This is a genomic window from Candidatus Eisenbacteria bacterium (assembly GCA_016930695.1).
Taxonomy (GTDB): Bacteria; Orphanbacterota; Orphanbacteria; order Orphanbacterales; family Orphanbacteraceae; genus JAFGGD01.
Map to the genome: position 1 here is coordinate 57,672 of JAFGGD010000045.1, position 82,269 is coordinate 139,940.

An 82,269-nucleotide genomic window follows, 5' to 3' on the forward strand; every position below is an offset into this window, starting at 1 on the left:
GAGATCGCCCTTCGCATCCTGGCCGGCGGGAAGCCTTCGTCGATCGGCATCCGTTACTCGAAGGTGTTCCGCCTCGCCGTGAACACCCGCACAGCGAGGGAGGTCGCCATCGATCTCTCCGGTTCCTGGGCGCAACACGCCCTCTTTGTGGGAGACTGACGTGAACGAACGCGCCGCCGGGCCGAGGCCGGGATCGGGCTCGATCCTCATCGTGGATGACGAGCCGTTTATCGCGCAGTCGCTTCTCCGAATCTTCCGGCGGGAGGGGTACACCGTCCGGACCGCCGAAAGGGGAGACGAGGCGCTGGCGATGATCCGCTCCGATCCCCCCGCCCTCGTTTTCCTCGACATCATGCTCCCCGGCGGGGACGGTCTCCAGGTCTGCCGGGCGATCCGAGAGGATCCCGCCCTTCGCGAGGTACGCGTCGTTCTTCTCACCGCCCTCGGCAGGGAGTCGGACCGGGAAGCGGGCTTCGCCGCCGGCGCCGACGACTACATCACCAAACCTTTCTCTCCGATCCGTGTTCTCGCCCGCGCGCGCACCCTTCTGGAATCGACCCCCGTCGGGGGCGCCTGAACCGCGGCCGGCGTCCGCATTGACATCCCCGCGCGGAATCCCTAATCTCCGCTTCGGATCCGGCTCGATCGAACCGGGCCGACCCCCATTCCGTTTCTCTCCCGTTCCATCCGGATGTCCGGCGGTCGGGCGCTTCCGTCCGGGCGGAACGGCGTGATCGGGTCCCCGCGTCGGCGGGGGAAGGAGGCGTGGGATGCGTGTGGTGCTGCAGAGAGTATCCGAGGCTTCGGTGACCGTCGACGGCGCCGCCGTGGGCGCAATCGGGCGGGGAATACTCCTTCTCGGCGCCATCGGCGGTGACGACACGCCGGAACGCGTCGACAAAATGGCGGAGAAATGTCTTCGCCTCCGCGTCTTTCCCGACGAAGGGGGGCATTTCGAAAACGGCGTCCTGGAGACGGGCGGTTCGGTGCTCGCCGTCCCGCAGTTCACCCTCTACGGGGACTGCCGTAAAGGGCGGCGACCGTCCCTCTCCCACGCCGCGCGTCCCGAGGAGGCGGAGCCGCTCTTCGAACGCTTCGTCGACACGATGCGGCGCCTGGGCGCCCGCGTCGAGACCGGCCGTTTCGGCGCGCGAATGGATGTGCGCCTGGTCAACGACGGGCCGGTCACCTTTATCCTGGAGACCTGAACGATGGAAGAACGAAAGGAAGCGACGCCGGATCCTCTCTGGCCGCGCGCCGGGGAGCCGCTCGGTCTGGTGTCCTCGTCGCCCCGCCGGGCGGCGCTTCTCCGGCAGGCGGGGGTCTCCTTTGTCGTGATCCCTCCCTCGCACGGCGACGAAACCCCATCGGGAGCGCCTCCGGAGCGTGAGGCGGTCCGGCTCGCTCGGGAGAAAGCGCTCGCCGCTCGTCCCGAAGGGGGGCCCCGGTTTCTTCTGGCGGCGGACACGCTCGTCGCCGGGGAGGGCGGGTGCTTCGGCAAGCCGGCGGATCCGAAGGAGGCGGCGAGGATGCTTCTCGCCTTAAGCGGCCGCTGGCACCGGGTGGTGACCGGTGTCTGTATCGTCGACCGCGCGCGGGGGGTCGACGAGACCGGTGTGGAAGAGACAAGGGTCCTCTTCCGGGAACTGGGGCCGGAGGAGGTCGCCGCTTACGTTTCCACGGGCGAACCTTTCGACAAGGCGGGCGCCTACGGAATCCAAGGGCGGGGGGCGCTTCTCGTGGAGAGGATCGATGGGTGTTACGCCAACGTGGTCGGTCTTCCTCTCGTCCGGACCCGCGCCGTGTTCCGGACGCTACTGGGGATGGGGCGGACCGGTGGAGGAGAGAGGGAATGACTGTGCGAACCTCGCGGATCGACCGCCGGACGACGGGGGGGGACGACATCCTCGATCTGACCGGCGACGTTCGGGAAGCGTTGGAGGCGAGCGGTCTCCGGGAGGGCGCGATCACGGTCTTCGCCCCCGGATCGACGGCCGGCGTGACCACCATCGAGTTCGAGCCCGGGGTCGTGAACGATCTTCGGGAAGCGATGGAACGGGCCGTCCCGCGCGGGATTCCCTACGACCACGACGAGGCCTGGGGAGACGGAAACGGCTACTCACACGTACGCGCCGCCTGGATCGGCCCCTCGCTCACCATACCTTTCGCGGGGGGGGAGCTTCTTCTCGGAACGTGGCAGCAGATCGTGCTTTGCGATTTCGACAACCGGCCGAGGACGAGGGAAGTGATCGTCCAGGTGCGGGGGGAGTGAAGGTGCGCACGCCGGAGACCGTCGCCTGGACCGCGGAGGGGATACGAATTCTCGATCAGACCCTTCTGCCCGAAAGGGTCGAGTATCGTGTCTGCCGTACACTCGAGGAAGCCGAGGAGGCGATCCTCTCCCTACGCGTGCGCGGGGCGCCCGCGATAGGCGTGATGGGCGCCTATGCCCTCGCCCTCGCTCTCCGGAGGGAGGCGCCTCCGGATCGCGTCGCCTTTCTGGAGGCGGCGGCGAATCTCCGCGGGCGAATCGCTCGCGTGCGCCCGACGGCGGTGAACCTCGATTGGGCACTCCATCGCTGCGGGGAGGCCGTTTCCCGATCGCCGGAGACGGATATCGAGAAGCTCCACGCCGTCCTCCTGCGGGAGGCACAGGCTATCGAAAACGAAGACAAGGAGTTATGCCGAGGCATCGGAGAGGCGGGGGAGCCGTTGGTGCCGGAGGGAGGGAGGATCCTCACCCACTGCAATGCCGGCGCCCTCGCCACGGCGGGGATAGGAACCGCTCTCGCGCCCCTCTACCTCGCCTGGGAGAGGGGGAAGAGGTTCCGCGTCTTCGCCGACGAGACCCGCCCTCTTCTGCAGGGGGCGCGCCTCACCGCCTGGGAGCTACGTGAGTCGGGGATCCCGGTCACTCTTCTCTGCGACGGGGCGGCCCCTTTCCTGATCGCCACGGGGGGGGTGGACCTGGTGATCACCGGCGCGGACCGGATCGCTCGGAATGGCGATTTCGCCAATAAAATAGGAACTTACGGCGTCGCGGCGGCGGCGGAGCGCCACGGCGTCCCCTTCTATGTCGCTGCTCCCTCCTCCACTTTCGACCTCGCCGCTCCCGATGGGGATTCGATCCCGATCGAGGAACGTCCGGGCGAGGAAGTGACCGGTTTCCGAACGGTCCGAACCGCCCCGGAGGGGGTGGAGGTCTGGAACCCCGCTTTCGACCGCACTCCGGCCGATTTGGTGTCGGGTTTTATCACCGAGAAGGGGATCCTCCTGCCACCTTATGGGCGGTCGATCGAGGAGGCGCTCGGCGGCGGTTGAAACCCCCGGAAAAGACGGCTTTTCCGTTGACAACGGAGCGACTTACCGTAAACTATAAGATTCGTGCCTGATGCGGTCCCTTGGGGGCCGTGATGATGAACAGGAGGGAGAAGACCTTGAGAACGAAGATGTTCCGCCGAGGGGACGTGCCCCGGCGTTGGGTCGTGGTCGACGCGGGAGACCAAGCGCTTGGTCGCGTAGCGTCGGTGGTCGCAACCCGCCTTCGAGGGAAACACTCGCCCCTCTTCACGCCCTACGAAGACGTGGGGGAACACGTGATCGTGGTGAACGCCGACAAGGTGCGTCTCACCGGGAGCAAGGCGGAGCAGAAGTACTACCATAGCCACTCCGGCTACCACGGCGGCGCCCGACAGGTGCCGATCGCCCGGAGGCGGGCAGAGAGGCCCGAGTATATCATCACCCACGCGGTGCGCGGCATGCTGCCGAAGAACCGTCTGGGGCGGCGGCTACTGCGCAAGCTGCGAGTCTACACCGGATCGGAGCATCCGCACGCCGCGCAGACGCCCGAAGAAATCCGGATCGAGACGAGGAGGTAATCGAAAGCGTGGTTCAGAGAACGGCATTCTCCGCCACGGGACGGCGGAAAACCGCTGTGGCGCGGGTCCAACTGGTTCCCGGCAGCGGAAAGCGGATCGTGAACGGCCGCGAGTTGAAGGACTACTTCCCGCGTCCGGTGTTGCATCGCGTTCTGGAGGAGCCTTTCGAGACGGCGGGAGAAGCGCGTTTCGACATGGTCGCCTACGTGCGCGGGGGCGGGTTGACCGGTCAGGCCGGGGCGATCCGTCTCGGCGTCGCGCGCGCCCTTCTCCATTACGACGAGTCGCTCCGGAAGCCGCTCCGCGCGAACGGGCTGTTGACCAGAGACCCGCGCGCGACGGAACGGAAGAAATACGGCCTTTCCGGCGCTCGCAAACGTTTCCAGTTCTCGAAGCGTTGATCCGAATCGCTTCGACTGAAAATCGCACCCCGCCCGATTCCGTGGACGGTTCCCCCATCGGGGGTGGCCCGGGAGAGGACGGCGGGGGAGGCACCAAACCGAATCACAGGAAGGCGAAACCTTGGCCAAGATCGAACTGAAAGACCTGCTGGACGCTGGGGTGCATTTCGGCCATCAGACGAGCCGATGGAACCCCAAGATGAAGCCCTACATTTTCATCGAACGAAACGGCATTTACATCCTCGACATGCAGAAGACTCTCGGCTGCATCGAAGCGGCTCGCCGTGTCGTCGAGAAGGTCGTGCGGGGCGGCCGTTCCGTCCTCTTCGTCGGCACCAAGCGGCAGGCGAAGGACGTGATCGCCGACGAGGCGAACCGTTGCTCCATGTACTATGTGAACGAGCGCTGGTTCGGCGGCATGCTCACCAACTTCCAGACCATCCGGAAACGCGCCGACTACTACGAGGATCTGATCCGGATGCGTGAAGAGGGAAAGTTCAGCCTCTTTTCGAAGAAAGAGGCGCTTCACATGGAGAAGCGCGCCCAAAAACTCGAGAAGGTGCTGAAGGGCGTCGTGGAGATGCGCGGCCTACCCGGCCTCGTCTTCGTGGTGGACACCAAGAAGGAACACCTGGCGGTCAAGGAGGCGAATCGCCTCGGCATCCCGGTGGTGGGCGTGGTGGACACCAACTCCGACCCCGACCTCATCAATTATCCCATCCCAGGCAACGACGACGCCATCCGTTCGATCCGCCTGATTACGCGGCTCGTGTCGGACACGGTCTTGGAAGCCCGCCAGCAGGTCGACAAGGATCGGCCGGGCGAAGCGGTGGGCGGGGACGATTCCGCCGAAAAGGCGGAGGCGGTCGCCGAGGCCGAGACGGAGTCCTAGTTTTCCCCGCGGCATCGCAAGAACACCCGGGCCGGAGAATGCCCGGGCGGGAAGAGAGAGGTACGAACATGGAAATCAACGCGCAACAGGTAAAGGCCCTTCGCGAGAGGACCGGCGCGGGGATGATGGACTGCAAGAAGGCCCTTCAGGAGTGCAACGGAGACTCGGACAAGGCGGTCGATTGGCTTCGCAAGCACGGAGTCGCCGCCGCGGCCAAGCGGGAGGGACGTGAGGCCAAGGAAGGTCTCGTTTACGCCTACATCCACCCGGGCAATCGGGTGGGCGTTCTGATCGAAGTGAACTGCGAGACCGATTTCGTCGCCCGGAACGCCGAATTTCAGGAGATGGTGAAGAACGTGGCGATGCACATCGCCGCCGCCTCGCCGATCGCGGTGCGCCGCGAGGAGATCTCGGAAGAGACGACGGCGAAAGAGAAAGAGATCTTCCAGGCCCAGGCCGAGGCGACGGGCAAGCCCGCCGCGGTGATCCAGAAGATCATCGAAGGGAGGCTGGAGAAGTTTTTCGCCGAGCAGGTTCTTCTCGAACAACCCTACGTGAAGGAACCGAAACTGACCGTGGGGGACGTGGTCGACGAAGTGCGCGCCAAGATCGGCGAGAACATCCGTGTTCGGCGCTTCGTTCGTTTCGAGCTGGGCGAAGCGTAGAGGAGGTCCCATGAGCGGCCAATACCGGCGGGTGCTGCTCAAGTTATCCGGCGAGTTTCTCTCGGGACCGAAAGAGGCCGGCATCGACCCGGAAACGTTGAGCCGCGTGGCGGGCGAGATCGCTCGCGTGCACGACATGAGCGTACAACTCGGCGTGGTGATCGGCGGCGGCAACCTCTATCGCGGCCTCAGGGGCGTCGCCGAGGGGATGGACCGGGTGACGGCGGACCAGATGGGGATGCTCGCCACGATCATCAACGCCCTCGCGCTCCAAGACATGCTCGAAAGGCGGGACGTTCCCACCCGGGTCATGACCGCCGTCCCGCTCGAGGGAGCCGCGGAGCGTTTCGTGCGCCGCCGCGCGATCCGCCATCTCGAGAAAGACCGCGTTCTCCTTCTCGCCGGAGGAACCGGCAACCCCTTCTTCACCACCGACACCGCCGCCGCCCTCCGGGGCGCCGAACTCGGCGCGGACGTTCTGCTCAAGGCGACCCGGGTGGACGGCGTGTTCAGCGCCGACCCGGAAAAAGACCCCGGGGCGGAGTTCATTCGAACGATCGGCTACAAGGACGTGATCGGACGGGGCCTGGGCGTGATGGATTCCACCGCCGTGGCGCTCTGCATGGAGAACCGGATTCCGATCGTCGTCTTCAACATGAAGGAAGATAACCTCGTCCGCGTGATACGGGGAGAAGAGGTGGGCACCACCGTGAAGGAGGCGATCTGAATGCCCGAGAAGCTCATTGCGGAAACGGAAGACCGGATGCGCAAGGCGGGGGACAGTCTCGCCCGGGAGCTGGCGGGGATTCGCACCGGGAAGGCGAATCCGGGACTGCTCGATCCGGTGAAAGTGGACTATTACGGGACGCAGACACCGCTTCGCCAACTCGCCAACGTGGCCGCCCCGGAGCCCCGTCTGCTCGTAGTGCAGCCCTTTGACAAATCCGCCCTCGGCGAGATGGAAAAGGCGATCCTCAAGTCTTCCCTCGGCCTCAATCCGTCCAACGACGGAAACGTGATCCGTATTCCCATCCCCTCCCTCACCGAAGAGCGCCGCAAGGAACTGGCGAAGATGGTCCGCAAGCTGGGGGAGAGCGGAAAGGTGGCGGTCCGGAACATCCGTCGCGACGCGAACGAGAAGATCAAGCGCTCCGAAAAGGAAGGCCAGGTCACCGAGGACGACTCGAAACGCATGTTGGAACGGATCCAGGAAATAACCGACAAGTACATAGAGGAAATCGACGGCATGGTGGCCGCCAAGGAGAAGGAGGTCATGGAGGTCTAAGGCCTCCGTGGACGCCGGGCGGGGGAAATATCTTTGACGGATCGGGACGCCAAGGAAGAATCCTTGCAGGAGGAAATAATCGCCCGGGGAAGCGTTCCCCGCCACGTCGCCGTGATCATGGACGGCAACGGACGATGGGCGGAGCGGCGGGGCCTTCCACGGATCGCGGGCCATCACGCCGCCGTGGAATCGGTTCGTTCCGTGGTGCGCGGGGCGGGCGCGGTCGGCGTGAAGGTTCTCTCCCTCTTCACCTTCTCCGTGGAGAACTGGTCCCGTCCCCGTGAAGAGGTGGAGGCGCTCATGGTTCTCCTCGAGGAGACCCTTCCCGCCGAGGTTCCCGAGTTGAACCGAAACGGGGTCCGCCTCCACACCGTCGGCCGGACCGGCGATCTGCCCGAATCGGTTCGAGGAGCTTTGCGCGGCGCGATCGATGCCCTCGCGGGGAACGACGGCCTGGACCTGATCCTCGCCCTCTCCTACGGCGGGCAGGCGGAGATCGTCGACGCCGCCCGGGCGCTTGCCCGTGAAGCGCGGGAGGGACGGATCGACCCGGAACGGATCGACGCCGAGGCGTTCCGGCGGCGACTCTACACCGCCGAGTTCCCCGACCCGGACCTCCTGATTCGGACGAGCGGCGAGCGTAGAATCTCGAATTTTTATCTCTGGCAGATCGCCTATGCCGAACTCGTGTTCGCCCCGGTTCTTTGGCCCGATTTCCGAGCGGAGCATCTTTACCGTGCCATCCGGGAATACCAAGAACGGGAACGCCGTTTCGGCGGGGTCGGCTCCGTCGGAGAGAAAGCGTAGGGGGCGCGGAAGGCTCGCGGTCCGCTTCCTCTCGGGCGTGCTCTTTCTTCCGCCCTTCGTGTTCATCACGCGCGTCGGATCCCTCCCCTTTCTTCTCCTGGTGAGCGCCCTCGCTCTTATCGCCACCTGGGAAACCTATCGTCTTCTCGGCCGCGCGTCCCTCCGTCCGTTGCTCCCGCTCGGGTGCCTCGCGGCGGAGGGGCTGATCCTTCTCCTCTACCGGGGAAGACTCGGCGCGGTGCTCCTCTTTCTGGCCCTCTTCTTTCTGCTCCTCCTCGTCTCCCTCGTCCTCTCCAGGCGCGGAGATCCCTTCGCCCGCGCGGGGGGCGCCCTTTTCGCGCTCTTCTACGCCGCGGGGTTGCCCGGATTCCTCCTGCTGATCCGGGAGCTTCCCCGTACCGTGGGCGCGGGCGGTTATGAGAGGGGGGCCGCATTCGTGTTCCTTCTCTTTCTCACCGCCTGGGGCTCCGATACAGGCGCCTATTTGACCGGGATGACGTTCGGCCGGACGCCGCTGGCGCCGTCGATCAGCCCGAAAAAAACGGTGGAGGGATCGATCGGCGGGATCCTTTTCGCCGTCGGCGGCGCATTCGTCTCCCGGGCGGCATGGATCCCCGAGATGGGGGTGGTCGAGGCGGCGGCGGTGGGAATTCTCGTCGGCATCCTCTCTCAGGCGGGGGACCTGATCGAGTCGTCCCTTAAGAGAGCGGCGGAGGTAAAGGATTCGGCCGGATTCATCCCCGGACACGGCGGCGTGCTCGATCGATTCGACGGCCTCTTCTTCGCCGCGCCGGTTGTGTGGGCTTACCTTCGTTTCGTCCTCTTCCGGGGGGTGTGAGATGGAACGTCGGCGCGTCATCCTTCTCGGCTCGACCGGATCGATCGGAAGGAACACCATTCGCGTCGTCGGAGAGATGCCGGACCGTTTCCGGATCGTCGCACTCGCCGCGCGAGGGAACGGCGGCGCGCTGGAGGAGCAGATCGCGGCCTGCCGTCCGGAGATCGTCGCCCTGGCCGATCGGGAGGCGGCCGGGAGACTCGCCGCGCGGATCGGACCGGGAGGTCCCCGGGTGATCGGCGGAGAGGGCGCGCCCGCGGAGATTCTCGCCGCCGTGGACGCGGAGATCTTGGTGAACGCGGTGGTCGGCGCCGCCGGCCTGCGGCCCACTCTGGAGGCGCTCGGGCGAGTCGAGAGGATCTGTCTCGCCAACAAGGAGAGTCTCGTCGCCGGAGGAGCGGTGGTGATGGAGAAGGCGCGGCGGACCGGAACGGAAATACTCCCCATCGACAGCGAGCACGGGGCGCTCCATCAGTGCCTGGAGGGACGCCGGCCCGGGGAGGTGAGGCGCCTGGTGCTCACCGCGTCCGGCGGCCCTTTTCGCGATCTCACCGCCGAAGCGCTGGACAAGGTCACCGTGGAGGACGCCCTCGCACATCCCACCTGGAAGATGGGGAGGAAGATCACCATCGACTCGGCGACGCTCATGAACAAGGGGCTCGAGGTGATCGAGGCGATGCATCTCTTCGGTTACGGCCCCGACCGGATCGAGGTGGTGATCCACCCCCAAAGCGTGATCCATTCGTTGGTGGAGTTCGTGGACGGATCCTACGTCGCCCAGCTGGGTGAAACGGATATGAGACATCCGATCCGTTATGCATTATCTTATCCGTGGAGACCCCCGGTGGAGAACCGTTTCGATTTGTCCGCCGTCGGGGCGCTCACTTTCGAGCGGCCCGACACGGACCGTTTCCCCTGTCTCGCCATCGCCTACGGCGCCGCGCGGCGGGGAGGGACGGCTCCGGCGGTTATGAACGCCGCCAACGAGACTGCGGTGGAGTCCTTTCTCGCCGGCGAGATCCGCTTCCAGGAGATTCCGCGGGTGATCGCCCGCGCGATGGAGCGGGTCGGCGTAGAGGACGACCCGTGCGAGGAAGATCTCTTTACCGCCGACCGGGCCGCACGCGTCGCGGCCGGGGAGTTGCTCGCCGCCCGGCGGCTTTCCGGATAGCCGGGCGGAGTTCCCCGCTTTCGCATTAAGGAGTGCAATCGTGTTTCTCCCCTTTCTCGCGCCGGTTCTGGTGATCGGTGTGCTCGTCCTGGTCCACGAAATGGGCCACTTCGTGGTGGCCAAGTGGCGGGGCATCCGGGTGGAAACCTTTTCGATCGGTTTCGGTCCCGCCATCGCCGGTTTCCGGCGGGGGGACACGTTCTATAAAATCTCCTGGATCCCTTTCGGCGGCTACGTGAAGATGTCCGGCGAGGATCCGGAAGAAGACGAAGCCGGGCGGGACGAGCCGTGGCGATTCCATCGGAAGAGCGTGGCGGATCGGGCCGCCGTGATCCTGGCCGGCCCGGCCGCCAATTTCGTTTTGGCCGCTCTGGTCTACTCCCTGATTTTTTATGCCTATGGCGCCGATTGGATCGAAACGACGGTTGTCGGGTTCGTCCTCCCCGGGACGGCGGCGGAGGAAGCGGGTGTCCTCCCCGGGGATCGCGTGGTGCGCGTCGGCGGGGACCCGGTCGGGGATTGGGTCGAGATGGCCGGGAGGATCGGGAAGAGGGAGGACGGTCCGCTTCTTCTGACCGTGGAGAGGGAGGGAACGGAGAGAACGATCTCCTTGAAACCCCGCGAGGGAGAGCCGGTCGGAATCGCCCCGGAATACGATACCCGCGTCGGCGCCGTTTCTCCCGAGGGGCCGGCGGGCGCGGCGGGGCTCGCCCGAGGGGACAGGATTCTCGCCGTGGACGGCGAGCGGGTCAGGACCTGGAGGGAGATGCGGGGACGGATCGAGGCGGCGCCGGGCCGGGAACTGGAGATCCTTTACGAGAGGGCGGGGACGGAAAACCGTGTCCGGATCACGCCGGACCCGGTGGAGGAAACCGGCCCGGACGGGACGATTCGCACGGTCGGCAAGCTGCAGATCGGAGAGTATGTCGACAAGAAAAGACTCGGCCCGATCGGGGCGTTCGCCGAGGGCGCCCGGCAAACCTGGTGGGTGACCGAGAACGTCTTCGTCTTCCTGCAGAGGCTTTTCACCGGCGGCGTTTCCCGGGACATGGTGGGCGGACCGGTTTCCATCTTCAACCTCTCCCGGGAGAGCGCCAAGCGGGGTCTCGACACGCTGCTCACCCTTCTCGCCTTTCTCTCGGTGGAACTCGGCATTCTGAACCTGTTCCCCATACCGGTGCTCGACGGGGGGCACATGGTCTTCCTCGGCATCGAGGCGGTCCGCCGAAAGCCGCTCGCCCTGAAGCACCGGCTGATCGCCCAGCAGGTCGGCCTCTTGGTGATCCTCACGATGATGGTTACGGTCACCTTCTTCGATGTGGGGCGCCTGTTCGATTGACCGGGGGCTCGAACGGGGGATGGATCAGGGGTTCGAGGAAGCGAGGGAATCGAGGAGATCTTTCCACCTTCCCGGTTCATTCTCCATGCTCGCCGTGAGAAGGGATTCGACGCGCGCCCTGCCTCCGAGCGAATCCAAAGTCGCCCGAAGCGCCTCCAAATCGTCGACGGCCGGTTCCCGGCCGGGCGATCCCGCCTCCACCAGCCGGATGTAGATACGCTCCAGCGATTCCCGGTCCGTGTCTTTCGGACCGGAGCAGGCGAGCAGCGGCAGGATGAGGAAAAGCGCGGCGGCGACGCGCATAACGGACCTCCGGTTGGATCGCACCTGTTTCTCGGGTATTATGGGGCGGTACGGGTTCGGAGGCAAGACCCGACCATCGGCGGCGAGGATAGGATGATTCCTGTGCGGGACCGGAAAGGTGCGTGGAACGGCTTCCCGGCGCGATGGTCGCTTCCCTTGTTGCTCTTGTCGCTGCTTCTCCTCGCCGGCCCGGCCCGAGCCTACGATCCGATGACGCTCCCCTCCACGGCGATCCGCTCTCTCACGATCGAGGGGAACCTCGTGTTCTCCGACGAGGAGATCCGCGACCGGATGAGCCGGACGAAAGGGGGGTGGTTCCATTCCGGTCGATACCGCGCGACCTGGCTTGCCCGGGACCTGGAGGATGTGATCCGACAGTACAACCGCGCCGGCTACCTCGGCGCGGAGATCTCGGAGAAGCGGGTCGTGCCGGACCGAGAACGGGGGAGCGTGGCGATCACGATCCGCATCGAAGAGGGGGAGCGCACTCTGGTCGGCGCCGTCTCCTTCGAGGGTCTCCCCGGGGAGGCGTCTCGGGAGAGGCTGCTCCGCATGCTCGGCCTTCAAGCGGGCGCGCCGTACAACCGGGAACTTCTGCCGAGGGATCAGGTGCGGATCTACGGCCGTCTCGCCGAGATCGGATACCCCGAAGCGGAGGTGGAACACGTCGAGAACATCGGCGCGGGCGCGGCGGACGTGCTTTTCCGGATCCGGTCCGGACCGCGGGTCCGTATCGGCCCCGTCACCGTCGAGGGAACCGAGAACACGCGTCCCCGTTTCGTCCTGAGGGAACTCACCTTTCACGAGGGAGACTGGTACGACCGAACCCGCCTTCTGGACAGCCGCGACCGGGTGTATCAGACCGGTTATTACTACAACGTGGCGATGATCCGGGACCCTCTCGACGGGAAAGGCGCCGTGCCGATCCGCATATCGATCAAGGAGAAGAAACTGCGCTGGTTCGGCTTCGGCGGAGGCTTCGGCACCGAGGACCAGTTCCGTTTCAGTTTCGATTGGACCAACCGGAACGTGCTCCGCACGGGCAGGACCGTCTATCTGGAAACGGTCTTTTCCGAACTCTTTGCAGACCGGGATTTCGAGCAGAAATACACGTTCTCCATCATCGAGCCGTGGATGTTTCGAACCCGCACGGTGGGGATGTGGAAGGTCACCCATGAGAGGATGAACCTGGAGAATTTCGTGTTGAACGAGGGGAGCGAGAATGAGCGGACCCTGGAGAGCTATCGCCTCATTCAGACCGCCACGGCGTTCTCCCTCTCCCGGGATCTGAACAAGAGGACCAAGGGATCGATCATCTTCTCCCTGGAGTGGGCCAAGGCGGAGGAGCCGAGCGAGCCGGTCGACGAGGAACTGCTCCGGCCCGACATCACCCGTTCCCTCGCCTTCACCTTCGAGCGCGACGTGCGGGACCACCTTCTCGATCCCACCGCCGGATCGCGGCTGCACACGAGCGTGGAGTTCGCCGGGACCTTTCTCGGCGGCGACAACGAGTTCTTCAAGGAGACCCTCGGCGGCGCCCTCTACCGCCGCGTGCCGGGTCGAGCGGTTCTCGCGCTGCGCGCCCAGGCGGGCGGGCTCCGATCCCTCGCGCCGGACGACGCCCTGCCGGACTACAAACGTTTCCGATTGGGCGGCGCGAACTCCGTGCGCGGATATCGCGAGGAAGCGATCGGGCCGGCCAATTATATGTTCCTCGCGAACGCGGAAGCCCGATTCCCCCTTTTCTGGCGTCTCGGCGGCGTGCTCTTCATCGACGCCGGCGCCGGATGGCAACGATTCGGCGACGCGGTTCTTTCCGACTGGGAGTTGGGCAAGGAGCCGGAAGAGGTGACGCGGGACGACGTCCGCTACGGCGTGGGCGGCGGCCTCCGGGTCTATACGCCTTTCGGGCCGCTCCGGGTCGACTATGGGCGGAAACTCAAACCCCGCGTTACCGAGACGGGGGAGAGGGAGTCCAGGGACCTGTTCCATTTCAGCATCGGACAGGCTTTTTAGGGAAGCTATGAGAAGAAGACTCATCCATCTCGGGATCGTTCTGGCGCTTCTCATCGCCTCCCTTTTCGTGTTCGCCTTATTGGGGAGGTCGTACCTGGCGGAAATCACGCGTGTCCAGTTGGCGGAGGAGATCGGGAGGCGGACCGGCCTCACCGTTCGGATCGGCGGGCTCGGCGGCGATCCTTTCTCCCGCCTTCGCGCGGAGCGCGTGGAGGCTTTCACCGAGGGCGGTGATCACTTCCGCGCCGAGAGGATCGATCTCTCCTACCGGATCGTCGACCTCTTCCAGGCGCCGCCGCGGATCCGTTCGGTCCGAGTCATGCGTCCCGAACTTCTCCTCCGGGAGGGCGCGGGCGAAGGGAGGGGCGACCGGCGGACGAGGGAAGCGGGCTCGATCCGGCCTCCTTTTCTCGTGGAGCACCTGGCCATAGAGGGGGGCGCGTTACTCGCCGGCCCCGCGCCCGCTCGGGAAATCGGCATGGAGGGAGCCATCCGAGGCGCGGACGGTGCGATTCTCTTCGAACTCGCCCGCCTCGAAGCGGATTGGGAAATCCCCGGCGGCGGCGGTGATGTCCGCGTCACCCTGGCGGGATCTTTCCTGGTCGGAGCCGACGACTGCTCGTGCGACGTGGAAGGGTCCTTCGGCGCGACCCGCTTCCGCGAGCGGGGCTTCTTCCGTCTCGATCCGTCCCTCCGGGGGCGCGGAGAGATCTTCTTCGATCCGCTCTCTCTCGAGGAGATTCTCCCCCTCCTCGGACGTTCGCGCGTCGTCGAGAGGGGGGAGGCGAGGGCGGAGATCCGTTTCGCCGGAACGCCCGATTCACTCGATCTGACGGTTCGTTCCGACGGCGCGCTGAATACTCTGGAGTGGCGGGACCTGGCGGCTTCCGGATCCATTCATGGTCATTACGTCGACTTGGGAAGTATTACGGCCCGCCTGAACGGCGCCTTCCTCGAAGGATCGGGCCGGGTGGACCTTTCCGGGGGAGGGGAGAGCCGCCTCTCGGCGGCCTTTCGGGAGATCGACACCTCTCGTTTCGGCGAGGGAGTGGCCGGTGGCCGCACATCGAATCTGAACGGAACGATCCGTTGGACCGGAGAGGGGAGGGACTTGACCAACCTCGAGGGAAGATTCGCCATGCGACTCGGCCGGAGCCGGTACGGAGACGTGACCATCCGGGACGCGCGAATCGAGGGACGGGCGGAGGGGGACGCGGTGCGCATCGAGGAGAGCGCGATTCGCACCGCCGCGTCCGACCTGCGCTTCTCGGGGCGGGTCGGTTTCGACGGTTCCTTTCTCGGCGACCTCGAGGCGAGCCTTCCATCCCTCGCCGAGTTTCGAAGGACCGCGGGCGTGGATTCCCTGGACGGTTCGGCGCGCCTCGTGCTGCACGTGGACGGAGGGCCGGAGAGGATGCGCGCCGAGGGGGAGGCGACCGTCGAGAGAGGGCGGGTGGAGCGTTTCCGCGCCGATCGACTCTTCCTCGAAGGGTGGTTCGAGAAGCGGGGGGATCGCTTGACCGGGCTTTCCCGAATGCGCGTCGGAGAGGCGACCTTCGATGGGGGTGGGATCGACTCGGCCCGCGTCGACATCGGACTCGAGGACCGTGGAATCCGGATCGACACCCTCGCCGCGTGGAGGGGCGACTGGACCTTCCGGAGCGCGGGGTCGGTCGACTGGGTCGGACGCCGCAACCACGTACGGCTCGAGAGGACGCGGCTGTTCGAAGGGGATCTCCTCGCCGTCGACCCGGGCCGAATCGATCTCTGGTGGGATCCGGAGGGATACGGGGTGGAGCCGGTCAGTTTCCCTTACGGAGGAGGAGCGATCTCCTTCGAGGGGGAGAGCCCGGACGGCGACTCGATGCGGGCGCATCTGCGCGTAGGCGGCGCGGATCTCGCGCGCGCCGCGGAATGGGTCGGTTTGCCGCCGGACATTCTGGCGCGGGTCGATCTGGAGGCTTCCGTGCTGGGAAGGCGGGGAAACCGCGTGGGCGATCTCCGTTGGATACTCTCCAGGGCGGAGGATTCCGATTTTCCCTTCCGCCGCGTGGAGGGCGCGCTGTTCGTTTTGGGTTCGACGATTCACGTCGACTCGCTTCTTCTGACCGGCAGGGACGAGGAGGCGCGGATCCGCACCGAGGGTTTCCTCCCCTTCGAACCGGAAGAGGCGCCGAATGAGGAGATCCGCGCGGTGATTTCGGTGAGGGACTATCCACTGGAGGATCTCCGCTTCCTCACGGACCGTCTCGAGGCGGTGGACGGAGAATTGAGCGCGGACATCGCCGTCGGCGGAAGCTGGAGCGAGCCCGTTCTGACCGCGGCGGCGGTCGGTTCCTCCATGGTGTTCCGGGGCTATTCGATCGGGACGATTCGCGCCGACTCGATTTGCGCCGGCGCGGACTCCCTCGCATTCGTCGTCCGGCTCGATCCCTTCTGGGGAAGGGGGAACCGGATTTCCGGCCGCCTGCCGCTTCGCATCTCCTTCGCGGATCGCTCCTTGACGCCTCTCGACCACGGCCCCTTCCGGCTCGACCTGCGCGTACCCGACGGAGATCTGGCGCTTCTCGCCCTCCTCGCCGGACCGGTGGAGGAGAGCATGGGAAACTTCACTCTCGAAGCGAAACTGTCCGGCGATCGTGCCGATCCGGTGATGGACGGAGTGTTCGAGGTGCGCGACGGGCTCGTCTTCCTTTCCGGGTCCTCCGTGTTCTTCGATCGGGTGGATGCGCGCTTCCTCCTCGACGAAAAGAGAGTCAATGTGGTCCGCTTCCGCTCCCGCTCCGGTGAGCGGGGGAGGCTGAACGCCTGGGGCACCGTCAACCTGCAGGATTTCCGTCCCGCCACCTACGACATCGGTTTCCGGGCGCAGCAGTATGACATGCTCCTCGCAGACGGCGTTCAGCTCACCTTCGACGGAGACCTCGCCCTTCGGCCGGACACGACCCTCTTCCGCAAGGTGGTCCCGCACATCTCCGGAGAAGCGGACGTGCGCGGGGCGCTGATCGAGAGAGAACTCGCCGTCGGCGACGGAGACGGGAGTGGGTCCGTCTTCGATCCCACGACCGAACCGAGCTGGACCTGCGACATCTTCTTGCGGGCGCCGCAGAATTTCTGGATACGGAATCGGACGGCCGACCTGGAGCTGGGCGGCGAAGCCCAACTGCGCCGTTCCTCGGAAGGTTTCGGCGCGCTCGGCACCTTCGATGTGCTCCGCGGGCGTTATTGGTTGTACAACAACGAGTTTCGCGTTACGGAGGGGCAGGTTACCTTCACCGATCCGGCGGACATACGGCGTGCGGACGTGGATCTTACGGCCGAGACCGACGTGATGGACGAGAGGATCGAGATTCGCCTCGTCCGCGATGAAGGGGAAATGCAGGTACTCCCCACTTCCGAGTCCGGGTACAGCGAGGGGGAGATTCTGAGCATGCTCACCCTCCGGGCGCACCCGCAGGACGAGGTGAACTCCGGCGAGATTCTCTCCTCCTGGTTCACCTCCTTCGCCAACCGTTTGAGCCGCGAGATGAGTCGTGGTCTGGGCGATATCGGCGTGATCGAGATCGGCACGAGCGAAGAGCTCCCCGAGATCCGTTACGGGAACTACCTCTCCAGCGATCTTTACGTCGGCTTCTCCCAGAAACTGCGCACGGACGACGAGAGGGAACAGGAGAGGAGTCCCACACGGGAGAACCTCCCCATCCCCGAACGACAGGTCCGGGTGGAGTACCGGCTCCGGCGGTCCCTGGTGATTCAGGGAGAGGTGGGCACCCTGAGCGACGGCAATCGATTCCTCAATCTGGACCTCCGGGTCCGGCTTCCCTACTAGGCGGACGCATCGATGGAAAGCGGGCTGGATCTGGAAAGAGAGTTGAACGACGAGCAGAGGGAGGCGGTCCTCCACGAGGAGGGGCCGCTCCTGGTCCTCGCCGGCGCCGGTAGCGGCAAGACACGGGTGCTCACCTACCGGTTCGCCCACCTTGTCCGGCGAAGGGGCGTCTCCCCCTCCCGGATCCTCGCCGTCACCTTCACCAACAAAGCGGCGGGGGAGATGCGGGAACGAATCGAGGGACTGATCGGCCGTCTCCCCTACCGACTCTGGGTCGGCACCTTTCACTCCATCGGCGCGCGCCTCCTCCGCGAAACGGCGCACCGAACCGGCCTCGACCGGGACTTCACCATCTTCGACGACGACGATCAGCGCCGCCTGATCCGTTCTCTCTGCAAGGACCAGGGGCTGGACCCGACGGCGGAGAGGGTGGGGCGCATCCTTTCCGCGATCCGCCGGCGCAAGTCGTCGTCCGCAGGGATCGGTGGCGGTGAGGGGAACGGGCCGCGCACGCCCGAAAGGATGGAGTTCGACCGGATCGCCCCTCTTTACGAAGAAGGGCTCCGGCGGATGAACGCCCTCGACTTCGACGATCTCCTCCTCCGCCCCGTCCGTCTCTTTCACGATCACCCGGAGATCCTGCAGGAGTACGCCTACCGTTTCGAGCATGTGTTGGTCGACGAATATCAGGACGTGAACGTAATTCAAAACGAGACGGTGCGGCTTCTGCACGGCGCTCACCACAATGTCTGCGCCGTCGGCGACGACGACCAATCGATCTATCGCTGGCGAGGCGCCGACGTGCGGCACATCCTCCGTTTCGAGGAGAGCTTTCCCGACGCGCGGGTGGTGCGTCTCGAGAGGAACTACCGCTCACGGAAACCGATTCTGGACGCGGCGTCCGCGGTGATCGGCCACAACCGGGGCCGGCGCGGGAAGCGTCTCTGGACCGACCGGGAGGGAGGGGAGATGCTGGAACGCCTCGAGTTCCGCACCGAGCGGGACGAGGGGCTCTCCTTGGCGCGGGAGATCTCGCGGAGGATCGGCGACGGGCGGAACCGCCCGGCGGATTTCGCCCTCTTCTACCGGACCAACGCCCAATCCCGTTCCCTCGAAGAGGGGATGCGCCTGCATGCCGTCCCGTACACCATCGTGGGAGGAACGCGTTTCTACGAAAGAAAAGAGGTGAAGGATCTTCTCGCCTATCTGCGCGTTCTCGTCAACGAGCGGGACGACGTTTCCCTCGGCCGCGTGTTGAACGTGCCGGCCCGGGGGATCGGCGACGTCACCAGGGAACGGCTCGTCGCCTTCGCCGCCGGACGGGGAATCCCGCTACGGCGCGCGCTCGCCTCGGCCGGAGAGGCGACGGACCTGAGCGCACGGGCGCGGAAGATCCTCGCCGGCCTGGATCTCCTGCTCGCCCGCTACGCCGAGAGAAGCGTCGCGGGCGGTTCCCCTCACGGGATCCTCCGCGACCTCGTTCAGGAGCTTCGTTTCGTCGAAGCCCTGGAGGAGAAGGAAGGGGAGAGGGGAAGCATGCGCGCGGAGAACGTGGAAGAACTCGTTTCCGCGGTGGCGGAGTACGAGAACCGCAATCCCGAGAGCACCCTCGTCGATTTTCTCGCCGAAGTATCCCTGCTCACCGACATCGACACCTGGGAAGAGGGGCTGGACGCGGTCACGCTGATGACACTTCACAATTCAAAGGGTTTGGAGTTTCTTCGGGTCCACATCGCCGGCGTCGAGGAGGGGCTTCTCCCGCACGCCTTCTCCATGATGAGCGACGACGAGATCGAGGAGGAGAGGCGCCTTTTCTACGTCGGACTGACCCGGGCGAAGGAGAAGGTGACCCTCTCCTCGGTGCGGAGCCGCATGCGTTTCGGGGAAATCGCCCCCTGCGTTCCTTCCCGGTTTTTCGAGGAGATTCCGCCGGAGCTGATCGAGGAGAGGCTCCTCGGACCGGACCCGGCGCGCTCCTTCCGGCCTTCCCTCTTTCCCGCCGCAACGGCGGCGCCACGGGAAAAGCAGGACCCCTTCCCGGATTACGAGAACGAATCCCAGGAAGCGTCCGTTCTCGTTCCGGGAGAGAGGATCCGCCACGGCGTATGGGGAATCGGGCGTGTGGAGGGGGTGGAGGGGAGCGGCGAGAAGACCAAGATCACCGTGCGCTTCGACGCGGGATTCACGAAGAAGATCATGGTGCGCTACGCATCGATCCGGAGGCTGTAAAAGGGGGAACGACCTCTAAAGCCCCGGAGGCTCGGTGGTGGTCGCCCCGGTACCGCACCCACGGGAGAACGGACGCCCCGGCGCCGTGGAGGGGAAGCGAGAAAGGGGTTGACGAAGAGGGGGTAGATAGCTATATTTATATCTCGGAAATAGTTAGACAATCCGAGAGGATCTTCGGGGCGGGGTGAGAGTCCCCACCGGCGGTGAGAGCCCGCGAGCGGAGAGGCGTCTCCGTTGACCCGTTGGAATTACGGGGCCGACCGTGAAAGTCGGGATGGGAGAAGGTCGTAGCGCGCGCCCGTGCGTGATGTGCCCCGCGGATCCCGGTGATTCACGGGGGTTTTTTTTAGCCATGACGATCCAGGGGAACCCACCCGGACCTTTCATGCGGGAAGCGCTCCGCCTCGCCGAGAGGGGGCGGGGAACCACATCGCCCAATCCGATGGTCGGCGCGGTGGTGGTCCTCGGGGGGAGGGTGATCGGTCGCGGATGGCACCGCCGCGCGGGCGAACCGCATGCCGAGGCGATCGCTCTGGAGGAGGCGGGGGAAAAGGCGAGGGGCGCCGCACTCTACGTCACGCTGGAGCCATGCTGCCACCGGGGCCGTACCGGTCCCTGCACCGACAGGATCCTCGAAGCGGGGATCGTCCGGGTGAACGCGGCGACGATCGATCCCTATCCCGAGGTGTGCGGTCTCGGGATCGACCGTCTCCGTGAGGCGGGGGTTCGGGTCGAAGTCGGAGAGGGGGAGAAGGAGGCGCTCCGTCTGAACGAGGCGTTCTTTCTCGCCCTTCGGGAGGGGCGTCCCTGGGTGGATCTCAAGATGGCGGCCACCTTGGACGGGAAGATCGCCGACGGTCTGGGCGTCTCGCAGTGGATTTCCGGCGAGGAGTCGAGGAAAGTGGTGCACCACCTGCGCTGGGGTACGGACGCCGTGATCGCGGGGATCGGCACCGTACTCGTGGACGACCCCCTCCTGACCGCGCGTCGACGCGGCTCGACGCGCGAGCCCCTTCGCGTTCTCCTCGACGGCGACTTGCGGACCCCTCTCTCGGCGCGCACCCTTCGTGAAGCGGACGCCGCGCGCGTGCGGATCGCCGCCATGGAGAGCGCCCCCCGTTCGCGAAAGAGCGCCCTCGAAGAGAGAGGGGCGACGGTGTGGACCTTCCCGGCCGCGCCGGACGGAGAGGTGCCTCTCCGGGCCGTGCTCGAGCGCCTGCACGGCGAGGGGGCGCGGCGCGTCCTCGTCGAGGGGGGAGGCGTCGTGGCCGGATCCTTCCTCCGCGAACGCCTGGTGGATCGAATTCACCTTTTCTACGCGCCGAAACTGCTCGGACGGGGGAAGGATCTCTTCCCCGGCTTGGGGGACCTGGCGCTCGGACAGGCGATGCCGATGCGGATCGAGAAAGTCCGGCGGCGGGGCGCCGATCTGGAAGTGGTGCTGGAACCGGAGAGGGAATCGTGTTCACCGGTCTCGTAGAAGAAGTGGGGCGGATCGCCTCGTTACGCCGGAGCGGCGACGCGCTCCGCCTCGGTGTCGACGCGCCGCGGATCGCCGAGGGGCTGGAGCGGGGGGATTCGGTGGCGGTGAACGGCGTCTGTCTGACCGCGGCTCTCGTCCGTGACGGTTCTTTCGAGGCGGACGTGGTCGGCGAGACGCGCCGGCGGACTTATCTGGAGCGGCTGAGGCCCGGCTCGCCGGTCAACCTGGAGAGGGCGCTCCGCGCGGGGGATCGGATGGGCGGACACATGGTGCAGGGGCACGTGGACGGCGTCGGCCGCGTGGTCTCTCTCCGCCCGGCAGGGACGGGGAAGATCCTCACCGTGCTTTTGCCGGAAGGGACGGAACGGTACGTGGTCGAGAAGGGATCGATCGCCGTCGACGGCACGAGCCTGACCGTGGCGGAGCGGGAGGGAAGGATCGCGCGGATCGCGCTCGTTCCGGAGACGCTCGCGGAAACCGTTTTAGGTAAAAAAGTTTCAGACGATCCCGTACACATCGAGGTGGACGTGATCGCCAAATACGTGGAGAGTCTGCTCCCCGGCGGGGGGCGCTCCCCGGATTGGTATCGGGAGAACGGTTATGGATGACATGGAGAAAAGAACCGGCGCTTTCTCGCCCGTCGAGGAGGCGATCGACGCGATCCGCCGGGGTGAGATGGTGGTGGTCGTCGACGACGAGGACCGGGAGAACGAGGGGGACCTGATCCTCGCGGCGGAGAAAGCGACGCCGGAGGCGGTGAACTTTCTCAGCCGGGAGGCGCGCGGACTGATCTGCGTCCCCCTCACCGAGGAACGTTGCCGCGAGCTGCGGCTGGACCCGATGGTGTCGGAGAACACGGCGCGTCTGGGGACCCGCTTCTCCGTTTCGGTGGACGCGCTCCGCGGCACCACCACCGGCATCAGCGCGCCGGACCGGTCGGCGACCATACGGGCGCTGGTCGATCCGGCGACGCGACCCGAGGACCTCGGCCGTCCCGGCCACATCTTCCCCCTCACGGCGGCCGACGGCGGCGTGCTTCGCCGGGCGGGACACACCGAGGCGGCGTTGGACCTGGCGCGCATGGCCGGCCTCTATTCGGCGGGTGTGCTCTGCGAGATCCTCTCCGAGGACGGGACCATGGCGCGCCTGCCGGAGCTGCGCGTCTTCGCGGCCCGACACGGCTTTCCGCTCGTCTCCATCGCCGACCTGATCCAGTACCGTCTCAACCGGGACACGCTGGTGGAGCGCGTGGCGACGGCGACGCTCCCCACCGAGCACGGTTCCTTCCGGCTCCACATGTTCGAGGACCAGCTGCAGCGCTCTCCCCACCTGGCGCTCACCCTCGGAGACGTGGGAGGAGGCGGGCCGGCGCTGGTGCGCGTCCATTCCGAGTGTCTCACCGGCGACGTCTTCGGCTCGCTCCGCTGCGATTGCGGGGACCAACTGCGGGGCGCTCTCGCGCGGATCGGCGCCGAGGGACGGGGCGTTCTCCTTTACATGCGGCAGGAGGGGCGCGGCATCGGCCTCAAGAACAAGCTGCGCGCGTATCATCTGCAGGATTGCGGGCTGGACACGGTGGAGGCGAACCTCCGCCTCGGTTTCGAAGCGGACCTCAGGGACTACGGCATCGGCGCGCAGATCCTGCGCGCACTCGGCGTGCATGAGATTCGCCTGCTCACCAACAACCCGAAGAAGATCGTCGGTCTCGAGGCTTACGGGCTGCGGGTGGTGGAACGCCTCCCCATCGAGGTGGAGGCGAACGACATGAACCGGCGTTACCTGTTGACGAAAAAGAACAAGCTGGGCCATCTGCTCCACACGACGGATCGTGTGGACGGAGAGGAGAAGGAAGGAGAGAGCCATGGCGCGTGTTGTGGAGGGTAGGCTGGACGGAACGGGAAAGAAGTTCGGCGTCGTGCTGAGTCGTTTCAACGACATGATCGGCCGGCGTCTCCTGGACGGCGCCCTCGACTGCCTCGTCCGCCACGGAGTCGCCGAGGAGGACGTGCGTGTGGTGCGCGTTCCCGGCTCTTTCGAGATCCCCCTCGTGGCGGCGCGCATGGCGGCCACCAAGTCGTACGACGCGGTGATCTGCCTCGGCGCGGTGATCCGCGGCGAGACCCCTCACTTCGATTACGTGGCCGGCGAGGTGGCCAAGGGGATCAACCGGATCGCCCTCGACACCGGCGTGCCGGTCCTCTTCGGCATCGTGACCGCCGATACGCTCGATCAGGCGTTGGAGCGCGCGGGCGCCAAACAGGGGAACCGCGGCTGGGACGCGGGCCTTTCCGCGCTGGAGATGGCCGCGCTGATGAAGGAGGATCTCGGCTAGTGGGGAAACGCCGGCGGGGGCGCGAACTCGCCCTCAAGCTCCTCTACCGTCTCGACCTGACCGGTGAGAAGTGGGAGGACGTGCGCGTCCGCGTGGACGAATACGAAAAGAACGAGGCGGTCCTCGATTTCGCCGTCGTGTTGGTGGAGGCGGTGCTCTCCCGCCGGGAGAGGATCGACGCCGCTCTGGAATCCGCTTCCGACCGCTGGCGGGTCAATCGGATGCCCTTCATCGACCGGAACGTGATCCGCATCGCCCTCGCGGAGCATCTGGTGCGCGGACGACCGGAGCCGGCGATCATCATCGACGAGGCGGTCGAGTTGGTCCGCACGTACTCCACCGATGAGTCGGGTTCCTTCGTGAACGGCGTGCTCGACCGGATCCTTCGGGAGAGGGAACCGGGGAGCCTCGCAGCCGATTCCGGCGCCGAGGAGAGCGCAGCCGATTCCGGCGCCGAGGAGACCGGCGCGGAATCCACCCCGGAAGGTTCCTGAGAAGCCCGGAGAATCTCTCCCTCGTTGACGGGGCTGTTCCCGTTATGCTATGTTGCATCAGTTTTTACGACGGCCGGGCCGATTCGGGAGGGCGGTAGGATCGACGGGCTCCGCATTCTCGTGGTCAACTGGAGGGACGGCAAGAATCCGGAGGCGGGCGGCGCCGAGGTGCATCTGCACGAGATCTTCGGCCGGATCGCCGCGATGGGAAATTCCGTCACGCTCCTGGCGCATCGTTTTCCCGGCGCGCTCGAAGAGGAGTACGTGGGGGGCGTGCGCGTCCTCCGCGTAGGCGGTAAATTCGATTTCCATTTCCACGTGCTTCCCGCCTGGTTCCGGCGCCTCCGGCGGGAGGGTTACGACGTGGTGGTGGAGGACCTGAACAAACTCCCCTTCTTTCTCCCCCTGGCCGTCCGTGTCCCCTGCGGAGCGATCCTCCACCATTTCTTCGGCTCCTCGATCTGGAAGGAGACGAACCCGCTCTTCGCCGCCTACGTGGGCGCCGGCGAGTGGGTGGTGCGCCACACCTACAGGAAGATCCCCTTCTGCGTCGTATCCGAATCGACGGCGGACGAATTGCGGCGCAACGGTTTCGCCGACGAGAGGATCCGAATCATCCACAACGCGGTGGATCACGATCTCTACAAACCGGACCGATCGGTGGAACCGGCGCCGGGGCGCATCCTCTATCTGGGACGGGTGAAGAAGTACAAGGGGATCGACCTGATTCTTCACGCCCTGGTCCGCATCCGGCGGGAGATTCCGGAGGCGCACCTCGTGGTGGTGGGGCAAGGGGACGATCTCCCGCGCCTCCACCGCTTGAAGGACCGTCTCGGGCTCGCCGACGCCGTTTCCTTCCATGGGTTCGTCGACACGGCGACCAAGGTGGATCTTCTCAGGCGGGCGATGGTGATGGTGACTCCCTCTCCGAAGGAGGGTTGGGGGGTGACCACCATCGAGGGGAACGCCTGCGGAACGCCGGTGGTGGCGAGCGACGCGCCGGGCCTCCGCGACGCCGTGAGGGACGGGCGGACCGGTTTTCTCTTCCCCTACGGCGACGTGGAAGCCATGGCGGACCGTGTGCGACGGCTCCTCACCGACCGGGAACTGCGCCGCCGTTTCTCCGAGGAGGCGGTCCTCTGGGCGGGGCGGTTTCGCTGGGACCGTTCCGCGGAGGAAACCCTGGAATGGCTCCGCGCGCTGGCGGGTCGGGGAGAGGAGAGGTGAAGGGGGAGGAACGCACCGCCGCGCGGGACGCCCTCGGTGTCCTCCTCTTCCTCGGAGCGGTGCTGATTCTTTACTACTGGAGGAACCTGATCGGGTTCCCCTTCGAGCGGGCCTGGTTCTGGGAGGATTTTCTCTACCAGAACTTCCCCTATCGCGCCTTCCAGGCGGTGGAGCTGCGCGGCGGAACCTTCCCGCTCTGGAATCCCTACCAGTTCGGCGGCATGCCCTACGCGGCGGACGTACAGGCCGCCGCCTTCTACCCGCCGAACCTCCTCCTCGCCGCGGGAGTCGCGGGCGGCTGGCTCGCGCCGGTCTGGGTGGAGCTTCTCTCGGTGGCGCACGCCCTCCTCGGCGGTTTTTTTCTCTACATTTTCGTCCGGCGGTTCACCGCCTGCGCCTACGCCTCCGCCCTCGCCGGAACCGCCTGGGCGCTCTCCGGATTCTTCACGGTTCGAATGATTCACGGGAACGTCCTCGCCGTTGTCGCCTGGCTCCCCCTGGCGCTTCTCTTCTACCTGCGAGCCGCTGAGCGGAGGAGCGCGGCCGCCGCGGTGCTGGGCGGTCTCTTCTTCGGCCTCTCCCTCCTCGGCGGGTCGCCGCAGTATTCCCTCTTCGGTATCTTCACCCTCGGGCTTCTCGCCCTCTACCTGGCGGCCCGCCCCTTCGGAGAGGGCGGGGGATGGCGGCGGCGCGCGATCCCGCCCGCCCTCGCGGCGCTTCTCCTCCTGGTCGCCGCCGGGGTCGCGGCGATCCAGCTTCTCCCGACGGAGGAGATGTCCCGGCTCTCGGTCCGCTCCGAGATGACCTACGAGAAATCGATCGAGTGCAGCTTCGAGCCGGCGTCCCTGCCGACGCTCCTCTTGCCGAAGCTGTATGGGTCGACGGCGGGTTGGAAGACCGGGAACTACTGGGGACCGGGATCCTATTTTTATCACTGGGAGCTTTGCGCCTACACCGGCGTGTTGGTGCTCCTTCTGGCGGCGGCGGCGATCGCCCACGGACCCTTGAGGCGGATGACGCTTTTCTTCTGGCTCTTGGCGCTTCTCGCCTTGCTGCTCGGGCTGGGCGGGTACGGCCCGCTCCATCCTCTCCTCTATCGATTGATGCCGGTCTATGACCGCTTTCGCTGTCCCGGGAGGGCGCTTTTCCTTACCGCCTTCGCCCTCACCGTTCTCGCCGGGCGGGGGGCGGCGCTTCTCGGAGCGCCCCACTCCTGGGGGAGGGGGAGAAAGATCGCTCTCACATCCGCCTGCGGAGCGCTTTTCGCGGCGGGGACGTTGTCCTGGCTCCTCTTCCGTCCCGATGCGACCGCCACGGGAGAGGGCCTGCCTCCCGGTGCGGCCGCCGTCGCCTTTCGCTCGCTTCTGGTCTTTCTCGCCGTTGTCGCCGCCGGGTCGGCCGCTCTCCTCCGTTGGGCATGGACCGGGCGCCCCCTCGGGCGAGGGATCCGCGCGGGGCTGCTCGGGCTGATGATCGCCGAACTATTTATTTATGGATGGACCTTTAATTCCTCGGACCGCGATCCCGACGCTTTCTACCGGGGGCGGAAAGAGATGATCGACCTGCTCCGGCGGGAGTCGGACGGGGGCCTCTACCGCGTCAAAACCCGTGCGCCGGAAGGGCTGATCCTGCCGCGCAACATGGGGAGCGTGAACCGGATCCCCAGCGTGGACGGATACAACCAGCTCAAGCTCCAGCGATACGAGGACGTGCAGATCTCCGCCGATTTTCCCTTCCGCCGGATGATGGACCTTCTCGGCGTCCGTGTTTTCACCTACTACGAGCCCGAGGGCGCCACGCTCCGTCTCGGCCGGAACACGACCGCGCTTCCCAAGGCGGTCTTTTACGGTCAGTGGGAAACATCGCCCCCCGGCCCGCCCCTTCTGGAGCGTCTCGCCTCCCCCGGCTTCGACCCGTCGGAGACGGTCCTCCTGGAGGAGGGAACGTTTCTCCCGGAGGGGCGCGGCGCCTCGGGACGCGCGACGGTGATCGAGTGGGGGACCAACCGGATCGTCATGAACGTGGAGAGCGACGGACCGGGAGTTCTGCTCGTGAACGAGATGTTTTATCCCGCTTGGAGTGCCCGGGTGGACGGCGACCACCGCGAAGTCCGACCCGTGAACCACACCCTCTGCGGAATCGTGTTGGAAGAGGGGGGGGAGCGCCGCGTGGAGATGCGCTTTACATCGGGCTCCCTTCGGGCGGGGACGGCGATCAGCATCGTCACCCTTTTCCTCTCGGCGGCCTATTTGATCGTATTCGGGCCGCGACGCGGGGACGGGGCGGCCTCGGCGTTCCGCGCGGATGCCGGAGGGGAAGAAGAATGAATCCCCGCGCCAAGAGATCCCTATTCTTTTTGGCCAAGACGGTGCTCAGCGTCGGTCTTCTTTATTGGCTGCTGAGCGGAGGGATGCTCGGACGGGTGATCGCCGAGACGCGGGACCGATTCCATCCGATCCCCTTCGCGATCGGCCTTCTCTCCTTCGCCGTCAGCAACATCCTCGGCGGCTGCCAATGGAACCTGCTTCTGCGCGCGCAGGGAATCCGAATCGGTTGGCGGAAGGCGATCTCCCTTTACTACGTGGGCCTCTTCTTTTCCAATTTTCTCCCCGCCAACATCGGGGGCGACGTGATCAAGGTGGTGGATGTCTATCGCTCCACCGGGCGGGGCGGGGGGGCGGTGGCCGCCACGATGGTGGACCGCGCCGCCGGTCTCGCCGTTCTCACGATTCTCGCCGCGGTCGCCGTGGTGCCGACCCTCTCCGTACTCGGCAGGGAACCCTTCCTGATCCTGGTCCCCGTTCTTCTCGTCCTCTTTCTGGGCGCCGGTCTGATGATGCTGAGCCGCCGGGTCTCGCGTCTGACCCTCCGCGCCGCCGGGCACATCCCCTTCCTGTGGGTGAGAAAAAAGACGGAATCGGTCCTCACCGCGCTTTTCCTATATCGGGATCAGAGGGGCGCCCTCTTCCGCGCCCTCGCCATCGCCCTACCGGTGCAGACACTCCGGATCGGCGTGCATTATCTCGCCGCCCGCAGCATCGGGATCGAAGCCCCGGCGGTCTACTTCTTCCTCTTCATTCCCCTGATCGCCGTTTTCATCGCGCTGCCGATCAGCATCAACGGTCTGGGCGTCCGCGAAAGCTTGGGGGTCTACCTGTACGCACGGATCGGGATCCCGCAGGAGCTGGCCTTCTCCATCTCCTTCCTCGCCTATCTGATCGGGGTGGTGGTGAGCCTTCTCGGCGGAGGGATCTTCCTGCTGCGATCGGGTGTGCCGAAGAAGGCGGGATCCGTGCCGGTCTTGCAACGGGACGACCGATCGCGTTAAACTCGCAGAACTTACACGGAATGGAAACCGGCGCCGCGGGCGACGGGGAATGGGCGAAGTGAACGAAACGGCGTTCGACAGAATGGGAGGGAGGACGGGGAGCGCCCGATCCCTTGGGGGGGACGGGTGGACGGCGCTCGTCGTGCTCGTGATCGTCGCGGCGGTTTATGGAATCACCATGGCGCCGAACGTCTCCTTCTGGGACTCGGGAGAATTCATCGCCGCCGGATACATCCTCGGGATCCCCCACCCGCCCGGTACGCCGCTCTACGTGCTCGTCGGGCGGATCTTCGCCCTTCTCCCCTTCGGGATTCCCGCGGTTCGGATCAATCTCCTCTCGGCGGTCACCGGCGCGGCGGCGGCCTATTTTCTCTTTCTCTCCCTCGCCGTGGTCGGCCGGAGGATCGTGCCGGCGGACGGGGACCGAACCGATCGCCGGACGTACCGTCTCGGCGCGGCGGTGGGGGCGCTCTTCGCCGCTTTCGGCTCCACCTGTTGGACCAACGCCACCGAAGCGGAGGTGTACGCGCCGAGCCTTCTGGTGATCTGCCTCTCCCTCTGGCTCCTTCTGCGCTGGCACGAGCGGTGCGGAGAGGAGAGGGACCGCAAGCCCCTTCTCCTGATCGGATACGTGCTCAGCCTCTCCATCGGCGTGCACCTGGGCACCTACCTGGCGCTCCCCGCCTTCCTCCTCTTCGTGCTTGCCGTGGACAGGCGGGCGATCCTGGACGGGCGGTTCCTGGCGCTTCTCCTCTTTCTCACGCTCCTCGGCGTGACGGTGCACTTCTATCTCCCCATACGGTCCGCCATGAACCCGTCCATCGACGAGGCGAACCCGGAGACGCGACAGGCGCTGCTCGACTTCCTGCTTCGGAAGCAGTACAAGCCGAACAATCCCTTCGTCCGGCAGGCGAGCTGGTCTTTCCAGTTCGACATGTTCTGGGGGTATTTTCGCGACCAATACGGTCGATTCCTCCCCCTGCTCGGCGTTCTCGGCCTCGCCGTCCATCTCCGCAGGGATCGCCGGACTTTTCCGCTCTTCGCGACCCTTTTTCTGATCACCAGTCTCTTCCTCATTTTCTACATGAACTTTACGGATCATGAGGTTCGGGAGAGGGACTACTTTTTCGCTCCTTCCTTCTTCTTCTGGGGCGGATGGATGGGGCTCGGAGCGGCGTTTCTTTTCGAGCGGCTCCGGCGCGTCCTTCGGAGGACGAGCCTCCCCGGGGGTATCGTGACGCGGCCCGCGGCCGCCCTGCTCCTGCTGCTCCCCTTCGGCGTGTGCGTGATGCACTTCCAGAGCCACGATCGGAGGGGGAACCTGATCGCCAACGACTACGCCTGGAACATCCTGAGTTCCCTCGATCCGAACGCGGTGATTTTCACCAACGGCGACAACGACACCTTCCCGCTCTGGTATCTGCAGGAAGTGGAGGGAGTGCGCCGGGACGTTCGCGTGGTGAACCTGGCGCTTCTGAACACCGATTGGTACATCTGGCAGCTGAAAAACCTGGAGCCCCGCGTCCCCTTCAGTTGGACCGACGAAGAGGTGAAACGTCTTCGCCCCTACAGGACCAAGGAAGGGGAAGTGGTGCTCGTCAAGGACCTGGCGATCATGGACATCGCCCGCGCCAACCGGTGGAAACGGCCTCTCTATTTCGCCGTCACCGTGGCGGACCTGATGGGGCTGGACGAGCAGAAACGCCTCAGCCTCGAGGGGCTCGTGTACCGCCTCGTCCCGGAGGAGCTGACTCAGCTGCTCGACACGGAGCGTTGCGAGAGGAACCTCTGGAAGATCTACCGCTACCGGGGGATTCTGGACGAGACGGGCGCTCTCGACCGGAAGGTGGCGCGAAATCGCAACCAGGTGAAGTTGATCACCAACTACTCGACCGCCTTCGGGCGATTGGCGATTCAATACCGGAACGAGGGGCGCTACGAAGAGTCGATCCGGAACATGGAGATGGCCGGCAGGATCACCCCCGGATATCGTGTGTACGAGGCGCTGATGGGGCCTCTACTCGTGGAAGCGGAGCGATACGAAGAAGCGGAAACTCTCTTTCTCCGGCAGCTCGCCCAGGCGCCCGAATCGATCGGTCCCCATCTGGGACTCGCCTTCATCCGCGAGAAGGAGGGGGCGAAGGACGAGGCGGAGAGCCACTACCGCGAGGCGATCCATTACCGCCCCACCAACCGGGAATCGTATGTGAGGCTGACGCGTCTCCTCGTCGAGCGGGGAGATTGGGAGGGAGCCCGCGAAACGCTGCGGGAGTGGCTCGCCATCCATCCCGACGACACCGTGATCCAGGGGCAGCTGGGCGAAGTGGAGCGTGTCTTGGAGCGCGCGAAACGGGAGAAGGAGGGACGATGAAAGAACGGGACGGCCGCGTGCCCGCGAGAGCGCTGGTCACGGGAGCGGCGGGGTTCATCGGGTCCCACCTGGCGGAGGCGCTCGTCCGCGGAGGGTGGACGGTGACGGGCATCGACTCCTTCACCGATTACTACGACCCGCTCCGCAAAGAGAAGAACGTCGCCTCCCTTCTGCGGTCCGATCGTTTCCGCCTCTTCCGAGAGGATCTCCTCGACGCCGACACGGACCGCCTTTTGGAGGGGATCGATGTGGTCTTCCACCAGGCGGCGCAGGCGGGCGTGCGCGCCAGCTGGGGGACCGAGTTCGACCGTTATGTCACGGCGAATATCCTCGCTACGCAGAAACTACTCGAGGCGGCCCGCCGTTTCCCCTTGCGCCGTTTCGTGTTCGCCTCCTCTTCGTCCGTCTACGGAAACGCGGAGGAACTGCCGGTTCGAGAGGATTCGGTGAAACGTCCCCACTCCCCCTACGGCGTCACCAAACTCGCGGCGGAACACCTGGGGCATCTTTATCGGATGAACCACGGGGTTCCCTTTACCGCGCTTCGCTATTTCACGGTGATCGGTCCCCGCCAAAGGCCGGACATGGCCCTCTTCCGCCTGCTCCGGGCCGCCTATGGCGGTGATCCTCTCCCCCTCTACGGGGGCGGCGGGCAGACACGGGACTTCACCTATGTGTCGGACATCGTGGATGCGAACCTGGCGGCGGCGGAGAGGGAGGCGCCCCGGGGCGCGTACAATTTGGGCGGCGGCGAGAGGGTCTCCATGAACCGCTTGATCGAAATCGTCGCCCAGACGACGGGTCGCGAGGTCCCGGTCCTCCGTTCGGACTGGCAGAAGGGGGACGTGCGCGACACGTGGGCGGACTGTTCCGCGGCGCGGGAGGACCTCGGCTTCGTCCCGCGCGTTTCCTTGCAGGAAGGGGTGGAGAAGACGGCGGCCTGGTACCGGGAGGGGCCGGGGGCCGGGGGCTGATCGATGGAGGAACGTGGGCGCGCGAAGGAGCCGGTTTTTTCGGTTGTCGTTCCGGCATACAACGCCGCGGAGAGGATCGGCGCGGTGGTGCGCGCCGCCGGAGGGCAGCGCGGGTTGCGCGGCGAGACGGAGGTGATCGTCGTGGACGACGGCTCCTCCGACGGCACCGCCGTCGAGGCGGCCGATGCGGGCGCGCGCGTGATCCGACAAGAAAACAGCGGACCCGCGGCGGCGCGAAACCGCGGCTGGAGGGAGGCGGCGGGCGATCCGATCTTCTTCACCGATTCGGACTGCTACCCGGCGCCGGATTGGGCGGCCCGTCTATCGGCGCTCCTCCGGGAGGAGGGGGCCGGAGCGGCGGGAGGCTCCTATGACGCGGCCAACGGCGACTCTCTCCTCGCGGCGTGCGTGCAGGAGGAGATCGCCCTCCGCCACCGGCGGATGGGGCGCGAGGTTCGTTTCCTCGGCTCCTACAACCTCGCCGTTCCGCGGCGGGTGCTGGAGGAGACGGGTGGCTTCGACGAGAGCTACCGCCGGGCGAGCGGCGAGGACAACGACCTCTCCTACCGGATCCGCGAGACGGGGCGCCGGCTTCTCTTCGATCCCGAGGCGCGGGTCGCGCACGAGCACCCCGAACGTCTCGGCCGTTATTTGAAGGAACAGGCGCGGCACGGGTACTGGAGAATGAAGCTGTACCGCGAACACCCGGAAAAGATGAGCGGCGACGATTACAGCGGCTTCGCCGATTTCATCGAGCCCCCCTCCGCCCTCCTCGCCCTCGCGTCGATTCCCTTCCTCGCCTGGGGACCGGCGCGGCTCCTCTTCGCCCTCTCGGCCGGTACGCTTCTCCTCACCGCCGCCCTCCCGACCGCGGCGATCCTCCGGCGAAAAGGCGATCCGCGGCTCGCCGCCTTCCTGCCGGTCCGTTTCCTCCGCTCCTTCGCCCGCGGGATCGGCATGTCCGCCGGCGTCGCCCGCTTCTGGATCGGCGCCGGCCGGCGCGGAGGGGAGGGATGATGAGCGGCGGCGTGGTGGCGCTTGTTCCGGCGTGGAACGAGGAGGGGACCGTGGGCCGCGTGGTCCGGGAGATCCGTGAGGCGTTGCCGGGGGCGATGGTGGTGGTGATCGACGACGGTTCCGAGGACGACACGGCGGGCGCGGCGCGGCGCGCGGGCGCGGTGGTGCTCCGCCTCCCCCACAACCTCGGCATCGGCGCGGCGATGCAGACCGGTTACCGTTACGCCCGGGAAAAGGGATTCGACGCGGCGGTGCAGGTGGACGGCGACGGACAACATATCCCCGCCGAGATCCCCCGCCTTCTCGAGGCGCTCGAAGAGGGGGCGGATCTGGCGGTGGGCTCCCGCTTTCACGAGCGGGGGGATTACCGTTCCCCGTGGGCGCGCCGCGCCGGCATCCTTTTCTTCTCCCTTACGGTTTCCCTTCTAGCGGGCCGCCGTTTCCGGGACACCACCAGCGGTTTCCGGGCGGCGAACCGCCGGGTGATCGAATTCTTCGCCCGCGAGTATCCCAGCGACTACCCGGAGCCGGAGGCGATCCTGATCCTCTCGCGGGCCGGCTACGCGGTGCGGGAGGTGCCCGCCCGTCTCAGGGAACGCGGCGGCGGCAGCTCGTCGATCACGGCGGTTCGCGGTGTTTACTACATGATCAAAGTTTTTCTCGCCCTCGTGATGGGCACGCTTCGGCGGGCGCCGCGCAAGGGAGGAGGCGAGTGACGATGAGCCAAATCCAGATCGTCTCGATCGGCGGGTCGCTGGCGCTTCTGCTGATCATTCTCGAGTTGATCCGGAAGGGAAAACTGGCCGAAGAGTACAGCCTTCTCTGGATCGCCACCGGGGCGGTGCTGCTCCTGCTGTCGATCTGGCGGGGGATCCTCGATGCCTTTGCGCGCGTGGTGGGCGTCTATTACCCGCCCTCGGCGCTCTTTCTCGTCGGTTTCGGTTTCATGCTGCTCCTGATTCTTCACTTCTCGATCGTTCTGAGTCGTCTCACCCGGAACAACCGGAATCTGGCCCAAACGGTGGCCCTGCTCGAGAGAAAGCTGGAGGAACGGGAGGAGGAAAAACGGGGAGGGGGTTCCCATGGCGAAGATGAAACGACCCGGGCCCGTTAAGGAGAAGCCTCGCCTGCCGGCTTTTCCCCGTTGGGCTTTCCCTGCGGTGATGGCTGCGTCGCTGCTCATCGGGTGGGGAATCCGCAACTTCGATCTCGGGGCGGATCCGCCCGCGTCGATCAGTTGGAGCCAGGGACCCTTTACCGACGGCGCGGTGGTGGTGCACAACGCCCGCAACGCCGTTCTTTTCGGCGAGTGGATCCTGAAGGACGATTACTGCCGGGACGTCGCCCTCTTTCCGCTCTCCAACATGGCGGTCTACCCGGTCTTCCGCGCCTTCGGCGTCGGGCGCCGCCAGGCGGCGTGGCCGAACACGGTCTTCGGCTCCCTGTCGATCCTTCTCGTCGCCCTCGCGCTCTGGGCCGCATACGGGAAAGGAAAGGCGCTTCTCTGGGCGGTCGCCGCCTCCTTCAATTATTTCCTGATCATGTTTCAGAGGATCCCCATCGCGGAGCCGGCGATGATCTTTCTGATGGCGCTCTCTTTCCTCTTCTTTTGTCTCTCCGAGAGGGGGAAACGGTACGTCATTCTCTCCGGCGCCTTCGCGGCGGCGGCGCCTCTCTTCGGCAAGGCGCACGCCTACTACTTTCCGGCGGTTCTTCTCGCGACGTATCTCCTGACGGGAGGAAAGCGGGATCCGCGCCGGCGGAGCGCCCGGTTCGCCGCGGCGGGCATGGCGATCGTGGCGGCGCTCTGGTTCCTGTTGCTCTTTCTCCCCTACGGCGAATACATCACCGCCCACGTGCTCCACGAATCGGTGAACAAGCACGGGGGCGGAGCGGTGGCGACGATCCGTGCCGTGTTGCAGAACGCCGTCATCATGGGGAGCTACACCAAGATGAACGAGCGGATGCCGGCGGCGGCCCTGCTCGGCTTTTTCGGCCTCGTGGGGCTTCTCTCGCGCGGTCGTCGCTTTCTCACGGAGGAGCCGCCGGCCACGGTGTTCCTCTTTCTCTGGCTCGTCACCGGATGGTTCGCGATCGCCTTGGTGAAACTCCCGGCCCCCCGCTATCTTTCGGCGCTCGCCTTCCCGATCCTGTTTTTCGCCGTGAGCGCCCTGGAACGCTTGTGGGAGGGGAGGCCGATCGTCTGGAAGCACCCGCGTTCCCTTCTCGGCGGGCTGCTCACCGCGGGTTTGGTTCTCTTTCTCTTCTACCAACCCCTCGCCGCCTTCGGCACACTGACATTGGAGAAGCTGCGGAACTCGTCGTGGGGAATCGGGGTCTACGAGTTCTTCATTCAGAGAGAGCGCTACGACGAATTGGCCCTTTTCTGCCTGGCGGAGGCGTTGGTTCTTCTCGTCCTCGCTTACGGCCTCTTCTCCCTGCGCGGCATGAACCGACCCGTGCGCTTTCCCCTCAACCGGAAACGGGGGCGGATTGTCGCGGGCGTTCTGGGGGCGATTCTCCTCTTCTTGAACATCGGGAACTGGGTCTACTGGGCGGAGACGCGCACGCACCTCGTGAGGGACGCCTCCCGGGACCTCGGCGACTGGCTCGGGCCGAACGCCCGCCTCATGGGGTCCTACGCCCCCACACTCGGTCTGGACAACACGATCCGCGTCTTCCCCTATTTCGGTGGCCTGGGGGACAAGGACGTCTTCCGTAAATACGGGGTCACGCACGTGGTGGTGGTGAGCCAGGGGGACCACGGGATCGTCAAGAACGACTACCCGTCGATCTTCGATGCGTGGAGCATGGTGCTTTCCTATCCGCTCATGAGCAAGTACTCCGACACCATGGGGATCTTCCGGCTCCCTTCGGAGGTCGATGGGGCGAGGGTCAACGACTACGAACCCTCCCTCTTCGAGCGGGCGGTGGACGTCGCCAAGGAAAGCCGTTGGGAGGACGCCCTCGCGCTTCTTCAACGTTTCCGCGAGGAGAAGCCGGATAACGCGGACGGGTACTATCTCATCGGATTCATGTACAATGAGTTGGGCGGCACGGAGCAGGCGGAGGCCGCCATCGCGCATGCGATCGATCTCCGGCCCGAGCGTCCCGGATACGCTCTGAAGCTGGGCGAGATCTACGCCCGGATGGGGCGTGTCGCCGAGGCGCGGGCTTGGATGGAGCGAGCCTATTTCATGAACCCGCGGGATCAGGCGGTGCTGGCGGCGCTCCAAAGCCTCGATCGAGCGGCGCGGAGCACTCCGCGCTAGCCCCGGACCGAAGCGCCGGGAAGGAGGGACCATGGAGGAGCTCCGGAAGGTCGAGAAGGAGGAGTTGGATCTGACGGTCCTGATTCCGCTCTACAACGAGGAGGCCTCTCTGCGCGAGCTGAAGGAGCGGGTGGCCTCCGAATTGGACCGCGGCGGCTACCGGGGGGAGATCCTCTTCGTGGACGACGGATCCCACGACGGCTCCTTCGAGGTGATCGAGGAGATGGCCGCCGGCGACGACCGCGTCCGGGCGATCAAGTTTCGGAGCAACTTCGGCAAGGCCGCCGCCCTGGACGCCGGCTTTCGCGAGGCCCGCGGCCGGATGGTGATCACCATGGACGCGGACCTCCAGGACGATCCCGCCGAGATCCCGAAGCTGATCGCGCGCCTCGAAGAGGGATACGACGTCGTGTCGGGGTGGAAGAAGAAGAGGCACGACCCGATCACCAAGACTGTGCCGTCCAAGTTCTTCAACCTGGTGACCGCCGCCGTCACCGGGATCCGGATCCACGACTTCAACTGCGGACTGAAGGCTTACCGCGCGCCGGTGGTGCGCGAGGTCCGTCTTTACGGCGAGCTGCACCGTTATATCCCCGCCCTGGCGGGTTGGAAGGGATTCCGCGTCGGCGAGATGGTCGTCACCCACCACCCGCGCCGCCACGGCCGTTCCAAGTACGGTCCCAAACGGTTCCTCGCCGGATTCCTGGATCTTCTGACGGTGATGCTCCTCACCAAGTTCACCGTCAAGCCGCTCCACCTCTTCGGGCTCGTCGGCTCCCTGATGGGCTTCGGCGGCGTGATGATCAGCCTCTACATGGTGTCTCTGAAGATCCGTTACGGGGACGTGCAGGGGCGCGTACCGCTCCTCTCCTTCGCGGTCCTCCTCATTATCATGGGGATGCAGTTCCTCTCCACGGGATTGCTCGCGGAGATGATCGCCAGTCGCCGCGCGGGCCAAGAGACGCATTACTCCATCGAAAGGCGGCTGGGCCGTTGACTCGTCGCGCCTCTTCCGAGAGACGAAAGGGGGCCCCGGCCGCCGCCCGGGAGCCCTTTCCCGTCGCGGTCCTCCCCTGGCTGCTGGCCGTGCTCTTTCTCGCCGGGGCGCTCTTCCGCTTCGACCCGGACCTTTCCCTGAACGGGGACAACGCCCAGTTTCTGATCTTGGGGGAATCGATCGCCACGGGACAGGGGTACCGCCAGATCAACGAGCCCGTTCCGCCGGCGCACACCAAGTATCCCTTTCTCTTTCCGCTTCTCCTCGCGGGAACCCATTTAATCGCCCCCGGGAACGTCGTCGTCCCCAAGGTGTTGGTGCTCCTCCTCGGCGCGGGCGCCGTCTATCTACTCGTCCGTCTTCTGTCGTCCACGCTCTCCGTCCCGGCGGTCGCCGCCTGGGGGGCGCTCACCGCGCTCAACCCGCAGCTTCTCGACTTCTCCCATCAGGTTCTCTCGGAAATCCCCTATCTCTTCTTCAGCGCTCTCGCGCTCCTGCTCTTTGCCGTGTGGGAGAAGCGGGGGGGGAGGCGCGCTTTCGCGATCGCCGTGATCGCCGTCGTCGCCGCCTACTACACGCGGACCGTGGGTGTCGCTCTCGCCGCCGCTTTTGTCCTGCGGCTCCTTTTTATCCGGCGTTTTCGCTACGCCGCGATTCTCGCGGTGGTTTTCGTCGCGGCCGTCACCCCTTGGGCGGTGCGGAACCGGACGGCGGAGGGAGGGGAATCCTACGTTCGCCAGTTCCTCCTCCAAAATCCCTACGACCCGGAGGGAAAAAAGCTGACCGCGGGCTACTTCTTCGGCAAGCGTGTCCGGGCGAACGCGGAAACATACGGCGCCTACGAGATCGGACGGTCGGTGGCGCCCTCTCTTTTCCCCCCGCTGAAACCGAAAAGCTTCGGCGGCACGGGATTTCTCTCCGCGATCGTGACGGTCATCGCCCTCCTCGGCCTCGTCCTCCGGCTGCGGGCGGGGCCGGGTGCGCTCGAGCTGTACACCGGGGCTTACCTGGCGATCTGTCTCGCCTGGCCGGAGGTGTGGGCGAGCATCCGCTTTCTGCTCCCGGTGATCCCGATGATCCTTTACTACTTCGGCGTCGGCGTCGTCCGGACGTTGGGAAGGATCCCCCGCGTTCCGATGAAGCCGGTGCTGGCGGTGCTCCTCTTCCTCCTCCTCGTCGGCGAGGCGGAGTCCAACGTGCGGGCCGGCTTCGCCCCGCGCGGCTATCCGGCGCCCTGGCGGAACTACTTCGCCGTCGCCGATTGGGTGAGGACCGAAACGCCCGAGCCCAGCGTCATCTGTTGCCGCAAGCCGTACCTCTTCTACGTGCGCGCGCGGCGTCGCACCGTTTCCTATCTGTGGTCCAGGGACCCGGACAGCGTGTTCGAGGAGATGATCGCCGACCAGGTGAATTACGTGGTGGTCGCCCACCTCTCGGCGACCACCGGACGCTATCTCGTACCGGCGGTTCAAAAGCATGAGGACCGTTTCGACGTGGTGCTCCACCTTCCCAATCCAGACACCTACTTGCTTCGCCTGCGCGAGGAGGAGCAACCTTGAAAATTTTTGTGCAAACGATTTATTTCCCTCCGCGCCTCGGCGGGATCGAGAACCACGCCTATTACCTTTGCCGCGGCCTCGCCCGGCGGGGGCACGAGGTCCGGGTGGTCACCTCCCGCACCGAGCCGGAATCGGCGGTACGGGAGCGGGAGGGGAACATGACGATCCGGCGGGTCTTCCTGCCGAACCGGAGCCCGCTCGGCTGGACGGTAAACGCCGCCGCCTCCTTTCCGGCCGCGCTCCGTGAGGGGTGGGGTGCGGAGATGCTGCACGCCCACACATTCCAGTCCGTGCCGCCGGTCCTCCCGGTCCGATGGCTCCGCCGAACCCCTCTGGTGGTCACCATCCATTCCTCCCATTTTCTTCGCATGGTGAAGAAGGCGCATTGGAGGGTGGTGTTCCGCGCGATGCTCCGGTCCGCGGACCTGATTCTCGCCACGAGCGACGAGTTGGCCGACGCCTGCCGCCTCGTGGCGCCTGGGAAGAGGATCGAGCCGGTGGTGAACGGGATCGACACCGAGCTTTTCCGTCCCGTGGAGCCGAGCCTGGAACGCGGGGAAGGAAGGCGGATCCTGGTCACCACGCGGAGGCTGGTGAAGAAAAACGGCGTCCGCTACCTGATCGACGCCATGCCCGCGATCCTGGAAAAGAACGACTGTGACCTGTATCTTGCGGGCATCGGACCGGAACGGGAGGATCTGGACCGCCGGGTGGCCGGCCACGGCATCGGAGAACGGGTGCATTTCCTCGGCGGCGTTCCGAACCGGGAACTGCCGGCGCTCCTCTCCTCCGCCGACGCTGTGGTGATCCCCTCGCTTGTGGAGGCCACGTCGCTCTCGGCGTTGGAGGCGATGTCCTGTGAGCGACCGATGGCGGTCTCCCGCGTCGGCGGGCTGCCGGAAATCATCGACGAAAGCTGCGGGGTCCTCTTCCGGAGCGGCGATCCCGCGGACCTGGCGGAGAAGGTGAACGGCCTCCTGGCGCGTCCCGAAGAGGAGCGGCGCGCCCTCGGAAGAGAGGGACGGCGGCGGGTCGCGGGGAAATGGAGCATCGACGCCTTGGTGGAGCGCCACGAGGCGTTTTTCCGCGAGGTCCTGGAAGGGAAGAACATTCATGGGTAAGCGATGGACCGTGGCGGTGGTGATCGGCACCCGGCCGGAGGCGATCAAGATGGCGCCGGTGGTGCTCTCCTTCCGCGAGAGCGACGCGCCGGTCCGCGTGGTGACTGTTCTCACCGCCCAGCATCGGGAGATGTCCGACGAGGTCCTCCGCCTCTTCCGCATCGAACCGGACCAAGACCTGAACGTCATGCGCCCCGGTCAGAGTCTCTTCGAAACCATCGCCCGCCTTCTCCCCGGCCTGGAGAGGGTCTATCGGGAGGAGAAGCCGGACCTGGTGCTGGTCCAGGGGGACACGACCACCACCTTCGTGGGAGGGCTGGCCGCCTACTATCTCCGCGTGCCGGTGGGGCACGTGGAGGCGGGTCTCCGGACGCGGGACAAACACAATCCCTTCCCGGAGGAGATCAACCGCCGTCTCACGACCGTGGTCGCGGATCTCCACTTCGCCCCCACCGAAACGGCGCGCCGCGCGCTCCTCGCCGAAGGGGTGCCGGAAAAGAGCATCCACGTTACGGGCAACACGGTGATCGACGCCCTCTTCCGAACCCTCCGAGAGACCGGGGAGGGGGGGAAGGAGGAACTCCTTCCGGCCGGCTTGGATCGCTCCCGGCGCTGGGTGCTGGTCACCTCGCACCGCCGCGAGAACTGGGGGGCGCCCCTCGAATCGATCTGCGGCGCCCTGAGCGACCTCACGGAACGCTACGGCGACCTGGAGGTGATTTATCCGGTTCATCCGAACCCGAACGTCCGGCGTACCACCGACCGTCTCCTCCGGGGGCGGGAGAGGATCCACTTGATCGAGCCCCTCGACTATGTCCGCTTCGTGCACCTCATGAACGAGGCGCATCTCCTGATCACCGACTCGGGCGGCGTGCAGGAGGAGGCGCCCTCACTCGGCAAACCGGTGCTGGTCATTCGGGAGAAGACGGAGCGCCCCGAGGCGGTCGAGGCGGGCACGGTGCGCCTGGTCGGCACGGATCGGGAGAGGATCGTCGCGGAGGCGTCCCGCCTGCTCGACTCGCCCGAGGCGTACGAGGCGATGGCGCGGCGGCACAACCCGTACGGAGACGGCAAAGCCTGCCCACGCATCGTTCGCGCCGTGACGGACTGGTTGAGCCATGAAAGGGGGTAGGGGAAAACGGATCGCGCGCGTGATCTTTTCTGCGGCCCTCACGGCGGCTCTGCTCGTCTTTCTGCTCAGGAGCCTGATCCGGGGCTGGCGGGAAGCGGGCATTTACAGCTGGTCTTTGGAGCCGGCGCCCCTCGTCGCCGCCTTCGTGGTCGCGGCGGCCTATTTCGCCCTCGCCGCCTGGGCGTGGAAGAGAGTGCTCGCCGCGCTGGGAGAGGAGATCCCTTTCCGGGAGTCCTGCCGGATCTGGTTTCTCTCCCAGCTGGGGAAATACATCCCCGGCAAGGTCTGGTTCGCCATGGGGAGGATCGTCCTCGCCGGGCGTGCCGGCGTGGGGGCGGGCGCCGCGTCGGTCAGCACGGTGGTGGAGTTGATGATGGTGCTGCTCGCCTCGGCGCTCGTCTTTCTGGCGTCGCTCCCGGCGCGGCCCGGACCGGCGGGGCGGGAGATGGTCTTCGCTCTCGGCGGGGCGGTGATCCTCGTCCTTCTCCTGCATCCGCGGGTGTTCGGTTTCCTGCTCCGCCTCGCCGCGCGCGTGCTCGGACGGCAGGCGCTTCCTTACCGCATCGGCTGGCGGGGGCTGGCGTCTCTGACGCTCCTCTACGGAGCGAGTTGGATTCTCTACGGCGCCGGTCTGGTCCTCCTCTCGCGGGCGATCCGGCTGGAGGGCGCGCCGCCGCCGCCGCCGGTCGGGGAACCCGCGCGGCTGCTCGTCTTCTCCGGCGCCGCCGCCATCTCCTGGGCGCTCGGATTTCTCAGTGTCCTCACGCCGAGCGGTCTCGGCGTCCGCGAAGCGGCGCTCGGTTATCTGCTCGGTTCCACGCTACCTCCGCCGGGGCCCGTGGTTCTCGCCCTGGCGGCGCGGCTTTGGATCACGTTGGCCGAGATGGGGGCCGCGGCGATCGGTTGGTTCCTGGGGAGAACGCTCGATGAAAGAAAAGAGAAAGCGTAAAAAAGAACGGGACGGGTCGGGTGCCGCAGCCGCACGGTTCACCGCTCGTTGGAACGATTCCACGTGGGATCGAATCGCGCCGGCGGTCTATCTTCTCTTCACGTTGATTCTCTTCGGGGCGTTTCTCTTTTCCGACAAGATGCTCTTCGGCACCGATACGCTGCCGATGGGGTACGCCGCGCGCAAAGTGTTCACCGATCTCGCCCGGCAGATCGGCGGCCTGCCGCTCTGGAACCCCTACCTGATGGGCGGAATCCCGATGGTGGACGGTCTCATGGGCGGCGACATGTTCTATCCGACCACGATCCTGCAGTTCCTCATGCCGGTGCACCGCGCGATCGGCGTCAAGCTGGTCGTTCACGTCTTCCTGGCCGGATGGTTCTTCTATCTCTTCGCGCGGGAGCGGAAGATCGGCCGGCCGGCGGCGCTGGTGGGTGGAGCGGGATACATGTTCGCTCCCTATCTGGTGTCGCTGATTTACGCCGGCCACGACGGCAAGCTCTTCGTCGCTTCGCTCACTCCTTTCGGCTTTCTCGCCCTCGAGCGCCTCCTCCGGCGCGCGCGCTTCGCCGACATGCTCCTCTTCGGCGCCGCGGTGGGGCTGATGATCCTCACCGCCCACCTGCAGCTCGCCTTCTTCGCCTGCGGCGCCTTCGGCTTCCGCTTCTTTTGGCGGATGATCGGCGATTGGCGGGCGGGGCGGAGGGAACGGATCGCGCGAACGGCGGCGCTCTTCGTCGTCGCCGCGCTCCTCGGGGCGGCGATCGGCGCGGTGCAGACCTACCCCGCCTACCGGTACACGAGCGCCTTCTCTCCCCGCGCCGGCGGGGTCACCTACGAATTCGCCACCAGCTGGTCGATCCATTGGGAAGAGGCGGTCTCCCTACTCGTCCCGCACTTCGGCGGCTATCTCGACGGCTACTGGGGGAAAAACCCCTTCAAGCTGAACTGCGAGTCCCCCGGTTTCCTGGTCATGCTTCTCGCCTTCGCCGGTCTCTTCCGCATTCGGAGGGACCGGAATCTGCTTTTCTGGTATCTGCTCCTTCTGGTCACGCTGATCTACGGGCTCGGGGCGGAAACCCCCTTCTTCCGGATCATCTATCATTTGGTTCCGAAGTTCTTCCGAGCGCCGAGCACCATCCTCTTCCTCTTTTCCTTCGGCGCCGCCGTGATCGCCGCCCGGGTCTTGGACGCCTGGCTTCGCGGGGAAGACAGGCGGCGGATACTGGCCGGCGTGGCGACGGGAGGCGGGATTCTTCTGCTCCTCCTGCTCTTCCAATCCGCGGGCGAGCCTTTCTTCCGCGGCTGGGGAGCGCTCTTCCACAAGAACATGCCGGCCGAACGCGTCGCCGCCGCGATGCGAAACGCGCCGACGGCGCAGCTCCAGATCCTGCTCCTCCTCGTCGCGACGGCGCTCTTCGCCGGCGTGGTGGAGTTCGGGCGCCGCTCGCGGTGGCCGGTGGAGGCGGCAGCCCTCCTTCTGGCGGCTCTGGTCTTCCTCGTTTCCGGGGAAACGGACCGCGATTTCGTGAAAACCGTTCCCCTGGAGGACTTTGTCCGGGAGGACGCGACGATCCGGACCATGCGGGAGGACCCCGGCATTTTCCGGGCCCTCTCGAACATCCAGGGGCTCCACGGCAACCTCTTCGGCGTGTTCGGCGTCGAGGCGGCGCGGGGATTCTTCGACAACCGAATCCGCTGGTACGACGAGTTTTCCGATCCGCGGAATCTGAACAGCGGTAACGTTTTGGCCCTTTTGAACATCAAGTATCTCCTCTCCGCCCCCGGGCTCCGGCACCCGGACTTCGTGGAGAGGGCGAGCGAGGGGGGGCGCGTGCTCTACGAGAATCGGGAGGTTTTTCCGCGGGCCTTCCTGGTGGAGGGACACGAGGTGATGAGGGACCCGAGCGGGATGATCGGACGGATCCGCGGAGAGAACTTCGACCCGCGCCGCATCGTTCTTCTCGAGGAGGACCCCGGATTCCCCTCCTTCGATGGGGGAGACGCGGCGGGGATCCTTCCGGTCCGTTGGTCCGAATACGGCCCGAACCGCCTGCGGATCGGAGTGAACGCCCGCCGGCCCTCGATCCTCTTCCTGTCCAATGCATGGCTCCCCTATTGGCACGCCCTCGTGGACGGGGAAGAAGCGCCTCTTCTGCGGGCGGACTACGCCTTCCAAGCCGTGCCCGTCCCGTCGGGAGAGCACGAGGTCCTTCTCTATTATCGGTCTGGGCCCTTCGTCGCCGCCCGGGCGGTCACGCTCCTCGCGGTCGCCCTGCTGGTGCTGGGCGCGGCGGCCGTGGTGGTGGCGGACCGCCGGAGGAGATCCACCGATGTGCCCTGACGTGAAAACGGTGATCGTCATCCCCACGTACAACGAGAAGGAGAACCTGGAGCGTCTTCTCCCGGAGGTTCTCGCCGTCTCCGAGGGGGTCGAGGTGCTCGTGGTGGACGACAGCTCCCCCGACGGCACCGCCGATGTGGTTCGCGCCATGGCGGAGAGGATTCCCCGCGTGCACCTGCTGGAGCGTCCCGGCAAGATGGGACTCGGCTCCGCCTACCGCGACGGGTTCCGCCGCGCACTCGACCTGGGCGCCGACCTCGTGATGGAGATGGACGCCGATTTTTCCCACGATCCCAAGTACATCCCCGACTTCCTCCGCGCCGCGCAGGTGGCGGACGTGGTGCTCGGCTCCCGCTACATGAACGGCGTGAACGTGATCAATTGGCCCATCTCACGGCTGATCCTCTCCTACGGCGCGAACCTGTACACGCGAATCGTTACGGGCATGCCGATTCTGGACGCCACGGGCGGGTTCAAATGTTTCCGTCGTGAAGTGTTGGAGAAGATCCGCTTCGAAACATCGCGCTCCGACGGGTACAGCTTTCAGATCGAGCTGAACTATCGATGCTGGCGCGCGAATTATCGGATCCGCGAGATCCCCATCGTGTTCGTGGATCGCCATTCCGGCTCGTCGAAGATGTCGAAGCGGATCATCTGGGAGGCGGTCTGGATGGTCTGGAGACTCCGCATGGGCGGGCTCCGCCGTGGGGAGGGACGGCCGTGAACGGGACCGCTCCCACCGGCGGGGAAGAGGTGCGCCTCTCCGTCATTCTCGTCAATTACAACACCCGCGACGACATTCTCGAGGCGCTCCGATCTCTACGCGAATACCCTCCCTCCCACGCGCATGAGACCATCGTCGTGGACAACGCCTCCACCGACGGGAGTCCGGAGGAGATCGAGCGACTCTTTCCGGAGGTGCGGCGGATCGAGAACGCCGAGAACGTGGGGTACTCCCGGGGGGTCAATCAGGGGATCCGCGCCTCTCGGGGCGAGTTCTTCCTGGTGCTGAACCCGGACGTGCGCGTGACCGAGGGGAGCCTGGACCGTCTTCTCGAATACGCCATGGAGCACCCCGAGGTGGGGATCGCCGGACCGAAACTGCTGAACCCGGACGGAACGCTCCAACACTCCTGTAGAACTTTTTATACATGGAAGACCTTCCTCTACCGGCGCACGCCCCTCGGCCGTCTCCGGCCGGACAGTCCGGTGATCCGCAGACACCTGATGCTCGACTGGGACCACCGCTCGGTGCGCGACGTGGACTGGATGCTCGGCGCCGGCCTCTTGGTCCGCCGGAGCGCGGTGGAGGACGTGGGCGCCATGGACGAGCGCTTCTTCCTCTACTTCGAGGACGTCGACTGGTGCTACCGGATGAAGGCGCAGGGGTGGCGCGTGGTTTACGTGGCCGACGCGGAGATGATCCACGCCCACAGGCGGGATTCGGCGCGCCGCCTCTGGAGCCGCCAAACCCGCTCTCATCTGGGGAGCATGTTCCGTTTCTACGACAAATGGAGCCACGCCGTGTACCGATGGAAGGCGCGCCGCCACTGGGCGCGTTTCATCCTCTCCCTCGGCATGGACGCGGCGATGATCAACCTCGCCTTCCTGACCGCCTACGGCCTGCGCCGCCTCGTGGAGGCGTTCTTCCCGAGCAAACCGGTGTGGGCGCTCGGCGCCTACGGCGTTTTCCTGGTCTTCGTAAACCTCATCACGCTGCTCAGCCTCGGCACGAGCGGTTTTTATCGGGAGAGGGTGGCCCCCGCCGGTCCCGGTCCGGTGGTGGATCGGATCGTCTGCGCGCTCCGCGCCGTCGGGATCGCCTATCTGGTGGTGACCGCCGCCACCTTTCTCACGCAGGCTCACATTTACTCACGGATCCTGGTCACCATCTTTTTCGTGCTCCTCGTCTTCTTTCTCGTTCTGGGAAGGAGCCTCCTCGACCGGCTCCACGCCGATCTCCGCCGGGGCGCGTACGATCTCGGCCGTGCGGTGGTGGTCGGCACCAACGACCTGGCGGCGGGCTTGGCGGATCAGCTCCGCACCTTCCGTGAACTCGGCTACGACCTGGTCGGTTTCGTGCGGGAGGATGGGGAGGAGACGGGGGGGCGGAGGGTCCTGGGGGGAGTGGACGAGCTTCCCCGCATCGTGCGGGACCACCGGATCACGGATGTTTTTTACGCCGGCGTCGGAGATCCTCTCCCCCTGGTGACGCGCCTCCTTCTCCGCCTCCCCGACGCGCCGGTGACGGTGCGGGTTCTCTCCGATCTGGAATCGATGACCATCGCCCGGGGGCGCGCCGAGGCGTTTCTCAATCTGCCGGTTCTCCGTTTCGAGAGACGGCTTCTCATCCGGCTGCGCCCGGGCAGAAAGCGGCTCTTCGACTTTCTTCTCGGCGTCGTGCTTCTCATCGCCGGAGCGATTCCGGCGGCGTTGATCACGCTCGCCGCGCTGATCGGCGGGGCGCGTCCCGTCTTCCGCCGCGAGGAGCGCGTCCATTTCCGCGGCGTCCGAGAGCGTCTCCTCCTCTTCCGTGTTCCCTCGCCCGGCGAAACGGCGGGTGCGGCGCGCGCCCTCGGAAGCCTCTACGGCCGTTTCCCCTTCCTCGCGGCCTACCCGGCGCTCGGGGCGGTGCTGGCGGGGCGTTTCTCCTTCGTCGGTCCCTTCCCGGAAGAGCCGGAAGCGGGAAGGTTCCTTGACGAATGGCAGCGCCTTCTGGTTACCATGAAGCCGGGCATCGTTCCGGTGACGGCGCGGGCCGACCATTCGTGGGTCCCCTTCCGGGACCCGGTGGGTTTGAACCTGTACTACCTCCAGTACTGGTCGATCGGATTCGATCTGCAGATCCTTCTGCATCGCCTCTTCCGTTCGGCGCCGGCGAGTGAGGAGACCGCTCCATGAGAATCAAAAAAAAGCCGTTCCTGACGGTCCTGCTTTTCCTTCTCCTGCTCCCCGCGGCGGTCGCCGGGGAGGACAGCTGGGAGGTGTACCTGAGCCAGAGGAGCGTCGTGCAAGCGGCGCGCGACGGGCGTTATCTCTATTTCGCCACCGGTGGAGGCGGACTTCGCTGGGACACGGTTCAGCAACAGTACGAGGCGATCCTGCCGAACGACGGCCTGCCGAGCGTGAACGTGGTTTCCGTGGCGGTGGACCGCCTGGGGAACAAGTGGTTCGGCCACGGCGACATTGACCTGGGAGTTTCCGTTCTGGACGCGGAGGGACGGTGGCGCGTCATCAGCTCCTTCGAGGGACTGCTCCTCACTTCCGGGAAGAAGGTGAACACCATTTACGCCGTGGGCGATTCGGTCTGGGTGGGGACCGAGAGCGGCGCCACCCTCTTCGAGGCCGGAGAGAGGAAATCGGTGGTGACCCAGGACAAGGAAGGGATCATTTCCGACAACATCCTCAGCATTACCTCGGGGGGGGGGAAGGTGTGGTTCGGCACCGACAAGGGGCTCTCACGGTACAGCCGGGGGGAGGTAAGAAACTACCGGCCCGAGACGGACGATCTCCCTTCGATGGAGGTGATCTCCCTCGCCGTCGATCGCACGGGCAAGGTTTGGGTCGGCACGCCCAACGGGATCGCCTGGGTGGTGGACGGCGAAGCCTCGCAGCCCCTGGATTTCGTCGCGCTCCGGCCATACGCCGTTCGGGCGATCGCCTTCGAGGACTCGTCGGGGGCGGATGTCCCATGGTTCGCCACGAACAACGGGCCGTACCGGAACATGTTCCAGCAGGTGCAGCAGGTGAGCGGAACGCCGATGGGGAACGTGGACGCCACGGAATCGATCCTGATCGACGAGGGGGGGGACATCTGGGCGTGCAACTCCCGGCGCTTCATGTTCGAGTGGCAGGCCGCCACGCGGCGTTGGGCGCCCCACGTCGTTTCCGGAGACATCTCCAGCAACTACGTCGGCGAACTGGCGATCGATCGAAACCACGACATCTGGTGCGCCATGGAGGGGAACGTGGAGGGACCGGATTCGCCCGGGCGGGGGATTTCGGTTCTGAAGGGGAACACCTGGTACGCCATGGGCGGAACGATTCTGGGAACCACGATGGTGGACGTGGACGCGGTGGCGATCGACAGCGCCGGCAACCGCTGGTTCGGCGTCCGCCGCGTCGGCGAAACGCCGGGGAACCTGATCAAGATCGCCGCCTCCGTCACCGGCGTTCCCGGCACGGAAGACCTGCAGTTTTTCGACCTCTCCGGCGCCGACGGAATCGAGCCGCGGAACCAAGCGGTGTTCAGCGTCGAGGTGGACCCGGACAACAACAAGTGGGCGGCGATCACGCGCGTCGGCGTGGGCGTGGTGGACAGCCTGGACGACGAACAGAACCCGGGGAGCCTCGTTCCTCCCTGTATTCCCAACGACAACGAAAACCTCGGACCGTCCTCCGTGGACATCACCTTCAGCAGCGACGGCCGTGTGTGGCTCGCTACGGAAGCCAACGGCATTCACGCCGTGAACACCCTTGGAACGCTGACGTTTGCCGGCGATGATCGCTGCCGCTCCTTCTTCAAGGAGACCTCTCCGCTTCCCGACAACAGCAACTACGCCATCCGCGCCGACGACAAGGGCAATGTCTGGGTGGGATCCTTCGGCGGCCTGGTCCGCTTCTCCATCCCGGATTCGATCTGGACCGTTTATACGGAATTCAATACCGGCGGCTCCCTGCCGGACAACCGGGTGCGTGCGATCGCCTTCGACGGCAGGGGAAACACCTGGGTCGGCACCTTCGGTGGGGGGCTGGCCTGCCTTCTCGCCGACGGAGAGACCTGGCTGGAACCTTGGAGGGTGATCGCGAACTCGCAGCGCGGATCGAGCCTCACCAGCGATTGGATCACCTCCCTTCAGATCGTAAAGAACGATCTGGACGAGGAGGAGATCTGGATTTCCACCTGGGGCGGAGGGATCTGCAAATTGGTGGTCGACTGGACCACCGCGGATCAGAGCGACGACGGCAATGAGGAACGGCGGATCACGGCGTACCCGAACCCCTACCGTTGGGGGGAGGAGACCGAGCCGGGTTGCGCCTCGCTCTCCGAGGAGACGGTCGCCTTCCATGACGTCGCCTCCATCGACACGACGGACGGCGAAGTGAGGATCGAGATCTACACCGTCACCGGTGAGCCCGTGCGAACCATCGAGGAACCGCAGGGGACCGGCGCCGAGGCGGTCTGGTGCTGGGATCTCCGCAACGAGGAAAACGTCCCCGTCGCCTCCGGCGTCTATCTTTTCGTCGTCAAGAGGGGGGACGAAGTGTATCACGTGGGCCGAACGGCGGTCCTCCGCTGACCCTTCTCCGGCGGGCGGTGGGGCGCCGGAGAGACCCTCTTTTTCACGCCCACCGCAAGGGTCCTTCCCCTTCATCGAAGGATTCCGGCGCCGGAGCGGGGCCTTTCCCCCCCGGCGCTTCTTTCATGGCACATCGCAACGGTGCGGGGGTGCAAGACGCGCCCCTCTCACTCGGGCTTCCCGCTTCCTCCCCCTCAGGATTAACCGAAAACGGTTCGAAACCACCGAAAAACGCCACATGGGCCTTGCCCCTTTCTTGAACAGAACGAATCGAAATCGGTACAACCCTTGCTTTCCTCTATTCCCGCCAAGGTGGTCGCGGGAGGTGAAACGCCCTGAAAAACATCACGATCATCGACCGCAGGAAAGAATCGGTCCGCAAGCTGGAGTCGTCGCTCAAGAACCGGGGATACCAGGTTCTGAGTTACACCGACGAGCGACGGGCGCTGGGAAGGATCCACGAGGAACGGCCCGACCTGGTCATATCGGAGCTGGCGCTCCGCACCATGTCGGGACCGGAGATCCTCCGGCAGATCAAGCGGATCGATTCGGCGATCCCGGTCATCATCATCACGGAGCATTCCAACACGCAGGACGCCATCGACTCGATGCGCGAAGGGGCCTACGACTATTTCGCCAAGCCGTTGGACACGGAGAAAACTCTTGCGGCGATCGAAAAGGCCCTTCACGTCTCGCTTCCGGACGAAAATTGGGAGGAGGAGGAGAAGGGGACGGAAATCCGCGCCGGCGAGGGGAATCCGCTCATCGGGCGCAGCGCGGAGATGGTGGAGATCTACAAACGGATCGGGCAGGTCGCCTCGTCGGACGCGGCGGTGCTGATCCAGGGAGAGAGCGGCACCGGCAAGGAACTGGTGGCGCGGGCGATCCACGAAAACAGCCGGCGCAGGAACGGACCCTTCCTGGCGGTCAACTGCGCGGCGATCCCGGAGACGCTCCTCGAAAGCGAACTCTTCGGATACGAGAGAGGCGCCTTCACCGGCGCCCTCGGCCGGAAGACGGGGAAATTCGAACAGGCGAGCGGCGGGACGATCTTCCTGGACGAGATCGGCGACATGAGCATGCCGATCCAGAGCAAAGCGCTCCGGGTCCTGCAGGAACAGGCCTTTACGCGCGTCGGAGGAAGGGAGACCGTGCGGACCGACACGCGTGTCGTGGCGGCCACCAATAAAAGTCTGGTGAGCTGCATGAAGGAGGGGACCTTCCGTGTGGACCTCTTCTACCGGCTCAAGGTCGTCTCCATCTTCCTGCCTCCTCTTCGTGAGCGGGGGGACGACGTTCTCCTGCTGGCGGAGCATTTCCTCAGAAAATACGCGCTCCGCTCGAAGCGGAGGATACGGGGATTTTCGCCCTCGGCGCTGGAACTCCTCAGGGAACACGACTGGCCGGGAAACGTCCGTGAGCTGGAGAACGGTATCCAGACCGCGGTGCTTCTGAGCAAAACCGGCATGATCGCTCCGGAGGATTTGCCCGTCGGTTCGGATCGGCGCGGGGGATCTCATCAGGCCGCCGGGTCGGAAGGGGAGGATCTCGCCGATTCCTTCCGGCACGTGCTCGAACCGGTCTTCGGCTCGCTCACCGCCGAGAACCGCGGCGCCCTCTACGACCGGACGGTGGGGGAGTTCGAGAAAGCGCTGATCGGTCTCGCCCTCGAGCGTGTCGGCGGGAACCAGGTCAAGGCCTCGCAGCTGCTCGGCATCAGCCGGAATACTCTGCGGAATCGGATCGACCGCTTCCGGGTGCGGCAGAGCGGGAAGACGCCACCGGTCTTTTAAGGGCCGGCGGCGGAGGTGACGACGAGACAAGGAGATACGGCTCGTTCCCGGCTTGACACCTTGATCCCGGCGTTGTACGTTCCCCCTGGCGGTTCGGCGGGCGGGAGCCCCGCATGTTCCGGCCGGAAGAGGGCGACCTATGACACGAGACGGGATCCTGAAGGGATTCGCGGCGGCGCTGTTCCTCGCCGCGGCGGTTCAGACCTCGGCGCAGGAGAGAGGCCTGAACGTGTACACCATCGGCGTCGGGGATATCCTCCGCGTCTCGGTTTGGCAGGAGCCGAGCCTGGATCGAGAAGTGGAGGTCGGCATCGACAGCACGATCGTCCTGCCTTTGGTCGGACCGATCCGGGCGGCCGGGTATACACCGGCGCAGCTCTCCCGCATCCTGACGGAACGGTACTCGCTCTACAAACGGGACATCTCCCAGGTGGAGGTGGTCGTCGTCGAGTACAACAGCCGGGAGATTTTCGTCTTCGGCGAAGTGGCTCATCCGGGGCCCTTCGCCTTTCAAGAGATACCGGATCTCTGGTCCGTGATCATGAAGGCTGGGGGGCCGACGGGGATGGCCTATCTGCGCGAGGTGAGAATCCTGCGCGGCGACGGCGAAGGGAGGCGCTCGATTCCGGTGGATCTCAACGCTTTCCTTCTCGGCGCCGTGGAGACGGCCCTTCCCCGGCTTCAGCCGGGCGATACGGTGTACATCCCGCGCACCAACGTGGAGGGACCGGATGCGTTCTCCACGAACAAGGTCTACGTGTACGGTGAGGTGAGGACCCCGGGGATGTTCCTCGTCGGGCCGGGGGAGGATCTGATCGGCGCCATCCTGCTCGCGGGAGGGGTGACCGAGTTCGCCGACGTGGAGCACGTTCGTCTCGTGCGGGCGGACGGGGAGAGGCGGGTCGTTCAGGAGGTGAACCTGGATGATTATCTCCGGCGGGGGGACCTCCGGGCGAACCCGGCCCTGCGGCCGGGGGACACCGTGGAAGTGGGTCTCCGGAGCAGCAACCGCTTCCGCCGTTTCTTCGAGGACGTCAGGCCGACCCTGTCCACGTTGACGAGCCTCGTCACCGTCTACCTCTTGGTGGACCGGATCTCGAACAACTGACCACCGGGCTGGGCGATCCGCCATGGACGATTCCCGTCAATCCATCCACCCCCGGGTCCTGGGGGAGATCCTGGCCAAAAGGAAGTGGCACCTGCTGCTCCCCTTGCTCGTCGTGATCGGCGGTTCCATCTTCCTGATCGAGAGCCTCCCCAAGATCTACAGCGTGCAATCGACGATCCTCTTCGAGTCCCAGACCTCGCTCACGCGGGACGTGCAGAGTCACCTCCTTCCCGGATCGCGCTCCAGCGGAAGCCAGCGCCGGGACGACCGAATGGAGCAGGCGAACCTTCTCCGGATGAAGGTCCTCGCCCCGGAGTTTCTCGGCAACGTGGCCGAGGAGATGGGAGTACTGGAGAACCCGGACCGTTTGGAGCAAGCCGCGGAGAAGAAGAGGCTGACCGGGGACCCGAAGAGCGTGGAGGCGATCGTCCGCGAAGACGCCACGGGCTGGCTCGGCAGCCTGATCGAGATCAACCTGGCCGGGCCGAGCGTATACCAGGTCACCATCGAGGGAAGGCACCCCCGCTTTCTCTACGAGTTGGCGGAGAGGATCAACGCCGATCTCTTCGAGATGGTGCAGGGAGAGGAACTCTCCCGCATACGGGCCGCCTCGGATTTCACCGACGAGCAGATGCGCCTTTACAAGGACAAGGTGGACGAGGCGCAGCGCGAGCTGGACCGTTTTCTGGAAACCCACCGCGTGAGCGACCAGGGGGAGCCGGTCACCCGCGTCGATCCGAACGTGGTGGACCGCCTCGCCGAGGAGACCGGCTTCGAGATCCTGCGGATCACCGAGGACCTACAGGAGACCCGCGCGATCCTGGAGCAGTCCTACGGATACCGGGTGGAGGACTTTCAGGAGACGGTGAGCCCGGAGATCGCCCTCCGCGTGGAGAGGCTCGTCTCTCTGGAGAAACAACTCGGTTTCCTTCTACTGGAACGATCCTGGAATGATCCCTCGGTGATCGCGCACAACTCGCGCATCGGAGGCGCCCGTCAGGAGATCCGCGACGCCCTCGAACGTTCCGCGCGCACGCTTCTCGCGGGGCGTCCCGGCCGGCAACAGGAACTGGCCGCCACCGCCGCCTTCGACCGGGTGTTGATCGGGTCGTTGGAGTCGCGGAAGGGCGCGCTGATGCGCCAGACATCGCCCGGAGGGGGTGGTCTCTCGCCGAGCGCCATCAGCCGCCGGGACCAGCAGCTCCAATTCCTCGAGGAGCAGGTCCGCATCAACGAAGAGATCTACCGGTCCTTTGTTCGCCAGGCCACCTCGACGCGCATCTCCGAGGCGGTGGAGAGTGAACAGCTGAACCGCAGCCTGCAGGTGATCAAGCCGCCGCGCTGGCCCAGCAGCCCCGTTCGCCCGAACAAGCCGCAGCTGTACGCCCTCGCGGTGGTCCTCGGCATCGCCCTCGGTTCGGCGCTGGTGATCGCCGGGGAATACATGGACACGTCGGTCAAGGACGTGCGGGACGCGGAGGAACTGGTCGGCGCGCCGATTCTGGGAACGATCCCCAAAATCGAGTTCCGTTTCGAGCCCGACCCCAAGAACCGTCTTCGCCGCGGCCTGATCGTCACCATCGTCGGCGGCATCCTGATCGGCGCGCTGATCGGATGGTTCATCTTCGGCGGCGGCGGGGATGAGGGGAACGACGGGGGAGAGTCCGCCCGGGAGAGCGGGCACGCCGGCTCGGCGACGGCCGCTTCGGGGGGAGGGGAGGCCGGGCGATGAAAGAGACCCGAATCCTGGAAGGCTACGACCCGGAGGCGCCGAGCGCCATCGAGTTCCGCCGTCTTTACTCGCGCCTCCGCTACAAACAGGCGGGGAAGGCGATCTCTCCTCTCATGGTGACGAGCGCCAAACACGAGGAGGGGAAAACCACCACCGCCGCTTTTCTGTCGGTCACGATCGCCCGGCAGGAGAAGGGGCGCGTGCTTCTGATGGACATGGACCTCCACAGGCCCCGCATGCATCGCCTCTTCGGCCTCCCTCTGCGGGGAGGGGCGACGGAGTTGCTTCGCGGGACCGCCGAACCGGAGGAAGTGGTCCGCCCGACGTCACAGGAGAACCTCTTCATCCTGACCAGCGGATCGATGGTGAAAAGCCCGTCCGCGCTGGTCGATTCCGAGCATGTCGGACCGCTCTTCCGGCGGCTCGCCGCCCTCTACGACACGGTGGTGATCGATTCTCCCCCGTTGCTTCCGGTGAGCGACGGAATGGTGCTCGCCGGTTCGGTGTCGGCCGTTCTTTTCGTGATTATGGCGGGAAAAACGCCGCGGGAGGTCGTTCTTCGAGGGAAGGAGATCCTTCGCGACGTGGATGCCCCCTTGGCGGGTGTGGTCATCAACAACACGAAGGGCGCCCTGCCCTACTATTACGACTATAAATACTACGGGTATCGGTACAAATAGGGCGCCCGGACCCCGGCGGAGTGAGGAATGACGGATTCCCGTCCGGAACGACTCGATGTGAGCGTGGTGATCCCCGTCTATGACGAAGAGGGGAACGTGCGTCTTCTTCACGAGAGAACACGGCCGGTTTTGGACGGGCTCGGACTCTCATGGGAGATCCTGTTCGTCGACGACGGATCCCGGGACGGCACCTTCGATCGTCTCCGGGAAATCCGCGAGAGGGACCGGCGCGTGCGTGTCGTTCGGCTCCGGCGGAACTTCGGGCAGACGGCGGCGCTGGCCGCCGGTTTTCAGCACGCCCGCGGCGATCGGGTGGTCACCATGGACGGAGACCTGCAGAACGACCCGAGGGACATCCCCGCGATTCTCGCCAAGATGGACGAGGGATTTCAGGTGGTGAGCGGCTGGCGAAAGAGCCGGAAGGAACCGTTTCTTACGCGACGGCTCCCTTCCATCACCGCCAACGCGCTCATCTCACGGCTCTCCGGCGTTCCTCTTCACGATTACGGTTGCACCCTGAAGGGATACGAGAGGGAGGTGGCGCAACGGTTGCACATCTACGCGGAGATGCACCGCTTCCTTCCGGCTCTCGCGTCCCTCACCGGCGCCCGAGCCGCCGAGGTGCCGGTCCGGGATCATCCCCGCCATTCCGGCGTCTCCAAGTACGGCCTCGGCCGCGTGGGACGGGTCATGGCGGACCTGGTGGCGCTGCAGATGATTCTCCATTTCGCCTCGCGGCCGCGCTATTGGTTCAGCTATCTCGCCTTTCCCTTCGCGCTGGCCGGAACGGTGATCGGTCTCTGGGCCGCCTATTGGTACATCAATCAACCAGCCGGCCAACCGCCGATCGTGCTTCCCGGAACCACTTTTCTTCTCTTTTTCGCTTGGTTCTACCTTCTCTCGCTCGGATGGTTCGCCGAGATCGTTACGGCCACCGGTAACTACAGGCAAGGCTCGATGCTGAGCGGCCTGATCGGAAGGGGTGAGGCGTGAGCGACCCGCGGAACGCGCCGGTGGAGGTCACCGTCTTTCTCTACCTCCCCTACGCCGTCGATGGAGTGGACAAGCAGATCCGTGAGATCCGGGAGGGGCTCGCCGGAATCTCCCACGAGATCCTGATCTTGGACGACGGCACGGGGAAGGGCCGGGGCTGGCTCGACGGACTTCCGACGGGCGCGGGACCGGTGCGCGTGGTTCGTCTTTCGAAGCGTTTCGGCGAAACCGCCGCCATCGACGCGGCGCTTCCACACGCCTCCGGCGGCGTTTTCCTCACCGTTCCCGGAACGCTTCCCGTTTCGGCCGACGAGATCCGGAGCCTGCGCGAAAGGATCACGGAGGGGGCGGACCTCGTTCTCGGCGCGCGATCCGGCGAGCCGGGGGGCGGGCGGGAGCGCCTGCCGCTTCGCGTGTATCGCCGCCTGATCCGCGGCGCCACCGGAGCGAGCTTCCGGGATTTCACGAGCGGCGTCCGCGCGTACCGTCGCGAGGTGGCGGAGGAGATCGCCCTCTACGGGGAGATGATCCGGTTCCTTCCCTTCCTGGCGGTGGGCCGGGGATACCGGGTCGAAGAGATTCTACTCCAGGTGAGCTGGCCGCGCGGCAACGGCGCCCGCGCCTCCCGCCCTACCGTCTATTTCAACCGGATATTGGACGTGCTCACCCTTTACTTCCTTCTGCGCTTCACCCAGAAGCCGCTCCGCTTCTTCGGGCTCGTCGGCTCGATCCTCCTCTTGCCCGGCGTTTTGATCAACCTCTACCTGTTCATCGATCGCGTGATCCTCTCGCACGGAATCGCCGGCCGCCCGCTCCTCCTCCTCGGGATTCTACTCACCGTGCTCGGCGTGCAAACCATCTCCATCGGCCTGATCGGGGAGATGATCATCTTCACACACTCGCGGGAAACGCGCGATTACAGCGTCCGCGAGGTCCTCGAATGACCGTCCGCCCGTTCCGCGACGGGGATGAGGAGCATTGGCGCGCCTTCGTCGGCGCTCGTCCGGAGAGCCGCGTCGGGCACCGCATCGAATGGCGCTCGGTTCTCGCCGAGAGTTTCGGCCACCGCCCGCGCTATCTGATCGCCGAGAGGGAGGGGCGTATCGCAGGCGTGCTCCCTCTGGTGCGCGTCGAGGGGTTGGTGGGAGGAAGGGCGCTCGTCTCCCTTCCCTGGCTGGACGACGCCGGCCCCCTCGCCGAGGACGCGGACACGGAAAGAGCTCTTCTCCGGCGTGCCGTCGAGATCGGCCGCGAGGAGCGCTGCCGCTACGTGGAGATCCGCTCCCTGCGCGATCTGGGAGAGCCGCGACCGGTCCGGGAGGGCAAGACCACCCTGCTCCTGGAATTGGACGACCCGGAGCGAATGTGGAACGGCTTCCCCGCCAAGGTGCGAAACCAGATCCGCAAGGCGGAGAAGGAGGGGCTCGTCGCCGAGAGCGGAGGCGCGGAGCTTCTCGATCCTTTCTATCGGGTTTTTTCGCGGAACATGCGGGACATCGGCGTTCCCGTTTGGGGCCGTGACTTTTTTAAGAGGATGGCCGCGGCCTTCGGTCCGAGCATGGAGGTGATCGTGGTCCGGGAAGAAGGGGAAACCCCGGTGGGTGGATGCGTCCTTTTGCGCCACGGAGAGACGGCGGTCGTGCCGAGCGCTTCGTCGCTTCGAGACCGCTTCCGCCTCTGCCCGAACCACCTTCTCTATTGGACCGCCATCCGTCGCGCCCGGGAGGGGGGGGCGAGCGTTTTCGATTTCGGACGCTCCACGGCGGGGAGCGGCACCTATCGTTTCAAGAAACAGTGGGGCGCCGCGCCCGTCCCCTGCCGGTGGCACTATGCGCTCCTCCGTGCCGACGCCGTGCCGGAGCGCAGCACCGCGAGCCGCAAGCTTCGCCTCTTCGTCGAGGCATGGAAGCGCCTTCCCCTCCCGTTAGCGCGGTGGTTGGGGCCGGTCATCGTCCGGAGGATCCCGTGAATCGCTCCGGTCCGCTCTCACTCGTCCTGATCGCCCTCGTGGTGGGCGCCGTCGGCGCTTTGGCGGTTGTCAATCTCCCCACGCAGGTGGGTTGGGCGCTGGCGATCGCCCTCCTGCCGATCGCGGCGGTTCTCCTCGCCGTGTTGAAGCGCCCCTTCCTGGGCGTCCTTTTGATCTACTTCCTCGAGTATTTTCGCCCCCAGGACATGATCGCTCCCCTGCAACCGCTCCGCCTCCCCTTCCTCACGACCATCGCGATGTTCGGCGTCTTCATCATCCTGGTGATTCGCGACCCGAACCGTCGCTTGATCTGGTCCAGGCAGAGCACGACACTCGTCGGACTGCTCGCCTTCATGGGGCTCTCGGTCATCACCTCGATCAACAACTATTGGGCGTTCCAGTATTTCCGCGGCATGGCGCTCACGGTTATTCTTTATATGCTGACCGTCAATTTGGTGGACCGTCGTACGCGCGTGCGCGCCCTGATCGGCCTTCTCGTGGCGGCCCATATTTTTCTCTGCGGGAAAGGGATCGTCCAGTTCCTCGTCGGCAACCGCTGGGGGACCACCGGGTCGGTGGGAGGCAACTTCCTCGGCGACGAGAACGACTTCGCCATGGCGCTCATCGTGATCTTCCCCTTCGTTTTCTTTCACATCGAAGAGAGCCGGAGAGCGGGGAAGAAGCTGTTCTGGGCGCTCCTGGCGGGCGTTCTGCTCGTCACGGTCATGCTCACGATGTCGCGGGGCGGCTTCGTCGGTATGAGCGCCACCCTCTTTTTCTGCTGGCTCCGCAGCCGGCGAAAACTGCTCGGTGCGTTCGTCATGATTCTTCTGATCAGCGCCGTGGCGGCGATCGCCCCGTCCCGCTACTTCGAGGAGATCGCGTCGATCCGGAACACCGACGAGGGAACCGCCCACAAGAGGAGGGAGTACTGGCTCGCCGGCATGCGGATGTTCGCCGAAAAGCCGCTCATCGGCGTCGGACCGGGGAACTCGCCGCTCTACATGCCCCGTTATCTGGACCTGCCGAACCCGGACACCCAATGGGGAAGAGCGATGCACGGCACCGTTCCCCTTCTCGTGGCGGAGATGGGAGCCGCGGGGATCGCCATCTACACGATCCTCGCGCTGCAGTGCCTCGGAGACCTCCGCAAGACTCTGCGCTACGGACGACGGGGAAAGGGGGAAGGCGCGCGTTTCGCCCGCTATTTCGGCACCGCGACCCTCGGGAGCGCGATCGGGTTCTTGGTCACATCCTCGTTTCTTTCGGCTCTGTACTACCCGCACATCTACCTCATCACTTCTTTTTGCGTAATCGGACTCCGCCTGTCGAGTCGGGCTGAGGAAGAAGAGGAGGAACGATGATCGGTAGGCTTCCGCCGGCTGGTTTCCCTCTTCGCTCGGGGGATCGGCGCGCCGCTCTGGCGGGGTGGCGCGATCCCGAGGGGGCGAGGGAGAGGCTGGTTCGCTCTCTGGAGGAGATCTTTCCGGGAAGGAGAGCCTTCCCCGTTTCCTCCGGCCGGGCGGCCCTCACCCTTCTCCTCGACGCCTGCCGCCGGGTCCGGCCCGGAAGAGACCGCGTGGCCGTCGGCGCCTACACCTGCTGGTCCGTTCCCGCCGCGGTGTCGCGAGCGGGGCTGAAGGTTCAACCGGTCGACCTGGATCCGGCGGACCTCGATTTTCGGGAAGAGGCGCTCCGCGGGATCGACGGCGACAGGATCCTGGCGATCGTCACGCACCACCTCTTCGGCCACCCGAACCGCCTGGTTCGCCTGGAGGCGCTCGCCCGGGAGTGGGGCGCCTTTCTGATCGACGACGCCGCCCAGGGATTCGGCGCCGCGCCGCCCGGAAAGACGGCCGGAGCGGCCGGCGAGGGCGGGCTCCTCTCCTTCGGCCGAGGGAAGGCGATCCCCGCCCTCGGCGGCGGCGCGCTCCTCGTGGAGAAGGGGGGTACGCTCGACGGAGCGCTTCGCGTGCCCGCGGGCGGCGGCCGCGGCGCTCTGCGGACATGCGAGGCTTGGGCGCAATCCCTCTTCTTCCGACCCTCCCTGTACGGAATACCCGCATCGCTTCCCTGGCTCGGGATCGGCGAAACGATTTACGATGAAAGTTTTGCCGTCGGCCCGGCGGAGGGAGCAGTCGCGGGCCTCGCGGAACGCCTGCTTCACGGCCGGGAGGAGAAGACGGAAGCGCGCCGGCGCCGGTCGGAGCGTTACCGGGAGGAGGCCGCGGCGCGAGGGCTTCCGATCCGCTTCCCCGAACCGGCGGGACCCTCCTCCGCGATTCGATGCCCCGTTTATGTTGAAGCGGCCGAGAGGGACGCGGTTTGGCGCGCCGTTCGCTCCCTCGGCGTCGCCGCCTCCTATCCCTCCCCGATCCGAGAAATCCCCGGGCTCGATCCGGAGCGCCTCGTTTCCGGCGGCGGGACGGAAGGGGCGGAGACGATCGCCCGGGAGATCCTGACCCTCCCCACGCATCCCCTCATCGACGACGGAATCGCGGATTCGATCCTGGAGAAGATGGGGAGGGCCCTTCGATGAACGTTTGGGCGATTCTCTTTTGGGCGGCGGCTGCGACGGTTCTTTACGCATACGCCGGCTACCCTCTTCTTCTCGGCCTCGCGGCGGCGGCGCGCGGGCGCCCGGTCCGGCGGGGGGCGATCGAGCCCGAGGTGACGGTGATCGTGCCGGTGCACAACAGCCCCGAGGAGATCCGCGGGAAGATCGAGAACCTTCTCCGGCTCGATTATCCGCCCGATAGGCTTCACATCATAATCAGTTCCGACGGCTCCACCGACGCGACGGAGGAGGCGGTTCTCGCCTTCGAGGACAGAGGCGTCCGCCTCGTCCGTTCCGAGAGGAGAGAGGGGAAGGTGGCGGCGCAGAACCGGGCGCTCCCCGAGGCGACGGGGGATGTGATCGTCTTCACCGACGCCGGCATCCGCCTGAACCGGGAGGCGATCCGGGAGATCGTGAAGCCCTTCCACGACCCGACGGTGGGCTGCGTTTCCAGCGAGGACGAGGTGCCGGGCGGAGGCGAAGGGCTCTACGTCCGCTATGAGATGATGATCCGCAGGCTCGAGGCGCGGGTTCGCACGCTGGTCGGCGTGAGCGGCTCCTTCTACGCGGTCCGGCGCTCTTTGGTCGCCCCCACGGACCGGCGTTTCACGCGGGATTTCCTCGTCCCCCTGGAGATCGTCGCCGCCGGACACCGCGTGGTGAGCGAGCCGCGCGCGCGAGGACGCTTCCTCCCCGTCGCCTCGCCGGGGCGGGAGTTCCGGCGGAAGACCCGGACCGTGATGCGGGGAATGGACGTGCTCCGGCGGATGCGCCGCCTCCTCGATCCGCGCCGCGGCCCTTTCGTCGCCTGGGCGCTCCTCTCCCACAAGGTGATCCGCTGGCTCGTTCCCTGGGCGATGATCGCCGCGCTCGCCGCCTCCTTCCCCCTCGCCGGGAGACCGTTTTTCGCGGTTCTTCTGGCGGCGCAGCTTCTCTTCTACGGGCTCGCCGCCGCCGCGGCGTTCTCCGCGAAAGTGGGGCGGACCTTGCCGGGGAAGGCGGCCCTCTTCCTGCTGACCACCAACGCCGCGGTATTCGTCGCCTGGCTTCTTTATCTGTCGGGACGGCGGGCCGTGACCTGGGAGCCGACGAAGCGATGAGCCTTTTCAGAAGCGCGGCCCGCGAGGCGCTCGGAAGGATCGGGGTACCGGAGGCGCTCCTCCGGCGTCGTCTGCGGCGGGACGGCAACCGGCTGATCCTCCTTTTCCACCGCGTCCTCCCCGACGAGAAGGGGACCGACTTTTCCCCCCCGGGCATGGTCGTTTCTCTCCGCGTTTTCCGGGAGATTCTGGACTGGCTCTCCGGCCGTTTCGATCTCCCGGCGCCGGAGGAATTCCTCGCCGGACACCCGGCGCCCCTTCCGAGACCCGCCGCGCTGATCACCTTCGACGACGGCTGGAGCGACACGGTCCGGAGGGCGATGCCGGAGATGCGCCACCGCGGGATTCCGGGTATCTGTTTCGTCTCCGTGCGCCACGTCGAGGAAGGGAGGCTTTTCTGGCCCGAGCGTTTGATCGCGGCGATGAAGAGCGTCGGACCCGGCGAGTTTCTCCGGCGGACGGGCGAACGCGCGAGCGCGCCCGGCGACCCCGACTCCTTGGAACGCCTCCTCGGCCGCTGGAAGAGGAAGAGCGAAGAAGAACGAGAGAAGCTGCTCGCGCGAATCGTGGAGGGGGGGGGAGAGGCGCATGAGAAGCGGCGCGTCGCCGATTGGTCCGACCTGCGGCAGCTGGCGGAAGGGGGGATCGTCATCGGCAGCCACGGCGTCAACCACCGTATCCTCACGCGCGTTTCGCCGGAAACGGCCGCGCGGGAACTGGCCGAATCGCGGGAGAGGATCACCGCCGCGCTCGGCCGACCGCCGGACTACGTGGCCTATCCGAACGGCGACCGAAACGAGGCGGTCCGGCGCCTCGCCGCGGGAGCCGGCTATCGCTTCGGATTCTCCTTGGATGGAAGGATGGAAGATCCTTACGATCTTCCACGGGTGAACCTACACGACGGGAAGGCGACCGACCGGCGAGGCCGGTGGTCCGCCCGCCGCCTTCGCTGGGCGATCGGCATCGCCTGAGCGGGAGGGCCGGCAAGGAGAGAGACCATGTTCGACCTGGCTCGAAGGCCCGGCGATCTAGCCGCCGTTCTCAATCGATTGTCCGATGCGCCCGCGGAACCGCCGGCGGCGATCATTCTGGGCGCTTCGCCCAACGGCCTCTCCTTCGTGCGCAGCATCGGACGCCGGGGAGTGCCCGTGGTCGTGATGGAGGGACCGGGAGATCTGCCCGGCCTCCATTCCCGGTACGGAATCGGCGTCCGCATGCCCGATCCGGTGGAACGGCACGACTTTTGGATGGAGACGCTTCTCTCCATCGGCCGCTCTCTTCCGGTCCGACCGGTTCTCATTCCCACCGGCGACGTGCATGTGCTCATGGTTTCCCGCGAGAGGGCTTCGCTCTGCCGTTATTTTCGTTTCGTTCTCCCCGACGAAGAGGTGGTGGAAAAGCTGCCCAACAAGAGGGAGCAGTATGGTCTTGCGGAGCGGAACGGGCTGGAGGCGCCCAAAACATTTTATCCCGAAAGCGAAGAGGAGGCGATCGCCGCGGGCGACGCCGTCGGCTTCCCCTGCATCGTCAAGCCGTACTACTCGCACCTCTGGAAACGCCACAAGGAAGGGAAGCTTCTCGAGGTGGCCGACCGGGAGGAACTGAGGCGCGCCTTCGCCGAAGGGGCGCGGATCGGGCAGGCGGTGATGGTGCAGGAAAAGATCCCCGGCGGCGACGACCAACTCTTCGGCCTTCTGGTCTATTACGACCGGGAAACGAGGCCGATCTGCCTCTTCACCAAGAGGAAGCTGAGACAGAACCCGGTGGAGTACGGCGACGGCAGCTTCCAGGTGAGCGTCCGGATCCCGGAGCTGATGGAAATGGGCGACCGCTTCTGCCGGGCGATCGGTTATCAAGGGTTGGGCGGATTCGAGTGGAAGAGGGATCCGCGGGACGGGCGCTACAAGCTGATCGAACTCAACCCGCGATCCGTCTCGGCGGAGTCGCTCACCACCGCCTCCGGGATGGACATTCCCTGGATCGCCTACCGGGACATCGGGGAGCTGGAGCGACTCGAGCCGACCGACTCCTTCCGGGAAGGCGTGTACTGGGTGAATCTCCGCTGGGACTTTCACTCTTTTCAGCAGAACCGCCGGCGGGGGAACCTTACCTTCTTCGGTTGGGCGGGGAGCCTCCTCGGAAAACCGCTCCGCCACGCCTTTCTCGACTGGCGCGACCCGGCGCCCGCATGGCGGGTGGCGTGGGCCGCCGCGAGAAACCTCCTGGGGCGTTCGGGATGATCGTTGAGGGAGGGGACGGATTGGGCGGCGCGGCATTCGGGGAACCGGCGAAACCACTGGCCGCGCACCTCCTATCCGGCGATCTGTGGGGAGGGGCGGAGGCGCAGGTCTTTCATCTGATCGGCGCGCTTCTGCGCGGGGGGCGTTGGGAGGCGCGCGTGATCCTCCTCAACGACGGCCTCGCCGCCGAGCGATTGCGCCGCGCCGGAACGCGCGTGCGCGTCCTCCCCGAACGGGGACGATCCTTCCTCTCCCTGCTCCGCGACTGCGGGCGCATTCTACGGGAGTGGAACCCGAGGATCGTTCATTCTCACGGATATAAAGAGAATTTGCTGGCCGGTTTCGCCGCCCGCCCCCTTCGGGGCTGCGCGCGGATCCGCACCCAGCACGGTTCCCCTTATCCGGGAGGGCGTTTCCCCTACACCGCCTACTACCGCGTGGACCGCTTTCTCGCGCCGCGCCTCTGCGAGAGGGCGATCGCCGTCTCCGGCGCGGTGGCGGAGGAGATGCGGCGCTTTCTCCCCATGGAGAAGATCGCGACGGTGCGGAACGGGATCCCTCTCCCGGAGGAAGCGGGAGGCGCGCCGCCTCCGGAGAATCCGGGACCCGGCCGCTGGATCGTCTCTTGCGGGAGGCTCTCCCCGGAGAAACGTTTCGACCGTCTGATCGACGCGGTCGCGCGCCTCGCCGAGGAGGGGATCGACGCGCGGCTTCTCCTCGTCGGAGACGGACCGGAGCGGGGGGCGTTGGAGAGGATCGCCGGTGAAATCGCGCCCGGCCGCGTCCGCTTCGCCGGTTTTCGCGAAGAGCCGGCTCCCCTTCTCGGGGGAGCGGAGATCTTCGCACTCTCCTCGGAGAGGGAGGGACTGCCGATGACCCTTTTAGAGGCTCTCGCCCTCGGGCTCCCGGCGGTGGTTCCCCGCGTGGGGGGAATGGCGGAGGTGATTCGCGACGGCGAGACCGGCTTGCTCGTTCCGCCGGGGGACGGACCGGCGCTCGCCGCCGCGATCGCTAGGCTCCTTCGCGACGATTCCCTGCGCGGGCGAATCGGCGCCGCGGGGAAGGAGGCGGTCCGGCGGGAATACGGCGTGGACCGTACCGCTCGAGAGACGGAGAGGGTATACGAGGAGGCGACGCGCCGGTGAACGTTCTCTGGGTTTCCCATTTCGTCCCCTGGCCCCCGCGCGGCGGGAATCTCCAGCGTTCCTGGCACCTGCTGCGCGAGCTGAGCCGGGAGGCGCGGGTCGACCTGATCGCCTTTCACCGTCGCCGTTCGGAGGCGGACCGCGATCTCGATGGAGCGAAGCGGGAAATGGAAAAGCTCTGCGGCCGCGTATCCATCTTCCCCATTCCGAACGAGAGATCCCGCGCCGCTTTCGCCGCCGGGCTTCTGAGAAATCTGTTGGAAAAGAGTCCATATACGGTTCAAGAATTATATTCGGACGATTTCCGCGACCGGCTGGAGCGATACTTGGGGGACGGGGGATACGACGCCGTCCATTTCGACACCGTCGACCTGGCCGGGCACCGGCCCCTCGCGGCCGGACTACCGGCGATCCTGAACCACCACAACGTGGAGTCTCTCCTCTTCCGCCGCCGGGCGCCGCGGGAAAGGAACCCTCTGGCCGGCGCCTACCTCCGCCTGCAGGCGTCCAAGCTGGGGCTCTACGAGAAGAGATGGTACGGCGCCTTCGACCGGAATCTGTTCGTGTCCGCCGCGGACCGCTCGCGCGCGGAGTCCGACGCGCCGGGTCTCCGAGCCGACGTGGTGCCGAACGGAACCGACACCGCCTACTACACGCCCGGCGGGGAAGGGGAGGCGAAGAGAGTCGTCTGGGTCGGCGGGCTGAGTTGGTTCCCCAACCGGGACGCCGTCGCCTGGCTCCTCGGCCGTCTCTGGCCGCGGATCCGGCAGCGCCATCCCGACGCGACGCTCGATCTGATCGGCTCCGCCCCGGAGCGGTTCCTTCCGCGGGGGGGGGCGGACCGGAGCGTGCGCGTGCACGGCTTCGTGGAGGACCTCCGCCCGCTGGTGACGGGCGCGTGGCTTTCGGTGGCGCCCCTCCGCGTGGGAGGGGGCACGCGCCTCAAGATCCTCGACGCGCTGGCGATGGGGAAGACGGTCCTCGCCACGTCCGTAGGGCGCGAGGGAATCGAGGCGCGCGAAGGGGAGGAGATCGTGACCGCGGACGGAGAGGACGCCTTCGTGGAAGAGGCGGATCGCCTTCTCCGGGACAGGGATTTGAGGGAGCGGATCGGAAAAAACGGAAGGGCGCTCGCGGAAAGGGTCTACGACTGGTCCGTCGTCGGCGCCGGCTACCGGCGGATCGTCCGGGATCTTACACGAGGGAAGGAGGAGTGATCGGTGAGTGAAAGGGCGGTGAACGTCGTTCTCGTCTCCGGGGCGAGACCCAACTTCATGAAGATCGCGCCGATTCACCGCGCCCTCGCCGGGCGGCCCCGCTTCCGGAGCTTCCTGTTGCACACGGGCCAGCATTACGACGACGTCATGTCGCTCCGTTTCTTCCGCGACCTGGGGTTGGAGAAACCGGACGCGGACCTGGAGGTGGGCTCTCTCTCCCACGCGGCGCAGACCGGCGCCGTGCTGACCCGTTTCGATCGCTTCCTGGACACTCATCCCACCGATCTGGTCCTGGTCGTGGGGGACGTGAACTCCACACTCGCCTGCGCGCTCACGGCGGTGAAGCGCGGGATCCTCGTCGCCCATGTGGAGGCGGGCCTGCGCAGCTTCGACCGAAGAATGCCCGAGGAGATCAACCGGGTCCTCACCGACGCCGTCGCCCACATCCTCTTCATCACGGAAGAGAGCGCCGCGGAGAACCTCCGCCGCGAAGGGATCCCCGATGAGCGCGTCCATTTCGTCGGAAACGTCATGGTGGACACCCTCCTCGCCAACAGGGAGCGCGCCCTCAAAATCGACCCCGTCGTCCCCCTCCCGAAGGGACCTTACGCGCTGGTGACCCTCCACCGTCCCTCCAACGTGGATCGCGAGGAAGATCTGATGAGGGCGGTCGCGATCCTGGAGGAAACGTCGTCGCGATTGCCCGTTCTCTTCCCCGTCCACCCGCGCACCGCCGCGGCCCTCGAGAGGACCGGCCTCCGCGGCCGGCTCGAAAGGGCCGACGGAGTCGCCCTTCTCCCGCCGCTCGGCTACCTCGACTTCCTTCGTCTCTTTTTGGGCGCTGCCGTACTCTTGACCGATTCCGGAGGCATACAGGAGGAGAGCACCGCGCTCGGCATCCCCTGCGTCACCCTTCGCGAGAACACGGAGCGGCCGATCACCGTAGAGGAGGGGACAAACGAGGTGTGCGGTCTCGATCGGGAGAAGATCCTCGGCGTGGTGGACGGCGTTCTCGCCGGGCGCGGCAAAGGAGGGCGCGTACCGGCGCTCTGGGACGGCCGCGCCGCCGAGAGGATCGCTTCGGTTTTGGAAGGATTGTTTTAGGCGATCGTTCCGGCGTCGGCGCCGCGCGACGCCAAGGTCTCCCGCACGAGATCCTCGATGCGGATCACCACGCGGTCCCATCCGTAACGGCGGGCCGTTTCGATCCGCCGCTCCCTCTCCCCGTCGCCGTTTTCGGCGAAGGATCCCCTGAGCGCTTCCACCCACCCCTCCGCGCTCTCCGCCGTCCTCACGAGACCATGCAGCTCTTCCAGGCAGGGCAAGGGAACGGAGACGACCGGTTTGCCGGCGGCGAGATATTCGTGCAGCTTGAGCGGATAGCGCTGTCTCCCCTCGCGGGTCATGGCGTACGGCATCAGACACGCGTCGAAGGCGCGCACATAGCGGGGGATTTCGAACAGGGGTTTCGCGCCGAGCAGGTGAACATTGCGGAGGGCCGCCCATTCCTCGAAAAGCGCCCGGTTTTCGCGGGTCACCACGAGAACCGGACCGGCGAAACAGAAGGAGATCTCGGGCGCCGCGCGGGCGATATCGAGAAGAAGACGGTAGTCGAGCTTGTCGCAGACGCGGCCCACGTACCCCGCCCGCGGGGAGGGAATCGCCGCCAGATCCTCTGGAGTCTCTTCCTCTTCACCGGCGTCGGGCACGAACTGGTCGAAATCGACGCCGTTCGGCACGTAGACCACTCGCCGTCCGGGACCGGCTTTGGCGTCCCGCAAGGTTTCGGACACGCAGAGGGTCAGGTCCGCCGTATCCAGCAGGCTCCTCTCCTCGGCCCGGAGCCGCGCTTTGTTGGCGCCCAGATACCCGCTGTACTCGTCGAGCACGTGATACATCACCATCTTCTCGTTCAATCCGCCCACGTAACCCCGAAACTTGGGGTGGAGCAGATACAGGATCGGTCGCTTGCCGCCGATGCGCGAGAGGGCGCGCCGGAGACAGGAGAGACGGGCCGACTCGATGGCGCGGATCAGGAGGCGCGACTTGTAGAAATTGGGGAGAAAACGGGGATAGCGGTATACATAGAGATGGTCTTCCCGATGGCGAAGCCCGCCGCCGCTGCCGTTCGGCGCGAAGCGGCTCCCGAGGACCTCCGTCCTCTCCAGGGGAGGAGGGACGAAGAGAACGCGGTTCCGGTAGGCGAGACGCCGGAGCACCTGGTTCCAGGTCTGCGCCCCCGGTTCCCAGCCGCTCCACCCGAAACAGAGGAAGGTCTCCCCGCGAAGCCGCTCCCGGCCCGGATCAGCGGCGGCGGGAACGCCGCCGTCCCAGGTATCGCCCGTGCCGCTCACGATCGTGTCTCCTCGAGCAGCTCCGCCAATTCTCCGGTGAGACGGCGGAAATCGAAACGGGACGGCTTGCCGTGGAAAACGCCTCGGGGAGCGCGCATCGCTTCGAGAACGCGATCCGCCAGCGCCTCCGGGTCTTCCGGACCGACGGCGACGCCGAGCCCCTCGCGGAGGACGATGTTCCGCGTGGCGCCGGGGGTGACCATCGCAAGGATCGGTCTTCCCACCGACAGGTAGTCGAACAGCTTGCGCGGCACCTGCAGCTCCGTCCCCGCCTGAATCAGAAGGAGGAGGTCCGACGCCGCCAACACGCGGAACGCCTCATCGCGACGGACCTTCGGCTCGAAGCGGATCATGCGCGCCAGGTCCGGATCGGCGAGCCAATGTTCCCAGCGGGGCTCCGGCCCCGCCGTCCCCAGGAGCCGGACCCTGAGATCATCCGGCGCGAGCGCCCCGCGATCCAGGAGAAGACGAATCGCTCGGAAGAGAGGAGCCGGATCGCGCCTCCCATAAAGGGTTCCCGCGTGGGTGATCGTGAAGGGACCGCCCGGTTCGGGGGCGTCATCCGGGGCGGGAGTCTCCTCCGGATCGTAGCCGTTCGAGATGATCGCGAAATGATCGGCGGGGAGTGCGTAGCGGTTCCGGAAATCATCCGCCAGCTCCACCGTGTTCGCGACGACCCGATCGGCGGCGCGCACCACCTTTCCCTCGAGGGATCGATCGATCGGATCGAGGAAAGAGGTGCTTCGCACGGGAAGGAAACGATTGGACACCCAGGGGTCGCGGAAGTCGGCGATCCAGGGGACGCCGGAGCCCCGCGAGGCGAGAAGGGCGGCGAGATGAACGCTGGCGGGCGGCGCCGAGGAATAGACGCCGTCGAATCCCCCTTCCTGGAGGAGGCGACCGGCGCGCCACGCGGCGACGGGGATCCAGCCCATCTGTCTGTCCGGCAGGGAGAAGCAGTCGCTCAGCCAGTCCCGCCACGTCACCCCGCGCCTCTCGGCAACGGCGGGATCGGCGCCGGGGGTCGAGCCGTTTCCGCCCGCCTTTCCCAGGAGACGGTCGCGCCACCCCAGGATGCGCCTCAGAGGTTCCGGATCGATGCTCCGGAGAACGCGTACCTCTTCGGGGAGGGAGCGGAGGGGCTCGTCATCGAGAAGCCCCGGTTCGGCGAGACACTCCGGGCGGATCGTCAGCACCGTCGGCTTCCATCCGTACCGCGGGAGATAGCGTGCGAATTGGAGGGACCGGTAGGTTCCGCTCGTCGTGAGCGGTGGAAAGTGATAGACGATCATCAAAAGACGCCGCAATGGTCCTCGCTCCCTCTCCCGTCCCCGGTTCGCGGGGACTCTCCGCTCCACGTATCGTCCTTTGGAGAAAAGGGCAAGAGAAAAAAGAGTACGCCCCTTCCAGCAGGTCATCCGCTCCGTTACAATTCACGGACGGAAGCGCCGCACGGTGTCCCGCACGGCGCGTTCCATCCGGGGGCATCGATGCGAAGGATCCTTCTTCTGATCTCCATAATAGGCGTCCTCGCCTACGCCGGTTCCTTCCGTTGCGGGTGGCATCTGGACGACCGGCACTCCATCACCGAGAACGAACAGATCGACGACTGGGGACGCTCCTTTCGGAACCTGATCCTCTCGAATCGGGGGCTGACGGACCTCACATTCACCGCGAACCACCGCGCCGGCGGCGACGGCGTCTTCGGTTATCATCTGATCAACTTCGCCATCCATTGGATGAACGCCCTTCTCGTCTTTCTCCTCGCGACCCATCTTTTCGGCGGCGGGGAGAAGGGGCGATCGGCCGGCGCCTTCGCCTTCGCTCTTTTCCTGCTTCATCCCCTCGCGACGCAATCGGTCACCTACATCGTGCAACGATACACGGAGATGGCGACCCTCTTCTACCTGGGGGCGGTGCTCCTCTATCTCGAGGGGCGACGCGGAAAGCGCCGCGCCGCAGCGCTCGCCTGGCTTTCGGCTCTCGCGGCGGTCCGCTGCAAGGAGATCGCCCTCACGATCCCCCTGACGCTTCTCTGGATCGAGGTGGTTCTCCCCGTCGGCGGCCGGCGGGAGAGAGGGCTCCGGATCCTCCCCTTTTTCGCCATCGCCGCCGTCGTCCCCGCCACCCTGGTGGCGAGCGGGGTGGCGGGGGGGGAAGGTCTGGCGGGAGCCCTCCTGCATAGCAGCCGGGAGACGGTGCGGATCGACAGAGGGGAATACATGATCACGCAGATCCACGTGATCGTCTCCTACCTGCGCCTCCTCGTTCTCCCGATCGGGCAGAGCCTCGATCATGACGTACCGATCCAAGGGAGCCTCTTCGAGGCGTACACTTTTCTGAAGGGGGTCTTTCTCCTTCTGCTCGCCGGAGCGGCGTTCTTCCTCAGGAAGAAGAGACCGATCGCCGCGATCGGCCTCGGTTGGTTTTTCATCACCCTTCTCGTCGAGTCCTCGCTCATCCCGATCCGAGACGTCCTTTTCGAACACAGGACCTATCTCCCCTCGGTCGGTTTTTTCCTCGCCGCCGTTTCCCTCTTCGCGCCCCCTCTCCGCAGGCGCGCCTCCGTCGCCGCCCTTTTCGCGCTGGCGGTTCTTCTGGCCGGTCTCACGGCCGCCCGCAATCGGGTTTGGCGGGACGACGTCACCCTCTGGACCGATTGCGTGCGAAAGGCGCCCGACAAATCGCGCGCCTGGGCGAACCTCGGCTACGGTCTGATCGACGCGGGGGATCGTGAGGGGGCGATCCGTGCCCTCAGGCGCTCGATCGATCGGGAGCCGGAGTTTCCCGAGGACATGGTCCTTCTCGCCGAACTGCTGATGGGGGAAGGGGACAGGGAGGGCGCGGAGAAGATGCTCCGCCTCGCCCTACGCGCGAGACCCGGGTACGGGAGGGCGAGGCGCAACCTGGCGGTGATCCTACTCCGCCGCGGGGAGAGGGAGGAGGCTTTCCAACAAGCGGATCAAGCGGTACGGGACGAGCCGGACTATGGCGCGGGCCTCCGCCTCCGTTCCAGGATTCTCCTGGAGCGAGGAGACGCCGCCGGCGCCGCCCGGGACGCGGAACGGTCCACCCGTATGGAGCCGGATGCCGGGGAGGGGTATCTCCTTCTGGCCCGTTCCCTCGGCGCGCTCGGGCGCGTCGAAGAGGCGCTCGGCGCCCTCCGACGATGGGAGGACGCGGACGATCCGGGGGAGAGGGACGATCTCACCCTTCTGGCGCGCGATCTCGTCCAGGAGGGCCGGAGAGAGGCCGGAGAGGCCGTTCTGGCGCTGGGGGAGGCTCGTTTTCCCGGAGACCCCTTCTTTCCGGCCACCCTCGGCGTTCTTCTCTACCAGGACGGAAAGTGGGAAGCCGCCTCGGGACCACTGGAAAGGTCCCTGCGCGTCGAGCCGGAGGATACGGAGATCCGCCTACTCCTCGCCCGGGCCCTCGCGTCGTCCGGAAGGGGAGAGGAAGCGAAACGGCAGCTCCAAATGCTACTGGAGCGCCGGCCGGAGAATTCCGAAGCGCGCGACCTCATGGAAAAACTGCGAGGAGGAGGATAGAAGCGCCCTCCCCTCCGTCCGCATTTCTCGACACACCCCCATTTCCATCGCGTTTTGCATCGGTTTTTCCCCTTTTCCGCCTCGGTTCCCCGATGAGAACGGTCGGATCGTTCCAGAGCGAAAGGGGGCTCCCTCTCCCCTCCGGAGAGGGAATACACCCTCCTCTTCCATCCATCCCGCGGCGCAAGCGGATGATCATCGTTTAAGCAGGTGATTGCATTCTGCCCAACCGGTCGATCCACGACCGGGATGAAAACCAACCACTCGACGGATGCTTTGTAACCACAACAAATACAATTGGTTATGAATGCCGTTTCTCTCCGCTCCCGAGGATTTCCGGCACACCCCTTGCGTACCGTATGAAGCGGTCGCCAGTGGGGTTTGCTCCCCCGTCCTAGGTGGACCTGCTCTTCCCAAGAGAGCCTCCCTCCATACGGTTGGGAAAAGAACGGACAGTTGATGCGAAAGAACCCTTGCGGGTCCTGGCGCATATTCCCCTCCATATATGCCCGGTACGCCCTCGTCTTTGTCGGAATGCTCGCCGGCGCGTCCAGCGCGCGGGCGGCCGAGATCACGCTTCGTTGGACGGCGCCCGCGGAGAATGGCGCGACCGGCGGGCCGGCGGCCTTCTATGAAATGCGTTACCACTCCGCGTCCGTCGGCGGCGATACGGCGGCTTGGTGGAACGGCGCGGACGAAGTGGCGGGACTCCCCGCCCCCTCTCTTCCCGGAAGCGAAGATTCGGTGGTCCTGGGCGGGTTGGAGCCGGGCGAGACGTACTGGTTCGTCGTGCGGAGCGGAGACGAGGCGGAGAACCTCTCCGGATTCTCGGCTCCGCTCGCCGTGGGTGTTCCGGACAGCACCCCTCCCGCCGAACCCCCCACCATTCTCGCCGTCGCCGTCGACTACTGGATGACCGATTCGGTGAGCGTCCATTGGGAGACGGATCGTCCCGCGACGGGGATGCTTCGGTACGGTCCGGACGCCTCGTACGGTTCGACGGTGACGGCGCCTCAACCGGCATGGGAACAGACTGTCCGGCTCGACGGATTTGCCGAGGGAGAAACGGTTCATTTCCAAATCGTCGCGATGGACGGCGCCGCGAGAGACTCCACCGCCGACTCCTCCTTCGTCGCGCCCGACCCGGCTCCGGTCCGGCCGAGCGGCGTGATTTCCTACTCAGCGGAGTACGCCACTTCCCTTCTCTGGATGCCGAACCTGGAGAGCGACCTCGACGGCTACCGCGTTTTCAGGACTTCGCTCGCGCGATCGGCGGCCCCGGTTCTCCTGGAATGCGATTTCGACGGAGGAACGGCGGGCGAGGACCCGGCGGGATTCACCGAGACCGACTCCTCAGGCGTCCCGACCGACCTCTTCCGACTTGCCGAGGCGCCGGGGAGAGGACTCGCTCTCCGGGGGAACGCCTCGGGCGGCGAGGCGCGCCTTCTTCTCGATGGTGGATATGAATGGACCGATTGGGAGGCGACCGGCTCGGTCCGCTTCGCCGAAGGGGCCGGCGCGAACCTCTTTTTGCGCGCCTCCGGCGGGGCGGCGTACAGGATCGGCCTCTCTCCCGGCGGCGCGCTCCGCGCCGTGGGGGAGGGGAGCGCCTCTCCCGAGGAAAGCGGCGGCGCCCTCCTTCCCCCCGATCCGGACGTCTGGTACCGGTTCCGCGCTCTCGCCTGGGAGAGAAACGGCGCGGTCCGTCTCGAAGCCGCCCTCTGGCCGGAGGGTTCGGACGAACCGGCGCGTTTCCCTCTCCGGGCGTTCGACGACGGGCCGGGCCGCCCGGCGGCGGGGACCTTCGGTTTCGGCGTGTCGGGGACGGGGGAAGTCTGGTTCGACGACGTCACCGTACATATGCTCCCGGATGAAACCACGGTGGAGACCACCACCTTCAACTTCCTGACGCAAGACGGCCTGGACGCCGATTCCTCATATCACTACTGGGTCTTGGCGATGGATGACGCCGGAAGCGCGAGCGCGCCGGCGGGCCCTGTCACGGCCTATCCGACGGCGCCCGAACCGGAGGACACCGTGGCCCCCGATCCGGTGGTCGATCTCGTGGCCTCCCCCGGGCCGGAGGAGGACCAAGCGATCCTTCGATGGACGGCGCCCGGCGATGACGGAGAAGTGGGCACCGCTTCCTCCTACGACGTGCGTTGGGCGGCGGATACCCTGCACGAAGGGAACTGGGAGAGCGCGACGGCTCTGGCCGCCGGCGCCCCCGCGGCGCCCGGATCGGCGGAGAGCCTTCTCGTCGGCGGCCTCCCCGCGGGAACGGTCTGTCGTTTCGCGATGGAGGCCCTGGACGAGGTCGGAAACCGTTCCGGTCTCTCCAATACCGCCGGTTGCGTCACGCCCGGCGACACGACCGCCCCGGTTCTCGCGGATATCCGCGTCGAGGAAGCCTCTTTCGCATCCGCCCGAATCGGTTGGGACCTGAACGAACCGGGAGACGGCCGCGTCGAATACGGGCGGACCACGTCGTACGAGATCGGTTCCGAGGGAGAGGAAGCCCGGGTTCTCCATCATCACATCACGATCGGCGGCCTGGACCCGACCACGCTCTACCATTACCGGGTCCGTTCCACCGACGTTTCGGGGAACGAGGCGGTCTCCGGCGACCGCACCTTCACCACCGAGGCGGCGCCCCCGCCGGCCGCCCCGGTGATCTCCGGCGTCACCGTCGATGTGGTCTCGGACACCGACGCGGTGATCGCATTCGAAACCGACATTCCCGCCTTCGGCGCGGTCGATTTCGGCCTCACCGCCGCCTACGGGGAAGCCGTCCAAGAGGAATCCAGCGGCGCCGCCCACAGAATCCGACTCCATCCGCTGAGTCACGGCATGGTCTATCACTTCCGTGTGCGCGCGGTCTCCGCCGGAGGAGAGACGATCGACGCGGACCGCACTTTCCAAACCGCCTCGGAGGACGATCCGCCTATCGTGTCCGGCGTGGTGGTGACCGTCACCGACTCGAGCGCCCGAATCGTCTGGAACACCAACGAAGAGACCGCCTGCTTCGTGGAGCACGGCCCCACCGCCGCCTACGGCGACAGCACGCCTCTCTCCGAGACGTATCTTCTCTCTCATGAGGCGTCGCTCACCGGACTCCCCCCGGCGACGACCCGCCATTTCCGGATCCGCGCCGAGGACCACCACGGAAACGCCGCCCTCACGGAGGACGCGATGTTCGTCACCGCCGAGGGGCCGGACGAAACACCACCGGTCGTCGCCGATCTGCGTGTGGAGGAAATCACCTTCCGTGGGGCGGCGGTCTTGTGGAGCACCGACGAGCCGGCCTTCGGCGAAGTCCGGTACGGGACCGACAGCTCCTGCGCCGGCGGCTTCGCCGAGACGGCCGGCGCGGCGCTCGACCATCGGATCGAACTCTCGGATCTCGCCGCCGGAACGACGCACTTTCTCCGCGTCCGCGCGTGGGACGAGAGCGGCAACGAAGCGGTCTCTGAGGTTCTCTCCTTCCCGACCGACGAAGCGCCCGACACGACCGCTCCGGCGATCTCCGGCATCGGCATCGCCGACGTGGAGGAGTCCGGCGTGACCGTCTTCTGGAGGACCGACGAACCGACGCGCGGCGCCCTCTTCTTCGGCGTGCTCTCCGCGGGAGAAGATTCTCTGGAGGAAGAGGAGCCGGCCGTCGATCATGAGATCCGTCTCGACGGTCTCGTTCCAGGCGGCGTCTACCGTTACCGGATCGTCGCCTCGGACGGCGCGGGCAACCGGTCCGAGTCGGAGGAGCGTTCCTTCGCCCTCGACGCGCCGGACACGATTCCCCCCGCCGTGATCGATCTCACGGCTCTGGAGGATGGAGAGGGCGCCGTGCTCTTCGTTTGGACGAGCGACGAGCCGGCCCGCGGCCGGGTCGAATACGGACCGGACCAGGAATACGGATCGGCGACGACGATGGAGGAAAGCCTCGCCCTCGACCACCAGGCGCGCATTCACGGTCTCGATCCGGGAACGGCGATCCATTACCGCGTCGTCCAGGAGGACGGCGCGGGGAACCGGGTAAGATCGGAAGACGGCGTCTTCCTTCTCCCCGAGGAGGACGGAACCGCGCCCTCCTTCCTCGAGGTGGAGGTCCTCGCGGTGGGCCGCACCGACGCGATCGTTGCATGGAAGACGGACGAACCGACCTGCGGCCGCGTTCTCTTCGGGCGGACCGAGGCGTGCGGCGACTCCACGCCCGTCGACTCGACCGTATCGGATAAGCACGAGATTTTTCTCGACGGCCTCTCGCCGCTCACCCTCTACCACTACCGGGTCTGTTGCACCGACACCGCCGGCAACGCTTCGCTTTCGACGGTGGGAACCTTCACGACGGAAGGACATGTCGACACCATACCGCCCCGCTTCGGGAACATCGAACTGACCGATCTGGGCGAAGGCAAGGCGAGCGTACGGTGGCAAACGGACGAACCGAGCGCGTGCTCAGTCGAATACGGCCCGGACACGACCCTCGGCGCCTCCATAGCGAAGATGGATGTGTTCGGTTTCTTTCACCGCTTCGACGTGGAGGGGCTCGAGACGGGGCGCTTTTACTATTTCCGCGCGGCGGCGCGGGACACGGCCGGGAACGAAGCCCTGTCGGAGCTGCTCTCGGTCTATATGGAGGAGAGCGCCGATACGTCGGAAACGAATCCCGCCGTGGACGTGCGCGTCGAGACGGGGATCCGCGACGCCGTCGTGATTTGGGAAACCGGCGGGCCCACCGACGGGCGCGTGGACTACGGAACCGACCCGGGCTGCTCCGAGTGGGTTCACGATCCCTCGTTCACGATCGCGCACCGGATCGCCCTCGAGGGGCTTCAGCCGTCCACATTTTATTACTACCGAATCTCCGGCGAGGATGCGGAGGGGCACGCCCTCGAACTGGGCGGCCTCAGCTTCCGTACCCGGCCGGACACGCTCCCCGAGGTGAGCGGCATGGCGACGGTTCCGGAGGAGGGCCTCGTCCGCTTCTTCTGGTCCCTCGACCGCCTCGCCGTGGGGCGCGTCGAAATCGGATCGGATACACTCTCCCTCGCGGCCGCGACGGAGGAGGATTTCCTCTTCACCTACGATCACGCCGACACGGTGTCCGGTCTCGCTCCGGACCGCGTCTTCTACTGGCGTGTCCGAGGGACGACCCTCGCCGGCGTCGACTTCCTCACCCGCATCGACAGCTTCCGCACCGCGTCGGACGTCACGCCTCCGCCCCCGCCGGCGCGCCTCTCCGGCGAGAGGACCGACGGAGGCGTGCGCCTCGCCTGGGAGAACGGGGAGGGGGAGAGGCCCGACTCTCTGATCCTGCACCGCCGTCTCCTGCCCGGAGGGGAGTGGATGGTGGTTTGGATCACCACGTCGGGCGTCACCGAGCACGTCGATCCTCTGAGCCGAGCGGAGCGCGTCTCTTACGACAAGGCGGAGTACAGACTCGAAGCGGTGGACGCCTACGGGAACCGATGCACAGGCGAGACCTTCGCGGTGGAGATCGCCGTGCCCGCGGAGATCGTCCTCCTGCCGAACCGTCCCAACCCGTTCAACCCGACGACCACCATCGGTTTCGAACTTCCTCCTGCCGGAGGCGCGGCGCTTCCGGTCCGCCTGGCGGTGTACAACGTCCGCGGCGAGGAGGTCCGCCTCCTCCTGGACGAGACGCTCCCCACCGACCGCCGTCACGAGGTGGTTTGGGACGGCTCGGACTACCGCGGCAATCCCGTGGCGAGCGGGTCCTATTTCTACCGTCTCACGGCGCCCTCCTACGCGGAAACAAGGAGAATGGTGCTGATCCGCTGACTCGGGCGTTCCTGCGGCGCCCTCTCGAAAGCCCCGGACCGCCGGTCCGGGGCTTTTTTCATCACACCCTTGCCCCATCCACGACGACCCCGCGAAGCAAGATGTTTCACTGGCCACTCATCGGAACCGGTGATAAATTTTATACGTACTTTTAGACTAAAAAGCACCCGGCGCATCATGTCCGTCGCGGGGATCGCACCTCGCCTCGTTCTCACCACGTTTCCTAGTGGCGTCTTCCCGCTCGATCCGGGAACGGTCCTTCCCTTTTCCACCCACGAGGAGTCCGCGATGAGAACCGCCGTTCTGATCCTATTCGTCTTTTTCCTCATCCCCGCCGCGGCCCATACGGACATGGATGTGATCGGTATTTATGGAGAACCGGATGGAGAGTATTTCTGCGCCGATCTGCCGTACTCCATCCCCACCTATCTCTATGTCGTGGTCACCAATCCTTCCAGTTTTGGCATTTCCGGCTTCAATCTGCGCGTGGATCTCCCGGCGAATATCATCGTCACGGAATGGTATACACATAATGGGATCAATTGTCTTACCCCTCCGGATTTCGATGTTGTTTTTTCCACGCCCCTCTATGGCTTGGACGCAATCGCCGTTCTTCGACTCACCGTGTTGAAAATCGACTATGCAATAGCGGAGCTGGACATCGTGCCCAGCATCGTCCCGTCCATACCCGGATACCCCAGCTACACGGCCGACGACTCGGCGGGGACGGAGATCCCCCTTCTTCCGCGCTTCGGCGTAAACCCGGAGTTCCTCTCCACTACGGGCCCGTGCCAGAGCGAAAGCGTCTTCGTCGCAGCCGACGGGAGCGGGGACTACCCGGACATACAAACCTCCCTGAACTCCTGCTACGCCACCAACGTCATCGCCCTCGAGAAAGGGATCTACACCGGCTCGGGGAATCGCGATCTGGACTACGGGGGAAAGGGGATCACCGTCTGCTCACGGGGGGGCTCGCCGGATTCGTGCGTGATCGATTGCCAGGGGAGCCCGGCGGACATGCACAGGGGCGCCCGTTTCGACTCCGGAGAGAATTCCTACGCGGAGTTGATCGAGGTGACCGTGCGGAACGGGTGGGCGCGGAACGGAGGCGCCGTCCACTGTCGGTTCGGATCGAGTCCTACCCTGAAGGGGTGCGTCTTCGAGAACAACATCGCTTCCATCAGCGGCGGCGCGGTCTGTTGTGAGGACAGCTCCGGCGTGTGGATCCGGGATTGCACCTTATACGGAAACGACGCCCCCGACGCGGGCGGAATCGCGCTCAAGAGCGTCGCCGAGGCGGACGTGGACAACACCATCATCGCCTTCTCCTCGGGGGGCGCCGCGGTCGATTGCGCCTCCGGTGAAGCGTCCCTCTCCTGCTCGGATCTCTTCGGAAACGCCGGAGGGGATTGGGTCGGGTGCGTGGAGGGACAAAACGGCGCGGCCGGGAACATCTCCCAAGATCCCTTCTTCTGCGATCCGGAAAACGGCGATTACTCCCTGGACGACAGCTCCCCCTGTCTCGCCGAGAACAACCCCGCCTGCGGGCGGATCGGCGCGCTGGGACAGGGCTGCCGGATCCGCACCTGGCACGTCCCGTCCGAGGCGCCGACGATCCAGGCGGGGATCGACTCCGCCTCCGCGGGGGACACGGTTCTCGTCGCCTGCGGGGTCTATCACGAGCACGACATCGTGATGAAGTCGGGGGTGGTCCTCCGGAGCGAGACCGGCGATTACGAATGCGTCTCCATCGAGGCGGACAGCCTCGGCCGTGTCCTCTCCTGCGTAGGCGCGGACAGCACCACGCGGATCGAGGGAATCACGTTCATGGACGGATACCTCGAGGACCCTCCATATAATTACGGCGCGGGGATCTTCCTGGAAGAGAGCGACGTCCAAATCTCCGATTGTCGGATCATGAACAACGTATGTGAGAGCCCAGCATTTTTAAATTGTGGAGGGGGACTGTATTTAATGCTGGGCTCCCCACGCATCCTCCGATGCCTCTTCCTGGGCAACACCGCCAAGGGTCCTTCTATTAAGGGGGGAGGAGTGTATTGTGATGGATCGAGCGCCCATCCCCGATTCGAGGAATGCACGTTCCTCGAGAATCATGGGGGCGAGGGGCTTTTTCTAGACTGTTGTTCCGGAACGGTGGAGGACTGCCTATTTCAAGACCATGAGAGGGGCGCGTTATTCGGGGAACAATCGATCACGGTTCGGCGATCCCTGTTCGTCGACAATGAGACGACGTTCGGCTATGGAGGGGCGATCAGCTGCAAAAAAGCGATCATCGATTCCTGCGTCTTCATCGGCAATCGAGCGCCTTTATACGACGGGGGAGCGATCATCGCCAACGATACGACCCTGATCACACGCTGCACATTCACGGACAATGAGGGGACGCAGGGGAGCGCCATCTGTTCCTACGGCGGTTCCGTCACGGCGGACCGATGCATCGTCGCCTTCGGCGAAGGGGGATCCGCCGTGTCTTGCCTGTACGGAGGCACGATCGCATTCTCCTGCTCCGACCTCTACGGCAATGAGGGAGGGGATTGGACCGGCTGTGTCTCCGGGCAGGGGACGGGGAACGGCAACTTCTCGGCCGATCCGATGTTCTGCCGGCGGCCGGAGGGGGATCTCCGCCTCCGGACCTGCTCCGCCTGCCTGGACGCCCCGGGTTGCGGCCTGGTGGGAGCGCTCGGCCCGGGGGACGTCACCCTCGTTTGGCGCGTGCCGGGCGACGCGCCTTCGATCCAGGCCGCCCTCGACTCCTCCCTCTGCGGAGACACGATCCTCGTCTCCTCCGGCCACTATGACGAATGGAGCCTTCAGATGAAATCGGGGGTCCGCCTCCTGGGAGAGACGGGCGACCCGAACGACGTGATCATCGACGGGAACCTATTGGGAAGGGTTCTTGTCTGCATCGGGGTCGATACGACCACGGTGATCGAGGGGATCACCCTGACCGAGGGATACGCCCGGGACCTGGAGGGGGCGAGCGGAGGAGGGATGCTCATCCTCCAGTGCTCGCCGCGGGTGAGCCGATGCCGATTCATCTCCAACCGGGCGATCAGCGAGGCCATCGGGACCGGATACGGTGGGGGAGTGTACGGATATCGCTCCAATTCGGTTCTAACCGATTGTGAGTTCGTCGGAAATATCGCCCTCGACACCTTGATCCATCAAGGGACCGGCGGAGGGGCGTTCTTCGAGGGCAACGACTATTCCCCCCGTTTGGAGGGATGCTCTTTCCTGACGAACCAGGCGGACCTCGGTGGCGGCCTTTATCTCTCCTGCGAAGGGGCTGTGGTGGAAGAGTGCGTTTTCGAGGGGAACGTATGCTCCGGCGGGGGAGGCGGCCTCAAGTGCAACGCCTCAATTGAAGTCCAAGACTGCTCCTTCATCGGAAACACGGTTACGGAGGGATGGGGAGGGGGGATGCTCTCCTCGCTCCACCCGAAGATGCAATACTGCGTGTTCGCGGAAAACTCGGCGGGACTCTACGGGGGCGGCGGGCTCGCCCTCATGGATTCGGCTTTCATCGAGACGTGCACCTTCTATGGCAACACCGCCGCCTACGGCTCCGGGATCGCCTGCACCGACAACGCGACTCCCTGGGTGGACCGCGCCATCCTCTCCTTCGGACGCACGGGCGCCGCGGTCTACTGCGACGCCGAGAGCGATATTCTACTTTACTGTTCCGACGTCTACGGGAACGCGGGGGGGGACTACGTCGACTGCCTCGCCGGTAAGGAGGGGATCAATGATAACTTCTCAGCCGACCCCCTCTTCTGCGAGCCGGAGAGCCTGGACCTGACGCTGAAGAACATCTCCCCCTGCGCGTACGGGATCTCTCCCCCCGCCTGCGGACAGATCGGGGCGTACGGTGTGGGATGCACAGTGACCGGCGTCGTCGAGGACGGTACCGCCCCCCCACGGACCGGTTTTCTCGATTCCCCGGCACCCAATCCCTTCAATCCCGCGACCACATTCCGTTTCGGACTCCCCGAAGCGGGCCGGATCCGGATCGCGATCCACGACGTGACCGGCCGGCGCGTCGCGGTTCTCGCCGAGGGGAGATATGGCGCGGGACGACACGAAGCGGTTTGGGACGGTAGGGACGCCTCCGGACATGCGGTTCCTTCCGGCGTCTATTTCGCGCGGATGGAGGCGGAGGACTTCACCGCGACGGTGAAGACCGTGCTGCTCCGCTGACGATCGTTTCCTTCGTGGATGGGGAAGGGCCCCGGACCGCCGGTCCGGGGCTTTTCCTTTTTCGCCTCGCTCCTTTCGGTGGGCTTGGGAGGGCCGGGGCCCTCCCCATCTCTCGGCGAGCGAGAAGAGGGAGGATGCGGAGCATCCGGACCGTGCCCCGAAGGGAGAGCCGGGGGGGAAGGAAAGGCACCCTCACCCCCACCCTCTCCCGCAAGCGGGAGAGGGAGAAAATGATTTGGACTTCGATCGCGCTTCGAGCA

The 82,269-nt window shown here is 65.9% G+C and carries 63 protein-coding genes and 1 riboswitch (1 of these 64 cut by a window edge); of the genes, 60 read left to right on the plus strand and 3 right to left on the minus strand.

Going from position 1 to position 82,269, the window contains the following annotated elements; genetic code table 11:
• From JW958_10880 to rseP, 16 genes are all read left to right on the plus strand, one after another.
• A protein-coding gene (locus JW958_10880) for an ABC transporter substrate-binding protein (GenBank protein ID MBN1826757.1) crosses the window boundary here: on the plus strand, nt 1-159 show its 3' portion. Its footprint begins 765 nt before the window's first position; 159 of the gene's 924 nt are visible here — the last part of the coding sequence; its start codon lies off the left edge, out of view; its stop codon occupies nt 157-159.
• Between the two features lie 43 nt (nt 160-202).
• Entirely contained in the window at nt 203-577 is a 375-nt protein-coding gene (locus JW958_10885) for a response regulator (GenBank protein MBN1826758.1), read from the plus strand.
• A 193-nt stretch (nt 578-770) separates the two neighbouring features.
• Nucleotides 771-1,208, plus strand: a complete 438-nt coding sequence (locus JW958_10890; protein ID MBN1826759.1) for a D-tyrosyl-tRNA(Tyr) deacylase — start codon at nt 771-773, stop codon at nt 1,206-1,208.
• A gap of 3 nt (nt 1,209-1,211) precedes the next feature.
• Complete coding sequence (gene maf / locus JW958_10895) at nt 1,212-1,856, plus strand: septum formation protein Maf (protein MBN1826760.1); 645 nt, start codon at nt 1,212-1,214, stop codon at nt 1,854-1,856.
• Nucleotides 1,853-2,272 (plus strand): YjbQ family protein, encoded by a 420-nt coding sequence (locus tag JW958_10900; protein ID MBN1826761.1) that lies wholly within the window; start codon nt 1,853-1,855, stop codon nt 2,270-2,272. Before maf ends, JW958_10900 begins: the two co-directional genes overlap by 4 nt.
• A 2-nt stretch (nt 2,273-2,274) precedes the next feature.
• Nucleotides 2,275-3,321, plus strand: a complete 1,047-nt coding sequence (mtnA, locus tag JW958_10905) for an S-methyl-5-thioribose-1-phosphate isomerase (protein MBN1826762.1) — start codon at nt 2,275-2,277, stop codon at nt 3,319-3,321.
• Nucleotides 3,322-3,437: 116 nt separating this feature from the next.
• A complete protein-coding gene (rplM, locus tag JW958_10910; protein MBN1826763.1) occupies nt 3,438-3,878 on the plus strand; it encodes a 50S ribosomal protein L13 in 441 nt (146 codons plus the stop codon).
• An 8-nt stretch (nt 3,879-3,886) separates the two neighbouring features.
• Nucleotides 3,887-4,279 carry a 30S ribosomal protein S9 gene (rpsI, locus tag JW958_10915; protein ID MBN1826764.1) on the plus strand — a complete coding sequence of 131 codons (393 nt, stop codon included), beginning with the start codon at nt 3,887-3,889 and terminating at the stop codon, nt 4,277-4,279.
• Between the two features lie 121 nt (nt 4,280-4,400).
• Nucleotides 4,401-5,171: a 30S ribosomal protein S2 gene (gene rpsB / locus JW958_10920; protein ID MBN1826765.1), complete on the plus strand. Its 771-nt coding sequence runs from the start codon at nt 4,401-4,403 to the stop codon at nt 5,169-5,171.
• Between the two features lie 68 nt (nt 5,172-5,239).
• On the plus strand, nt 5,240-5,836 hold the full coding sequence (gene tsf, locus JW958_10925; GenBank protein MBN1826766.1) for a translation elongation factor Ts: 597 nt from the start codon (nt 5,240-5,242) through the stop codon (nt 5,834-5,836).
• A gap of 10 nt (nt 5,837-5,846) precedes the next feature.
• Entirely contained in the window at nt 5,847-6,563 is a 717-nt protein-coding gene (locus JW958_10930) for a UMP kinase (GenBank protein ID MBN1826767.1), read from the plus strand.
• Entirely contained in the window at nt 6,564-7,121 is a 558-nt protein-coding gene (gene frr, locus JW958_10935; GenBank protein MBN1826768.1) for a ribosome recycling factor, read from the plus strand.
• 63 nt (nt 7,122-7,184) lie between these two features.
• Nucleotides 7,185-7,928 carry an isoprenyl transferase gene (locus tag JW958_10940; GenBank protein ID MBN1826769.1) on the plus strand — a complete coding sequence of 248 codons (744 nt, stop codon included), beginning with the start codon at nt 7,185-7,187 and terminating at the stop codon, nt 7,926-7,928.
• Nucleotides 7,858-8,766, plus strand: a complete 909-nt coding sequence (locus tag JW958_10945) for a phosphatidate cytidylyltransferase (GenBank protein ID MBN1826770.1) — start codon at nt 7,858-7,860, stop codon at nt 8,764-8,766. The genes JW958_10940 and JW958_10945 overlap by 71 nt, the downstream gene beginning before the upstream one ends.
• 1 nt (nt 8,767) lies before the next feature.
• A complete protein-coding gene (locus JW958_10950) occupies nt 8,768-9,937 on the plus strand; it encodes a 1-deoxy-D-xylulose-5-phosphate reductoisomerase (protein ID MBN1826771.1) in 1,170 nt (389 codons plus the stop codon).
• A 40-nt stretch (nt 9,938-9,977) separates the two neighbouring features.
• Complete coding sequence (rseP, locus tag JW958_10955) at nt 9,978-11,276, plus strand: RIP metalloprotease RseP (protein ID MBN1826772.1); 1,299 nt, start codon at nt 9,978-9,980, stop codon at nt 11,274-11,276.
• Nucleotides 11,277-11,300: 24 nt separating this feature from the next.
• Here the strand turns inward: rseP and JW958_10960 are convergent, their stop codons facing one another.
• Nucleotides 11,301-11,579 (minus strand): hypothetical protein, encoded by a 279-nt coding sequence (locus tag JW958_10960; GenBank protein ID MBN1826773.1) that lies wholly within the window; start codon nt 11,577-11,579, stop codon nt 11,301-11,303.
• Nucleotides 11,580-11,672: 93 nt separating this feature from the next.
• On the opposite strand from JW958_10960, the gene JW958_10965 reads away from it, so the two are divergent.
• The 41 genes from JW958_10965 (at nt 11,673) to wecB (JW958_11165) (ending at nt 67,191) form a co-directional block, all read left to right on the plus strand.
• Nucleotides 11,673-13,595: a BamA/TamA family outer membrane protein gene (locus JW958_10965; GenBank protein MBN1826774.1), complete on the plus strand. Its 1,923-nt coding sequence runs from the start codon at nt 11,673-11,675 to the stop codon at nt 13,593-13,595.
• A 7-nt stretch (nt 13,596-13,602) separates the two neighbouring features.
• Nucleotides 13,603-17,424, plus strand: a complete 3,822-nt coding sequence (locus tag JW958_10970; GenBank protein MBN1826775.1) for a translocation/assembly module TamB domain-containing protein — start codon at nt 13,603-13,605, stop codon at nt 17,422-17,424.
• A gap of 12 nt (nt 17,425-17,436) precedes the next feature.
• Nucleotides 17,437-19,653 carry a UvrD-helicase domain-containing protein gene (locus JW958_10975; protein ID MBN1826776.1) on the plus strand — a complete coding sequence of 739 codons (2,217 nt, stop codon included), beginning with the start codon at nt 17,437-17,439 and terminating at the stop codon, nt 19,651-19,653.
• A 166-nt stretch (nt 19,654-19,819) separates the two neighbouring features.
• A riboswitch (FMN riboswitch) is annotated at nt 19,820-19,943 on the plus strand.
• Between the two features lie 62 nt (nt 19,944-20,005).
• Nucleotides 20,006-21,133: a bifunctional diaminohydroxyphosphoribosylaminopyrimidine deaminase/5-amino-6-(5-phosphoribosylamino)uracil reductase RibD gene (gene ribD / locus JW958_10980; GenBank protein ID MBN1826777.1), complete on the plus strand. Its 1,128-nt coding sequence runs from the start codon at nt 20,006-20,008 to the stop codon at nt 21,131-21,133.
• Nucleotides 21,115-21,744, plus strand: a complete 630-nt coding sequence (locus JW958_10985; GenBank protein MBN1826778.1) for a riboflavin synthase — start codon at nt 21,115-21,117, stop codon at nt 21,742-21,744. Before ribD ends, JW958_10985 begins: the two co-directional genes overlap by 19 nt.
• Nucleotide 21,745: 1 nt before the next feature.
• On the plus strand, nt 21,746-23,020 hold the full coding sequence (locus JW958_10990; protein MBN1826779.1) for a bifunctional 3,4-dihydroxy-2-butanone-4-phosphate synthase/GTP cyclohydrolase II: 1,275 nt from the start codon (nt 21,746-21,748) through the stop codon (nt 23,018-23,020).
• Nucleotides 22,998-23,468 carry a 6,7-dimethyl-8-ribityllumazine synthase gene (locus JW958_10995; GenBank protein ID MBN1826780.1) on the plus strand — a complete coding sequence of 157 codons (471 nt, stop codon included), beginning with the start codon at nt 22,998-23,000 and terminating at the stop codon, nt 23,466-23,468. Before JW958_10990 ends, JW958_10995 begins: the two co-directional genes overlap by 23 nt.
• Nucleotides 23,468-23,962, plus strand: a complete 495-nt coding sequence (gene nusB, locus JW958_11000) for a transcription antitermination factor NusB (GenBank protein ID MBN1826781.1) — start codon at nt 23,468-23,470, stop codon at nt 23,960-23,962. Before JW958_10995 ends, nusB begins: the two co-directional genes overlap by 1 nt.
• Before the next feature lie 24 nt (nt 23,963-23,986).
• Nucleotides 23,987-25,189 (plus strand): glycosyltransferase family 4 protein, encoded by a 1,203-nt coding sequence (locus tag JW958_11005; GenBank protein ID MBN1826782.1) that lies wholly within the window; start codon nt 23,987-23,989, stop codon nt 25,187-25,189.
• Nucleotides 25,150-27,516 (plus strand): hypothetical protein, encoded by a 2,367-nt coding sequence (locus tag JW958_11010; GenBank protein ID MBN1826783.1) that lies wholly within the window; start codon nt 25,150-25,152, stop codon nt 27,514-27,516. The genes JW958_11005 and JW958_11010 overlap by 40 nt, the downstream gene beginning before the upstream one ends.
• The gene (locus JW958_11015; GenBank protein MBN1826784.1) at nt 27,513-28,517 is read left to right on the plus strand and encodes a flippase-like domain-containing protein; all 1,005 of its coding nucleotides are present in this window, start codon (nt 27,513-27,515) and stop codon (nt 28,515-28,517) included. The genes JW958_11010 and JW958_11015 overlap by 4 nt, the downstream gene beginning before the upstream one ends.
• A gap of 49 nt (nt 28,518-28,566) precedes the next feature.
• Nucleotides 28,567-30,888, plus strand: coding sequence for a DUF2723 domain-containing protein (locus JW958_11020; GenBank protein ID MBN1826785.1), 2,322 nt, complete (start codon nt 28,567-28,569; stop codon nt 30,886-30,888).
• A complete protein-coding gene (locus JW958_11025; GenBank protein MBN1826786.1) occupies nt 30,885-31,862 on the plus strand; it encodes a GDP-mannose 4,6-dehydratase in 978 nt (325 codons plus the stop codon). The genes JW958_11020 and JW958_11025 overlap by 4 nt, the downstream gene beginning before the upstream one ends.
• Nucleotides 31,863-31,865: 3 nt before the next feature.
• A complete protein-coding gene (locus JW958_11030) occupies nt 31,866-32,879 on the plus strand; it encodes a glycosyltransferase (GenBank protein MBN1826787.1) in 1,014 nt (337 codons plus the stop codon).
• On the plus strand, nt 32,879-33,595 hold the full coding sequence (locus JW958_11035) for a glycosyltransferase family 2 protein (GenBank protein ID MBN1826788.1): 717 nt from the start codon (nt 32,879-32,881) through the stop codon (nt 33,593-33,595). The genes JW958_11030 and JW958_11035 overlap by 1 nt, the downstream gene beginning before the upstream one ends.
• 2 nt (nt 33,596-33,597) lie before the next feature.
• On the plus strand, nt 33,598-33,993 hold the full coding sequence (locus JW958_11040) for a DUF2304 domain-containing protein (GenBank protein ID MBN1826789.1): 396 nt from the start codon (nt 33,598-33,600) through the stop codon (nt 33,991-33,993).
• On the plus strand, nt 33,962-36,151 hold the full coding sequence (locus tag JW958_11045) for a tetratricopeptide repeat protein (protein ID MBN1826790.1): 2,190 nt from the start codon (nt 33,962-33,964) through the stop codon (nt 36,149-36,151). Before JW958_11040 ends, JW958_11045 begins: the two co-directional genes overlap by 32 nt.
• A 64-nt stretch (nt 36,152-36,215) precedes the next feature.
• Complete coding sequence (locus JW958_11050) at nt 36,216-37,148, plus strand: glycosyltransferase family 2 protein (protein MBN1826791.1); 933 nt, start codon at nt 36,216-36,218, stop codon at nt 37,146-37,148.
• Nucleotides 37,145-38,707 carry a hypothetical protein gene (locus JW958_11055; GenBank protein MBN1826792.1) on the plus strand — a complete coding sequence of 521 codons (1,563 nt, stop codon included), beginning with the start codon at nt 37,145-37,147 and terminating at the stop codon, nt 38,705-38,707. The genes JW958_11050 and JW958_11055 overlap by 4 nt, the downstream gene beginning before the upstream one ends.
• Nucleotides 38,704-39,828, plus strand: coding sequence for a glycosyltransferase family 4 protein (locus tag JW958_11060; protein MBN1826793.1), 1,125 nt, complete (start codon nt 38,704-38,706; stop codon nt 39,826-39,828). The genes JW958_11055 and JW958_11060 overlap by 4 nt, the downstream gene beginning before the upstream one ends.
• Nucleotides 39,821-40,960 (plus strand): UDP-N-acetylglucosamine 2-epimerase (non-hydrolyzing), encoded by a 1,140-nt coding sequence (gene wecB, locus JW958_11065; GenBank protein MBN1826794.1) that lies wholly within the window; start codon nt 39,821-39,823, stop codon nt 40,958-40,960. The genes JW958_11060 and wecB (JW958_11065) overlap by 8 nt, the downstream gene beginning before the upstream one ends.
• Nucleotides 40,961-40,979: 19 nt before the next feature.
• Nucleotides 40,980-41,909 carry a flippase-like domain-containing protein gene (locus JW958_11070; GenBank protein MBN1826795.1) on the plus strand — a complete coding sequence of 310 codons (930 nt, stop codon included), beginning with the start codon at nt 40,980-40,982 and terminating at the stop codon, nt 41,907-41,909.
• Nucleotides 41,887-44,253 (plus strand): hypothetical protein, encoded by a 2,367-nt coding sequence (locus JW958_11075; GenBank protein MBN1826796.1) that lies wholly within the window; start codon nt 41,887-41,889, stop codon nt 44,251-44,253. Before JW958_11070 ends, JW958_11075 begins: the two co-directional genes overlap by 23 nt.
• A 1-nt stretch (nt 44,254) precedes the next feature.
• The gene (locus JW958_11080; GenBank protein ID MBN1826797.1) at nt 44,255-44,977 is read left to right on the plus strand and encodes a polyprenol monophosphomannose synthase; all 723 of its coding nucleotides are present in this window, start codon (nt 44,255-44,257) and stop codon (nt 44,975-44,977) included.
• Nucleotides 44,974-47,154 (plus strand): glycosyltransferase, encoded by a 2,181-nt coding sequence (locus JW958_11085; GenBank protein MBN1826798.1) that lies wholly within the window; start codon nt 44,974-44,976, stop codon nt 47,152-47,154. The genes JW958_11080 and JW958_11085 overlap by 4 nt, the downstream gene beginning before the upstream one ends.
• On the plus strand, nt 47,151-49,553 hold the full coding sequence (locus tag JW958_11090; protein ID MBN1826799.1) for a hypothetical protein: 2,403 nt from the start codon (nt 47,151-47,153) through the stop codon (nt 49,551-49,553). Before JW958_11085 ends, JW958_11090 begins: the two co-directional genes overlap by 4 nt.
• A gap of 506 nt (nt 49,554-50,059) precedes the next feature.
• Nucleotides 50,060-51,346, plus strand: coding sequence for a sigma-54-dependent Fis family transcriptional regulator (locus JW958_11095; GenBank protein MBN1826800.1), 1,287 nt, complete (start codon nt 50,060-50,062; stop codon nt 51,344-51,346).
• Nucleotides 51,347-51,485: 139 nt separating this feature from the next.
• On the plus strand, nt 51,486-52,454 hold the full coding sequence (locus tag JW958_11100; GenBank protein MBN1826801.1) for a polysaccharide biosynthesis/export family protein: 969 nt from the start codon (nt 51,486-51,488) through the stop codon (nt 52,452-52,454).
• Between the two features lie 22 nt (nt 52,455-52,476).
• Nucleotides 52,477-54,186, plus strand: a complete 1,710-nt coding sequence (locus JW958_11105) for a hypothetical protein (protein MBN1826802.1) — start codon at nt 52,477-52,479, stop codon at nt 54,184-54,186.
• On the plus strand, nt 54,183-54,866 hold the full coding sequence (locus JW958_11110; GenBank protein MBN1826803.1) for a CpsD/CapB family tyrosine-protein kinase: 684 nt from the start codon (nt 54,183-54,185) through the stop codon (nt 54,864-54,866). Before JW958_11105 ends, JW958_11110 begins: the two co-directional genes overlap by 4 nt.
• Nucleotides 54,867-54,893: 27 nt before the next feature.
• Entirely contained in the window at nt 54,894-55,859 is a 966-nt protein-coding gene (locus tag JW958_11115; protein MBN1826804.1) for a glycosyltransferase family 2 protein, read from the plus strand.
• Nucleotides 55,856-56,803 (plus strand): glycosyltransferase, encoded by a 948-nt coding sequence (locus tag JW958_11120; protein ID MBN1826805.1) that lies wholly within the window; start codon nt 55,856-55,858, stop codon nt 56,801-56,803. Before JW958_11115 ends, JW958_11120 begins: the two co-directional genes overlap by 4 nt.
• On the plus strand, nt 56,800-57,828 hold the full coding sequence (locus JW958_11125) for a FemAB family PEP-CTERM system-associated protein (protein MBN1826806.1): 1,029 nt from the start codon (nt 56,800-56,802) through the stop codon (nt 57,826-57,828). Before JW958_11120 ends, JW958_11125 begins: the two co-directional genes overlap by 4 nt.
• Complete coding sequence (locus JW958_11130; GenBank protein MBN1826807.1) at nt 57,825-59,192, plus strand: O-antigen ligase family protein; 1,368 nt, start codon at nt 57,825-57,827, stop codon at nt 59,190-59,192. Before JW958_11125 ends, JW958_11130 begins: the two co-directional genes overlap by 4 nt.
• Complete coding sequence (locus tag JW958_11135) at nt 59,189-60,367, plus strand: DegT/DnrJ/EryC1/StrS family aminotransferase (GenBank protein ID MBN1826808.1); 1,179 nt, start codon at nt 59,189-59,191, stop codon at nt 60,365-60,367. The genes JW958_11130 and JW958_11135 overlap by 4 nt, the downstream gene beginning before the upstream one ends.
• Entirely contained in the window at nt 60,364-61,485 is a 1,122-nt protein-coding gene (locus tag JW958_11140) for a glycosyltransferase (protein MBN1826809.1), read from the plus strand. The genes JW958_11135 and JW958_11140 overlap by 4 nt, the downstream gene beginning before the upstream one ends.
• Entirely contained in the window at nt 61,482-62,456 is a 975-nt protein-coding gene (locus JW958_11145; protein MBN1826810.1) for a polysaccharide deacetylase family protein, read from the plus strand. Before JW958_11140 ends, JW958_11145 begins: the two co-directional genes overlap by 4 nt.
• 27 nt (nt 62,457-62,483) lie before the next feature.
• Entirely contained in the window at nt 62,484-63,725 is a 1,242-nt protein-coding gene (locus tag JW958_11150) for a hypothetical protein (protein ID MBN1826811.1), read from the plus strand.
• Nucleotides 63,722-64,870: a glycosyltransferase gene (locus JW958_11155; protein MBN1826812.1), complete on the plus strand. Its 1,149-nt coding sequence runs from the start codon at nt 63,722-63,724 to the stop codon at nt 64,868-64,870. Before JW958_11150 ends, JW958_11155 begins: the two co-directional genes overlap by 4 nt.
• A complete protein-coding gene (locus JW958_11160) occupies nt 64,867-66,087 on the plus strand; it encodes a glycosyltransferase (protein MBN1826813.1) in 1,221 nt (406 codons plus the stop codon). The genes JW958_11155 and JW958_11160 overlap by 4 nt, the downstream gene beginning before the upstream one ends.
• Nucleotides 66,088-66,105: 18 nt before the next feature.
• On the plus strand, nt 66,106-67,191 hold the full coding sequence (wecB, locus tag JW958_11165; GenBank protein MBN1826814.1) for a UDP-N-acetylglucosamine 2-epimerase (non-hydrolyzing): 1,086 nt from the start codon (nt 66,106-66,108) through the stop codon (nt 67,189-67,191).
• Here the strand turns inward: wecB (JW958_11165) and JW958_11170 are convergent.
• The gene (locus JW958_11170; protein MBN1826815.1) at nt 67,188-68,441 is read right to left on the minus strand and encodes a glycosyltransferase; all 1,254 of its coding nucleotides are present in this window, start codon (nt 68,439-68,441) and stop codon (nt 67,188-67,190) included. The genes wecB (JW958_11165) and JW958_11170 overlap by 4 nt on opposite strands.
• Nucleotides 68,438-69,748 (minus strand): glycosyltransferase family 4 protein, encoded by a 1,311-nt coding sequence (locus JW958_11175; protein MBN1826816.1) that lies wholly within the window; start codon nt 69,746-69,748, stop codon nt 68,438-68,440. Before JW958_11175 ends, JW958_11170 begins: the two co-directional genes overlap by 4 nt.
• Before the next feature lie 183 nt (nt 69,749-69,931).
• On the opposite strand from JW958_11175, the gene JW958_11180 reads away from it, so the two are divergent.
• The 3 genes from JW958_11180 to JW958_11190 all read left to right on the plus strand — a co-directional run bounded on the left by JW958_11180 (nt 69,932) and on the right by JW958_11190 (nt 82,009).
• On the plus strand, nt 69,932-71,989 hold the full coding sequence (locus JW958_11180; GenBank protein ID MBN1826817.1) for a tetratricopeptide repeat protein: 2,058 nt from the start codon (nt 69,932-69,934) through the stop codon (nt 71,987-71,989).
• Nucleotides 71,990-72,448: 459 nt separating this feature from the next.
• Complete coding sequence (locus JW958_11185) at nt 72,449-77,791, plus strand: hypothetical protein (protein MBN1826818.1); 5,343 nt, start codon at nt 72,449-72,451, stop codon at nt 77,789-77,791.
• Nucleotides 77,792-78,079: 288 nt separating this feature from the next.
• A complete protein-coding gene (locus JW958_11190) occupies nt 78,080-82,009 on the plus strand; it encodes a right-handed parallel beta-helix repeat-containing protein (GenBank protein MBN1826819.1) in 3,930 nt (1,309 codons plus the stop codon).
• Nucleotides 82,010-82,269: the final 260 nt, after the last annotated feature.

Excerpts from the sequence above, each read along its gene's own strand:
- JW958_11035 (MBN1826788.1), top strand. The coding sequence starts at position 32,879 with ATGAGCGGCGGCGTGGTGGCGCTTGTTCCGGCGTGGAACGAGGAGGGG.
- JW958_11020 (MBN1826785.1), top strand. The coding sequence starts at position 28,567 with ATGGGCGAAGTGAACGAAACGGCGTTCGACAGAATGGGAGGGAGGACG.
- JW958_10900 (MBN1826761.1), top strand. The coding sequence starts at position 1,853 with ATGACTGTGCGAACCTCGCGGATCGACCGCCGGACGACGGGGGGGGAC.
- JW958_11125 (MBN1826806.1), top strand. The coding sequence starts at position 56,800 with ATGACCGTCCGCCCGTTCCGCGACGGGGATGAGGAGCATTGGCGCGCC.
- JW958_10965 (MBN1826774.1), top strand. The coding sequence starts at position 11,673 with ATGATTCCTGTGCGGGACCGGAAAGGTGCGTGGAACGGCTTCCCGGCG.
- maf (MBN1826760.1), top strand. The coding sequence starts at position 1,212 with ATGGAAGAACGAAAGGAAGCGACGCCGGATCCTCTCTGGCCGCGCGCC.
- JW958_11040 (MBN1826789.1), top strand. The coding sequence starts at position 33,598 with ATGAGCCAAATCCAGATCGTCTCGATCGGCGGGTCGCTGGCGCTTCTG.
- JW958_11090 (MBN1826799.1), top strand. The coding sequence starts at position 47,151 with ATGAGAATCAAAAAAAAGCCGTTCCTGACGGTCCTGCTTTTCCTTCTC.
- JW958_11115 (MBN1826804.1), top strand. The coding sequence starts at position 54,894 with ATGACGGATTCCCGTCCGGAACGACTCGATGTGAGCGTGGTGATCCCC.
- JW958_11105 (MBN1826802.1), top strand. The coding sequence starts at position 52,477 with ATGGACGATTCCCGTCAATCCATCCACCCCCGGGTCCTGGGGGAGATC.
- wecB (MBN1826794.1), top strand. The coding sequence starts at position 39,821 with ATGGGTAAGCGATGGACCGTGGCGGTGGTGATCGGCACCCGGCCGGAG.
- JW958_11010 (MBN1826783.1), top strand. The coding sequence starts at position 25,150 with ATGGCTCCGCGCGCTGGCGGGTCGGGGAGAGGAGAGGTGAAGGGGGAG.
- JW958_10975 (MBN1826776.1), top strand. The coding sequence starts at position 17,437 with ATGGAAAGCGGGCTGGATCTGGAAAGAGAGTTGAACGACGAGCAGAGG.
- JW958_10960 (MBN1826773.1), bottom strand. The coding sequence starts at position 11,579 with ATGCGCGTCGCCGCCGCGCTTTTCCTCATCCTGCCGCTGCTCGCCTGC.
- JW958_10995 (MBN1826780.1), top strand. The coding sequence starts at position 22,998 with ATGGCGCGTGTTGTGGAGGGTAGGCTGGACGGAACGGGAAAGAAGTTC.
- JW958_11025 (MBN1826786.1), top strand. The coding sequence starts at position 30,885 with ATGAAAGAACGGGACGGCCGCGTGCCCGCGAGAGCGCTGGTCACGGGA.
- JW958_10950 (MBN1826771.1), top strand. The coding sequence starts at position 8,768 with ATGGAACGTCGGCGCGTCATCCTTCTCGGCTCGACCGGATCGATCGGA.
- JW958_11185 (MBN1826818.1), top strand. The coding sequence starts at position 72,449 with ATGCGAAAGAACCCTTGCGGGTCCTGGCGCATATTCCCCTCCATATAT.
- JW958_11145 (MBN1826810.1), top strand. The coding sequence starts at position 61,482 with ATGAGCCTTTTCAGAAGCGCGGCCCGCGAGGCGCTCGGAAGGATCGGG.
- JW958_11015 (MBN1826784.1), top strand. The coding sequence starts at position 27,513 with ATGAATCCCCGCGCCAAGAGATCCCTATTCTTTTTGGCCAAGACGGTG.
- JW958_11180 (MBN1826817.1), top strand. The coding sequence starts at position 69,932 with ATGCGAAGGATCCTTCTTCTGATCTCCATAATAGGCGTCCTCGCCTAC.
- JW958_11190 (MBN1826819.1), top strand. The coding sequence starts at position 78,080 with ATGAGAACCGCCGTTCTGATCCTATTCGTCTTTTTCCTCATCCCCGCC.
- ribD (MBN1826777.1), top strand. The coding sequence starts at position 20,006 with ATGACGATCCAGGGGAACCCACCCGGACCTTTCATGCGGGAAGCGCTC.
- JW958_11030 (MBN1826787.1), top strand. The coding sequence starts at position 31,866 with ATGGAGGAACGTGGGCGCGCGAAGGAGCCGGTTTTTTCGGTTGTCGTT.
- JW958_10990 (MBN1826779.1), top strand. The coding sequence starts at position 21,746 with ATGGAGAAAAGAACCGGCGCTTTCTCGCCCGTCGAGGAGGCGATCGAC.
- JW958_11155 (MBN1826812.1), top strand. The coding sequence starts at position 63,722 with ATGATCGTTGAGGGAGGGGACGGATTGGGCGGCGCGGCATTCGGGGAA.
- JW958_11135 (MBN1826808.1), top strand. The coding sequence starts at position 59,189 with ATGATCGGTAGGCTTCCGCCGGCTGGTTTCCCTCTTCGCTCGGGGGAT.
- JW958_11100 (MBN1826801.1), top strand. The coding sequence starts at position 51,486 with ATGACACGAGACGGGATCCTGAAGGGATTCGCGGCGGCGCTGTTCCTC.
- JW958_11095 (MBN1826800.1), top strand. The coding sequence starts at position 50,060 with ATGTCGGGACCGGAGATCCTCCGGCAGATCAAGCGGATCGATTCGGCG.
- tsf (MBN1826766.1), top strand. The coding sequence starts at position 5,240 with ATGGAAATCAACGCGCAACAGGTAAAGGCCCTTCGCGAGAGGACCGGC.
- JW958_11150 (MBN1826811.1), top strand. The coding sequence starts at position 62,484 with ATGTTCGACCTGGCTCGAAGGCCCGGCGATCTAGCCGCCGTTCTCAAT.
- JW958_11140 (MBN1826809.1), top strand. The coding sequence starts at position 60,364 with ATGAACGTTTGGGCGATTCTCTTTTGGGCGGCGGCTGCGACGGTTCTT.
- JW958_10930 (MBN1826767.1), top strand. The coding sequence starts at position 5,847 with ATGAGCGGCCAATACCGGCGGGTGCTGCTCAAGTTATCCGGCGAGTTT.
- JW958_10890 (MBN1826759.1), top strand. The coding sequence starts at position 771 with ATGCGTGTGGTGCTGCAGAGAGTATCCGAGGCTTCGGTGACCGTCGAC.
- frr (MBN1826768.1), top strand. The coding sequence starts at position 6,564 with ATGCCCGAGAAGCTCATTGCGGAAACGGAAGACCGGATGCGCAAGGCG.
- JW958_11075 (MBN1826796.1), top strand. The coding sequence starts at position 41,887 with ATGAAAGAAAAGAGAAAGCGTAAAAAAGAACGGGACGGGTCGGGTGCC.
- JW958_10970 (MBN1826775.1), top strand. The coding sequence starts at position 13,603 with ATGAGAAGAAGACTCATCCATCTCGGGATCGTTCTGGCGCTTCTCATC.
- JW958_11110 (MBN1826803.1), top strand. The coding sequence starts at position 54,183 with ATGAAAGAGACCCGAATCCTGGAAGGCTACGACCCGGAGGCGCCGAGC.
- JW958_11045 (MBN1826790.1), top strand. The coding sequence starts at position 33,962 with ATGGCGAAGATGAAACGACCCGGGCCCGTTAAGGAGAAGCCTCGCCTG.